This window comes from Actinocorallia sp. A-T 12471, assembly GCF_033875155.1.
GTDB lineage: Bacteria > Actinomycetota > Actinomycetes > Streptosporangiales > Streptosporangiaceae > Actinocorallia.
In genome coordinates this window covers 337,139-449,213 of the sequence record NZ_JAWZTE010000006.1, presented here as the reverse complement: position 1 = coordinate 449,213, position 112,075 = coordinate 337,139, and the positions used below count along the sequence as shown (strand labels likewise).

At 70.6% G+C, this 112,075-nt stretch carries 107 protein-coding genes, 6 tRNA genes, 1 pseudogene and 1 riboswitch (2 of these 115 cut by a window edge); of the genes and pseudogenes, 61 read left to right on the top strand and 53 right to left on the bottom strand.

Translation table 11 applies throughout. The features are described from left to right. The 9 genes from dnaN to R9X44_RS20175 all read left to right on the top strand — a co-directional run. A protein-coding gene (gene dnaN, locus R9X44_RS20215; RefSeq protein WP_319815761.1) for a DNA polymerase III subunit beta crosses the window boundary here: on the top strand, positions 1-889 show its 3' portion. It extends 242 nt beyond the left edge of the window; the window shows 889 of its 1,131 coding nt (coding positions 243-1,131); the start codon falls outside the window, past its left edge; the stop codon is at positions 887-889. 1,764 nt (positions 890-2,653) lie between these two features. Beyond that, positions 2,654-3,529, top strand: coding sequence for a phosphogluconate dehydrogenase (NAD(+)-dependent, decarboxylating) (gene gnd, locus R9X44_RS20210; RefSeq protein ID WP_319815760.1), 876 nt, complete (start codon positions 2,654-2,656; stop codon positions 3,527-3,529). 49 nt (positions 3,530-3,578) lie between these two features. Beyond that, the gene (gene recF, locus R9X44_RS20205) at positions 3,579-4,709 is read left to right on the top strand and encodes a DNA replication/repair protein RecF (RefSeq protein ID WP_319815759.1); all 1,131 of its coding nucleotides are present in this window, start codon (positions 3,579-3,581) and stop codon (positions 4,707-4,709) included. Continuing rightward, positions 4,699-5,220, top strand: coding sequence for a DUF721 domain-containing protein (locus R9X44_RS20200; RefSeq protein WP_319815758.1), 522 nt, complete (start codon positions 4,699-4,701; stop codon positions 5,218-5,220). The genes recF and R9X44_RS20200 overlap by 11 nt, the downstream gene beginning before the upstream one ends. Before the next feature lie 330 nt (positions 5,221-5,550). Then, the gene (gene gyrB / locus R9X44_RS20195) at positions 5,551-7,494 is read left to right on the top strand and encodes a DNA topoisomerase (ATP-hydrolyzing) subunit B (protein WP_319815757.1); all 1,944 of its coding nucleotides are present in this window, start codon (positions 5,551-5,553) and stop codon (positions 7,492-7,494) included. A gap of 117 nt (positions 7,495-7,611) precedes the next feature. Further along, positions 7,612-10,074 carry a DNA gyrase subunit A gene (gene gyrA, locus R9X44_RS20190; RefSeq protein ID WP_413774965.1) on the top strand — a complete coding sequence of 821 codons (2,463 nt, stop codon included), beginning with the start codon at positions 7,612-7,614 and terminating at the stop codon, positions 10,072-10,074. Continuing rightward, positions 10,071-10,919, top strand: a complete 849-nt coding sequence (locus R9X44_RS20185) for a DUF3566 domain-containing protein (protein WP_319815755.1) — start codon at positions 10,071-10,073, stop codon at positions 10,917-10,919. The genes gyrA and R9X44_RS20185 overlap by 4 nt, the downstream gene beginning before the upstream one ends. A 79-nt stretch (positions 10,920-10,998) precedes the next feature. Beyond that, positions 10,999-11,072: transfer RNA gene (locus R9X44_RS20180), tRNA-Ile, on the top strand. 126 nt (positions 11,073-11,198) lie between these two features. Continuing rightward, positions 11,199-11,981: a hypothetical protein gene (locus R9X44_RS20175; protein ID WP_319815754.1), complete on the top strand. Its 783-nt coding sequence runs from the start codon at positions 11,199-11,201 to the stop codon at positions 11,979-11,981. 4 nt (positions 11,982-11,985) lie between these two features. On the opposite strand, the gene R9X44_RS20170 is transcribed toward R9X44_RS20175, so the two are convergent. Beyond that, positions 11,986-13,125: an alanine racemase gene (locus R9X44_RS20170; RefSeq protein WP_319815753.1), complete on the bottom strand. Its 1,140-nt coding sequence runs from the start codon at positions 13,123-13,125 to the stop codon at positions 11,986-11,988. A gap of 698 nt (positions 13,126-13,823) precedes the next feature. Between R9X44_RS20170 and R9X44_RS20165 the strand changes: the two genes are divergently transcribed. The 9 genes from R9X44_RS20165 (at position 13,824) to R9X44_RS20125 (ending at position 21,624) form a co-directional block, all read left to right on the top strand. Next, the gene (locus R9X44_RS20165) at positions 13,824-14,516 is read left to right on the top strand and encodes a Crp/Fnr family transcriptional regulator (protein ID WP_319815752.1); all 693 of its coding nucleotides are present in this window, start codon (positions 13,824-13,826) and stop codon (positions 14,514-14,516) included. Positions 14,517-14,595: 79 nt separating this feature from the next. Continuing rightward, positions 14,596-15,063 (top strand): hypothetical protein, encoded by a 468-nt coding sequence (locus tag R9X44_RS20160; protein WP_319815751.1) that lies wholly within the window; start codon positions 14,596-14,598, stop codon positions 15,061-15,063. A 36-nt stretch (positions 15,064-15,099) separates the two neighbouring features. Continuing rightward, positions 15,100-15,732 carry a TetR/AcrR family transcriptional regulator gene (locus R9X44_RS20155; RefSeq protein ID WP_319815750.1) on the top strand — a complete coding sequence of 211 codons (633 nt, stop codon included), beginning with the start codon at positions 15,100-15,102 and terminating at the stop codon, positions 15,730-15,732. Between the two features lie 151 nt (positions 15,733-15,883). Next, on the top strand, positions 15,884-16,000 hold the full coding sequence (locus tag R9X44_RS20150) for a DLW-39 family protein (protein WP_211360161.1): 117 nt from the start codon (positions 15,884-15,886) through the stop codon (positions 15,998-16,000). Positions 16,001-16,090: 90 nt separating this feature from the next. Beyond that, positions 16,091-16,163 (top strand) — tRNA-Ala (locus tag R9X44_RS20145). Positions 16,164-16,342: 179 nt separating this feature from the next. Then, positions 16,343-16,870, top strand: a complete 528-nt coding sequence (locus tag R9X44_RS20140) for a DUF4352 domain-containing protein (RefSeq protein WP_319815749.1) — start codon at positions 16,343-16,345, stop codon at positions 16,868-16,870. 182 nt (positions 16,871-17,052) lie between these two features. Continuing rightward, on the top strand, positions 17,053-18,780 hold the full coding sequence (locus tag R9X44_RS20135) for a choice-of-anchor M domain-containing protein (protein ID WP_319815748.1): 1,728 nt from the start codon (positions 17,053-17,055) through the stop codon (positions 18,778-18,780). A gap of 297 nt (positions 18,781-19,077) precedes the next feature. Continuing rightward, on the top strand, positions 19,078-20,661 hold the full coding sequence (locus tag R9X44_RS20130; RefSeq protein ID WP_319815747.1) for a DEAD/DEAH box helicase: 1,584 nt from the start codon (positions 19,078-19,080) through the stop codon (positions 20,659-20,661). Between the two features lie 162 nt (positions 20,662-20,823). Then, positions 20,824-21,624: a polysaccharide deacetylase family protein gene (locus tag R9X44_RS20125; RefSeq protein ID WP_319815746.1), complete on the top strand. Its 801-nt coding sequence runs from the start codon at positions 20,824-20,826 to the stop codon at positions 21,622-21,624. Positions 21,625-21,752: 128 nt separating this feature from the next. On the opposite strand, the gene R9X44_RS20120 is transcribed toward R9X44_RS20125, so the two are convergent. Together R9X44_RS20120 and R9X44_RS20115 are read right to left on the bottom strand one after the other, a co-directional pair. Further along, entirely contained in the window at positions 21,753-22,484 is a 732-nt protein-coding gene (locus tag R9X44_RS20120; RefSeq protein WP_319815745.1) for an acyltransferase, read from the bottom strand. Positions 22,485-22,571: 87 nt separating this feature from the next. Then, positions 22,572-23,141, bottom strand: coding sequence for a hypothetical protein (locus R9X44_RS20115; RefSeq protein ID WP_319815744.1), 570 nt, complete (start codon positions 23,139-23,141; stop codon positions 22,572-22,574). 169 nt (positions 23,142-23,310) lie between these two features. Between R9X44_RS20115 and R9X44_RS20110 the strand changes: the two genes are divergently transcribed. Both R9X44_RS20110 and R9X44_RS20105 read left to right on the top strand, forming a co-directional pair. After that, the gene (locus R9X44_RS20110; RefSeq protein WP_319815743.1) at positions 23,311-23,838 is read left to right on the top strand and encodes a peptidylprolyl isomerase; all 528 of its coding nucleotides are present in this window, start codon (positions 23,311-23,313) and stop codon (positions 23,836-23,838) included. A gap of 14 nt (positions 23,839-23,852) precedes the next feature. Further along, positions 23,853-24,701 carry a rhomboid family intramembrane serine protease gene (locus R9X44_RS20105; RefSeq protein WP_319815742.1) on the top strand — a complete coding sequence of 283 codons (849 nt, stop codon included), beginning with the start codon at positions 23,853-23,855 and terminating at the stop codon, positions 24,699-24,701. 126 nt (positions 24,702-24,827) lie between these two features. On the opposite strand, the gene R9X44_RS20100 is transcribed toward R9X44_RS20105, so the two are convergent. Continuing rightward, positions 24,828-25,085, bottom strand: a complete 258-nt coding sequence (locus R9X44_RS20100) for a cell division protein CrgA (RefSeq protein WP_319815741.1) — start codon at positions 25,083-25,085, stop codon at positions 24,828-24,830. 168 nt (positions 25,086-25,253) lie between these two features. Here R9X44_RS20100 and R9X44_RS20095 point away from each other — a divergent pair, with 168 nt between their 5' ends. Genes R9X44_RS20095 through R9X44_RS20085 form a run of 3 tightly spaced genes read left to right on the top strand, consistent with a single transcriptional unit; the run spans position 25,254 to position 26,697 of the window. After that, complete coding sequence (locus R9X44_RS20095) at positions 25,254-25,895, top strand: class E sortase (protein WP_319815740.1); 642 nt, start codon at positions 25,254-25,256, stop codon at positions 25,893-25,895. Positions 25,896-25,919: 24 nt separating this feature from the next. Next, positions 25,920-26,090 (top strand): hypothetical protein, encoded by a 171-nt coding sequence (locus tag R9X44_RS20090; protein ID WP_319815739.1) that lies wholly within the window; start codon positions 25,920-25,922, stop codon positions 26,088-26,090. Then, positions 26,080-26,697, top strand: coding sequence for an aminodeoxychorismate/anthranilate synthase component II (locus R9X44_RS20085; protein WP_319815738.1), 618 nt, complete (start codon positions 26,080-26,082; stop codon positions 26,695-26,697). The genes R9X44_RS20090 and R9X44_RS20085 overlap by 11 nt, the downstream gene beginning before the upstream one ends. A 156-nt stretch (positions 26,698-26,853) precedes the next feature. Here R9X44_RS20085 and pknB read toward each other — a convergent pair whose 3' ends face one another. From pknB to R9X44_RS20055, 6 genes are all read right to left on the bottom strand, one after another. After that, positions 26,854-28,785 (bottom strand): Stk1 family PASTA domain-containing Ser/Thr kinase, encoded by a 1,932-nt coding sequence (pknB, locus tag R9X44_RS20080; protein WP_319815737.1) that lies wholly within the window; start codon positions 28,783-28,785, stop codon positions 26,854-26,856. Between the two features lie 188 nt (positions 28,786-28,973). Then, complete coding sequence (locus R9X44_RS20075) at positions 28,974-30,488, bottom strand: penicillin-binding transpeptidase domain-containing protein (protein ID WP_319815736.1); 1,515 nt, start codon at positions 30,486-30,488, stop codon at positions 28,974-28,976. Then, entirely contained in the window at positions 30,485-32,026 is a 1,542-nt protein-coding gene (locus R9X44_RS20070; protein WP_319815735.1) for an FtsW/RodA/SpoVE family cell cycle protein, read from the bottom strand. Before R9X44_RS20070 ends, R9X44_RS20075 begins: the two co-directional genes overlap by 4 nt. Before the next feature lie 31 nt (positions 32,027-32,057). Beyond that, a complete protein-coding gene (locus R9X44_RS20065; protein WP_319815734.1) occupies positions 32,058-33,704 on the bottom strand; it encodes a Stp1/IreP family PP2C-type Ser/Thr phosphatase in 1,647 nt (548 codons plus the stop codon). Further along, the gene (locus R9X44_RS20060) at positions 33,701-34,279 is read right to left on the bottom strand and encodes an FHA domain-containing protein (RefSeq protein WP_319815733.1); all 579 of its coding nucleotides are present in this window, start codon (positions 34,277-34,279) and stop codon (positions 33,701-33,703) included. The genes R9X44_RS20065 and R9X44_RS20060 overlap by 4 nt, the downstream gene beginning before the upstream one ends. Positions 34,280-34,288: 9 nt before the next feature. Further along, complete coding sequence (locus R9X44_RS20055) at positions 34,289-35,026, bottom strand: DUF3662 and FHA domain-containing protein (protein ID WP_319815732.1); 738 nt, start codon at positions 35,024-35,026, stop codon at positions 34,289-34,291. A gap of 129 nt (positions 35,027-35,155) precedes the next feature. Here R9X44_RS20055 and R9X44_RS20050 point away from each other — a divergent pair. After that, positions 35,156-35,238 (top strand) — tRNA-Leu (locus R9X44_RS20050). Between the two features lie 271 nt (positions 35,239-35,509). Next, complete coding sequence (locus tag R9X44_RS20045) at positions 35,510-36,046, top strand: MarR family transcriptional regulator (RefSeq protein ID WP_319815731.1); 537 nt, start codon at positions 35,510-35,512, stop codon at positions 36,044-36,046. A gap of 56 nt (positions 36,047-36,102) precedes the next feature. On the opposite strand, the gene R9X44_RS20040 is transcribed toward R9X44_RS20045, so the two are convergent. Beyond that, entirely contained in the window at positions 36,103-36,939 is an 837-nt protein-coding gene (locus R9X44_RS20040) for an SGNH/GDSL hydrolase family protein (RefSeq protein WP_319815730.1), read from the bottom strand. A gap of 292 nt (positions 36,940-37,231) precedes the next feature. Between R9X44_RS20040 and R9X44_RS20035 the strand changes: the two genes are divergently transcribed. Continuing rightward, positions 37,232-38,113 (top strand): Fpg/Nei family DNA glycosylase, encoded by an 882-nt coding sequence (locus R9X44_RS20035; RefSeq protein WP_319815729.1) that lies wholly within the window; start codon positions 37,232-37,234, stop codon positions 38,111-38,113. A 19-nt stretch (positions 38,114-38,132) separates the two neighbouring features. Here the strand turns inward: R9X44_RS20035 and R9X44_RS20030 are convergent, their stop codons facing one another. Next, positions 38,133-38,591 carry an SSI family serine proteinase inhibitor gene (locus R9X44_RS20030; protein WP_319815728.1) on the bottom strand — a complete coding sequence of 153 codons (459 nt, stop codon included), beginning with the start codon at positions 38,589-38,591 and terminating at the stop codon, positions 38,133-38,135. A 47-nt stretch (positions 38,592-38,638) separates the two neighbouring features. Between R9X44_RS20030 and R9X44_RS20025 the strand changes: the two genes are divergently transcribed. The 4 genes from R9X44_RS20025 to R9X44_RS20010 all read left to right on the top strand — a co-directional run bounded on the left by R9X44_RS20025 (position 38,639) and on the right by R9X44_RS20010 (position 43,611). Further along, positions 38,639-38,977, top strand: a complete 339-nt coding sequence (locus tag R9X44_RS20025; RefSeq protein WP_319815786.1) for a rhodanese-like domain-containing protein — start codon at positions 38,639-38,641, stop codon at positions 38,975-38,977. Between the two features lie 538 nt (positions 38,978-39,515). Beyond that, a riboswitch (TPP riboswitch) is annotated at positions 39,516-39,630 on the top strand. Continuing rightward, on the top strand, positions 39,626-41,053 hold the full coding sequence (locus R9X44_RS20020) for a purine-cytosine permease family protein (protein ID WP_319815727.1): 1,428 nt from the start codon (positions 39,626-39,628) through the stop codon (positions 41,051-41,053). Its footprint overlaps the riboswitch before it by 5 nt. A gap of 43 nt (positions 41,054-41,096) precedes the next feature. Next, a complete protein-coding gene (locus R9X44_RS20015; protein WP_319815785.1) occupies positions 41,097-42,983 on the top strand; it encodes a PAS domain S-box protein in 1,887 nt (628 codons plus the stop codon). A gap of 166 nt (positions 42,984-43,149) precedes the next feature. Then, complete coding sequence (locus tag R9X44_RS20010; RefSeq protein ID WP_319815726.1) at positions 43,150-43,611, top strand: ATP-binding protein; 462 nt, start codon at positions 43,150-43,152, stop codon at positions 43,609-43,611. A 497-nt stretch (positions 43,612-44,108) separates the two neighbouring features. Here the strand turns inward: R9X44_RS20010 and R9X44_RS20005 are convergent, their stop codons facing one another. Then, complete coding sequence (locus R9X44_RS20005) at positions 44,109-44,474, bottom strand: hypothetical protein (protein ID WP_319815725.1); 366 nt, start codon at positions 44,472-44,474, stop codon at positions 44,109-44,111. Between the two features lie 164 nt (positions 44,475-44,638). Between R9X44_RS20005 and R9X44_RS20000 the strand changes: the two genes are divergently transcribed. From R9X44_RS20000 to R9X44_RS19990, 3 genes are read left to right on the top strand one after another with little or no spacing between them, the layout of a single operon-like run. Further along, positions 44,639-44,977, top strand: a complete 339-nt coding sequence (locus R9X44_RS20000; protein WP_123669586.1) for an STAS domain-containing protein — start codon at positions 44,639-44,641, stop codon at positions 44,975-44,977. 53 nt (positions 44,978-45,030) lie between these two features. Then, positions 45,031-45,774: a glycosyltransferase family 2 protein gene (locus R9X44_RS19995; RefSeq protein WP_319815724.1), complete on the top strand. Its 744-nt coding sequence runs from the start codon at positions 45,031-45,033 to the stop codon at positions 45,772-45,774. Between the two features lie 29 nt (positions 45,775-45,803). After that, positions 45,804-47,312, top strand: a complete 1,509-nt coding sequence (locus R9X44_RS19990; protein ID WP_319815723.1) for a hypothetical protein — start codon at positions 45,804-45,806, stop codon at positions 47,310-47,312. Here the strand turns inward: R9X44_RS19990 and R9X44_RS19985 are convergent. Continuing rightward, positions 47,197-49,371, bottom strand: coding sequence for a hypothetical protein (locus R9X44_RS19985; protein ID WP_319815722.1), 2,175 nt, complete (start codon positions 49,369-49,371; stop codon positions 47,197-47,199). The two genes, R9X44_RS19990 and R9X44_RS19985, sit on opposite strands and share 116 nt — an antisense overlap. Before the next feature lie 72 nt (positions 49,372-49,443). On the opposite strand from R9X44_RS19985, the gene R9X44_RS19980 reads away from it, so the two are divergent. From R9X44_RS19980 to serS, 7 genes are all read left to right on the top strand, one after another. Continuing rightward, positions 49,444-50,724 (top strand): glycosyltransferase 87 family protein, encoded by a 1,281-nt coding sequence (locus R9X44_RS19980; protein ID WP_319815721.1) that lies wholly within the window; start codon positions 49,444-49,446, stop codon positions 50,722-50,724. Continuing rightward, entirely contained in the window at positions 50,724-51,164 is a 441-nt protein-coding gene (locus R9X44_RS19975; RefSeq protein ID WP_319815784.1) for a DUF4446 family protein, read from the top strand. The genes R9X44_RS19980 and R9X44_RS19975 overlap by 1 nt, the downstream gene beginning before the upstream one ends. Positions 51,165-51,214: 50 nt before the next feature. After that, the gene (gene pheA, locus R9X44_RS19970) at positions 51,215-52,135 is read left to right on the top strand and encodes a prephenate dehydratase (protein ID WP_319815720.1); all 921 of its coding nucleotides are present in this window, start codon (positions 51,215-51,217) and stop codon (positions 52,133-52,135) included. After that, a complete protein-coding gene (locus R9X44_RS19965; RefSeq protein ID WP_319815719.1) occupies positions 52,132-52,635 on the top strand; it encodes an N-acetyltransferase in 504 nt (167 codons plus the stop codon). The genes pheA and R9X44_RS19965 overlap by 4 nt, the downstream gene beginning before the upstream one ends. Before the next feature lie 26 nt (positions 52,636-52,661). Continuing rightward, the gene (locus tag R9X44_RS19960; RefSeq protein WP_319815718.1) at positions 52,662-53,426 is read left to right on the top strand and encodes an enoyl-CoA hydratase/isomerase family protein; all 765 of its coding nucleotides are present in this window, start codon (positions 52,662-52,664) and stop codon (positions 53,424-53,426) included. Positions 53,427-53,577: 151 nt separating this feature from the next. Then, on the top strand, positions 53,578-54,561 hold the full coding sequence (locus R9X44_RS19955; RefSeq protein WP_319815717.1) for a hypothetical protein: 984 nt from the start codon (positions 53,578-53,580) through the stop codon (positions 54,559-54,561). Between the two features lie 95 nt (positions 54,562-54,656). Then, on the top strand, positions 54,657-55,916 hold the full coding sequence (gene serS / locus R9X44_RS19950; RefSeq protein WP_319815716.1) for a serine--tRNA ligase: 1,260 nt from the start codon (positions 54,657-54,659) through the stop codon (positions 55,914-55,916). Between the two features lie 43 nt (positions 55,917-55,959). Here the strand turns inward: serS and R9X44_RS19945 are convergent, their stop codons facing one another. Genes R9X44_RS19945 through R9X44_RS19935 form a run of 3 tightly spaced genes read right to left on the bottom strand, consistent with a single transcriptional unit; the run spans position 55,960 to position 58,308 of the window. Further along, on the bottom strand, positions 55,960-56,760 hold the full coding sequence (locus tag R9X44_RS19945; RefSeq protein WP_319815715.1) for a Cof-type HAD-IIB family hydrolase: 801 nt from the start codon (positions 56,758-56,760) through the stop codon (positions 55,960-55,962). A gap of 49 nt (positions 56,761-56,809) precedes the next feature. Further along, a complete protein-coding gene (locus R9X44_RS19940; protein ID WP_319815714.1) occupies positions 56,810-57,346 on the bottom strand; it encodes a bacterial proteasome activator family protein in 537 nt (178 codons plus the stop codon). Further along, positions 57,343-58,308, bottom strand: coding sequence for an NAD(P)H-quinone oxidoreductase (locus R9X44_RS19935; RefSeq protein WP_319815713.1), 966 nt, complete (start codon positions 58,306-58,308; stop codon positions 57,343-57,345). The genes R9X44_RS19940 and R9X44_RS19935 overlap by 4 nt, the downstream gene beginning before the upstream one ends. Before the next feature lie 75 nt (positions 58,309-58,383). On the opposite strand from R9X44_RS19935, the gene R9X44_RS19930 reads away from it, so the two are divergent. Both R9X44_RS19930 and R9X44_RS19925 read left to right on the top strand, forming a co-directional pair. Continuing rightward, a tRNA-Ser gene (locus R9X44_RS19930) sits at positions 58,384-58,473 on the top strand. Between the two features lie 121 nt (positions 58,474-58,594). Further along, entirely contained in the window at positions 58,595-58,849 is a 255-nt protein-coding gene (locus R9X44_RS19925; protein ID WP_319815712.1) for a DUF397 domain-containing protein, read from the top strand. A 50-nt stretch (positions 58,850-58,899) separates the two neighbouring features. Here R9X44_RS19925 and R9X44_RS19920 read toward each other — a convergent pair whose 3' ends face one another. The 4 genes from R9X44_RS19920 to R9X44_RS19905 form a co-directional block, all read right to left on the bottom strand. Further along, positions 58,900-59,079, bottom strand: coding sequence for a hypothetical protein (locus R9X44_RS19920; RefSeq protein ID WP_319815711.1), 180 nt, complete (start codon positions 59,077-59,079; stop codon positions 58,900-58,902). Positions 59,080-59,160: 81 nt separating this feature from the next. Next, positions 59,161-59,718 carry a Clp protease N-terminal domain-containing protein gene (locus tag R9X44_RS19915; protein ID WP_319815710.1) on the bottom strand — a complete coding sequence of 186 codons (558 nt, stop codon included), beginning with the start codon at positions 59,716-59,718 and terminating at the stop codon, positions 59,161-59,163. 1 nt (position 59,719) lies between these two features. Next, positions 59,720-59,959, bottom strand: a complete 240-nt coding sequence (locus R9X44_RS19910; RefSeq protein ID WP_319815709.1) for a helix-turn-helix domain-containing protein — start codon at positions 59,957-59,959, stop codon at positions 59,720-59,722. A 282-nt stretch (positions 59,960-60,241) separates the two neighbouring features. Then, positions 60,242-60,805 carry a M15 family metallopeptidase gene (locus tag R9X44_RS19905; protein ID WP_319815708.1) on the bottom strand — a complete coding sequence of 188 codons (564 nt, stop codon included), beginning with the start codon at positions 60,803-60,805 and terminating at the stop codon, positions 60,242-60,244. 178 nt (positions 60,806-60,983) lie between these two features. Here R9X44_RS19905 and R9X44_RS19900 point away from each other — a divergent pair, with 178 nt between their 5' ends. After that, positions 60,984-61,379, top strand: a complete 396-nt coding sequence (locus R9X44_RS19900; protein ID WP_319815707.1) for a hypothetical protein — start codon at positions 60,984-60,986, stop codon at positions 61,377-61,379. Positions 61,380-61,382: 3 nt separating this feature from the next. Here R9X44_RS19900 and R9X44_RS19895 read toward each other — a convergent pair whose 3' ends face one another. After that, positions 61,383-61,847, bottom strand: coding sequence for a MarR family winged helix-turn-helix transcriptional regulator (locus R9X44_RS19895; RefSeq protein WP_319815706.1), 465 nt, complete (start codon positions 61,845-61,847; stop codon positions 61,383-61,385). Positions 61,848-62,135: 288 nt separating this feature from the next. Between R9X44_RS19895 and R9X44_RS19890 the strand changes: the two genes are divergently transcribed. Then, positions 62,136-63,398, top strand: a complete 1,263-nt coding sequence (locus tag R9X44_RS19890) for an ATP-binding protein (protein WP_319815705.1) — start codon at positions 62,136-62,138, stop codon at positions 63,396-63,398. Between the two features lie 130 nt (positions 63,399-63,528). Here R9X44_RS19890 and R9X44_RS19885 read toward each other — a convergent pair whose 3' ends face one another. Both R9X44_RS19885 and R9X44_RS19880 read right to left on the bottom strand, forming a co-directional pair. Continuing rightward, on the bottom strand, positions 63,529-64,260 hold the full coding sequence (locus tag R9X44_RS19885; RefSeq protein ID WP_319815704.1) for a MauE/DoxX family redox-associated membrane protein: 732 nt from the start codon (positions 64,258-64,260) through the stop codon (positions 63,529-63,531). 1 nt (position 64,261) lies between these two features. Continuing rightward, a complete protein-coding gene (locus R9X44_RS19880) occupies positions 64,262-65,206 on the bottom strand; it encodes a hypothetical protein (RefSeq protein ID WP_319815703.1) in 945 nt (314 codons plus the stop codon). Positions 65,207-65,683: 477 nt separating this feature from the next. Here R9X44_RS19880 and R9X44_RS19875 point away from each other — a divergent pair, with 477 nt between their 5' ends. The 3 genes from R9X44_RS19875 to R9X44_RS19865 all read left to right on the top strand — a co-directional run bounded on the left by R9X44_RS19875 (position 65,684) and on the right by R9X44_RS19865 (position 67,991). Beyond that, positions 65,684-66,067 carry a hypothetical protein gene (locus tag R9X44_RS19875; RefSeq protein ID WP_319815702.1) on the top strand — a complete coding sequence of 128 codons (384 nt, stop codon included), beginning with the start codon at positions 65,684-65,686 and terminating at the stop codon, positions 66,065-66,067. Between the two features lie 56 nt (positions 66,068-66,123). Beyond that, positions 66,124-66,212 (top strand) — tRNA-Ser (locus tag R9X44_RS19870). 843 nt (positions 66,213-67,055) lie between these two features. Further along, the gene (locus R9X44_RS19865) at positions 67,056-67,991 is read left to right on the top strand and encodes a L,D-transpeptidase (protein WP_319815701.1); all 936 of its coding nucleotides are present in this window, start codon (positions 67,056-67,058) and stop codon (positions 67,989-67,991) included. Between the two features lie 4 nt (positions 67,992-67,995). Here R9X44_RS19865 and R9X44_RS19860 read toward each other — a convergent pair whose 3' ends face one another. The 3 genes from R9X44_RS19860 to R9X44_RS19850 form a co-directional block, all read right to left on the bottom strand. Continuing rightward, entirely contained in the window at positions 67,996-69,204 is a 1,209-nt protein-coding gene (locus R9X44_RS19860) for an MFS transporter (protein WP_319815700.1), read from the bottom strand. Positions 69,205-69,394: 190 nt separating this feature from the next. After that, a complete protein-coding gene (locus R9X44_RS19855; RefSeq protein ID WP_413774959.1) occupies positions 69,395-71,527 on the bottom strand; it encodes a hypothetical protein in 2,133 nt (710 codons plus the stop codon). A 42-nt stretch (positions 71,528-71,569) separates the two neighbouring features. Beyond that, complete coding sequence (locus R9X44_RS19850) at positions 71,570-71,746, bottom strand: hypothetical protein (protein ID WP_319815698.1); 177 nt, start codon at positions 71,744-71,746, stop codon at positions 71,570-71,572. 203 nt (positions 71,747-71,949) lie between these two features. Between R9X44_RS19850 and fxsT the strand changes: the two genes are divergently transcribed. Beyond that, positions 71,950-74,484 carry an FxSxx-COOH system tetratricopeptide repeat protein gene (gene fxsT / locus R9X44_RS19845; protein ID WP_319815697.1) on the top strand — a complete coding sequence of 845 codons (2,535 nt, stop codon included), beginning with the start codon at positions 71,950-71,952 and terminating at the stop codon, positions 74,482-74,484. Between the two features lie 334 nt (positions 74,485-74,818). Here the strand turns inward: fxsT and R9X44_RS19840 are convergent, their stop codons facing one another. The 4 genes from R9X44_RS19840 to R9X44_RS19825 form a co-directional block, all read right to left on the bottom strand. Next, positions 74,819-76,117: an aKG-HExxH-type peptide beta-hydroxylase gene (locus R9X44_RS19840; protein ID WP_319815696.1), complete on the bottom strand. Its 1,299-nt coding sequence runs from the start codon at positions 76,115-76,117 to the stop codon at positions 74,819-74,821. Then, complete coding sequence (locus R9X44_RS19835) at positions 76,114-77,322, bottom strand: FxsB family cyclophane-forming radical SAM/SPASM peptide maturase (RefSeq protein WP_319815695.1); 1,209 nt, start codon at positions 77,320-77,322, stop codon at positions 76,114-76,116. Before R9X44_RS19835 ends, R9X44_RS19840 begins: the two co-directional genes overlap by 4 nt. An 82-nt stretch (positions 77,323-77,404) precedes the next feature. Continuing rightward, complete coding sequence (locus R9X44_RS19830; protein ID WP_319815694.1) at positions 77,405-77,953, bottom strand: GNAT family protein; 549 nt, start codon at positions 77,951-77,953, stop codon at positions 77,405-77,407. Between the two features lie 70 nt (positions 77,954-78,023). Next, positions 78,024-78,887 (bottom strand): DUF72 domain-containing protein, encoded by an 864-nt coding sequence (locus tag R9X44_RS19825; RefSeq protein ID WP_319815693.1) that lies wholly within the window; start codon positions 78,885-78,887, stop codon positions 78,024-78,026. Positions 78,888-79,025: 138 nt separating this feature from the next. On the opposite strand from R9X44_RS19825, the gene R9X44_RS19820 reads away from it, so the two are divergent. After that, positions 79,026-79,403 (top strand): STAS domain-containing protein, encoded by a 378-nt coding sequence (locus R9X44_RS19820; RefSeq protein ID WP_319815692.1) that lies wholly within the window; start codon positions 79,026-79,028, stop codon positions 79,401-79,403. Positions 79,404-79,460: 57 nt separating this feature from the next. Here the strand turns inward: R9X44_RS19820 and pruA are convergent, their stop codons facing one another. Further along, on the bottom strand, positions 79,461-81,086 hold the full coding sequence (pruA, locus tag R9X44_RS19815) for an L-glutamate gamma-semialdehyde dehydrogenase (RefSeq protein WP_319815691.1): 1,626 nt from the start codon (positions 81,084-81,086) through the stop codon (positions 79,461-79,463). Between the two features lie 192 nt (positions 81,087-81,278). On the opposite strand from pruA, the gene R9X44_RS19810 reads away from it, so the two are divergent. After that, complete coding sequence (locus R9X44_RS19810) at positions 81,279-81,857, top strand: RBBP9/YdeN family alpha/beta hydrolase (protein ID WP_319815690.1); 579 nt, start codon at positions 81,279-81,281, stop codon at positions 81,855-81,857. Here the strand turns inward: R9X44_RS19810 and R9X44_RS19805 are convergent. Together R9X44_RS19805 and purD are read right to left on the bottom strand one after the other, a co-directional pair. Continuing rightward, positions 81,847-82,323 (bottom strand): DoxX family protein, encoded by a 477-nt coding sequence (locus R9X44_RS19805; RefSeq protein ID WP_319815689.1) that lies wholly within the window; start codon positions 82,321-82,323, stop codon positions 81,847-81,849. The genes R9X44_RS19810 and R9X44_RS19805 overlap by 11 nt on opposite strands. Before the next feature lie 80 nt (positions 82,324-82,403). Then, positions 82,404-83,651: a phosphoribosylamine--glycine ligase gene (gene purD, locus R9X44_RS19800; RefSeq protein ID WP_319815688.1), complete on the bottom strand. Its 1,248-nt coding sequence runs from the start codon at positions 83,649-83,651 to the stop codon at positions 82,404-82,406. Between the two features lie 316 nt (positions 83,652-83,967). Between purD and R9X44_RS19795 the strand changes: the two genes are divergently transcribed. From R9X44_RS19795 to R9X44_RS19780, 4 genes are read left to right on the top strand one after another with little or no spacing between them, the layout of a single operon-like run. Continuing rightward, complete coding sequence (locus R9X44_RS19795) at positions 83,968-85,074, top strand: magnesium and cobalt transport protein CorA (RefSeq protein WP_319815687.1); 1,107 nt, start codon at positions 83,968-83,970, stop codon at positions 85,072-85,074. Between the two features lie 13 nt (positions 85,075-85,087). Then, complete coding sequence (locus tag R9X44_RS19790) at positions 85,088-85,873, top strand: MOSC domain-containing protein (protein WP_319815686.1); 786 nt, start codon at positions 85,088-85,090, stop codon at positions 85,871-85,873. Next, positions 85,870-86,724 (top strand): phosphoribosylaminoimidazolesuccinocarboxamide synthase, encoded by an 855-nt coding sequence (locus R9X44_RS19785; protein ID WP_319815685.1) that lies wholly within the window; start codon positions 85,870-85,872, stop codon positions 86,722-86,724. Before R9X44_RS19790 ends, R9X44_RS19785 begins: the two co-directional genes overlap by 4 nt. A gap of 29 nt (positions 86,725-86,753) precedes the next feature. Next, a complete protein-coding gene (locus R9X44_RS19780; protein WP_319815684.1) occupies positions 86,754-87,455 on the top strand; it encodes an NUDIX hydrolase in 702 nt (233 codons plus the stop codon). Here R9X44_RS19780 and R9X44_RS19775 read toward each other — a convergent pair. Genes R9X44_RS19775 through R9X44_RS19765 form a run of 3 tightly spaced genes read right to left on the bottom strand, consistent with a single transcriptional unit; the run spans position 87,429 to position 88,840 of the window. Then, the gene (locus tag R9X44_RS19775; RefSeq protein ID WP_319815683.1) at positions 87,429-87,620 is read right to left on the bottom strand and encodes a DUF397 domain-containing protein; all 192 of its coding nucleotides are present in this window, start codon (positions 87,618-87,620) and stop codon (positions 87,429-87,431) included. The two genes, R9X44_RS19780 and R9X44_RS19775, sit on opposite strands and share 27 nt — an antisense overlap. Positions 87,621-87,656: 36 nt before the next feature. Continuing rightward, the gene (locus R9X44_RS19770) at positions 87,657-87,845 is read right to left on the bottom strand and encodes a DUF397 domain-containing protein (protein ID WP_319815682.1); all 189 of its coding nucleotides are present in this window, start codon (positions 87,843-87,845) and stop codon (positions 87,657-87,659) included. After that, the gene (locus R9X44_RS19765; RefSeq protein WP_319815681.1) at positions 87,842-88,840 is read right to left on the bottom strand and encodes a helix-turn-helix transcriptional regulator; all 999 of its coding nucleotides are present in this window, start codon (positions 88,838-88,840) and stop codon (positions 87,842-87,844) included. Before R9X44_RS19765 ends, R9X44_RS19770 begins: the two co-directional genes overlap by 4 nt. Before the next feature lie 213 nt (positions 88,841-89,053). Here R9X44_RS19765 and R9X44_RS19760 point away from each other — a divergent pair, with 213 nt between their 5' ends. Then, a complete protein-coding gene (locus tag R9X44_RS19760; protein ID WP_319815680.1) occupies positions 89,054-89,272 on the top strand; it encodes a hypothetical protein in 219 nt (72 codons plus the stop codon). A 1,069-nt stretch (positions 89,273-90,341) separates the two neighbouring features. On the opposite strand, the gene R9X44_RS19755 is transcribed toward R9X44_RS19760, so the two are convergent. Continuing rightward, positions 90,342-91,136: a hypothetical protein gene (locus tag R9X44_RS19755; protein WP_319815679.1), complete on the bottom strand. Its 795-nt coding sequence runs from the start codon at positions 91,134-91,136 to the stop codon at positions 90,342-90,344. Between the two features lie 107 nt (positions 91,137-91,243). Between R9X44_RS19755 and hisC the strand changes: the two genes are divergently transcribed. After that, positions 91,244-92,314, top strand: coding sequence for a histidinol-phosphate transaminase (hisC, locus tag R9X44_RS19750; protein ID WP_319815678.1), 1,071 nt, complete (start codon positions 91,244-91,246; stop codon positions 92,312-92,314). 7 nt (positions 92,315-92,321) lie between these two features. Here hisC and R9X44_RS19745 read toward each other — a convergent pair whose 3' ends face one another. From R9X44_RS19745 to R9X44_RS19725, 5 genes are all read right to left on the bottom strand, one after another. After that, positions 92,322-93,023, bottom strand: a complete 702-nt coding sequence (locus tag R9X44_RS19745) for a hypothetical protein (RefSeq protein ID WP_319815677.1) — start codon at positions 93,021-93,023, stop codon at positions 92,322-92,324. Then, the gene (locus R9X44_RS19740; protein ID WP_319815676.1) at positions 93,023-94,876 is read right to left on the bottom strand and encodes a serine/threonine-protein kinase; all 1,854 of its coding nucleotides are present in this window, start codon (positions 94,874-94,876) and stop codon (positions 93,023-93,025) included. The genes R9X44_RS19745 and R9X44_RS19740 overlap by 1 nt, the downstream gene beginning before the upstream one ends. An 83-nt stretch (positions 94,877-94,959) precedes the next feature. Then, positions 94,960-96,300, bottom strand: coding sequence for a transcriptional regulator (locus R9X44_RS19735; protein ID WP_319815675.1), 1,341 nt, complete (start codon positions 96,298-96,300; stop codon positions 94,960-94,962). Between the two features lie 342 nt (positions 96,301-96,642). Next, a complete protein-coding gene (murA, locus tag R9X44_RS19730) occupies positions 96,643-97,911 on the bottom strand; it encodes a UDP-N-acetylglucosamine 1-carboxyvinyltransferase (protein WP_319815674.1) in 1,269 nt (422 codons plus the stop codon). A 146-nt stretch (positions 97,912-98,057) separates the two neighbouring features. Continuing rightward, positions 98,058-98,768, bottom strand: coding sequence for a hypothetical protein (locus tag R9X44_RS19725; protein WP_319815673.1), 711 nt, complete (start codon positions 98,766-98,768; stop codon positions 98,058-98,060). A gap of 167 nt (positions 98,769-98,935) precedes the next feature. On the opposite strand from R9X44_RS19725, the gene R9X44_RS19720 reads away from it, so the two are divergent. Beyond that, entirely contained in the window at positions 98,936-99,439 is a 504-nt protein-coding gene (locus tag R9X44_RS19720; RefSeq protein WP_319815672.1) for a hypothetical protein, read from the top strand. On the opposite strand, the gene R9X44_RS19715 is transcribed toward R9X44_RS19720, so the two are convergent. Continuing rightward, positions 99,436-100,098, bottom strand: a complete 663-nt coding sequence (locus tag R9X44_RS19715; protein WP_319815671.1) for a lysophospholipid acyltransferase family protein — start codon at positions 100,096-100,098, stop codon at positions 99,436-99,438. The genes R9X44_RS19720 and R9X44_RS19715 overlap by 4 nt on opposite strands. A 275-nt stretch (positions 100,099-100,373) precedes the next feature. Between R9X44_RS19715 and R9X44_RS19710 the strand changes: the two genes are divergently transcribed. Continuing rightward, positions 100,374-102,062 (top strand): CocE/NonD family hydrolase, encoded by a 1,689-nt coding sequence (locus R9X44_RS19710; protein WP_319815670.1) that lies wholly within the window; start codon positions 100,374-100,376, stop codon positions 102,060-102,062. A gap of 103 nt (positions 102,063-102,165) precedes the next feature. Then, the gene (locus R9X44_RS19705) at positions 102,166-102,537 is read left to right on the top strand and encodes a phage holin family protein (RefSeq protein ID WP_319815669.1); all 372 of its coding nucleotides are present in this window, start codon (positions 102,166-102,168) and stop codon (positions 102,535-102,537) included. Between the two features lie 88 nt (positions 102,538-102,625). Here R9X44_RS19705 and R9X44_RS19700 read toward each other — a convergent pair whose 3' ends face one another. Together R9X44_RS19700 and R9X44_RS19695 are read right to left on the bottom strand one after the other, a co-directional pair. Beyond that, positions 102,626-103,591 (bottom strand): hypothetical protein, encoded by a 966-nt coding sequence (locus R9X44_RS19700; protein WP_319815668.1) that lies wholly within the window; start codon positions 103,589-103,591, stop codon positions 102,626-102,628. Positions 103,592-103,688: 97 nt separating this feature from the next. Next, on the bottom strand, positions 103,689-104,444 hold the full coding sequence (locus R9X44_RS19695) for a MerR family transcriptional regulator (protein ID WP_319815667.1): 756 nt from the start codon (positions 104,442-104,444) through the stop codon (positions 103,689-103,691). A 122-nt stretch (positions 104,445-104,566) separates the two neighbouring features. Here R9X44_RS19695 and R9X44_RS19690 point away from each other — a divergent pair, with 122 nt between their 5' ends. Beyond that, positions 104,567-105,583: an adenylate/guanylate cyclase domain-containing protein gene (locus R9X44_RS19690; protein WP_319815666.1), complete on the top strand. Its 1,017-nt coding sequence runs from the start codon at positions 104,567-104,569 to the stop codon at positions 105,581-105,583. On the opposite strand, the gene R9X44_RS19685 is transcribed toward R9X44_RS19690, so the two are convergent. Both R9X44_RS19685 and R9X44_RS35785 read right to left on the bottom strand, forming a co-directional pair. Beyond that, positions 105,547-106,449, bottom strand: a complete 903-nt coding sequence (locus tag R9X44_RS19685) for a hypothetical protein (RefSeq protein WP_319815665.1) — start codon at positions 106,447-106,449, stop codon at positions 105,547-105,549. The two genes, R9X44_RS19690 and R9X44_RS19685, sit on opposite strands and share 37 nt — an antisense overlap. Before the next feature lie 615 nt (positions 106,450-107,064). Beyond that, a pseudogene (locus R9X44_RS35785) lies at positions 107,065-107,319 on the bottom strand (RNA polymerase sigma factor); the annotation flags it as partial. A 166-nt stretch (positions 107,320-107,485) separates the two neighbouring features. On the opposite strand from R9X44_RS35785, the gene R9X44_RS19680 reads away from it, so the two are divergent. Next, positions 107,486-107,558, top strand: a tRNA-Arg gene (locus R9X44_RS19680). 158 nt (positions 107,559-107,716) lie between these two features. Here R9X44_RS19680 and R9X44_RS19675 read toward each other — a convergent pair. The 5 genes from R9X44_RS19675 to R9X44_RS19655 form a co-directional block, all read right to left on the bottom strand. Further along, entirely contained in the window at positions 107,717-108,940 is a 1,224-nt protein-coding gene (locus R9X44_RS19675; protein ID WP_319815664.1) for an ABC transporter permease, read from the bottom strand. A gap of 32 nt (positions 108,941-108,972) precedes the next feature. Then, entirely contained in the window at positions 108,973-109,662 is a 690-nt protein-coding gene (locus tag R9X44_RS19670) for an ABC transporter ATP-binding protein (RefSeq protein WP_319815663.1), read from the bottom strand. Continuing rightward, positions 109,659-110,834 (bottom strand): efflux RND transporter periplasmic adaptor subunit, encoded by a 1,176-nt coding sequence (locus R9X44_RS19665; protein ID WP_319815662.1) that lies wholly within the window; start codon positions 110,832-110,834, stop codon positions 109,659-109,661. Before R9X44_RS19665 ends, R9X44_RS19670 begins: the two co-directional genes overlap by 4 nt. Before the next feature lie 72 nt (positions 110,835-110,906). Continuing rightward, on the bottom strand, positions 110,907-111,473 hold the full coding sequence (locus tag R9X44_RS19660; protein WP_319815661.1) for a hypothetical protein: 567 nt from the start codon (positions 111,471-111,473) through the stop codon (positions 110,907-110,909). Positions 111,474-111,768: 295 nt separating this feature from the next. Then, positions 111,769-112,075 carry the end of a BTAD domain-containing putative transcriptional regulator gene (locus R9X44_RS19655; RefSeq protein WP_319815660.1) on the bottom strand. It continues 2,942 nt past the right edge of the window, so 307 of the gene's 3,249 nt are visible here — the last part of the coding sequence; its start codon lies beyond the right edge, outside the window; it ends in the stop codon at positions 111,769-111,771.

Below are 112,075 nucleotides of genomic sequence, written 5' to 3'. Positions count from 1 at the left end.
CCCTCCCCACCCTGTGGACGTCACCACCGACGGGGCGAAGGTCATGCTCCAGTGCGGGTCGGCGAAGTTCACACTGCAGACGATGCCTGTGGAGGACTACCCGTCGCTGCCGCAGCTCCCGCCGGTCGCGGGCGTGGTCGGCAGCGACGAGTTCGCCGCGGCCGTCGCCCAGGTCGCGATCGCCGCGGGCCGGGACGACACGATCCCGATGCTCACCGGCGTCCGGGTCGAGATCGAGGGCGACACCGTCACGCTGGCGTCCACCGACCGGTACCGGCTCGCGGTACGGGAGTTCAAGTGGACCCCCGACACCCCGGACAGGGCCGGCGTCGCGCTGATCCCGGCGAAGACCCTCGCCGACACCGCCAAGTCGCTGACCTCGGGCGCCGAGGTGAAGATCTCGCTCGGCGGCGGGGCCGACGGCCAGGGCGAGGGCATGATCGGCTTCGAGGGCGGCGGCCGCAAGACGACGTCGCGCCTGCTCGACGGCGACTTCGTGAAGTACCGCTCGCTCTTCCCCGCCGAATACGCCGGGTATGCGGAGGTTCAGACGTCCCAGTTCGTCGACGCGCTCAAGCGGGTGTCGCTGGTCGCCGAGCGGAACACCCCTGTGCGGCTCCAGTTCAGCCAGGGGGAGGTCGTGCTCGAGGCCGGGACCGGGGACGAGGCCCAGGCAGTCGAGGCCCTTGAGGCGACGCTGGAGGGCGAGGACATCAACATCGCCTTCAACCACCAGTACGTCCTCGACGGGCTCTCCCACATCGGCTCCGACACCGCGCGGCTGTCGTTCACCACGCCCACCAAGCCCGCCGTCCTCACGGGCAAGCCCGTCGACGACGGAACCCCGACCTATCGCTACTTGATCATGCCCGTGAGGCTCTCCGGCTGACCCTGTGGATAACTCCGGTTGTCCACAGCCCCCGCCGATCTGTGGATAACTATGTGTAGAAGTCGACTGCACAACCAGTCGTCTCGCCAGTTGGACCCACATTTGGACACCCTGTGGACAACACCCGGCCGACCACACCCCCCGCCTTGAACTTCCCTCGCAGTCCCTTCGGGACTGCGAGGGAAGAAACGCCCTTCCGGGCCCCAAAGGACAAACACCCCCTCCCCGCCGTGCCGCGCGGGAGGAATAGCCCTTCCGGGCCTTAACAGACAGGCAGCCCGCCTCCACCGGGCCGCGCGGGAGGAGTCGCCCTTCCGGGCCTTAACAGACAGGCAGCCCGCCTCCACCGGGCCGCGCGGGAGGAGTCGCCCTTCCGGGCCTTAACGGACAGGCAGCCTGTCCCCACCGGGCCGTGCGGGAGGAACGGCCCTAACCCGACCGGGACGTGCGGGAGCGAACAGCTCCTCCAGGACGTGCCTTGGGGATGTGTGGGGACGGCGAAGCCCGTACGCCTTTTCACAGGGGAGGGCGCGTCGTGCGGCGGAGTCGGGGCGTCGTTGACCCGGGGCAGTACGGCGTCGGCCTATCCACAGCCCTTGGGAAAACCTCTGGAGCCCTTGGGAAAACCTCCGGGGCAAACTGAGGCCGCCTACCCCGCCGGGGCAGGTCTCCGAGGCCCCCGGTTCTTCAGGAGGCCCGTCACGTGGTCGGCGTGCTGAGTCCCTCGCAGTCCCTTCGGGACTGCGAGGGAAGCAAGAGGCCCGGCCGTCGCACGACCGGGTTCTTGGGAATCGGGGTGGCCTGCCGTATGGGGTTTGGGAAGCCTTGGCCCGGGTGACCAGAGGCCGGGGAGCCTCGGCGGCTTGCTGTGGGGGTGGGAGAGGGCGCAGCCCCTGGCGACGGGGTTTCAGGGATCGTGACGGCCGGAACGGGCCGGGTTTCGGGGGCCGCGCCGCCCGGCGCTACCCCCGACGCGTTGGGGGTAGCGCAGCGCTGCCCTGCGCGCCCCGAACGGCCCGGGGGCTGGGGGGAGCGCCGCCATGCGTGGTCACACCGCACTCGGGCTTTCAGGGAATGCCGCTAGGCGCGGCCCGAACAAGCCGGGGGTTGAGGGAGCGCCGCTAGGCGCGGGTGCGGCGCGCTCGGGGGGTTGAGGGAGCGCCGTCGGGCGTGGGCGCGGTCCGGTCGGGGGTTGAGGGAGCGCCGTCGGGCGCGGGGTGGCGCGGTCGGGGGTTGAGGGAGTGCCGTTAGGCGCGGGCGCGGCCCGGTCGGGGGGCGAACGGAGTGCCGTTAGGCGCGGGGGTGGCGCGGTCGGGGGGTGAGCGGTCGGGGGGTGAACGGAGCGCCGCTAGGCGCGGGTGCAGCGCGCTTGGGGTTGAAGGGAGCGCCGCTAGGCGCGGGGGCGGCGCGGTCGGGGGTTTGAGGGAGTGCCGCTAGGCACGGGGCGGCGCGTGATCGGGCGCCCTGGGCTGCCCCGGAGGCCCCCAGGGCCGGAGGGGCAGCCCAGGTTTGCGAAGCGCCCGATCACAGCCTGCCCGTAGGCCCCCCCGGGCCGGAGGGCGGGCCAGCAAACACAGCCCCCCAGGGCCGGAGGGGCAGCCCAGGATCGCGAAGCGCCCGATCACCAGCCCGCCCGTAGGCCCCCAGGGCCGGAGGGAGGGCAGATAAACGGGGTAGGACTAGCCTTGGGGGGGTTTCCCGCGTGGGTTCCCATAAGGGTGGGACGGTCCTCGGGGTGGAGGGCCCTTTCCTGTGAGGAGTGGCATGGAACTCGGACTCGTCGGGCTGGGCAAGATGGGCGGGAACATGGCCGAGCGGTTGCGGCGCGGCGGCCATACGGTCGTCGGGTATGACCGCGATCCGGCGCTCGGTGACGTGGGGTCGCTCGCGGAGCTGGTGGAGCGGCTGCCCGCACCGCGGGTGGTGTGGGTGATGGTGCCGGCGGGGTCGCCGACGCAGGCGACGATCGAGGAGCTGGCGGAGCTGCTGTCCCCCGGTGACCTCGTGGTCGACGGCGGCAACTCGCACTATGTGGACGACCAGCGGCACGCGGCCGAGTTGAAGGCCAAGGGCATCGGGTTCGTCGACTGCGGCGTGTCCGGCGGCGTGTGGGGCCTGGAGAACGGTTACGCGCTCATGGTCGGCGGTGACGCTGACGACGTCGCCAAGGCGCAGCCGGTGTTCGACACGTTGAAGCCGGAGGGCGAGTTCGGCTTCGTGCACAGCGGCGAGGTCGGCGCGGGCCACTTCGTGAAGATGGTCCACAACGGCATCGAGTACGGCATGATGCAGTCCTTCGCCGAGGGCTATGAGCTGATCAAGGCGTCGGGGATCGTGACGGACGTCCCCGCGACGTTCAAGAGCTGGCAGGAGGGCACGGTCATCCGGTCGTGGCTGCTCGACCTGCTGAACCGGGCGCTGGCCGAGGACCCCGAGCTCAAGGACATCCGCGGTTACGCGGCCGACAGCGGCGAGGGCCGTTGGACGATCCAGGCCGCGGTCGACCACGCGGTTCCGCTGCCCGCGATCACCGCGTCCCTGTACGCGCGCTTCGCGTCCCGGCAGGACGACTCCCCCGCCATGAAGGTCGTGGCGGCGTTGCGCAACCAGTTCGGCGGGCACGCGGTGGTGAAGGAGTAGTCCTCGGGAAGCCCGGGCGCGTTCGGGGGGCGGCCGTACACTCATGGGTGTGCACGTCGCCCATCTGACCCTCGCGGACTTCAGGTCCTATGCCGTCGCAGAGGTACCTCTCGACGCGGGCGTCAGCGCGTTCGTCGGCCCGAACGGGCAGGGCAAGACCAATCTCGTGGAGGCGATCGGTTACGTCGCCTCGCACGGCAGCCACCGGGTGGCGACTGACGCGCCGCTGGTCCGCCAGGGCGCGCCGCGCGCGATCATCAGGGCGAAGGTGCACCGCGACGTCCGCGAGGCGCTGATCGAGCTGGAGATCAATCCCGGCCGGGCGAACCGGGCGCGGCTGAACCGCGCGCCGGTCCCCAGGCCGCGCGAGATCCTGGGGATGCTGCGCACCGTCCTGTTCGCGCCGGAGGACCTCGCCCTGGTGAAGGGCGATCCCGGCGAGCGCAGGCGTTTCCTCGACGAGCTCCTCACCGCCCGCGCCCCGCGGTTCGCAGGGGTGCGGGCGGATTACGACCGCGTGCTGAAGCAGCGCAACGCCCTGTTGAAGAGCGCGGCGCAGCAGCGCAGGGGCCTGACGCCGGAGCTGGCGGCGACCCTCGACGTGTGGGACACCCATCTCGCCCAGGTCGGCGCGGAACTCCTGGCGGCGAGGCTCGATCTGGTCGCCGCCTTGTCCCCTCTTGTGGAGAAGGCGTACGCGGAACTCGCTCCGGGCGCGGGGGCGGGCCTGGAGTACCGCTTCTCCAAGGGCGACGGCCCCGGCGAGTTTTCCACAGGCCGTGGAGAACTCGTCTCCTATCTGTTGGAGGGCCTCGCCGAGGCGCGCCGCCAGGAGCTGGCGCGCGGCACCACGGTCGTCGGCCCGCACCGCGACGAACTCCTGTTGAAACTCGGCGACTTCCCGGCGCGCGGTTACGCCAGCCACGGCGAGTCATGGTCGTTCGCGCTCGCCCTGCGCCTCGCGGCTTACGAGCTGCTGCGCGCCGACGGCGACGACCCCGTCCTCATCCTCGACGACGTCTTCGCCGAGCTCGACTCAGGACGCCGTCGCCGTCTCGCCGAGATGGTCGCGCCCGCCGAGCAGGTGCTGATCACCGCGGCAGTCCCCGAGGACGTCCCCGTCGAGCTGACGGGCGCCGTCTACTCCGTCGCGTCCGGGGAGGTGGACCGTGTCCGATGACGGGCGGGCCGCGGACAGGCCCAAGGCTGAGGACAGGCCCAACACAGAGGACAAGCCCAAGACCGGGATCGAGCTGGCCCGCGAGGCCCTGGCCCAGGCGCGCGCCGACGCGGCCAAACGCCAGTCGGTCCCCGGCCAGCGCCGCCGCAAGCGCGGCCGCGACGCCCCGCGCGACCCGACGCGCGGCGGCGGCCCGCAGCTGTTCGGCGCGGGGATCAAGAAGCTGCTGTCGGAGCGCGGCTGGGACGAGCGCGCCGCCGTCGGCAGGGTCTTCGGGAACTGGCCCGCCGTCGTGGGCCCCGAACTCGCCGAGCACACCCGTCCCGGCGCGTTCGCCGACGGCGAGCTGACCGTCGAGTGCGACTCCCCGGCGTGGGCGCAGCAGGTGCGGCTGCTCGCCGGGCAGCTTGTGCGGCGGCTGAACGAGGAACTGGGCGACAACACAGTGCGGCGGGTCAAGGTCATGGGACCGCAGGCGCAGCGCCGTCCCGGGCAATGGCGTGTCCGATAAGTACACCGAATAAGTACGCCGAAATCCCCTGTCCGATAAGTCCGCTGGACGTGCACGGCGCGTTTGTCAAGCGCCTCGTACGCGCCAGTACGGCCCGGGTCGCGTAGGGGGATGTCAGTTCCGGCCCGTTCGGCCGCCAGGCGCGACCTCAGCGACCGTCAGCGCCACTTTTGTCAGCCTGACCCTGTAGACTGACCGCGGGTTCAGGACACTGCACCGTGAGCATGGCGCTCCGTATCGGACATGACGGCGGCGCCATCTGTGATTCATCCAAACCGCGTGTTACGGGGCATGCGCAAGCGGTGGGTGTCCCCGGCAGGAGGCTTCCCTTTGTCGTACGACGCTAGTTCCATCACGGTCCTCGAAGGTCTGGAAGCGGTACGCAAGAGGCCCGGCATGTACATCGGGTCCACCGGTGAGCGAGGACTTCACCATCTCGTCTACGAGATCGTGGACAACGCAGTGGACGAGGCGCTCGCCGGGTTCAACGACACCATCGTGGTGACGCTGCGGCGCGACGGAGGCGTGAGCGTCCTCGACCGGGGCCGCGGCATCCCCGTCGGACTGCACCCGGTGGAGCAGGTGCCGGCGGTCCAGCTCGTCCTCACCACGCTGCACGCGGGAGGCAAGTTCGACAGCCAGTCCTATGCGGTCTCCGGCGGTCTGCACGGCGTCGGCGCGGCCGTCGTCAACGCGCTGTCCACCCGGCTCGAGGTCGACGTCCAGCGCGAGGGCTTCCACTGGCGCCAGCAGTATGAGGTCGGCGCGCCGCTGGCCCCGTTGAGCAAGGACGAGGAGACCGAGGAGACGGGCACGACCGTCACCTTCTGGGCCGACCCGTCGATCTTCGAGTCGACCGAGTACAGCTTCGAGACCCTGAGCCGCCGCTTCCAGGAGATGGCGTTCCTCAACAAGGGCCTGTCGATCACGCTGATCGACGAGCGCGAGGGCCACGAGACCGACGAGGGCGAGCCCTTCAGCGTCACGTACCACTACGAGGGCGGCATCTCCGACTTCGTCCGGCACATCAACGCCAAGAAGGACGCGGTCCACAACACGATCATCGACTTCGAGGCCGAGGGCGACGGGATCGCCGTCGAGATCGCGATGCAGTGGAACGGCTCCTACACCGAGTCGATCTACAGCTTCGCCAACACGATCAACACGGCCGAGGGCGGCACCCACGAGGAGGGCTTCCGGGCCGCGCTGACGAGCATCGTCAACCGTTACGCGCGCGACCAGAAGCTGCTCAAGGAGAAGGACGACAACCTCACCGGCGAGGACGTCCGCGAGGGCCTGACCTCGATCATCTCGATCAAGCTGTCGGACCCGCAGTTCGAGGGCCAGACCAAGACCAAGCTCGGCAACACCGAGGCCAAGTCGTTCGTGCAGAAGACCTGCAACGACCACCTCAAGGACTGGTTCGAGGCGAACCCCGGCGAGGCCAAGGAGATCGTCAACAAGGCGACCCAGGCCGCCCGCGCGCGCGTCGCCGCCCGGCAGGCGCGCGACCTCACCCGGCGCAAGAGCCTGCTGGAGACCACCTCCCTGCCGGGCAAGCTGAGCGACTGCCAGTCCGCCGACCCGGCCGAGTCCGAGATCTACATCGTGGAGGGCGACTCCGCCGGCGGCTCGGCCAAGGGCGGCCGCGACCCGCGCTTCCAGGCGATCCTCCCGATCCGCGGCAAGATCCTGAACGTGGAGAAGGCGCGGATCGACAAGGTCCTGAAGAACGCCGAGGTCCAGGCGATGATCACCGCGCTCGGCGCGGGCATCCACGACGAGTTCGACATCACCAAGCTCCGTTATCACAAGATCATCCTGATGGCCGACGCCGACGTCGACGGCCAGCACATCCGGACCCTGCTGCTCACGCTGCTGTTCCGCTTCATGAAGCCGCTGGTCGAGGCGGGCCACGTCTACCTCGCGCAGCCGCCCCTGTACAAGATCAAGTGGAACAGGACGGGCTCGGAGTACGACTACGTCTACTCCGACCGGGAGCGCGACCAGGTCATCGAGCGCGGCATCGCGGCGGGCCGCCGCGACCCGCGCAGCCAGGACGGCGTCCAGCGGTTCAAGGGCCTCGGCGAGATGAACGCCGACGAGCTGTGGTCCACCACGATGGACCCGGCCCGGCGCGTCCTGCTCCAGATCACCCTCGACGACGCGGCCCAGGCCGACGACCTGTTCTCCGTCCTCATGGGCGAGGACGTCGAGGCGCGCAGGTCGTTCATCCAGCGGAACGCCAAGGATGTCCGCTTCCTGGACATCTAGTCCGGCAGGTCCCCAGACACGTTTCCTTACTTCACGACGCAGCAGAAGAGGTTCGCAGTGACCGAGGTGACCAGCGAGGGCCACGACCGGGTCGAACCGGTCGACATCCAGGACGAGATGGCCAAGAGCTATCTCGACTACGCGATGTCGGTCATCGTGGGCCGGGCCCTGCCCGACGTGCGCGACGGACTGAAGCCGGTGCACCGGCGCGTCCTGTACGCGATGTACGACGGCGGGTACCGTCCCGACCGGGGGTACTTCAAGTGCGCCCGCGTCGTCGGCGACGTCATGGGCTCCTACCACCCGCACGGCGACGCCTCCATCTACGACGCGCTCGTCCGCCTCGCCCAGCCGTGGTCGATGCGGTACCCGATGGTCGACGGCCAGGGCAACTTCGGCTCCCCCGGCAACGACCCGGCCGCGGCGATGCGGTACACCGAGTGCCGGATGGCGCCGCTGGCGATGGAGCTGCTGCGCGACATCGAGAAGGAGACCGTCGACTTCTCGCCGAACTACGACGGCAAGCAGATGGAACCGGACGTCATGCCGGCGCGGTTCCCGAACCTGCTCGTCAACGGGTCGGCGGGCATCGCCGTCGGCATGGCGACCAACATCCCTCCGCACAACCTGCGTGAGGTGTCCGAGGGCGTCAAGTGGTACCTGGAGAACTTCGGCTCGTCCGACGAGGAGCTGCTCGACGCGCTGATCGAGCGGATCAAGGGCCCTGACTTCCCGACCGGCGCGCTGATCGTCGGCCGCCGCGGCATCGAGGACGCCTACCGCACCGGGCGCGGCTCGATCACGATGCGGGCCGAGGTCGAGGTCGAGGAGATCCAGGGCCGTACCTGCCTCGTCGTCACCTCGCTCCCCTACCAGGTGAACCCCGACAACCTCGCGCTGAAGATCGCCGAGCTGGTCCGCGAGGGCAAGCTGACCGGGATCGCCGACGTCAAGGACGAGACCTCGGGCCGCACCGGCCAGCGCCTGGTGATCGTGCTGAAGCGCGACGCCGTCGCCAAGGTCGTCCTCAACAACCTGTACAAGCACACGCAGCTCCAGGAGACCTTCGGCGCGAACATGCTCGCGCTGGTCGACGGGGTGCCGCGCACGCTGCGGCTCGACCAGTTCGTCCGCTCGTGGGTGACCCACCAGGTCGAGGTCATCGTCCGGCGGACCCGGTTCCTGCTGCGCAAGGCCGAGGAGCGCGCGCACATCCTGCGCGGCCTGCTCAAGGCGCTCGACCGGATCGACGAGGTCATCGCGCTCATCCGGGCGTCGGCGTCGGCGTCGGACGCCGAGCAGGGCCTGATGGCGCTGCTGGAGATCGACCAGATCCAGGCCCGCGCGATCCTCGACATGCAGCTGCGCAAGCTCGCCGCCCTCGAGCGCCAGGCGATCCTCGACGAGTACGAGTCGCTGATGGCCGAGATCTCCGACTACAACGACATCCTCGCCTCGCCCGAGCGGCAGCGCTCGATCGTCGCCGAGGAGCTCGCGGCGATCGTGGAGAAGTTCGGCGACGAGCGCAGGACCGCGATCATCCCGTTCGACGGCGACGTGTCCATCGAGGACCTCATCGCCGAAGAGGACGTCGTCGTCACGATCACCAGGGCCGGGTACGCCAAGCGGACCCGCACCGACCAGTACCGGGCGCAGCGGCGCGGCGGCAAGGGCGTGCGCGGGGCCCAGCTGAAGCAGGACGACATCGTCGAGCACTTCTTCGTGACGTCCACGCACAACTGGATTCTGTTCTTCACCAACAAGGGCCGGGTCTACCGGGCGAAGGCGTACGAGCTTCCCGATTCCGGGCGTGACGCGCGCGGCCAGCACGTCGCGAACCTGCTGGCGTTCCAGCCGGACGAGTCCATCGCCCAGGTGATGGACCTGCGCGACTACGAGGTCGCCCCGTACCTGGTGATCGCCACCAAGGGCGGCATGGTCAAGAAGACGACGCTGTCGGCCTACGACTCGCCGCGCGCGGCGGGGCTGATCGCGATCGACCTCAAGGACGACGACGAGGTCATCGCCGCGCGCCTCGCCTTCCCCGAGGACGACCTGCTCATGGTGTCCACCGCGGCCCAGTCGATCCGCTTCAAGGCCGACGACGACCAGTTGCGGCCGATGGGCCGCGACACCCGGGGCGTCATCGGGATGCGGTTCGAGGAGGGCGCGGAGGTGCTCGACCTCCACGTCATCCGGGAGGGCGGCGACGAGGAGGTCCTCATCGCCACCGAGGGCGGCTACGCCAAGCGGACCCCCGCCGAGCAGTACCCCGTCCAGGGTCGCGGAGGCAAGGGTGTGCTGACCGCTAAGATCGTGCAAACTCGCGGCCGCCTGGTCGGAGCCCTTATGGTCCGACCGGAAGATGAGGTATTTGCTATGACCTCCAGCGGTGGTGTGATCCGCACCAGCGCAGGGGAGATCAAGCAGTCCGGCCGTCAGACGATGGGCGTCCGGCTCGTCAACCTCGCGGAGGGCGACGTCGTGGTCGCCATCGCGAGGAACGTAGAGTCGATCGTAGAGTCGATCGAGGACTCCGCGGACGCCGAGCCGGGGGACGAGGGAAATGAGAGCTCGTGAGCACGACCTCTAAGAACGAGAACAGGGCAGGCGGCCCGCCCGAGGGCGGCGCTGCCGGGGGCTCTGTGAGCGACGAGGCGGCGGCCGCGAAGGCGGACCCGGGTAAGGCCGAGACGAACGTGGACGTGACGAGGGACGGCAAGGGCGGCCCGGACATCCCTGTGGCGTCGTCCGACGGCCCGCTCGCGGCCGCCGCGCCGGTGGGGGCCGCGGACTCGTCCTCGGTGAACGAGACTGTCGTCGACCCGCCGTGGGCGACGGCGGCCGAGCCGAACACGTCGGTCTTCGCCGACCGGGCGGGGGCCCCGGCGTTCGGGCCCGCCCCGGCGCAGCCCGCGGCCGCGCAGCCGGGACCGACGCCGAACGCGGTTCCGGCGGGTCAGCCGCCGACCGACCGGCCCGTGGCGTCGGCCGCGGCGGCGCTCAGCGCGAAGCTGAAGGCCGCGGCGGGCTCCGGCGGCGGCGCGGACGGCAAGAACCCGCGCCGGGCCCACCTGCAGATCTCGCGGTTCGAGCCGTGGTCGGTGATGAAGTTCAGCTTCATCATGTCGCTTGTCTGCTTCGTCGTGCTCTTCGTCGCGGTGACCGTCCTGTACATGATCCTTGCGGGGCTCGGCGTCTTCGACTCCATCACCGAGGCGATCAACGAGACGACCCGCAGCCCGGGTGGCGGCACCGACGCCGGAAGCTGGTTCTCGGCGGGCCGCATCCTCGGCTACACCGCGCTGATCGGCGCGCTGAACGTGCTGCTCATCACCGCCCTGGCGACGGTCGGGTCGGTCATCTACAACCTCGCCTCGGACTTCGTCGGCGGCGTCGAGGTCACCCTCAAGGAGGCCGAGTAACCCAGTTCGCGTTGCCCGCCACGATGGGGTAATCTCACTTCTCGTCGCCGAGGGGAAAAACCCCTCAAGGCAACGCCCCGGGCGTATAGCTCAGTCGGTTAGAGCGCATCCCTGATAAGGATGAGGCCCCAGGTTCAAGTCCTGGTACGCCCACCGGAATCCCACAAAGCCGTTTCCCACTCGGGAAACGGCTTTCGTGTTTTGTCCGGCGGACTTCCCGGGCGGGCAGGGACGGCGGTCACCTGCCGCAGGGACGCGCGGTGCCGCAGCGTTACCGGTATGGAGATCGGATTCGACGAGCTTTACGAGGCGTGCGCGGCGGTCGTCAGCGGGGACCACGCGCAGGCACGGCACGACCTGGCGCGGCTGCTTCCCGAGACCGTCGCGCGCGGGCCGCGGTGGATGGAAGGGCTGGTGCGGGCGCTGCTCGCCGACACCGCGGGACGGGCGGGCGACCTCGCCGAGGGCATGGAGCACTTCAGGGCGGCCGTCGCGGTCGGGTGGAACGACTGCGTCGCGGCGGTCCGTGAACCCGGCCTGGCGGCGCTGACGGCCGCGCACGGCTACCGGGACGTCTACCGGAGGATCGCGGTCTCCCCCGCCGACCTCGAGGAGCTGCGCTGGATCCACGCTGAGCGGGCGTGCGTCGACCACGACACCATGCTGATGATCGGCGAGAACGCCGGCCGCAAGGACAGCTCGGCCACCGAGGTCCCGCAGTGCGCACTGCCGACCCGGACCCCGGACGGGCTCGGGGTGCCCGCCGCGCGCGCGATGCTCCGCACGACCCAGCGCACGCAGCTCGCCTCGGTGCTCACCTCGGACACGATGCGGCGCTCCCACGTCACCTCGATGTCGATCATCGCCAACATGGGCTCGTCCCCGTTCGGCGGGTCGGGGTTCGGGTCGGGCTTCGGCCTCTCCCCCGCCATGGAGGCGGCCTCGTCGCAGGCGCTGGCGAACTCGCGGGCGGCGACGCGGCGCGAGGCGGTGTGGGCGCGGGCTTTCTGTCCGACGATCGGGCTGTCGAACTCCGCTGTCCCGGCCCCCGAGAGGCCGTGAACGCTCAGAGGTAGTGGAAGGTGGGGGCGGGGTGCATCAGGAAGCCGTGGTGGGAGATGTTCCAGGCGTAGGCCCCGGCCATGGCGAAGACGACGCGGTCGCCCACGTGGAGACGCTCCAGGGGGATGTCGCGGGCGAGGACGTCCTTGGGGGTGCACAGCTGGCCGACAAGGGTGACGGGCCTGTCGTGGACGTAAGGGGCGTGCGGCGTACGGGGGCCGGGGAGGGCACGGAAGGGGTGGTCGTGGTTCTTGGTGGCGGGGGTGCGGAGGTGATGGGTGCCGCCGCGTAGGACGGCGTAGGCGGCGTCGTGGGCGGTCTTGATGTCCAGGACGTCGGTGACGTACCAGCCGTGGTAGACCGTGACGGCGCGGCCAGGCTCGATGCGGAGGGTCTCGTCCGGTCGGGCCAGGGAAGACAACGCCTTGCCATAGGCGGGCCAGTCGAAGCGGTCCTCGGGGGCCGCGTAGTCGACGGCCATGCCGCCGCCCAGGTTGATCTCGGGGCGGGCGACGCCCGCTTGGGCGAGCCAGGGGCGGGCCCAGGCGAGGACCTCGCGGTGCTGGGCGATGAGCGCGGGCACGTCGAGGCCCGAGGCGAGGTGGGCGTGGACGCCGCACAGGCGCAGGCGCGGCGCGGCGGCGAGGATCGGGAGGCATTCGCCGATGAGCGCGGGGTCCATGCCGAACGGGCCGGTCATCGCCAGCGCGGCCCCGGCCCGCTCCCCCGCGAGGTTGACCCTGACGAGCACGTCGAGGTCGCGGTCTTCGGCCTCGGCCGCGTCGGCGAGCCTGCGCAGCTCGTACGGGCTCTCCACGTGGACGCGCTCGACGCCGAGCCGCGCGGCGAGCCGGAGCTCGTGGTCGGTCTTGCCGGGCCCGCCGAACGCGACGCGCGCGTGCGGGAGGACCCGTCGGACGTGTGCGAGTTCGCCCCCGCTCGCCACCTCGATCCCCGCGACATGCCTCCCGACCGCCCGCAGGACTGGTGCGTCGGCGTTCGCCTTGGCCGCGTAGAAGACCTCGGGGCCTCCCGCGAGCGCCGTGACGATCCCGCGCACATGTTCTTCGAGCCCGGAGACGTCGTACACGTACGCGGGCAGCGCCGCCCGGTCGAGACCCGTCGCGAAACCGTCGACGTCCACCGCTGCCCGCCTCCCTGCCGCCGTCCGTTCCCTCCCGATCATCCCGCTTCGCTCCGCCGTCCGCGCCCAGGACGTCATTTCCGGACGCCCCCGTGCGGGCCGGCGGGGGCTTTTGCTCCCGGCACGCCCCCACCGACCCTGCCCCCGTTGGACGCGGCCCCCTGCCGCCTCCGACACCGGTAGATAATGCGCGGACCGCCACAAGAGAACTCCCTCAAACTGGGGAATCCACATGATCACGTGGCGTCGAGGCAGCCCAGCTCCAGGGCCTGATCTCATGCACCCGGTGCCATTAGCGGCGGCGCGCTTGATTTGTCGGGAAGATGTGCGGACAAATCAGGTTTATACCTTTCGAATCGCGGGGCTGAATGTGGTGAATCATGACACGATGGGCACGGCTCGAAGGCTGAGCCGAACAACAGAAGATCGTTTCAGGGGCCTTTCCCGGCCCGGGACGGCGCATGGGCAGCGCCGCCGGGACGGGACCGGATTTGACGCGGGGCTGTGGGCGGCCCCGGCGCGTCGGACCGGAAGGACCACCACGACCCTGAGGAGACCATGACCCGGACACACCGGGCGCACGCGTCGACCGCCGGGGGCCGAGACCGGATCGGCACCCCGCGCACCGGACCGCGCGCCACCCCCTCCCCGCCGAACGCACAGGCCGAAGCGCCGCCCGCACCGGAAGGGCGCAGCTGATGGCCGAACGCTCAGGCCCGTGGCCGAAGCGAAGTCTCATAGGAACGCTCACCGAACAGGAGCGAGAAGAACTCCTGAAACTCGGCACGAAGGTCGAGTTCCCGCACAAGGCCGCCCTCGTGCGTCAAGGAGACCCCGACAACGGCGCGCTGTACATCCTCCTTGACGGCTACACCAAGGTCACCGTGGACACCGCGGACGGCAACCAGACTGTCCTGGCGATCCGCTCGCGCGGCGACCTCGTCGGGGAGTTCGCGCTCCTCGACGGCGGCCCGCGCACCGCGACGGTCACCGCGATCAACACGGTCGTGGCGATCCGGATAGGCAGGAGCGCGGTCAACGCGTACCTCGCCGACCACCCCGACGCGCACGCCAAGGTCACCGCGAGCCTGCTCGCCAAGATGCGCACCTCGACCGAGCGGCGGGTCGAGGCAAGGGCGTGGGGCGCGCGGGAACGGATCGCGCGGCTGCTGTGCGAACTCGTCGAGCAGTACGGGGAGCCCGGTGACGACGGCGTCGTCATCGCCCTGCCGCTCAGCCAGTTCGAGCTCGGCGGCCTCGCCGGCGCGGGCGAGGCGACCACCGAACGCGTCCTCAACGAGTTCCGGCACGCCGGGATGATCAGGACGAGCTGGCGCAGGATCACCGTGCTCGACGCGGCGAAACTGCGCGGCCTGTGGCGCGGGTACTGAGGCGCGGGTACTGAGGCGCGCGCCGCGAAAACCCTGCAACGAGGGAGTCTCCCCCGCCGGTCGGCGCGACGATCGCCCCATGAGCCGACCGGTGGGCGGGATAAGACGTGTGACGTTGGCGCTGGGGGCGGACGCGCCGGTGTGCGGGCTGCTCGGCCTGCCGCCCTTCGACCGCGCCCTGTGGAACGACGCGGAACCCGGCCTGCGCGTCGGCGTCCTCCCGCCCGGCGTCGACGAGCCCGACCTGGTGTGCGGGCTTGTCCAGACCGTCAGGGAGGCGCTGCGGGACGGCGGCGGGCCGCTCGTGCTGGCCCTGCATGAGGGCCTCGCGGCGCTGGAGGACGGGCAGTTCCGCGGGCCCGCCCTGCGGACCGTCAGGGACCTCGCCCAAGCGCGCTTCGACAGTCCGTGCTCGGTGCTGATCTCCGAGCGGCTCTTCGAGGACCTGAGCGCGCTTGAGCGGCCTCCCCTGCCCGTCGAGTGGTTCCGTCCGGTGGCGGTCGGCGGGGTCGCCGCGCTGCGCGCGCACCCGCTCGACTGGCCCTGACCGCGCCGCGACGGGCCCGCGACCTAGGGTGGGGCCGTGCGACGTGAACCCGGGCTGCGCGAACGCAAGAAGCGGGAGACCCGCCAGCTGATCTCCGACATCGCCACCGGCCTGTTCCTGGAACGCGGCTTCGACGAGGTGACCGTCGTGGAGGTCGCGGCGGCGGCCAACGTGTCGGCGAAGACCGTCTTCAACTACTTCCCGCGCAAGGAGGACCTCTTCCTCGACCGTTTCCCCGGGCTGCTCGACCGGGTGGCGAGGTGCGTGCGGGAGCGGGGCGAGGGCGTCACGCCGCTGGGGGCGCTGCGGGCGGAGTACCTGCGGATGCTCGCGGAGAAGGAACCCCTTTCCGGGTACGGGGACGCGCGGCTGCTGGAGTTCCGCGAGGTGATCCGGAACTCCCCCGCGTTGCAGGGCCGGGTCCGTGAGGTCGTCCAGGAGCTCGAAGACCTTCTCGCGGTGCTCTTCGCCGAGGCTTATGGCGAGGAACCCGGCGATCCTGACGTGCGGATGGCCGCGGTGACGACGGCGGGCGTGCTGCGGACCGTCAACGGGGCGGGGGCGCGGATGATCCAAGCGGGGGAGTCCGGCGACGCCCTGACCGGCCACCTCACGGAACTCTCCGAACGCATGTTCGACAGGCTCGAGCGGGCGCTGGAAGCCCGTTGACGCGTTCGGGATCGGCGGAATGCCCGCAGGAGAAGGGATCTGTGTCCTGTCGAGAAGGTGACCGCTGGGGTGACCAAAGACAGGTTCGGTAGTGTACGAGGCGTTGCTAGGTTTGAGATCTGCCCACTGTCGATGATGAAGGGGTCCTGCCATGAAGAAGCTCCTCGTGCTCGCCGTCCTCGCGCTCGGCGGCTTCGCCGTCTGGAAGCGCCTCCAGCAGGACCGCGCCGAGCTCGACCTCTGGACCGAGGCGACCTCGGCCGAGTAGCGGCGAACGGGGCTCCGGCGCCGCGCCACCCGCGGCGCCGCCGCCCCATTTCCCACCGCACCCCCGCGCCCGGTACGCTTACCTGGCCACGGGGCCGTAGCTCAATTGGTAGAGCACTTGCCTTGCATGCAAGAGGTCTGGGGTTCGATTCCCCACGGCTCCACAACGCGGCGCCCCGCTCGTCCTCGGACGGGCGGGGCGCTTTTTTGTGGGTGGGGGTTTGCGTTAGGGAATGGTGGTGGTAACCGGGGGGTTGCTGGGCGGGAACTGTTTGGTTGCGGGGTCGGGGCGGGAGGGGGGCGGGGCGTTGTAATTGCGGGGGCAACGGGGCGAGGGGGAGACGTGGGGATTTGGCGTGGGCTCATGGTCAGGGGGGTCGCGGGGGTCGTCGTCGTGGCGGCGGTCGGGTGCGCGCCCGAGGGCGACGGGCTCGGCGGGGGGTGGGATCTGCGCGGGGGGACCAGGGAGAAGCCGCTCGAGGACGGCGGACTGCGCGAGAAGGTGCGCGACGGCGACGTGGTGTTCCGGGTGACCGGCGTCAAGAAGGGGCCGGGCCGGATCGGGGTGAAGGACGCCGAAGGGCGGTTCGTGTTCGTGCACGTCACCGTGCGCAATGAAGGCGACGATCCGGTGTTCTTCGCGGGCGCGGAACAGAAACTCATCGTCGACGGAAAGGCGCACACCGCCGACGCCGAGGCGACCGCGCGGCTCGGCGACAAGGCGCGCAGCCTTCTCACCGAAATAGCGCCGGGCGGGCGGCTCAAAGGAATCGTCGTGTTCGACATTCCGAAGAAGGCGCGGCTCAGCGGGATCGAACTGCACGCGTCGGCGGTATCACGCGGTGTCCTCGTCCCGCTCGACGCGGGGTGAGCGGCGTTTCCGTCTCATAACAAAACCGGTGTGTTCCCCGGCGCGCCGTATGTTTCGGCCGTCTCGACTGGAAGAGTTGCGGCTGGTCGTATAGGCGGATTTCTTCTGACGTGACGCCGAACCTCCCTAGGGTGGAGGCCCGGTAGGCGGAGCAGTCGGAGACAACGGTCGCGGGGGTCGATGTGCGCAGGGTCCTGGGGGTACTCGGCGGAGCCCTTCTCCTCACCGCGTCCACGTCCGCCTGGCCCGCGCAGGCCGCGCCGCCCGCGCCCGTCGCGCCGACGCCGGTCACCGCCGGGCACGTCGACGTGCTCGCGCCGAAGCTCGCCGACGGCGAGCTCGAGGTCGCGACCGTCGTCGCGGGCGGCGCGCAGGGCCCGACCGGCGACATCGACGTGCTGCTCCCCGACGAGAGCAAGTTCGACGTGATGGACCAGAAGGAAGGCGAGGCGCTGCCCTCGCGCGTCTGGTTCACCGCGACCGACCCCTTCAAGAAGCCGGACAAACCGGCCGTCGGCGCGGGGCCGACCCTCGGCGTCTCGCTCGAGGGGCTGAACGACCCGGGTATCCAGGGCGACGTCACCGTCGAGCTCACCGACTACAACCCGCCCAAGGCCGAGGCGATCTTCGAACTCCTTACGGAGACGCCGGAGGACGCCCTCACGACCGACCGCGTCATGTCGTCGGCTCCCGGCACCCGTACGGCGGCGCTCAAGCCGGGCGAGCACAAGGACTACGTCTGGGCGTTCAGCGACCCGGGCCGCTACCGCCTCGTCTTCACCGTCAGCGCGACGACCGCGACGGGCGCGGTGAAGTCGGTCCCCGTCACCCAGACGATCTACGTCGGCACCACCACGCCGATCACGATGACCGCGACGCCGACGACCACCACGGTCACCGCCGAGGCGGGCGCGACCGCCGGGCAGACGACGCTCACCGCGACGGTCGTCCCCGACGGCTTCAAGGGAAGCCCCCGCGGCGTCGTGGAGTTCCGCGACGGCGTCGACGCGCTCGGCACCGAGCCCGTCCCCGTCGTCGGCGGGGTCGCCAAGGCCGACTTCCCCCTGCCGGACGGGAAGCACGAGCTCACCGCGGTCTTCTATCCGAAGTACGTCAACGACTACGCCGAGTCGGCCGAGTCCGCCCCCGTCGTCTACACGGTCGGCACGGACCCGGACCCCGACCCGACGGGTTCGCCCACCCCGACCCCGTCGCAGACCCCCTCGGACGACCCCGACCCGGACGACTCCGACTGCACGATCATCACCGACGGCGACATCGACTACGCCGCGCGCCTCGACGGCGCCAAGGCCAAGGCCGCCCTCCGCGACGGATCGACCTGGTTCGATCCGGGCGAGGCCGTCGTCAGGGTCCCGGACGCGGCGAAGGTCGCGCTCCCCGCGGGCCAGGACTTCCTCGGCGCGGCCGGCACCGAGGTCTGGACGCTCCCCCAGGCCGCCCAGGCGGGCATCCCGTCCGTCGGGTGGTACGCCGAGGGCACCTCGGCAACCTGGAAGCTCACCAAGGCCGAGGGGCCCGGCAAGGCCGTCATGTTCGAGATCGGCGCGGACGGCGTCCCCAAGGTGGTCTTCGCCGGGGCCGGCGACTCGCGCGAGCTGACGTCCGGCGAGCACGGGCACGCCTCGTGGGGCTTCACCGCCCCGGGCGTCTACGAGCTGTCGTTCACGCACACGACCCCGTCGCACGGGTCGGCCGACGGGGTCCTCGCGTTCGCCGTCGGCGCGTACGACGCCGACGACCTCCCGGCGTGTGCGAACGCGTCGGGCGGCGGCGGAAACCTCGCCGACACGGGCGCTCCCGTCCTCCTCTACGGAAGCATTGGTGTGATCTTGGTCACTGCCGGTGCGGTGCTGCTCACGGGGGTCAACCGCCGGTTCGGGCTGCTTTGACGGCAAACGCGAGAACCCGTCCCGGCGGGGTACTTCGGGGGTAGCGCCGTCCGGTCCGACGGGCGGGGCGGGTATGCTGGGCTGTCGCCAAGGAAAACACGGGCAATAAGGGCCCGACGTTCCCTGGCGTTAGACCGCAACCATGTCGGCGCGCCGTTGCCTCGGCCGCCGGGCTCGTCCTTGCAGCGACCCTCTTGTCGACCCGTACCGTGCTCGCGCCGCGAGCGGTGGTGCCGAGGGCCTCCCGAGACGTGCCCCCCTCTCGGAAGGCTGTACGTGTCAGACGTCTCCGCTGCTGTGTCCAACGCTGCCCCGGATGAGGAGAACCTCCCCTCGTTCGCCGAGCTTGGCCTGCCCGAAGCGCTCGTCGAGTCCCTGGCTCGCGGGGGCATCACCCACCCGTTCCCGATCCAGGCGGCGTCCATCCCGGACGCCCTCGCCGGGCGGGACATCCTCGGCCGGGGCAAGACCGGCTCCGGCAAGACCCTCGGCTTCGGCCTGCCGCTCCTGACGCTGCTCGCGCACCGCCAGGCCCGTCCCAAGAAGCCCCTCGGCCTGATCCTCGTGCCGACCCGCGAGCTGGCCCAGCAGGTCCAGACGAACATCGAGCCGCTCGGCCGCGCCGTCGGCCTGCGGATGAAGACCGTCATCGGCCAGACCTCGATGCCGCGCCAGATCGACGCCCTGCGCAGGGGCGTGGAGATCCTGGTGGCGACCCCGGGCCGCCTCAAGGACCTGATGCGGCAGGGCGCGTGCGACCTGTCCGACGTGCAGATCGCCGTCCTCGACGAGGCCGACCACATGGCCGACATGGGCTTCCTGCCCGACGTCACCGACATCCTCGACCAGGTCCGTCCCGGAGGGCAGCGCATGCTGTTCTCCGCGACGCTGGACCGCGAGGTCGACGTCCTGGTCAACAAGTACCTGAACAACCCCGTCACCCACGCGCTCAGCGAGATCGACGACCCGGTCGACACGATGGAGCACCACCTGATCCTCGTGCCGCCGAAGGAGAAGAACACGATCACGGCCGAGATCGCCAACCGCGAGGGCCGGACGATCATCTTCGCCCGCACCAAGCACGGCGTCGACCGGATCGCCAAGCAGCTCGCGGCCGTCGGCGTCCGGGCCGCCGGCCTGCACGGCGGAAAGTCGCAGAACCTGCGCACCCGCACCCTCGCGGAGTTCCGTGAGGGCAGGATCAGCGTGCTGGTCGCCACCGACGTCGCCGCGCGCGGCATCCACGTCGACGACGTCAGCCTCGTCCTGCACGTCGACCCGCCGGCCGACCACAAGGACTACATGCACCGCGCCGGCCGTACCGCCCGGGCGGGGGAGAAGGGCACCGTCGTCACGATGGTGCTGTCCCACCAGGTGCGCGCGACGACGTCGATGATGCGCCGCGCGGGCATCAACGCCGAGCGGCTCAAGGTCACCTCGATGGACCCGTCGCTGGTGAAGCTGACCGGCGCGCGCGAGCCGTCGGGCGAGCCGATCGCCGAGCCGATCATCCCTGAGCAGGAGAAGCGCCCGGCGCGCCGTCAGGGCGGCGGCTACGGCGGCCGGCCGCGGCGTGGCGGCGGTCCGCGCCGTTTCCGTGACGGCGAGGGCGGCGGCTCCGGCCAGGGCGGACCGCGCAGGGACGACGGGCAGCGCCCGTTCGAGCAGCGCGGCGAGCGCAGGAGCTACGGCGACCGCGACGCCGGCGGCAACGCCGGGTCGGGTTCGGCCTACCGTGGCGGCGGCACCGGCACCGGCGGCGGCGAGCGTCCGTTCCGTGAGCGCGGCCAGGGCGAGGGCGGCTACCGGGGCGACAGGCCCCACCGCACCGGCAGCCGGCACAGCGGCGGCGGGCGTCCCCGACGGGCCACCAACGCCTGACATCCGCACGACATGACGTCATAAGGCCGGAATTCCTTTGGGGGAATTCCGGCCTTATGACATGGTTTTTCCGGTACATGGCCTCAGCGGGTCCCGGGGTCCTAGACTCCAAGGGTCCAACAGCGGGGTTCATAGCGGGCCACGGAGCCGTCCGGGGGATCAGTGCGTCTTGGCGAGAAGCCGGGTACCGTCGTCGGACTGGCGGCGGCCGCCCTGCTGTTCGTCGGCGGGTCGGTGCCCGGCTCGGTTTCCGGGTCCAGTACGGGCACCAGGACCGTCCCGCCGCCCACGGCCGCGCCGACCCCCACGCCGACGCCGAGCGCCCCTCCGCTCAAGGACTTCCAGCGGCCGGTCACCGACTGCGCCAAGCACAAGTGCGTCGCGCTCACCTTCGACGACGGCCCCGGCGACCACACCGCGCGGCTGCTCGACATGCTCGCCGCCGCCGACGCCAAGGTGACCTTCTTCGTCGTCGGCGAACAGGCGGTCCACTACCCCGACCTCATCCTGCGCGAGGTCGAGGAGGGCCACGAGGTCGGCAACCACACCTGGCACCACACCCAGCTCGACAGGTCGTCGATCGCGCGCATCCACAAGGAGATCGACGGGACGTCCAAGGCGATCGAGCGCATCCTCGGCTTCAAGCCGACCCTCATGCGCCCGCCCTACGGCGCGACCGACGCCCGCGTCGCCAAGATCGCCAAATCCCGCGGCCTGGCCGAGATCATCTGGAGCGTCGACACCGACGACTGGCGCGACCGCAACTCCTCGATAGTCGCCCGCCGCGCCATCCGCGGCCTCCGCCCCGGCGCCATCATCCTCCTCCACGACATCCACCCCACCACCGTCGACGCCGTCCCCGCCATCCTCAAAGCCGCCAAGAAAAGGGGCCTGACCCTCGCCACCGTCACCGACCTCCTGGGCGGCAACCCCAAACCCGGCAAAAAATACATGGGCGAGTAGACCCGGAGGCGTCGCCCATGTCGTGGTCGGCCCCGACGGCTTCCTAGTCGGCCACCGCCGGACGTGACCGCACTGCCCGCGTACCGGGTGGGTGGGCCGTATCGGTGGCTTAGGGGGGACTTGGTGGGTTAGGTGGGGTTGTTGCGCATGCGGTCTTGGAGTTCCTGCATGCCTTCCATGCTCAGTGCGAGCAAGGCGAGCTCTTCGGCGGTGGGGACGGGGCGTTCCTTCATGGGAGGGACCCAGCCCTCGGTGGGGTCGTAGTGGCGAAGGATCTTGGCGGGGACGCCGCCGATGACGCAGTTGTCGGGGAATTCGCCGCGGACTACGGCGCCGCCCGCGACGGCTACGTTTTTGCCTAGTTTGGTGCCCGGGAGGATGATGGCCTGGGTGCCCAGCCAGCAGCCGTCGCCGATGACTACGGGGGCGTTCTCGGGCCATTGGCGGCCGATGGGGGCGTCGAGTTCGGCGTAGGTGTGGTTCTGGTCGGTGATGTAGACGTAGGGGCCGGTGAAGACGTCGTCGCCGATGTCGATGGACTGGTGGCCGACGATGTGGCTGCCGCGGCCGATGGAGCAGCTCGCGCCGATCTTGACGATGACGTCGGGGCCGAGGTCGAGGTCGGGGACGAAGCCCGCGGAGATGGACACGTGGGTGCCGATGAGGGTGTGGGCGCCGATGGAGATCCACGGATCGCCGAAGATCGCGCCCTGGGGGAAGGCGATGCAGACGCCTTCGCCGAGGTGGTGGAACCGCTTGCCGCCGGGGGTGGCGGGCGTGATCTCGCCGAGTCGGCGGACTGCCGCGTACGCGCGGTGCACGGCTCGCGCGGCGAGCTTGCGAACCCCATCCTTCAACATGGGGCAAAGGTACCGGTTACCGGCAAAGCGGCTACCCGCCGGTAGGGCGGGTAGCCGGAAACCTCAGGTCAGCCGTGCCCGGTGGATCTAGTCGTGGCCGATGCCGCGGCTGTGTCCGGTGCCGCCGCCGCGTCCGACGCCGCCGCCGTAGGAGGAAGAGGAGCTGCTGTAGCCCGTCGCCGGCTGGTAGGTGCCGGAGGAGGAGGCGTGCTCCTCGGTGTACTGCCGCTCGCTGATGCCGATCTCCGGCTCCAGCAGGTCGGCCAGCCGGTTGCGCCGCCGCGCGGCGACCATGCCCGCGGCCGCGCAGCCCAGCGCGGCGAGCGCCGCGCCGCCCGCGAGCATCGACCAGCCGCGCCGCCGCCGCGGCGGCTTCACCCAGCTCGCCGTGCCGTGCAGCATCGAGCTGATGCGGGGCGCGATCTCGGAGTCGAAGAAGTCGGCGGAGCGGTCGATCTGCGGGGCGGTCCAGCCGCGGGTGGCGATCATCCGGTCGGCGGCGTAGCGCCGGGTGTTCCCGTACATCGGCGACATCCAGCCCGCCGCGTGGGTCGCGCCGGTACGCGCATGGGACATGGCAGACGTGCCGTAGTCCATGATCCGCTGAGACCGGCCGACCTCCTTGGGAATCCTGCGAACTGACAGACGAATGGACACGCTTCCTCCCCCGATGACGGAACTCCTGAAAGCCTGCATTCCCCGCCCCTCGGACATCACACCTGGTGATGTGCCGGGTGCGGTGAGCTTCCGGCCCGGGTCGTCCACGGGGACGGGAGCGTGGCAGGATGACCGAGAGAGGCAAGAAGACCACTACGGAGGACCCCAAATGGCGGAGACGCTCGCCACGTTCAGCACAAGCAAGGGCAAGATCGTCATCCGGCTCTTCCCGGAGCTCGCGCCGAAGACCGTCGCCAACTTCGTGGAGCTGGCCGAGGGCACGCGCGAGTGGAAGCACCCGCAGACCGGTGTGGTGTCCAAGACCCCGCTTTACGACGGCACGGTCTTCCACCGGGTCATCGACAAGTTCATGATCCAGGGCGGCGACCCGCTCGGCCAGGGCGTCGGCGGCCCCGGCTACAAGTTCGACGACGAGATCCACGCGCAGAACAAGTTCGACCGCCCCTACCTGCTGGCCATGGCCAACGCGGGCATCCAGGGCGGCAGGGGCACCAACGGCTCGCAGTTCTTCATCACGACGGTGCCGACCCCGTGGCTGAACAACGGCCACACCCTGTTCGGCGAGGTCGTCGAGGGCACCGACGTCGTCGACGCGATCGGCAGCTCCCCGACGGCCCCCGGGGACCGTCCGCTTGAGCCGATCGTGCTCGAGTCGGTGACGATCGAGCGCCGCTAGCCGTTGTCCTTGACGTGACAGAGCAACCTCCCGCTCCCGAACCCGTCGAGCCGCCCCAGTGCTACCGGCACCCTGGCCGGGAGACCTATGTCCGCTGCACCAGGTGCGAGCGGCCGATCTGCCCCGACTGCATGGTGACGGCGTCGGTCGGCTTCCAGTGCCCGGAATGCGTGCGCGAGGGCAACCGGACGGTGCGCCAGGCGACCGGCAGGTTCGGCGGCCAGGTCGCGACGCGTCCGACGCTCACCTACGCGCTGATCGCGGTCAACGTCGTGGTGTTCCTGCTGGAGTACGGGCTGGCGGGCGGTGACAGGTTCAAGGCCGAGTACGGCCTGTGGCCGCCGGGCGTCGCGCTGTACGACCAGTACTACCGGCTCGTCACGTCGGCGTTCCTGCACTACGGCCTGCCGCACCTCGTGCTGAACATGTGGGCGCTGTGGGCGGTCGGCCAGCCGCTTGAGCTGTGGCTCGGCAGGCTGCGTTTCGCGGCCCTGTACGGGCTGAGCGCGCTTGGCGGTTCGGTGCTCGTCTACTGGGCGTCGCCGCTCGGCTCGCTCACCGCCGGCGCGTCCGGCGCGATCTTCGGCCTGTTCGGCGCGATCCTCGTGCTGTCGCGCAGGCTGAACATGGACATCAGGCCGATCGCCCTGGTGATCATCGTGAACCTGGTGTTCACGTTCATGCCGGGCTTCAACATCAGCTGGCAGGGCCACGTCGGCGGGCTCATCACCGGTGCGATCGTCGCCGCGGTGTACGTCTACGCGCCGCGCGCTAAGCAGGCGGTCGTGCAGGCCGTCTTCTCGGTGGTGCTGCTCGCGGTGTTCGTCGCGCTGGTCTACGCCCGCACGGCCTACCTGATCTGACGGGCTCCGCCGCGCCCGCGCGCGGCACTTGTGCACAGGCCGAACACACCCCTGTGGATAACCTGAAGTTATCCACAGGGGTGTGGAAAAACTCGTGGATTAGGCTCCGCGAAAACCGGGTAGGGATCAGCGCCACTTCGTCGACAGCACCACGCCGACGATGATCAGCGCGAAGCCGATCCCCAGGTTCCAGTTCCCGAGGTCGCTGATCAGGGGCACGTTCGAGCCTGTGCTCGCCGCCACGTAGTACGTGGAGATCCAGCCCAGGCCGATCAGCCACACCGCCAGCATGACGGGCACCAGCCAGCGGGGCGAGACGGCGGCCTTCTCAGCCCGCACCGGCGGGGTGTAGACGGCCTTCTTACGGGTCTTGGACTTGGCCACGGTTTCTCCTATTGCGGTGCGCGGTCGCGCGCCCGCGCAGAAATCCAGTCTCAGGAAGTCTAGTCGCCGACCGGCCGTGCCCACAGCGTCCTGGATGCCCATGGTGTCGGTATATGTACTACTTCACCGTGAACCCGGCCCCCATCGACGCGCTGATAGGTTGACGCCATGATCCGCGGTTTCATCAGGGGTCTCGGGGAGCTGTTCCTGACCTTCGGGGTCGCGGTCGTCCTGTTCGCCGCCTACACGCTGTGGGGCACCGGCCAGTACACCGAGAACGCCCAGGCCGACCTCGGCGAGAAACTCGACCGTGAGTGGGCCAGGCCGGAGAAGGTCACCACCGAGAAGGTGAAGCTCGGCGACGGCGTCGCGCTCATCCGCATCCCGAAGTTCGGGAAGAAACACCGGTTCGTGGTGGTCGAGGGCGTCGGCGTGGGCGACCTGCGCAAGGGTCCCGGGCACTACCCGGACACCGCGATGCCCGGCGAACTCGGCAACTTCGTCGTCTCCGGGCACCGCACGACGTACTCGGCCCCCTTCAACCGGGTCGGCGAGCTGCGCGCGGGCGACAAGATCCTGATCGACACCCGTGACATGCAGTACGTGTACAAGGTGACCGGTCTCAAGGTGGTGCGGCCGAACCAGGTCGAGGTGACCGAACCCGTCCCGTTCCACCCGGGCAGAAAGCCCAAAGAGCGCCTTATTACCCTTACCACGTGCCATCCGAAGTACTCTGCGGCACAGCGGCTCATCGTGTTCGGTGAGCTTGCCGAGCAGACGCCTCGGGTGACCGGACATACCGCCACCTGAGCAGATGAAAAGGGAGACCGCCCGATGTACCTGTGGATCTGGCGCCACCTGCCCGTACGGCACCCCGCCGCCAAGGCCGGGCTCTCGCTCCTGCTCGTCCTGCTCGCCGTGGCGGCCCTGTGGTACTGGGTCTTCCCGTGGCTCCAGCCGATGCTGAACCACCAGATCGACAACGGCACGATCAATGAGGGCTGACGCGCCCCGCGTCCTCGTCGTCGACAACCGCGACAGCTTCGTCTACAACATCGTCCAGGCGCTGCGCGCGCTCGGCGCGCAGTGCGATGTGCGCGAACGCGGCGACACCACCCGCGCCGACGCCGAGGCCGCCGACGGCGTCCTCATCAGCCCGGGCCCCGGCCATCCGAAGGACACCGGGATCTGCCTCGACCTCCTGCGCGACGCCGAGCACACCGGCAGGCCGGTCCTCGGCGTCTGCCTCGGCATGCAGGCGCTCGCGCACGCCTACGGCGCGTCCGTCGGGCACGCCCCGGCCGTCGTGCACGGTTACACCAGCGAGATCCATCACGCCGGCGACGGCGTCTTCGCCGGGCTGCCCTCGCCGTTCAAGGCGACCCGCTACCACTCCCTGGCCGTTGACCCCGCGACGGTCCCCGACGTCCTGGAGATCACCGCGCGCACGTCCGACGGCGTCGTCATGGGCCTGCGCCACCGGACGTCGCCCGTGGAGGGCGTCCAGTTCCACCCCGAGTCGATCCTCAGCGAACACGGCGAGGAGATGCTGACGACCTGGCTCAGCCGCCTCGGAAGAAGATTTCTTCCACCGGATACCAAAAAGCTGTAACGCCGGGCCTCCCGACGACGAATCACCGTATGAGGGCTTCCGCCATCGCCCCCGAGTGGCGGAAGCCCCCTTTTCTTTTCCCGGGCCGCATCGGCCCGCACAGACGACGGAAGCCCCGGACCCAAAGGTCCGGGGCTTCCTTGTGTCCGTCAGCCGTTACGGCTCACGCGAGCGCTGGCCGCCCTGGCCGTCGTCGCCGGGCTGGCCGTCGTCACCCGGCACGGTCGGGTCGGTCGGCTGCTCGGGTTCGGTCGGCGGCGGCTGCTGGATGTCCTGCGCCACGTAGACGGTGATCAGCTGGTCCTTCTTGACCTGCGTGCCCTGGTCGGGGCTGATCCGGAAGACCCTGCCCGGCTCGACGTCGCCCTCGGGTGCGGCGGTGACGAAGCGGATCTTCGTCAGCCCGGCACGCTCGAGCTCCGCCTGCGCCTCCTGCTGGGTCATCCCGAAGACGTCGGGCAGCGTGATCAGTTCCTCGGCCTTGGCGACGGTGATCGTGACCGAGGAGCCCGCGTCGACCTTCTGGCCTCCCTGCGGGTTGGTCTTGGTCACGATTCCCGGCTCGGCCGCCGAGGTGACCTCAGTGCGGACCTTCACGTTGAGCCCCAGTTCCTGGAGCTTGTTCGTGACGTCGGTCTGGGACTGGCCCACAAGGCCCGTCGGGATCGTCACCTTGCCCTTGCCGGAGGAGACGAAGACCGTGACGTCCGAGCCCTTGTCCACCTCCGAGCCCGCCTCGGGGTCGGTGCGGATGACGTTGCCCGCGTCGATGTCGCTGCTCGACTCGCGCTCGACCGACACGTTGAGGCCGAGGCCCTCCAGCTTGGCGACGGCGTCGGCCTCCGCCATGTTCACCACGTTGCCGATCTTGACCGTCGCCGGGGCGTCGTCGTCACCGCCGCCGCTGGTCAGCCAGGCCACGAGCCCGGCGAGCAGGCCGAAGACGACGACGCCGACCAGCACGTAAAGCGCGAGGTTCTGCGCCTTCTTGCCGGGCTGCTCGTCCTCGTCGGTACGGTCCGGGCGGCCGCCCGGACCACCCGGGCCCTGCGGACGGTTGCTGTACTGGGTGTCGTCGTAGCGGACCGGCGGAAGGTCGTTGTACCCCTGGCCCGCGTACGTCGCCGGGCCCACGGGCGGCTGCACCCGGGTCTGCCCGCCGGGGGCCGCGCCCATCACCTGGGTGCCGGCCATCGGCGGCACGACCATGGTCGAGGTCGACTGCGACGCCACCTGCACGCCCTGCATCGCGCGCTGGATGTCCGCGCGGAACTCCGACGCGCTCTGGTAGCGGTGCGCGGGGTCCTTGGTCATCGCCTTCAGCACGATCCGGTCGGCCCACTGCGGGATCTCCGGGTCGATCTGCGACGGCGGGATCGGCTCCTCGCGCACGTGCTGGTAGGCGATCGCGACGGGGGAGTCGCCCTGGAAGGGCGGCCTGCTGGTCAGCAGTTCGTACAGGACGCAGCCCGTGGAGTACAGGTCGCTGCGCGCGTCGACGCGCTCGCCGCGGGCCTGCTCGGGCGACAGGTACTGGGCCGTGCCGATCACCTGGGCGGTCGCGGTCATCGTGGCGGCCGAATCCGACATCGCGCGGGCGATGCCGAAGTCCATCACCTTGACCTCGTGCGACCTGGTCAGCATGACGTTCGCCGGCTTGATGTCGCGGTGGATGATGCCACCGCGGTGCGAGTAGTCGAGCGCGCGCAGGATGCCGTCGACGATCTCCAGCGCCCGCTCGGGCCGCAGCCGCCGCTCCCCGCCGCCCTCGGGACGGATCAGCTCGCGCAGCGTGTGGCCCTCGACGAACTCCATCACGATGTACGGGATCGGCTGGCCGTTGAAGTCGTCCTCGCCGGTGTCGTACACCGCGATGATCGACGGGTGGTTCAGCGACGCCGCCGACTGCGCCTCACGCCGGAACCTCGCCTGGAACGTGGCGTCCCTTGCCAGGTCGGTGCGCAGCGTCTTGATCGCCACGGTCCGGTCGAGGCGAAGGTCACGGGCACGGAACACCTCGGCCATGCCGCCGCGCCCGATGACCCCACCGAGCTCGTAACGGCCACCGAGCAGCCGAGGCTGTGTCATGTCTTCCAGTTCCTTCGATCCGAGTCAAACCTTGTTACCCGAACCTAGCGCCCGAGGGGTAGTGCTCTCGGGATTAGGTTCGGCGAGGGAAGAAGGTGTGGTAATCGTTACCGTGGCCCCGAGCTTGTGGCCTGGGGCGCTACGGCCGATGACCATCGTGCGGTCCCGTCGTTGCGATGTGATGGGACTCACTCCTTCCCCAGCGCGTCGATGATGTCCGCGGCGATCGGTCCCGAGGTGCTCGCGCCGAACAGGCTCGTGCTGCCCTCCACGAAAACGGCGAAACCGTACTTCGGCTTGTCCATCGGGGCGAACCCGACGAACCACGCGCCGCCTCGGGTGGCGGTCAACTCCGTCGTACCCGTCTTGCCCGCGATGTTGCGCCCCTGGAGGTTCTTCGCGGTTCCGGTGGAGACGACCTCGCGCATCATGTCCTGGAGCTGGCTCGCGACGTCGGAGCTGAGCGGCTTGGCGAACACGTCCTGGTCGGCCTTGTGGATGGTGCCGGTCTCCTTGGGCTTGCCGTCGTCGCCCTCGACGCGTCCGACGGCCTTCTCCACGAGATACGGCTTCATCATCTCGCCGCCGTTGGCGATCGAGGCGGCGACCATGGCCATCTGGAGCGTCGTCGTCTTGGTCTCGCCCTGGCCGAAGGAGCCGCGCAGGATCTCGTCGCGGTGGCTCGCGTCGTGCGGGTAGACCGAGGCGGGGGCGTTGAGGTCCTGCTCGATCGGGATCTTCTTGTAGAAGCCGAACTTCTCCGACTGGGCGCGGACGCCCTCGTTGCCGAGGATCGAGTCGTCGATGCCGAGCAGGGCGTACGTGGTGTTGCAGGACTGGGCGAACGTGCCGATCAGCGGCGAGCCGTTCGGGACGCCGCAGATGTTGTCGTTGTGGCTGTTGCCGATCTGGCCGCCGCCGGTCGGCACGTTGACGGGCGCGGGCACGATGCTGTCCTTGGAGTTGCCGTCCTTGGACATGAACGCCGCCGCGACGACGGTCTTGAACGACGATCCGGGCGGGAACAGCTCGCTGTACGCCTTGTCGACCATCGGCTGGCCCTTGGCGTCCTTCAGCTCGTCGAGCTTCTTCTGGTCGTCGCCGGGGTTCTTGATGTCGGCGACGGACGTCGGGTTGAACGCCGGGTAGCTCGCGGCGACCTTGATCGCGCCGGTCTCGGCGTCGATGACCACGGCCGCGGCGCGCAGCGGGCTCTGCGCCGACAGCGCCTGGTACGCCTTGACCTGGGCCTTGGAGTCGATCGTCGTGTACAGGTTGCCGCCGAGCGGCTTCTCGCCGGTGAGCAGCCTGACCCACGAGTCGGTCGTCTGCCGGGGGTCGGTGCCGTCGAGCAGGGAGTTGAACGCCAGCTCGAGCCCGGCCTTCTGCATGGTCCCGGCGTAGAAGCCCGTGACGGGCAGGAACGCCTCGCCGTTCTTCAGGTAGCGGCGCTGGTACTTGGTCTTGGAGTTGCCGGGGCTGAGCGCGTCGGACCAGGCCATCTTGACGCCGTCGGCGGAGATGATGTCGCCGCGCGCCCGCAGCGACACGCCCTGGAGCGGCCGGTTGTTCAGCGCGTGGACGCGCAGGTCGTCGGCCTGTCCCGCCTGGATCCAGTTGACGTGCACGGCGAGCACGCCGATCAGCGCGAGCCCGACAAGACCGACCCGCTTCAGCTCCTTGTTCATGTTGCTCGAGCTCATTCTTGGGCCCCCCTCAGGTTGACGACCTGCGTCATTCCCTCGTCCTGGATGGCGACAGGGGCCGGTTTGCGCGCCTCATGGCTGAGCCGCAGCAGAATCGCGATGAGGATCCAGTTGGCCAGCAGCGACGACCCGCCCTGGGTGAGGAACGGCGTCGTCAGACCGGTGAACGGGATGAGCTTGGTGACGCCGCCGCAGATGGCGAAGACCTGGAGCGCGAAGACGAACGAGACGCCGCCCGCGAACAGCTTGGAGAACTCGTCCTTGGTGGCGATGGCGATCTTGAACCCGCGCTCGACCAGCAGGACGTAGACGAGCAGGATGGCCATGACGCCGGTGAGGCCGAGTTCCTCGCCGAAGGACGTGAAGATCTCGTCGCTGAAGGCGAGGTCGTTGAGGTAGGGCTGGCCCTGGCCGAGGCCGGTGCCGATGACGCCGCCCTGGCCGAGCGCGAACAGGCCCTTCATGAGCTGCTCGCTGTTGGAGAACTTGCCTCCGTCGGCGATGCACTTGTCGTAGCCCTCGGGGTCGTTCACCCTGTTGAAGATCTCGCCGCCCATCGAGCAGCCGTTCCCGAAGAACGGCTCGGGGTTCAGCCAGATCTCCACGCGCTGGTTGATGTGCTCCATCGGGCCGCCGATGGTGCTGGCGGTCAGGTAGAGCAGCAGCGCGCCACCCATGAACATGCCAAGGCCGATGACGACCCACGACACCTTGCCGGTGGCGATGTAGACCATCGAGACGAACAGGCCGAAGAACAGCAGCGCGGTGCCGAAGTCGTTCTCCACGGCCATGACCATCAGCGCGATGACCCAGAACGCCAGGATCGGCATGAGGTCGCGCGGGCGCGGCAGCTCGAGCGGGCCGATCTTGCGGCTCACCAGCGAGAGCGCCGCCCGTTTTTTCACCAGATATGCGGCGAAGAAGGCGATGAACGCGAACTTACAGAACTCCGACGGCTGCACCGAGAACGAGCCGATCGTGATCCAGATCTTCGAGCCGTTGATGCCGGGGAAGAAGATCGGCGCGATCAGCAGGACGAGCCCGACGAGCCCGAGGCTGTAGTGGTAGCGCTGAAGCGCCTTGATCTCCTTCAGCACGATCAGCGCGGTGATGAACAGCGCGATCGACAGGACCGTCCACAGCAGCTGGCCGAAGACGTTCGCGCCCGCGCCGAACGGGGTGTACTTCGCGCCCGGGTTCGCCGCCTCGAACCGCGCCTTGTCCTCGTCGAACGTGGCGATCGTGGTCTGGTCGATCCGGTAGATCATCGCAAGGCCGAGGCCGTTGAGCAGCATGGCCAGCGGCAGCAGCACCGGGTCGGCGTACGGCGTGAACCGCCGCACGACGAAGAACGCGACGCCCGACAGCGCGGTGATCGCCAGGCCGTAGCCGAACATGCCCGTCGGCAGGCTGCCGTCGCGGGCGAGGCCCACCTGGGCGAAGGCCGACACCGCGACGATGATCGCGAAGATGAGCAGCCCGAGGGATGCCCCGAGACGGGTGCGTCCCGCCGTCGGAGTAGCTGCCTCGCTCATGAACTGTGGAGTCCCTTCCTCGCCGGCCGGGTCATCGGGGGCACGAACCCGTCCCCGCGCGTTCCTGGCACTTGCCCGCCTGCGCGTCGAGTTCGGTGAGCTTGGCGACCGCCTCTTCGAGCGTCGGGAAGCGCACCTCCTGGACGCCGGCGACGTCGTCCTTGTTCAGGAACTTGATCTCCGGAGCGGGGAGCTCGCCGCCGGACGCCGGGTCCTTGGTGACCGGCTTGGGGGTGCAGTCGGCCTGGTCCCTGCCCTGGACGACGCCGAGGAACTGGTTGGCCTGGTCGGGCGCGATGGCGAACTGGCAGACCTGCTCGCGCAGCTTCTCGATCTTCTTGCGGATCGCGGCGGGGGAGTCGGCGGTGATGCCCTTGGCACGGACGTCGCCCTGCGCGGAGTTGGTGAGGTCGGCCATCTCCAGCTTCGGGTCCGGCTGGACGCCCGCGGCGGCCTTGGTGGACAGGTCGAAGCCGAGGACCTTGTCGTTGCTGCCCTCGTAGACCACCACCGCGCCGCCCTCGGCGCGCAGGTAGTAGCCGCTGTTCAGGGCCTTGTAGCCGAAGAACGCCGCGCCGATGACCAGCAGGCCCGCAACCCCCGCCGCGCCGAGCAGCAGGGTCGCCTTGCGGCCCCTGCGCGCCTTGCCGCGCGGCGCGCCGCCGGCCGGGGGGGCCGCGAGCGGGGCGGCCTGCGGGGGCGGGCCAGGCGGCGGGCCGCCGTGCTGGTAGGGCGGAGGGGCCGCGGCGGGCGCGGGCGACGGCGGCGGGGCGTACTCGCCGCCGTTCATCATCAGCGCGGGCTGCGGCAGCGTGTCGCGAAGGTCGGCGGCGCGCTGCGCGGGCGTGTCGGCGGGCCGCTGCCGGTTCTGCTCCTCCTGCGCGGCCTCCTGCGCCTTGTTGGCGGCGGCGCCGACGAGCAGGGGACGGTCCGGCGTCGGGCCCGCGTCGAGGTCGACCACGTCGGCCATCACACAGGTGATGTTGTCCGGGCCGCCGCCTCTGTTGGCGAGGTCGATCAGCTGGCGGATCGCGCCGTCCGGGGTGTCCTGGCCGGTGAGCACCTGGTGGATGGTGTCGGCCGACACCACGCCGGACAGGCCGTCGGAGCACAGCAGGTAGCGGTCGCCCAGCTGCGCCTCGCGCAGCGACAGATCGGGCTCGACCTCGTTGCGGCCGTCAAGCGCGCGCAGGAGCAGGGAGCGCTGCGGGTGGGTGGCTGCCTCGTCGAGGCTGATCCTGCCCTCGTCCACGAGGGACTGGACGAGCGTGTGGTCGTGCGTGATCTGGAACAGCTCGCCGTTGCGCAACAGGTAGGCCCGCGAGTCCCCGATGTGCGCGAGCGCGACCTGCTGGCCGGACCAGAGCATCGCCGTCAGCGTGGTGCCCATGCCCTGGAGCGACGGATCGCTCTCGACCATCTTGTGCAGCCTGTCGTTGGCCGCCCTGACGGCGTGCTCAAGCGCGCTGAGGAGCTGTTCGGTGGGGATGTCGGCGTCCAGCTTGCGCAGGGTGTCGATCGCCGTGGCGCTGGCGATCTCCCCGCCGACGTGGCCGCCCATCCCGTCGGCGACCGCGAGCAGCCTGGCCCCGGCGTAGCCCGAGTCCTCGTTGCCCTCGCGGAGCATGCCGACGTCGGAGCGCGCGGCGTAGCGGATGCCGATACGTGGAGTGTTCATTTGCGCAACTCGATTACGGTCTTGCCGATACGCACCGGGACGCCGACAGGGAGTTGGACGGGCCTGGTCACCTTGGACCGGCCGAGGTAGGTGCCGTTCGTCGAGTTGAGGTCCTCAAGGACGAAGTCGGCGCCCTGGGAGTAGATGCGGGCGTGCCGGCTCGAGGCGTAGTCGTCGGAGACCACGAGCGTGGAGTCGGGCGCCCTGCCGATGGTGACGGTGCCCGACGCCGCGAGGTCGATCGTGGTGCCGGTGAGCGGACCGTCGGTGACCACCAGGACCGCGTGGCCCTGCCCCTGCCCCTGTGCCTGTGCCTGCTGCGGCGGCCCCTGCTGTGGCGCGGGGGGCTGTGCCGGCTGACGGGCAGGGGCCTGCTGCGGCGGGGAGGTCTGACGCTGCTGCCTCGCGCGCTCCTGCGCGGTCTGGCGAGCCGGTCTCGGGGGGCGGTTCGCGGCCCTTTCTGCGGCCTTGGAACCGAACAGGTCGGCTCGGATCACACCCACCGCGGCGATGACGAACAGCCACAGCACCGCGAGGAAAGCGATCTTGATGAGCGTCAGGGTGATCGGGGTCATCGAGGGGTGCTACTCCCGGTCGCGGCGGAACACGAGGTTGGTCCGGCCGATCGTGATCCGGGTGCCGTCGACGAGTGAGACCCGACGTATCGGCTGACCGTTCACGAAACTGCCGTTGGTAGACCCTAGATCCACGAGCACGATTTCGGGACCTTCTACGCGGATCTCGGCGTGATGCCGGGACACGCCCGGGTCGACCAGGCGCAGATCGCAGTCGGTCCCGCGGCCCAGGAGGGTCACCGGGGTGCTGATGTCATAGGACTGGCGCGCGCCGTCGCCGGTGGTCACGTCGAGACGGGGCCGTCCGGGGAAGGCGCCGCCATGGCGCGGATGGTCGGTGTGGGAGTGCCGGATCTCGTTGTTCTCGATCGTCGATCCGCGCACCACGCCTGAGCGGATGCGGAACATCCCGGTGCCGAGGTCGCCGGCCGGCTCGAAGCGGACCCGCACGGGGCCCACGAAAGAGAAGCCCTGTTCCTTGGCGTACTCCCTGGCCAGGTTGGCAAGCTCCTGGCTGAGGCTGTCGGCATAGACCTCCAGCCGCTGCCCGTCGGGGTGTGAGATCTCCACGACGAAGTCGTTGGGCACCAGGGTCCGACCCTGGGCCACGATCGCCGCGCGCTCGTCCATCTCCCGCTGAACCGCGCTGGCCACCTCGACCGGCTGAAGCTCCGCCTTGAACGCCCGCGCGAAGGCACCCTCGACCATGCCCTCAAGTCGACGTTCGAAGCGCTGTAGGACGCCCACCGGGCACCTCCTCTCCCTGCTCGTCAGACGATCGTATCCGTGGAGTGGTTCGCGGCCCGCCGTCGTTAACAAACCACCCTTTGCGTCGTGCTAATCTTTTCAAGCGCCGCCGAAAGCGGCCAGTCGCAAGGGCGAGTGGCGGAACGGCAGACGCGCACGGTTCAGGTCCGTGTGCCCGAAAGGGTGTGAGGGTTCAAATCCCTCCTCGCCCACCCTGTTCAGGGGTCCTCTGTGAACCAGGGGGCCCCTGATGCCTTTGAGGTTCATCGCTCTTCCCGATCTTCTTGTCTGCCGGTCCGTGTCTGGCGGTCCGTGTCGGCCGTCGTCCATCATCGCGTGTTTCGGCGGGTCGTGCACGCGGGACGTCAACAGGCCGTGGAAAACAGTTGAACGTTGATCTTTTTAATGTTCATATGGTTATCCACCGGTGGCCTGTGCGTTGTCAACTATTTCAACGTTGAGACAGTGCGGTACGTTCGTCCCGTGGAGGACGCCTCGCACGGCGGCGCGGATGACGCCGTCGACCTGATGATCGCCCAGTGGCGCGTCGCGCGCCCCGACCTCGACCCGTGGCCGCACGGGATCGTCGGCAGGGTGCACCGGCTGAACCGGATCGTCGAGCGCGAGATGGGCAGGTACTACGCGGAGTACGGCCTCGACGGGCCCGAGTTCGACGTGCTCGCCGCGCTGCGCGCCGCAGGCCGCGAAGGCTCTCTGACCGCCGGTGAGCTGCTGCGCGCCTCGACCGTCACCTCCGGCGCGGTCACCAACCGGATCGACAAGCTCGAGCGCAAGGGCCTTGTGGAGCGCGCCCCCGACCCCGTGGACCGCAGGTCCGTGGTCGTCTCGCTCACCGGCCCCGGCCGCGCGCTTGTGGACGACATGCTCGAGGGCTACTTCGAGGCCGAGCGCCGCGTCATCGCCGCGCTCCCCGACCCCGACGGCTTCGCCCGCTCCCTGCGCACGCTCCTGATCTCCCTGGGCGACGCGGCTCCCCCGGGCCCGCCCGGCGGCCTGTGACGGCCCCCGGACGGCCCTGTGGACGGCCTGTGGACGGCCTGTGGACAACGCGCGCGTCACGGGATCGTCGCGGCGAAGGTCCTGGCGATCTGGCGGTACCCCTCGGTGTTGGGGTGGATGTCCTTGCGGGCGCACATGTGCGTCCACAGGCAGATCCGTCCGACGTTCAGGGGCAGCCTGCCGTACCCGTCGACCGTGGTCTTCGTCTTGAAGTCGCCCGACGCGTAGGCGCGCTCGACGTCGGCGACCCGGTACCCGGCCAGCAGGTAGAGGGTGGAGGCGAAGCCGTTGACGCCGCGCACGAGCGGCACGGACAGCTGGGCGACGGCCTGCCCGGACCCGCCGCCGAGCCAGGACGCGAGGACGGGGTTGTAGTACGTCATGCCCGTGTAGCTCACCCCTGCGCCGCCCGCCTTGCGCAGCTCGGTGATGATCGTCCACAGGTTCGCCGAGAGCGCCTTGATGTTGGCGTTCAGGCACTTGACGTCGAGTGATCCCGCGCGCAGGCACTGGTTGACGTCGTTGCCGCCGATGTCGAGAGTGAGGTAGCGGACCTGGCCGGGGTGTGCGGCGAGGAAGGCGACGGCGGCCTTGAGCTGGCTGCCTTCGGGGTAGGCGCACTTGCCGCCCTTGAGCATCGACGCGCTCGTCTCGCCCCGGCAGCCGAGCTTCACCAGCTCGAGGCCGGGGGTCCGCTCGGCGAGGAGGGGCAGGAGCTGGTCGGGGTAGCCGGTGTCGGTGTCGCCTTGTCCTGGCTGGTAGCCGGTGGCGAGGGAGTCGCCGAGGGAGAGGTAGTAAAGGGGCGTGGGGGCTGCTGTTGCGGGTGTGCCCAGGCCGCCGGTAAGGAGCGCGAACGCGCACAGGAGGACGGCGGACAGACGCCGGGAGAGCATCGCGATGCCTCTGGCCTTCTCCCCCGAGTTTTCAGTTTTGCGGGGCAGTATCGACGCCTTCGCCGGGTCCGCGCCACCGGTCCGCGCAACTCGGTGCAGCACGGTTCAGTCACAGGGTTATCCACACCCCCTGTGGATATCCCTCTCGCTCCCTGCTGGGTGTTTTGTCAGGTGCTGTGTGCTTTCCGCCACTTTGGTGGCGGGGAATCCGCAGCGCCCCGAAGTTATCCACAGGGGTTGTCCACAGGTATCCACAGGGTTGGGGACGGCTGTGGAGGAACATACTGAGGACATGCCCGAGCTGCCCGAAGTGGAGTCACTCGCCGCGTTCCTGCGCGAGCACGCCGTCGGCAAGGCCGTCGCCCGGGTTGACGTCGCCGCCGTCTCGGCGCTCAAGACCTATGATCCCCCGGTCACCGCGCTCGCCGACCTGACGCTCACCGGCGTGGCGCGGCACGGCAAGTTCCTCGACCTCGAGTTCCTTGAGCCCGGCGAGGGCGGCGGGCTGCACCTCGTCGTCCACCTCGCGCGGGCGGGCTGGCTGCGCTGGCGCGACGAGCTGCCGACCACGCTGCCGCGCCGCAGCCCGAAGAACCCGATCGCGCTGCGGCTGCGGCTGAACGACGGCTCGGGCTTCGATCTCACCGAGGCCGGGACGAAGAAGGGCCTCGCGGCCTACGTGGTGCGCGACCCGTCAGATGTCCCGCACGTCGCGGATCTGGGGATAGACCCGCTTTCCGAGGAGTTCACGCCGGAAGCCCTGTATGCGCTCACCAAGGACTCGAGGACGCGGATCAAGGGCCTGCTGCGCGACCAGAAGATCATCGCGGGCATCGGCAACGCCTACTCCGACGAGGTCCTGCACGCCGCCAAGATGTCCCCGTACAAGATCGCCTCGACCCTCACCGAGGAGGAGGCCGGGCAGCTGCACGCCGTCATCGTCGGCACGCTCAGGGACGCGGTGGAGCGGTCGCGGGGGCTCGCGGCGGGGGATTTGAAGTCGGAGAAGAAGACCGGCCTGCGGGTGCACGGCAAGGCGGGCCAGCCGTGTCCGGTCTGCGGGGACACCATCCGCGAGGTCTCCTTCGCGGACTCGGCGTTCCAGTACTGCCCCACCTGTCAGACGGGCGGCAAACCACTCGCGGATCGCCGTTTGTCCCGTCTGCTCAGGTAGATGGGGGTCTTAGGGGGTCTTAGCGGACCTTGGGCAGCTCGCCGAACAGCTCGGACACCACTCCCCAGCGGTCGATCTCGCAGCCGTCCTTGCGCGAGTAGGACGCGTCGACGGCCTTGCCCTTGAACGTGCCGGTCACGGTGCCCTGCTCGGGACCGCCGTACACGTCGGTACAGACGGCGTCGGCGGGCTTGGGCGCGAACGCCTTCTCGCCGGCGGCGTCGAGCTGCGCGCACGCCTTGGCCGCGGCCGGGTGGGTGCCGCCCGCCGGGTCACAGGTGAGCGTCCAGGACTCCTCCTTGGCGCTCGGGGACTTCTTGAGCGTGATCGTGAGCTGGGTGCTCGCGGGGCCGGCCGCGTTGGGGGACGCGGTGTCCTGCTCGTCGGCGGACTTGCCGCCGCAGGCCGTGGCGGCGGCCACCACGGCGGCGGTGAGCAGGAGCAGCTTCGCGGCGATCTTGGGCGATGAGGTCCTCATGCGCGATTCGACGTGGGGGTCCCATCCACGGTTCCATGGGTTCCGTGATGAATTTCGGCGGAAGCATTCCGAGCGTCGGAGCGACCCAGATCCCCGACGGCGCATACCTCCTCGACGTCCGTGAGCAGGACGAATGGGACGCCGGGCACGCGCCGGAGGCCGTCCACATCCCCATGAGCGCCCTGAACGAGCGGGCGGCCGAGATCCCCCAGGACCGCGACATCTACGTCGTATGCCGCGTAGGCGGCCGCTCCGCCCAGGTCACCGTGGCCCTCAACAACGCAGGCTGGACCGCCCTCAACGTAGACGGCGGCATGCTCGCCTGGGCCAGCGCCAACCTCCCCATCGAGTCCACCACCACCCAAGCCGACCCGTACATCGCCTAACCCCTTTACCCGCAGTCCCTTCGGGACTGCGGGGGGGGGGGCTGCCGCGCGCGGGCCGTGCCCGCACCTCACGGTCTCGTAGGGACTGCGGGCGGGCTGGGCTCGCGCCCTCACGGTCTTGTAGGGACTGCGAGCGGGTCGTGCCCGCACCCCCCGCCACGCGGGCTGGGTCCGCGCCCCCGCAAGGCTTGCGGGGGCGACGCGCTTGAATCCTCGCGCGGGCTGGGCCCGCACACCTGAGGTCCCGTAAGGAACTGCGGGAACGGCGCGCATGACCCGTCACGCGGGGCTACGCCCGCCGCATGGGCTAGGTGCGCGGTTCCGTAGGGACTGCGGGCGCGTCGCCCGCCCGGCACGTGGGCTGGGTCTGCGCCCCCGTGGGGTTTGCGGGCGCGACGTGCTTGGCTCGCCGGGTGGGCTGGGCCTGCTCTTACCCGCAGTCCCGTAGGGACTGCGGGTGGGGGTTGGGGGGGTGTGGCTGGATTGTTACCCCGGGGCTGGGTGATCTTTGGGGGGTCGGGTACGATTCGCGCCGAATCGAAACCACCGCGGGAGCTCGGGAGAAGGCCGGGCTGAGAGGGTGACCCATCTGTCGCCGACCGCATGAACCTGTCCGGGTAATGCCGGCGTAGGGAGAGTGCTCCTCGCATGTCTTCAAGCACGCTTGAAAACTCGGCGCACGATGACGAGTCCGCGCGCGGGCCTGTCAAGGCTTCGCCGGCGGAAGCGCCGCTGACCCTCGACGAGCCGGCCCCCAGGGTGCTGTCGTTCTGGGATCAGAGTGCGTTCTGGGCGAACCTCGGGGTCAGCCTGTTCGCGTTCTCCGGGGCCTACACGGTTCTCGCGCCGACCGTCGACGGGGTGCCGCAGCTGTCGATCGCCGCGGGCATCACCGCGATGATCATCGGAACGCTCGTCGGCGGGCTCATGCTCGGGCTCGCCGCCGTGCCGGGGGCCCGTACGGGGCGGCCGGCGATGGTGATCCTGCGCGGGCTGTTCGGGGCGAAGCTGTCGTACGCGCCGACGGTGCTCAACATCGCCCAGCTCATCGGCTGGGGGACGTTCGAGCTGATCGTCATCGCGGACGCCGCCTATGAGCTGTTCGGCGGGGGACCCCGCTGGACCTACGTGCTTTTCGCAGGGGTGCTCACCACGGTCCTGACGATCTGGCCGCTCGGCTCGGTGCGGCTGCTGCGCCGCGTCGTCACGATCGCCGTGGGAATCGCGCTCATCTGGTTCTACATCCAGTTCTTCAGGGTCGGCCTGCCGGACCTGACCGACAATCCGGGCCCGTCCGGAAGCGCGCCGTTCGGCGCGGACTGGAGCCTGTTCTGGCTCGCGATGGACGCGGCCCTCGCCGTCTCCATCTCGTGGGTGCCGCTCGCGGCCGACTACACCCGCCACTCCCGTAGCGAGCGGGCGGCTTTCGGCGCGGCGAGCGGCGCGTACGCGTTGACGCAGATCATCGCGTACATCCTCGGTCTCTTCGCGCTCGTCCTGGCCGGTCAAGGCGGCGGCGTCTACGGGCCGTTCCTCACGGTGACGGCCGGAGCCGTCTTCTTCTTCGTCTTCGTCCTGCGTGAGGCCGACCAGTCGTTCGCGAACGTCTACTCGACCGCGCTCTCGATCCAGAACCTTGTCCCCCGCGTGGACCGCCGGGTCTTGAGCATCGGCCTCGGCGCGCTCATCACCGTGCTCGCGCTTGTGCTGAACATGGGCGACTACTACGGCTTCCTCGCCCTGATCGGCTCGGTCTTCGTGCCGCTGCTCGGCGTCCTGGCCGCCGACTTCTTCCTCGGCCGTGGCCGCGGCGGGTGGAACACCGCGCCCGACGCGCCCTCGCGCTGGTCGATGGTGGTCGCCTGGTTCGGCGGGTTCGTCGTCTACCAGCTGATCAACCCCGGGCAGCTCGGCGTGTGGGCCGACTTCTGGACCGGCGTCCAGGACCTGATCGGTCTCACCGTCCAGCCGTGGATGAGCGCGTCGTTCCTGTCGTTCCTCGTGGCGGGCGCGCTCGCGCTCGTCATCGGACGGGTCGCCGGAAACCGGACGTCCGGTATACGGGAATCCGTCTGACGGGAGCTCCGCCCGCCGTCGCGATGGGACGATGGCGGGCGTGATGCTCCCAGACGAGGAACGGAACGCGCGCGCGGTGCTGGCGAGCGCCGCCGATCCGATCGTGGCGGTGGACGAGGCCGGGCGGGTCACACTCTGGAACCCGGCGGCCGAGCGGCTGTTCGGCTGGTCCGCCGAGGAGATCGCCGGACGTGTCCCGCCGATCGTCCCCGACGAGCTGACCGCCGAACACCACGCGGTCCTCGAGCGGGTCCGCTCGGTGGGGTCGCACGTGTCGATCGGGACGCGGCGGCGTACCCGCGCGCGTGACCTGATCGACGTACGCATCGACACAAGCGCGCTACGCGACGCCGAAGGCGGGCTCACCGGGTGGGTGTCGGTCTTCCACCCGGTGGCCGAGCCGGAGACCCGTGCCGTCGCGGAGAAGGCGCGGCTCGTCCGTCGGCTGAATGACATTCTCGCCGACCTCAACGCGGCGCTCGACCTCGATCTCGTCCTCGACCGGATCACCGCGGCGCTGGTCGAGCTGACCGGCGCGGACGCCGCCGCGTTCGTCAGGATCGAGGGGAGCAGGCTGCGGCTGGTGACCGCTCGCGGCCTGCCGGACGAGATGCTCGGCACGGCCGTCGACCTCGAACCGAGCCTGGTGACCGAGCTGCTCGACTCCGGCCGTGACGTGATGCTCGCGTCGGGGCAGCGGGTCACCGACCTGATCTGGCAGCGCCTGCCCGACCTGCACACCGTCGCGCTCGGCATGGCGCACCTCGCCAACCGGCCTTACGGCGCTTTGTACGCGCTGTTCGCCGGGCGCACGACCGGCCACACCGAACTCGAACTCCTCGAACTGCTGGCCGGGCACGCGGGCGTCGCCGTCGGCAACGCGGTCGCCTACCAGGAGGTCGTCCGCCAGCGCGCGCACGAGCGGGCCGTCATCGACGCCTCCGCCGACGGGATCGCCGTGCTCGACACCCAGGGCCTGGTCTGCCAGTGGAACCCGGCGGCCACCCGCATCACAGGCCGGGACGCCATCAGCGCGCTGGGCTCCGGCCTTCCTTTCCCCTTCTCCCCCGGCGAGACCGTCACCCATCTGCTGCCGAACGGCACATGGATCGACGTGCTCGCCGCGCGGATCGAGGAGACCGGCGAGATCGTCGTGGACTTCCGCGACGTGACCGCCGCCAAGGAGCTCGAGGAGTCAAAAGACCTCTTCCTCGCCACGACCGGGCACGAGCTGCGCACCCCGATCACCGTTGTGCAGGGCTTCGCCGAGACGCTGGTGACCCGCTGGGACGAGCTGCCCGACGCCGAGCGGCGCAAGGCCGTCGGGCTGATCGCCGACCGGGGGAGGGCGATGGGCAAGCTCGTCGAACAGCTGCTGCTCGGCTCGCGCGCGGGCTCGGCGCGGCCCCCGGTGACGCCCGCGCCGTTCGACCTCGGCGGGCTGCTGCACCGGGTCGTGCCCGCGTTCCGCACGCTCTCGCAGGAGCACAGGCTCGAGTGCGACGTGCCCGACGGCCTGCCGACCGCGTATGGCGACATGATGGCGACCGACATCATCGTCGGGCAGCTCGTGGAGAACGCCTACAAGTACTCCCCGGAAGGCGGGCTGATCGAGGTCGCGGCGGGCGTCGCCGGGGGCTGTCTCGTTGTGACGATCGATGACGAAGGAGTCGGGATCGCGCCGGGCGACCACGAGCGGATCTTCGAGCGGTTCGTGCAGGGCGAGGCGGGGGACCGGCGGCGGTTCGGGGGCGTCGGGCTCGGGCTGTACATCGCGCGCAGGCTGGCCACGGCCCAGGGCGGCGACGTCACGGCGCACTCGCGGCCGGGAAGGGGGACCCGGATGCGGCTGACGGTTCCGATGGCTGAGACAGTGGACCCCGACCTGCGGGAAACGTTCGCGGATGTGACGGACGAAACGTCCGTGTGACGAATAACCGGGCGTGCTGTGGAAAAGTCTCCTGGTGATCGGCCGTGACTTACAGGTCGGTCACTCGTTGGACCGGGAAACCACTGTTTCGTCCTGGTTTCTTGCCAGGTCATACGGGGCATTTCGGTCGGTACAGATGGTCAAGCGGATGGAGGTGGTCCCGACGATGAGCATCGTCCACCTGCCCCATTCAGCCGCCGGGGTCTCGGCGGTGCGGCGGAGACTCGGCCGGGAACTCCTCGCATGGGGCGTCTCCGACGAAGTGGCCGACGACGCCGCGGTGATCGTGAGCGAGCTGCTCAGCAACGCACTCCGCCACGCGCGGCCCCTGCCCGGCCCCGAACCCCAGATCAAGGTCGCCTGGGCCCGCATCGGCGACCTCGTCGAACTCTCCGTCTCCGACGGCGGCGCCATCACCGAACCCCGCAAGGGACAACCCGCCCTGTCCTCACTCGGCGGCAGAGGACTCGGCATAGTCGAAACCCTCTCCCAAGCCTGGGGCGTCCGCCGCGACGACCACGGCAGCACAGTCTGGGCCCACCTGCACGCCCCCTCGATCTACCCGGCGATGAACGGCACGGGAACACTCATCAAAGAAACCACCACCCCCGTGCAAAACCTCAGCTAAGGCAACGCTAAGGTCCTGCCCAAGCTCGGGTTGCTGCCGTGCCCCCGTCGCGCAGCACCCCGAGCGTCCAGCGTTGAATTGCCTTTCGCGTCCGGCCGCTCGCCTGGGGGCTCGCGACCGGACGCGAAAGGCGGGGTTCGGGCGCTTCGCGATCTTGGGCTGCCCCTCCGGCCCTGGGGGGCCTCCGGGGCAGCCCAAGGCGCCCTCACAACCCCCGGTTGGTTGCGGTTGAACCCTGCTTGGTTGCGGTTAAGGCGCGCTTGGTCGGACCTAAGGCGTGCGTGGTTGTGCTTGAAGCTTGCTCGGTGCGGTTGAGGCGCGCTTGGTTGGCGTTAAGGCGCGCTTGGTCGGACTTAAGGCGTGCCTGGTCGGGCTTGAGGCGTGCCTGGTTGCGGTTGATGTGCGTGGGTGCCCTGGGCGCGCTTGGGTGTGGTTGGTGTGCGTGGGGTGCCTTGGGCGCGTCTGGGTGCGGTTGAAGCCCTGGGGGTTGGGGTGGGTTAGGGGTCGAGGGTGTGGGCTACGGCGCGGAAGGTGGGGCAGGGCCAGCGGGTCATGCAGGCTCGGCAGCGGCGGAGGGGGTTGTCGGGGTCGCTGGACAGGCCGCCGGACGGCTTCGGGTGGTGGAGGTCGAGGATCTGGAGGGCGGCGTTGGCCAGGAGGGTCACCTCCTCGCGGGCCTCGGCGAGGAAGACAAGGTCCTCGCGGGTCAGGCGGGCGCGGACGGGGACTTCGCCTTCGCGGTTGACCAGGCGCAGCAGGTAGGCGACCGGGACCCGCCAGGACGTCGACTTCTCGGCCCGGGAACGCATCGCCTCAAGGCGGTCGCGTATCCGGGAGCGTTGCCGGTCGGGCTGCTTCCTCACCGGTCCAGCTTCCCAAAACCGGGGGTCTCGCGCGTCCCGATCGTGCAGATCGAACCTGGTGTTACCGCAGGTAGACCGGATCATCACCAATCGGCTGGGCGAATCACTCGGACTTGGCGAAGACTGTCTGGCTACCTGGCGCGCGGGCCGATAGTGTGCCCGTCATGGAGCTTCAGGTCTCGACTGCATCTCAGGCAGGTCACGCCGTCGTCTCAGCCGTCGGTGAGCTGGACCTGTACACCGCGCCCAGGTTGCAGCAGGCGCTCGCCGCCCTGCTCGGCGAACAGGAACTCGACAGGGTCGTCGTCGACCTGTCCGGGGTCGAGTTCTGCGACTCGACCGGAATGAACGTCCTGCTCTCGGGGATGAAGCGGGTCCGCGAACGCGGAGGGGTCTTCGAACTCGCCGCGCCGCGCCCCGCCGTCCAGCGCATCCTCCAGGTCACCGGCCTGGACACCGTGTTCACCGTGCACGACGCGGTTCCGGCGCTCGACGCCACCTGACGGGCCGCGCGGCGCACGGCGGGCAGGCCCGCGACGCCACTACGATCGCAGGCATGTCCGACGAAACGCCGGCCGGCACCGCGGTGATCATCCCGGCCATGAACGAGGCGGAGCGCATCGGCGCGACCGTCCGGGCCGCCCGCGACCTCCCCGGCGTGGACCTCGTCCTCGTCGTGGACGACGGGTCGTCCGACGCCACCTCGATCATCGCCGCCGAGGCGGGCGCCGACGTCGTCCGGCACGCGCGCAACCGCGGCAAGGCCGCCGCGATGGAGACGGGCGCGGAGTCGGTGCGGCTGCTCGACACCCGCGACGGCGTCAGGCCGCGCCACCTGCTCTTCCTGGACGCCGACCTCGCCGACACCGCACGGGAGGCGGCCCCGCTGATCACGCCGGTCGCGGCGGGCGAGGCCGACATGACGATCGCGGTGTTCTCCTCGACGGTCAAGCTGGGCGGGCACGGCATCGTCGTCAGGCTGTCGCGCGACGGCATCCGCCGCGCCACCGGCTTCGCCGCGACCCAGCCGCTGAACGGCCAGCGCTGCCTGACCAGGGCGGCGTTCGAGGCGGCGCGCCCGCTCGCGCACGGCTTCGGGGTGGAGACCGCGCTCACGATCGACCTGCTGAACCGGGGGTTCCGGATCAAGGAGGTCGAGGTCCCGCTGGCGCACCGGGCCACCGGCACCGACCTGCGCGCCCAGCTGCACCGGGCGCGTCAGTTCCGTGACGTCGCGCGCGCGCTGGCGACCCGCGACCCGGTGGTGCGCGACCGGGTCGCCCGGCTGCGCCCCCGCTGACCGGCCTCCCCGCCGCCCCCCGCGCGCCCATGGACGCCGTCCTTCCCGCCTCCCCCGGCCGGGTCCCCGCCCGTCTCGGCTTCGCGCTGCTCGCGCTGTCGGCCGGGGGCTTCCTCGCGCTGTCGATCCTCGGTCCCTCGGCCGTTCAGCCCGCCTTGGGCGCGGGCGGCGGGCCGCCCTGGGCGTTTGACGCGGGGCTCGGGCCGCGCGCGGCCGTCTCGCTGCTGGCCGCGGCGATCCTGCTCGGCGGCGCGGGCCTCGGCTGCTGCCTCTACGCGGTCGGCAAGGGCGCGCGGCCGCGCGGCGGGCCCCTCGTCGTCGCGGGCGCGCTCGTGGCGCTGGCGTTCGCGCTGACGCCGCCCGTCGGCTCTACCGACCACCTCAACTACGCCGCCTACGGCCACATGGCCGTCCTCGGCCTCGACCCGTACTCCACGACCGCCGCCGACCTCGGCGCCGACGCGTTCGGCATGGCCGTCCAGGAATGGCGGACGACCCCGTCGGTATACGGGCCGTTCGTCACCTGGACGCAGGAGTTCGCCGCCTGGGCGGGCGGCGACTCGGTGCGCGGCACGGTCTTCGCGCTCTCGCTGATCAACGCGCTGGTGTTCGTCGGGGTCGGCCTCGTGCTGCGCAAGATCGCGCGCGACGACGCGGGGCGGCTGCGCGCCGCGCTGCTCTGGTCGGCCAACCCGCTGCTGCTCTACCAGCTCGTCGCGGGGGCGCACAACGACGTCCTCGGCATCGCCGCCGCGGTCCTCGCCCTCGCGATCTTCACCGGGGCGCTGGGCCGGGCGGCGAAGGCGGGGGAGGTGTGGCGGGCGTTCGGCGCGGGCGCGTTGACCGGGGCCGCCGTCGCGATGAAGTTCCCGGCAGGGTTCGTCGGCGGGGGACCCGCCCTGACGCTGCTGCGCGGCCGCCGCTGGGCCGGGCTGGCCGCGCTCGGGGGCGGGGCGCTGCTGGTCGCGGGCGGGGCCTACGCGGTCGTGGGGCTGCGCGCCTTCGACCAGGTCAGGACGGCCTCGCAGTTCGTCTCCCTGGCCAACCCCTGGCACCTGGTCGCCGGGCGCGGCGGCGGCGTCCTGGGCGTCGGCCTGGCCAAGGACCTCGTGCCGCTGCTGTCGCTGTGCCTGCTGGTGGTGCTGCTGTGGCTGCTCGGCCGCGCCCTGCCCGACGCCGACGCCTCAGTCCGCACCGCCGCCGCGCTCGTGCTGGCCTGGCTGTTCGCCGCGTCCTACGCGCTGCCCTGGTACGACGGGCTCGGCTGGGCCGTCCTCGTGCTGCTTCCGTGGTCGCGGTTCGACTGGATCATGCTGGCCAGGACCGTCGCGCTGAGCCTCGCCTACCTGCCCGCGCGCGATCCGCGGCTCGCCGGGCTGCCGGAGAGCCTGCACTGGCTCGTGACGGGCCTGCGCGCCACCGTCATGCCTTTTGTGCTGGCCGGGGTTCTCGCGGCCCTGGTGGGGGCGTGTCTCGCTCGGCGTCGAGTTCCAGCGCTCGCACACACGCCGCAAGCACCAGCGGGACGGCGAGCGTGAACACCAGCGCGGGGATCACCACGCCCGAGTCGTTCATGAGCATCCCGACGAGCGTGACGGTGAGGACGGCGACGAGCGAGGGCGCGAACGTCGGGCTGTAGTCGTAGGCGCGGACCAGGGCCGACGCCCGCCACGCCGACGGCCTGGCCAGCACAAGGAACAGGAACAGAAGCGCGCTGATCGCCATCAACGTGAACGGTAGATATCCCCCGAAACTGCGCAGCATCGCCCCTGTCTTGCGGGTGACGACGCCCCACGCCTCGCCCGCCGCCAGCTGCTCCCAGAACTTGCCGAGATGGGTGGGTTCGGCCCGCAGCGAGTCGAGGAACGCCATGCCGAGGACGACTGCCGCGCCCGCCGCGCCCGCGAGCGCGATCCGCGCCGCCGACACCCGCTGCCCGCCGAGCTGGAGCGCGAGGACCGCGGTGCCCAGCAGGATCGCCACGACGCCGCCGAAGTCGCTGCCCCAGCCGGGCATCCCGTCGATGACCATCGCGCAGAGCCCGATGACCACCGCGAGGGCCGCCGCCGCGCGCCGTCTGCCCGCGCGGACCAGGGGTTCGGCGAGCCAGGCGGCGGTGAGGATCGCGGCGGTCGCGAACAGCGCGAACGCCATGTTCCCGAAGCCGTAGAAGCGGCCCGCCACAAGGGCGGTGTAGCCCATGAACGCGTTGAGCTGGAGGTGCGAGCCGGTCATAACGTCGACGCCGAGGACCGCGACGGTGATCATCGCGATGACCAGGCCGGAGCCCGTCAGGGTGCGCCGCCAGGGCCCCGCGACGGAGACCGCGGTGACCAGGGCGATCGCCGCCGCGAGGCACAGGCACAGCGCGACGACCGGGTGATCGGACCGCCACCACGGGACGAGGTTCGCCAGGTACGTCGCGACCGGGGTCGCCGCGCCGCCGAGAGCGACGATCCTGGTCAGCCCGAGGATGCGGCGGCGGTCGAACGCGCGACGGCGCAGGGACAGCGCGGCGAACCCATAGAGCAGGAGCTGTGCGGCGAGCAGAACGACGAAGAAGGCCCCGGAAAGGCTCCGGATCGCTTGTGCTGCCACATCTTCGTCGTGCAGGACGTCGGCCTTCTGCGCGGCCGTGTCCGGCGACGGGTCCGACCGCCAGGCCGCCCCGACCATCCCCGACGGCTGGGACAGCCCCAGCGTCGCCAGGACCGTCGAGGTGAGGTCGGTCAGGGTGACGAGCCCGCGCCGCCGCGTCGAGGAGCTGGTGAGGTAGCCGGCGGCGAAGTCGGGCCCCTGGGCGAGCGCGACGTGCAGGTGCGGGTCGCCCGTGGCGTCGGCGAGCCCGGCCAGCAGGACTGTCGCGTTCTCCGGCAGCCTGCCGAGCAGCGCCGAGATCCTGGTGTCCGCCGACGCCGCGGCCTCGGCCCGATCGGCGGCGGGAAGCTCGACCTGCTCGCCGTCCTCGTCCACGCCGGCCTCGACGTGGGCGCGGTAGATGTCGTCTATCTCCACGACGGACAGCGCGCAGCGGGCCCAGTCCTCGACGTCCTCGGGGAACGCGAAGTAGTCGTCGATGCGGCCCGAGACGTCGGCCGCGCCGAGCGCCGCGCCGGGCCCGACCGCGCGGGTGCAGCCGCCGGACTCCTGGACGCGCGAGCCGAGCGCGCCGATCTTGGCCTGGTAGGAGGTTGTCTCGTTGTCCGCGGCGATCTCGGCCCAGCCGGGGACCTCGGCGCCGCCGCCGGGGAGCGCGCGCGGCGCGGGCGGCAGGGCGCACGCGCCGTGCTCGAGCCGCGCGCGCTGGCCCGCCGAGAGCGTCAGCCAGCCGTCGATCGGGCAGGTGCGGGTCGTCGTCGTCCTGATCGACAGGGACGCCGCCGCGTTCGCGCCGGTCTTCTCCCAGAGGGTCGGGGTGTCGCCGGGCGACAGATCCGACCATTCGAGCCCGGGGACGCCGACGACGACCACCGGCCCCTGCGCGGCCGCCGCCGAAGACGGCAGCACGATCACCGGGATCAACGCCGCGACCAGCGCGAGGAGGATGATCCGTCCCGCTGTGGCGGCGTCCCGGCACTTCACCCGCCAGCGGGTCACGGCACCTCCCCAAGGGGCCCTTTGTCGACGCTCGTCCCCAGGTTAGTGGTCGCCTTGCGTCAGGATGGACCCATGGCCGGACCCTGGAGACGCCCCCTGGCCGCCGTCGGCGGCCTTCTCGTGGCCTGCGCCGCGCTCGTCCCGGTCGCCGCGCGCTGGCTCACCAACCCCGAGGACCAGCGCCTCGTCGACCTCGACGTCTACCGGACGGCCGGACAGGCGGTCCTGGACGGCACGCCCGTCTACGACTTCGTGACGCAGGCCCCCCAACTGCTCCCGTTCACCTATCCGCCCTTCTCGGCGATCCTCGCGGTGCCGATGGCGTGGCTGCCGTGGCCCGCCGCCCAGGGCGTCATGGTGGGGTTGATCCTTGCGGCGCTCGCTTTGTCGGCGTACTGGGCGTTCCGTCCGCTGCTCGCCCGCGTGGGCGATTTCGGGCCGCTGCTGTTCGGCGTGCTCGTCGCCGCGCTCGTCCAACCGCTGCCGGTCTACGACCAGGTGCGGTTCGGGCAGGTCGGGCTGTTCATCCTCGCGCTGTGCCTGATCGACTGCCTCGCGCCGCGTACGTACTGGCCGCGCGGGATGCTCGTCGGGCTGGCGACCGCCGTCAAGCTCGTGCCGGGCGTCTTCCTGATCTACTTCCTCGTCACCCGGCGGCGTGAGGCGGCCGGGAACGCCGTGCTCACGGCCGGTGCGGCGACCGTCGCGACGTTCGCGGTGCTGCCGCGCGACTCGGTGGACTTCTGGTTCGGCGCGCTGCTGGCCAGCGATAGGGTCGGCTCGAACCTCGGCACCTCCAACCAGTCGCTGCGCGGCTTCCTGCTGCGCATGTACTGGCCGGACATGGTCACCTCGCTGGTCTGGGCGGCCGCCGTCGCGCTTGTGGCGTTCGTCGGGTTCCACTACGCGCGGCGGCTCTCGCTGCTCGGCGCGTCGGGGGCGCTGTCCCCGGCCAACGCGTGGTCCGCCGAGACGGCCGGGGTCGCGGTCGCGGGGCTGCTCGCGGTGCTGCTGTCGCCGGTGGCCTGGATCCACCACCTTGTGTGGATCATCCCGGTCGTGGGCGCTCTGGCGGGAGACGGGCGCAACCTCCGGCGTTGTCTTGCCGCAGCCGGTGTGTGGCTGTTCTACGTGCTTCAGACGCCCTGGTGGGGAACATCCCACATCCAAGGCCGGCTCCCGGTCTGGGAACAGGCACTCGGACGGCTCATGCAGAGCTCCTACGGGCTCGGCGCGATCGCCCTGCTGTTCGTCCTCGGTGTCTGGCTGGTGCACGAAATGTGGCGGGAAACACCCAAGCCGACCGGGGAAGAAGGCCCGGACCGCGCGGTCATGGGTACGCTCACCCCGTGATGCTTATCACCGTCGCCGTTGTGGGCGCTCTCAGCGGATTGGCCGGCCTGTCCATGGCGCTCGTCGCGCGCAGCCGCGTCAGCAGGGTCGTCGAGGAGTGCGCCGACGTCCTGCGCAGGCAGATGCAGGTGGCCACAGGGGTGGACAAGAAGGCGCTGCGCGATCTGGCGATCGTGCGGTACGACGCGCTCGCCGAGATGTCCGGCGAGCTGTCGTTCTCGCTCGCCGTGCTCGACGCCGCGGGCGACGGCGTCGTGATCAGCTCGATCAACGGCCGCAGCGAGACCCGCACCTACGCCAAGGTCGTCCAGGGCGGCCGCAGCCCCCAGATGCTCTCCCCCGAGGAGGAGCACGCCCTACGCGCCGCCCGCCTCGGCCGAGGCCCGGTCGTAGAGATGGACGACCCTCTGGCGGACTTCGGAGCCCCCGTAGGGGGCTAAGAGCCCCTGAGCAGCTCAGAACACGGGTCCTTCCATTACCCTTTCGTTTCATGCCTGACCGTTACGCCTACCTGGGGCCCGAAGGAACGTTCACCGAGGCCGCGCTGTTGACGCTTCCCGGTGCCGCGCAGGCCGAGCGTGTGCCGTTCTCGACGGTGCCCGCCGCGCTCGACGCGGTGCGCAGCGGGTTCGCCGAGCGTGCGGTCGTGGCCCTGGAGAACTCGGTCGAGGGGTCGGTCCCCACCACCCTTGACGAGCTGGCCACGGGCGAGCAGCTCCAGATCGTGTCGGAGATCCACCTTCCCGTGGAGTTCGCCCTTCTTGTCCGTCCGGGCACGGCGCTCGCGGACATCAAGACAGTCGCGTCGCACCCGCACGCGCAGCCGCAGTGCCGCCGCTGGCTCGCCGCGCACGTCCCGGACGCCGAGTGGCGGGCCGCGACGTCGAACGCGGAGGCCGCCCAGCACGTCGCGGACGGCCTGTACGACGCGGCGCTCGCCGGGTCCTTCGCGGGCGCGCGGTACGGGCTGACGGCGCTCGCGTCGAAGATCCACGATGTCGACGGGGCCGTCACCAGGTTCGTGGAGCTCGGCCTCCCGTGCCCGCCGCCGGCGCGCACCGGCCGCGACCGCACCACCGTCGTCGCCTACATCCGCGACGACCACGCGGGCGCGCTGCTGCAGATCCTCCAGGAGTTCTTCGTCCGGGGCATCAACCTGACGCTGATCCAGTCGCGGCCCACCGGGGCCGGGCTCGGCTCGTACCTGTTCTGGATCGACTTCGAGGGCCACGTCGAGGACGCGCGCGTCGGCGAGGCGCTGATGGGCCTGCGCCGGGTCTGCGCCGAGGTCAGGTTCGTCGGCAGCTACCCGGCCGCTGACGGGGTGCGCCCGGTCGCCAGGCGCGGCACCGCCGACGAGGACTTCGCGGCCGCCTCCGACTGGCTGGCGGGTATCCGGGGCAAGTCTTGATCATCCGCCGGGAGCGTCCGGGGGACGCGGCCGCCGTCCGCGAGATCGTCGCCGCCGCGTTCGGCGGGCCGCACGCGGCCGAGGCCCCGCTGGTCGACGCGCTGCGCGCCGATCCCGCCTGGATTCCTGAGCTGTCCCTCGTGGCGGAGCTCGGCGGCGACGTCGTCGGGCACGTCCTGGCGACGCGGGGAAGGGCGGGGGACACGCCCGCGCTCGGCCTCGCGCCGCTGTCGGTGCGGCCCGACGTGCAGCGCTCGGGCGTGGGCAAGGCGCTGATGCACGCGGTCCTCGGCGCGGCCGACGCGCTCGACGAGCCGTTCGTCGCGCTGCTCGGCGACCCCGACTACTACGGCAGGTTCGGCTTCGTGCCCGCCTCCGACCTCGGCGTCCACGCGCCTGACCCGGCGTGGGGCGTGCACTTCCAAGCGCGCGCGCTGACGACTTACCGCCCTGAGGGCCTCGGCGAGTTCGCTTACGCTCCGCCCATCATGGGTCTGTGAAGTTACCCACAGGTACGATCTCGGTCATGAGCCTGGAAACCGGCGTCAAGGGCGGCGTCGCCACCGTGACGATCTCCCACCCCGCCAAACGCAACGCGATGACCGCCGCCATGTGGCGTGAGCTGCCCGACCTCCTCCACGGGCTCGCCAAGGACCCCGGCGTACGCGCGCTCGTACTGACCGGGGAAGGCGACCACTTCTGCGCGGGCGCGGACATCACCGAGCTCGCCTCGATCAACGCGGCGGGCGACGCGAACCTCTCGTCCCGCGCGGAGGCCGCGCTCGCGGACTTCCCGAAGCCGACGATCGCGGCGATCCGCGGCTTCTGCGTCGGCGGCGGCTGGCAGCTCGCGGGCGCGTGCGACGTGCGCTTCGCCGACCCGGGCGCGCGCTTCGCGATCACCCCCGCCAAGATCGGCATCGTCTACCCGCCGACCGCGATCCGCCGCCTCGTCGCGCTGGTCGGGCCCGCCGCGGCCAAGTACCTGCTGTACTCGGCCGATCTGATCGACGCGGCGCACGCGCTGCGCCTCGGGTTCGTCCAGGAGATCGCCGACGACCTCGACGGACGCGTCGCGGAGTACGTCGACGTCGTCCTGTCGCGCTCGCAGTTCAGCCACGAGGCCGCCAAGGAGATCATCGACGGGTTCGTCGCGGGGACCATGACGGACGCGCGGCTCGAGGAGTGGCAGGCGGCGTCGATCTCGGGGCCGGACGCGGCCGAGGGCGTCGCGGCGTTCAAGGAGCGTCGCGCGCCGCACTTCACCTGGACGCGCCCGCAGTCCGGCTGACCCCCGACGCCGAATCCCCGACACACGAGTGCGTCAGGAGGTTGCTTCGGGTCCCTGATTTTTCTGAGATTCCTGATATAACGGGTTCCAGTCAAAGATCACGACTGTTCCGGAGATCTCCGGAATCCCTCCCGTCCCCCTCGGAGGACCCGTGCGCATCATCGCCGTACCCACCGGCCTGGCGCTCCTCGCAGGCGGCATCGTGTTCGCCGCGCCCGCCCACGCCGCGGTCCGCACCACGCTCACCATCAAGGTCGCCGCCGCCCCCGCCTACATCGGCGACGAGGTCACCGTCACCGGCAAGCTGACCGGCACCGGCGGCAAGGCGCTCGGCCGCCGCGACATCCTCGTGAACGTCGCGGGCAAGCGCCAGATAGTCGAGACCAACGGTCAGGGCCTGTACATCGCAGAACTCCGGGTGCCGCAGAGCGGCGTCTTCACCGCCGACTTCTTCGGCGACTCCTCCTACGACGAGTCCACCGCGACGTCGCCGTACTACAGCGTCCGCTACCGCACCGGCATCGACGGCTTCACCGCCAAGCCGAGGCCCGTCGCACAGAACAAGCCCATCAACATCTCAGGCCGCGTCTACCGGGTCGGCCTCGCCGGACGCGTCGCGCTGGCCGGGGCGTCGCTCGACCTGCTGTTCTCCCCCGACGGCCAGAACTGGAGCCACGTGGCGTCCGGCGCGGCCGACGGCAAGGGCAAGTTCCGCTTCGCGCCGACCGTCGCCCAGGACGGCACCTGGCTCGTCGTCGCCGCGGGCAACCCGGCCGCCGACGGCTGGGCGCAGACCGAGCGCAAGATCTGGGTCGACTCGCGTTACCCGACCCGTCTGTCGGCGTCGGCCACGCCCAAGAAGGTCCGCTACAAGGGCAAGGTCCGCGTCCACGGCTCCCTCGGCCACAAGGTCGACGGCGTCTGGGCGGCGCTCGGCCGCGTCCACGTCGGCGTCTACTTCCGCGCCAAGGGCTCGAGCAAGTGGACCTTCAAGGCCAACGCGTGGGTCGGCGCGAACGGCAAGTACAGCAAGAAGTTCACCGCCCACCGCGACGGCTACTGGCGTGCCGTCTACAAGGGCACAGGCGCCGACTTCAAGGTCACCAGCGGCAAGACCTTCGTGGACGTGCGCTGACGCCCCCTTGAACCCGCGGGGTCGGGTCGGCGCGCGACCCGACCCTGTGGATAACCCGGAGCATGAGGGGTCGCAAGAGCGATAACCTCGGGTCTGTGATTGACCTGCGAGCCCTTCGTGACGACCCCGAACGCGTGCGCGTCTCCCAGCGTGCCCGAGGCGAGGACGAGGCAGTCGTCGACTCCCTGCTCGGCCTCGACGAGCGCCGCCGCGCCGCGCTGACCCGGTTCGAGCAGTTGCGCGCGGAGCAGAAGAGTTCCGGCAAGCTCGTCTCCCGGGCCCAGGGCGAGGAGAAGCAGGCCCTGCTGGCCAAGGCCAAGGAGCTGGCCCAGGGCGTCAAGGAGGCCGAGGCCGAGTCCGACGCGCTCGGCCAGGAGCTCAACGCGCTGCTCCGCTCGGTCCCGAACGTGATCGAGGACGCCCCCGCGGGCGGTGAGGACGATTACGTCGTCCTGGAGACGGTGGGGGAGATCCCGACCTTCGACTTCACCCCGCGCGACCACCTCGAGCTCGGCGAGCTGCTCGGCGCGATCGACATGGAACGCGGCGCGAAGGTCTCGGGATCGCGCTTCTACTTCCTCACCGGCGTCGGCATGCAGCTCCAGCTGGCGCTGCTGAACCTCGCGATGGAACAGGCGGTCGCCGCCGGATTCGTCCCGATGTACGTGCCGGTGCTGGTCAAGCCGGAGACCATGGAGGGCACCGGGTTCCTCGGCAACCACGCGCCCGAGGTCTACCACCTGCCCGCCGACGACCTCTACCTCGTCGGCACCGCCGAGGTGGGCCTCGCCGGGTACCACATGAACGAGATCCTGACGGACCTGCCCAAACGGTACGCCGGGTGGTCGAGCTGCTTCCGTCGCGAGGCCGGCTCCTACGGCAAGGACACCCGGGGCATCATCCGGGTCCACCAGTTCGACAAGGTCGAGATGTTCTCCTACGTCGACCCCGCCGACGCGCACGCCGAGCACCTGCGGCTGCTTGAGTGGGAGAAGGAGATGCTCGCCAAGGTCGAGCTGCCCTACCGGATCATCGACACCGCCGCCGGTGACCTCGGCGCGAGCGCCGCGCGCAAGTTCGACTGCGAGGCGTGGGTGCCGACCCAGCACACCTACCGCGAGCTGACCAGCACGTCGAACTGCACGACCTTCCAGTCGCGGCGGCTGTCGATCCGCTCGCGCGACGGCGAGGGCAAGCCGCAGCCCGTCGCGACGCTGAACGGCACCCTGGCGACCACCAGGTGGATCGTGGCGATCCTGGAGAACCACCAGCAGGCCGACGGGTCGGTCCGGGTGCCCGAGGCGCTCCGGAAGTTCCTCGGGGGCCGCGAGGTGCTCGAGCCGATCGGCCGCTGAGGCGGTCCGCCGCCCGCGTCCTCAGGGCGCGGGCGGAGACCCGTCAGGCGAAGGCGTCGAGGAGTTCCTCGAGGATCGCCGCGACGCCGTCGCCGTCGTTGTCGGCCGGGGTGCGGGCCGGGATCGCCGCGAGCACCGCCGGGTGCGCGTTGGCCATCGCGTACGGGCGGCCCGCCCAGGTGAGCATCGGCAGGTCGTTGGGCATGTCGCCGAACGCGACGACGTCGGCGGGGCCCACGCCGCGCGCGGCGCAGTACTCCTCGAGGGCGGTCGCCTTGGTGACGCCGTGCGCGCTGATCTCCAGCAGCGACCTGCTCGAGGCGCGGGTGATCGTCACGAGGTCGCCCACGGCCTTGACCGCGTGCGCCATGAGCGCGTCGGCGTCGGTGTCGGGGTGCAGGCCCAGCAGCTTGGTCGCCGGACGCGCGATGAGGCCCGCGTCATCGACGGCCTCGCCGCCCATCCGGCTCAGGTCCCACGAGCCGCGCCGGTAGCGCTCCTCGAACACGAACCCCTCGCCGTACTCCACGGCGAACCGCAACTCGGGCAACTCCGAGCGGAGCCGGGCGATCACCTCGCCGAGGACGGTTTCCGGAATCGTGCGGCGGCTGACGATCCGCTCGGTGACCAGGTCGTACACGACCGCGCCGTTGGCGCAGATGGCCTGGCCCCGGTTGCCGATCTCCTGGGCCACCGCCTTCATCCAGCGCGGCGGACGGCCGGTCACCATGAGCACGGCGAGGCCCGCCCGCTCTGCGCGGGCGAGCGCGGCCACGGTACGGGGGGAGACGGAACCGTCGGAACGGACGAGGGTGCCGTCGAGATCGGTGGCGATGAGCTTCATGGTGACGCCGCGGGGCCGACGGCGTCGTCGGCCCCTACGGCTCGACTCCTTACAGGTAGGGCCCGTTGGTCATGCCGCCGCCGCGGGGCTGCTCCTCCTCGCGGCCGCCGGGCGGGACCATGCCCGCCGGAAGCGCCCTGCGCATCTGCTCGAGCTGCGCGCGGGCGGCCATCTGCTGGGCGAACAGCGTGGTCTGGATGCCGTGGAACAGCCCCTCGAGCCAGCCGACGAGCTGGGCCTGGGCGATCCGCAGCTCGGCCTCGCTCGGCACCTCCGAGGCGAACGGCAGCGACAGCCGTTCCAGCTCCTCGACGAGTTCGGGGGCGAGGCCGTCTTCCAGCTCCTTGATCGAGGAGGTGTGGATCTCCCTGAGGCGGACGCGGCTGGCCTCGTCAAGCGGGGCGGCCTTCACCTCCTCGAGCAGCTGCCTGATCATGCCGCCGATGCGCATGACCTTGGCGGGCTGCTCGACCATCTCGGTCAGCGGACGCTGGTCCTCGTCGCCGCCGACCTCGTCGCCGTGCGCGTCACCGATCTTGCCCGGTCCGACGATCAGCACCTGCGGCTCCTGCTCCTGTTCGCTCATGACTCCCCAGTCTCCAACAAGATCTTCCCGAAGTGGCCGCTGTTCTCCATCAGCCGATGCGCCTGCGCGGCCTCCGGCATCGGCACGACCCTGTCGATCACCGGCCGGACCGCGCCGGCGGAGATCAGCGGCCATGCCCGCTCGCGCACCGAGGCGACGATGCGCGCCTTGTCGTCCAACGAGCGGGCGCGCAGTGAGGTTGCGTGGACCGAGGCGCGCTTGGTGAGCAGCTTGCCGAGATCGAGTTCGCCCTTCCCGCCGCCCTGGAGCCCGATGACCATCAGGCGGCCGCCGGCGGCCAGGGCGGTGACGTTGCGGTCGAGGTACTTCGCGCCCATGTTGTCGAGGATCACGTCGTACTTCCCGGACTCCACGAAGTCCTCGGTCCGATAGTTGATCGTGAGGTCCGCGCCCAGCTCACGGCAGCGTTCGGCCTTCTCGGGGGTGCCGACCGTGCAGGCGACGTACGCGCCGGCCGCCTTGGCGAGCTGGATCGCCATCGTGCCGATCCCGCTGCCGCCCCCGTGTACGAGGAACCTGTCGCCCTTGGTGAGCCCGGCGTCGAGGAAGACGTTCGACCAGACCGTGCAGACGACCTCGGGCAGCGCCGCTGCGTCGACCAGGGACACCCCCTCGGGAACCGGTAGCAACTGGCCCTGCGGAACTGCCACCTTCTGGGCATACCCCCCACCGGCCAGGAGCGCGCAGACCTCGTCGCCGACCTTCCAGCCCTCGACCCCGGGCCCCAGCGCGCTGATCCGCCCGGACACCTCAAGCCCCGGATACGGCGAGCTTCCGGGCGGCGGGTCGTAGAACCCCATCCGCTGCAGGACATCGGCCCGGTTCACGGCGCTGGCGACGACGTCGACCAGCACCTCCCCCGCGCCCACCTCGGGATCGGGCACCTCACCCCACACCAGGGCCTCAGGCCCGCCCGGCGCGTCAACGGAGATCGCATACATGCCCCTCACGCTACCCATCCGCCCGCTTCGCGGAGCACGCAAGCCCCCCGGCCCGCTATCGTGGTGTCCGCCACTGGAGGGTTCGCATAGTGGACGAGTGCAGGCGCCTTGAAAGCGCCCGGGCCTTCACGGGTCCCATGGGTTCGAATCCCATACCCTCCGCCACACCCCCCTTCCCCGCCCCGCGTTCCCACGCGGGCCGCACCTTTCCGCCACCCCCGCCCGATTCCCATGGCGAGCAGTCGGGCGGTGACCGGTCGTGGTCAGTAGGGTGCGGTTGTATTAGGTGTTCGATCAGCGTTCGATAGGGAGAGCACTCGACGCTGGAGGAGGGCTGGTGGACTGGCGTAAGAGCAGTTACAGCATGGACATCAAGGCGGACTGTGTGGAAGTCGCCGTGGGGAGCGGGGGAGTTCGGGTGCGGGACTCCAAGCACCCGGGTGCCGGGGCGCTTGCGTTCCGGTCTCCCGGATGGTCGGCGTTCATCAGCGGACTTAAGGGGAGCCAGGGGAGGGCTGCTGCGGGGCGTCGTCTGGGTTGAGTTAGAGGGGGCCCGCAGCCCCCGGGTTTTGGGTGGGTGGGGGCTGCGGGTCAGGACATGACGAAGATCAGGGCGATGACGGCTATGGCTACGAGGGCGGCCACGGCGGCTATGGCGGCGATGATGCTGAGAGGGGGGCCGGAGGGGGCGGGGGGCTCGGGGCGGTTCTCTTCGGTGAACGCGCGGAACTGCTGGGTGCTGCGGGCGGGGTCCAGTTCGTTCTCAGCCATGCGCGGGAGGATAACCAACGCGTGTGACGGGCGGGATTCTCATCGCTCACCGGGGGCTTGACAGGGCGGCCGCGCGGCTGGCTAGGCGGCTATCGCGGCGATCTCCCTTTCGGCGGCCTCCTTCAGCGCGTCCAGGTCGGTCTGGGCGGCGCGCAGGGCGCGGGTGGCGGTCGAGTCGGGGAGCATCAGGAGGGCGAGCAGGATGTGGCCGTCGCAGATGAAGCGCTGCTTGTTCTTGATCGCGACGCGCAGCGAGAGTTCGAGGGTCTTCTTGGCCTCGGACGTGAACTTCAGGTGGCCGCTCTTGACGGGTCCGGTCCTGCCCTCGAGCGCGCCCGGGCCGAAGCTGGCTTCGGTGGCCTGCCTGACGGCGTCGAGGTCGATGCCGATCGCGGCGAGGGCGTCGGGGTCGAGGCCGTCGATCTCGCGGCCGACGAGGGGGCGCAGGACCTCGGAGGTCAGGCCCAGGGAGCGCAGGGCCCGCGCGCCGGGGCCGCCCGCGACGGGTCCGTCGGGGCCCGAGGTCAGCAGCCCGAGCATCAGGTGCCCGGTGTCCACCTCCCCGTGACGCAGCATCCGCGCCTCCTCCTGCGCCATCGTGACGGCCGTCCTGGAATCGCCGGTGAACCTTTCGAACATCTCATCCCCTTTCGCGCCGCGCGAAGGCCGCGTCGCTGTTCCGGTGCTTCTTGTGGACCGCCTGACGGCTGACGCCGAGCGCCTCGGCGATGTCCTGCCAGGACCAGCCGAGGGCGCGCGCGTTGCCGACCTGGAGGGTTTCCAGCCTTTCGGCGAGTTCCCTCAGCGCGCGTACCGCGCGCAGCCCTACGGCCGGGTCGCGGCTGCCCGCCTCACGGGCGAGCTGTACTCCATCGCTCATGACGTCAACCTAGGTTGACACAGCCCCCGTTGTCAACCTCGGTTGACACGTACGGGTGGGAAACGCGACCGAGTTGGGACGAGTTCTGGCGATTTGCCCACATGAGGGGGCACAAAAAGGTAATTGTTCAGTACATGGTCACGCGGTCATGATGCCGCCGGCCATGCGAACCCCGTACGGCCGCGGTGGTGTCCGCGCCCCCGCCGCGGCCGTACGGAACCAGGCTCCCTCTGACGGTCCTGGACGGGCTTGGACGGGCTCACCCTCGAGCCCGTCCCAACCTCAGCGCTTGTCGAAGTGCTGGTAGTCCTTCGTCCCCGACCAGTAGCCGCCCCACTGCCAGCCGATCTTCTCGAACGCCCGCACGACCTTGTCCCCCGAGGTGATGACGCCCGGGGCAGGGCTGCGGTCCGTGTAGAACTTCTTGCAGCGCGGGTGAGAGATCGTCCCCGACGTCGAGACGTACGGGTTCTCGCAAGGGTTGATGTCCACGGCCATCCCGTACGCGTGCCGGGACCAGTTCGACGAACCCGTCGCGGGACGGCAGTTGAAAGCCGACGTGTTGTCCGCCTCGATCGAATCGAAGTCGTCGCCCTTGTAGACGTCCACCGGGACCATCTTGCGGATCGGGAACTTGTTCTTGTAGAGCGTCTCGAACGTCTTGGCGACGTCCTCGGCCACTGTGGCGTTGACCACCAGTTTTCCGCCCTCGTGGGGCTTTCCGTCGAACCCCCAGTAGGGCATCGTGATCATTCGGAGCCCCGACACCGGAACCGGGCACCCCTTGCGCCACGAGTGCTCGAGGTCGGCCGCCGTCACCTTCGAGATCTGCGCCTCGAAGGGCACGTCGGTCGCCGTGGGCGTCGGCTCCGCCGTCTCGGAAGGAGTGGCGAAGCCCGATGGCGAAGCTGCGCGGTCCGGTACCTCCTCGGTTTGGCCACATGCGGCCGACCCGACGAGGAAGACGGCTGTCAGGGCAAGTATCGGAACTGTCCGTACAACGTCCATCACCTCAGGATCTCCCATGACCGAGAAGGATGAACGCCCGACCCTCTCGGACGAGCTCTTCGGCGCTGAGGACGGGCCCGTCAAGCCCCCGCCCGACCTGCCGCCCGAACCCGTGCTCCCCGCCTGGCCCGCGTTCCTCGGGGCAAAACCGGCCCCGCGCGAATGGGTGCTCGGCGGGATCGGCGCGCTGCTGTTCGCCCTTGTCGACCTGATCGTCATGTGGGCGCCCCTGCGCGACCGCGACGTCGCCAGCACCGCCCAGGCCGTCGTGCTGATCGTCGTCGCGTTCGGCGTCGGGACCGTGCTGGTGAAGCTCGTAGGCAAGTCCTTCAGACCGATCGGCTTCGGGATGATGATCGCCTGGGTCGCGCTGACGCTGTTCTCGCTCGGCTTCGCGACCGGGCTGAACTAGGCGTCAGCCGACGGCGCGGCGGGCCCGTTCGGCGACCCGGGCGAAGACGCGGCCGACGACCTCGAACTCCTCGGGCGTCAGCAGGTCGACAAGGTACTCCCGGACGGTCGCGACGTGGTCGTGCGCCGCCTCGGCAAGCACCTCGAAGCCCTTGTCGGTGAGGACGGCGTTCACGCCGCGTTTGTCGTCGTCGCAGGGAACCCGCACAACAAGGCCCTTGGCTTCCATCCGCGCACACGTGTGCGACAGCCTGCTGCGCGAGTGGTAGGCCAGCTGGGCGAGCTCGGCCATCCGCATTGTCCGGTTCGGGGCCTCTGAGAGGCGGACAAGGATCTCGTATTCGGACATCGACAGCCCGTGCGAGGCTTTCAGATCGCGGTCCAGCAGCTCCACGAGGAGCGAGCTCCCGTCGAGGTAGGACCGCCACTGGCCCTGCTGGGCGGCATCAAGCCAGCGCGTATCACCCATGTCCGGGAGCCTACCTCGCGGGTTTTCCGGCAGGTCGGGGCGAGGCAAAGCCGGGTGACCCGGGTTTTCCCCAGGGTCGGTGGCGGGTCGAACATCTGTGCGGTACGGTTGCCGCACGATCGAACGAATCTTCGACTGTGGTCGGTGGGTCGAAGTGTGCTCGAAGTGTGGCAGGTAGGCGCGGATCTTGGTGGATTGGGGGGAATCATGGCGGTAGTTGCGACACGCCGTAGATGTTCATACGGAAATCTACGGCCACAGCTATATGGGCTCATAGAGTCCGAGAGCGTGGATCCCGTACGCAATCCCTACGCGCCGGGCGCGGGCCAGCGCCCACCCGAGCTCGCGGGACGCGATCGAGAGCTGCGGCAGTTCGAGGTCGTGCTGGAACGTGTCGCGCGCGGGCGGCCCGAACGCAGCATGGTCGTCACCGGGCTGCGCGGCGTCGGCAAAACCGTCCTGCTCAACACGTTCCGGTCGATGGCGATCCAGCGGCTGTGGGGCACCGGCAAGATCGAGGCGCGGCCCGAGCAGTCGATCCGGCGGCCCGTCGCCGCCGCGCTGCACACCGCCGTGCGCGAGCTCGCGCCACGCCACCGCGCGCCCGACCGCATCGAGGAGTTCCTCGGCGTGCTCAAGGCGTTCGCGCAGGCCGGGCCGCAGCCGACCACCCGGTCCAAGGCCCCGGCGCACCGCTGGCAGCCCGGCATCGACGTCCCCGCCGTGCGCGGCCGCGCCGATTCCGGCGACCTGGAGATCGACCTCACCGAGCTGTTCGTGGACGCCGCGTCCGTCGCCATCGATCTCGGCGTCGGGATCGGGCTGTTCGTGGACGAGATGCAGGACATCCCGGCCGAGGACGTCTCGGCGCTGTGCGCGGCGTGCCACGAGCTGTCGCAGACGGGCGGGCCGCTGATCGTCGTCGGGGCGGGGCTGCCGCATCTGCCGGCGGTGCTCAGCGCGAGCAAGTCCTACTCGGAACGGCTCTTCCGTTACGCGAGGATCGATCGGCTCGACCGTGATTCGGCCGATCTGGCGCTGCTCGCGCCCGCCGAGCGTGAGGACGTCACCTTCACGCCGGACGCCCTCGACGCGCTGTACGACGCCGCGGACGGCTACCCGTACTTCGTGCAGGCGTACGCGAAGGTCGTCTGGGACCTCGCACCCACCTCGCCGATCACCGCGCACGACATAGCGGTCGCCGCGCCTGAGGCGGAGAGCGAACTCGCCGTGGGGTTCTTCGGCAGCCGGTATGAGCGGGCCACGCCTGCCGAGCGCGACTACATGCGGGCGATGGCGGTGCTCGGCGACGAACCCGTCACCACGGCGTCGGTGGCCGATGAGCTCGGGCGCAAGCCCTCAAGCCTGTCCCCGGCGAGGGACGGGCTGATCAAGAAGGGGCTCATCTACAGCGCGGAACGCGGGCTTGTGGCCTTCACTGTGCCGCACTTCGGGAAGTTCCTGCGGGAGCAGCCGGCCTTATCCGGGGGAGCGTCCGGGGGCCGTCCGGGGGTTGTGGTCGGCCGGGTTGGGCTTTCTACGGCTGTCTAGCCTTTTCGCTAGACAGTGGTAGAGATCTGTGACGAGTGGTTTCTACGGGTCTCTAGCTTCAGTGCTAGAGACGTGTATTGGAGGATGCGATGAGGGCCTGAAGGGGTTCGGGGGCTTGGCGGCGGGGGCGTCAGACGGGGACGGGGGCCGACAGAAGGTCGGAGTCGTCGCGCTCGCTCGGCGCGGGCACATGTGCGACCCGCACCTCGCCGTCGGCCAGCGACACCGCGAACACAAGGTCGCCGCCCGGGGCTGGGTACACGACGAAGCGCCAGCACAGCTCGCGCCAGACCTCCGAGGGCGCGCCGAGGCCGGTGCCGTGGGCGCGCCACGCGGAGCTGGCGTGCAGCACGCGCATCGTGTCGGCGAGCGGCACCCTGCGGCGGTCGCACGGCACGGCCGCGCGGCGCAGCAGCGCCGTCGACTCCGGCGAGACCGCGGCGATCACGGCGAGTTCGAGCAGGAAGACCGCCTCGGCGAGGCCGGGACCGTCGGCGAGTACCGCGAGGCCCGAGGTCGGGGCCCAGCACGCGCCGAACGCGACGAGGGCGAGCAGCGCGGTCCGCGCGACGGTGCGCCAGCCGATCCTGATCCGGCTGAGCCTGCCGAAGCAGCCGCACCCGTCGTCGGGGCGTGACGTGCGCAGCTCGCCGACCACCCAGGTCGCGGCGGCGAGCATCGACACCGTGACCAGGCGCGGCGCGAGCGCGGCGGTCGTGAGCAGCAGCAGCGCGAGCACGCCCTCGGCCCCCGCGTACACCAGGGCCATCCGGTTCTTCGGCGTGTGCAGCTTGCCCCAGGAGGCCAGCGCGAACACCACGATGATCACGAGGAGCTGCGCCCCGAGGAGATCGTCCGACATCTCACCCCACCACCAGGGTCACGTTGAAACAGCCGACGGCGAGGTCGCCGCCGAGGTCGACAAAACTCGCCCGGGTGAGCTCCACGACACGTCCGCGCGGCGAGGTCCCGCACTCCACGCAGCGGTCGCAGAACCGGGCCGCGGTGCAGCCGCACTCCGTCACCTGGATCTCGGTGCTGCGCTTGCCGCAGTCGTTGCGCACGTGCAGCGACGAGCCCAGCGACAGCAGCGGCATCGGCGCGCACGGCACGGGCGCCTCCGGGCAGCCGCCCGCGTCGCCGTAGGAGTCGAGCGCGGGGTAGGCCGCGCCCCGGCCCCCGGCGGAGTACCAGGTCGCGGTCCCCCGCAGCAGCGCGCCCGAGCCGCCCGTCGGCACCTCGGCGAGCGGGCCCGCCTGCGCGGTTCCCGGCCGGACGGCCACCGGGCCGCGTTCCGAGCGCGACGCGATCACGTCGAACAACTGGCCCGGCTCCAACCGAGGATGCCGCACGAGGATGTGCCCGAAGTTCTCCGGCGGGATCACCACATGCGCGCGCGGCCGGTGCGGCCCCTGGTCGACCTCGACGTTGTGCACGGCTCCGTGCGCGCCGCGTTCGCGCGCGACGGAGACGATGACGCCGTTGACGCGCAGGATGTCCACCCAGATCCGGTCGGCGGCGAGCCCGTCGCCCGTCGGACGCACCACTGCCTCACGACCAGGGACGAGCGCCGACAAATCCGCCTTTCCGCCATGCCAGACGACCGTCGATTCCGACATCGCCATACGAAAGTCATAGAAGACGGGTTCATCGCCACGGGTGCGTCCCGGCGCACGCAACACGAGCAGATGCGGACTCGCGTCGACGATCCGCCCCTCCACCGCCCGCACGGGCGGCTCGGCCGGGGTCAGGAGGCGTCGCGGCGCCGCTCCCAGCACCGCCGCCCGCAGCTCGCGCCGACGTCCCATGCCCCTCCTCATCTGTCTCCCTGCTCCACACTTACTAGGTATCAACCATGAGTCGACCATTTTGTCCACAAGTCCCTGTCACGAAGGAAGAGAAATCCTCTACTCGGTAGAGATTCCTCTCCCCCGGACGTCCCGAATTGGAGGATTCTTCTACCCCCACCCCTCTTTCACGCCCAAAGTCCCACTCGTCACAATCCGCCCGTCCCCCGGCCCCGGCCCCGGCGCACGGCGGCGAGCGCATGCGGCTCGACGGAGATCCGGCCTGGCCCGGGGGTGCCGCGTCTCGTCGGTGGATCGGGGCCCGGGACGGGGAGCGAGAGCCGGGGAAGGTCGGTGGATCGGGGGTCCGGGACGGGGAGTGAGACCCGGGGAGGGTGGGTGGGGTGGGCGTCGGTACGGTGAAGGGACCCGGCCGGTGTGCGCGGGCGCGCTAGTGTCGGCACTCCCCCGAGCCCCGCCCTCCCCCTGGAGACCACGATGCGCTTGCGCTCGGTCCTCGTGGCCGCCGTCCTGCTTCCGCTCGCCGCGTGCGGCGGCGGCGACACCGACCACGCCACGGCCTGCGACGGCTACAAGACGGCGATCAACACGCTCGGCACCACCCAGGTCGGCGTCGACTTCTCCGACCCGTCGACCCTCACCGGCCCCTACGGCGAGGCCGCCGAGGAGATCCGCGCGATCGCCGACGACGCCGCCGACGAGCCCGTCGAGAAGGTCGGCAACCAGATCGCCGACGCGCTCGACCAGGTCGTCAAGGCGACCTCGGAAGGCTCGAGCGCCGACCGCCCCGCCCTCACCGCCAGCGGCCGCCTCGCCGACGCCGTCTCCGCCATGGAACGCGAATGCGGCCCGATCTCCTAACCCGCTTTGCCGACCCCCTCCTTCCCCGGTACCCTGTCACCTGGCCCCAAGGCCACGGAGGTGTCGCCTAGTACGGTCTATGGCGCCGCACTGCTAATGCGGTTTGGGTTCACGCCCATCGCGAGTTCAAATCTCGCCACCTCCGCCCACTGAGCAGCGCCTTTGTTGAAGTTGAGAACTTCGGCAGGGGCGCTGTTCGCGTTTTGTGAGGGCGCCGCGTCGGGGCTGATGCTGATCAGCGCCTTGGTCGCCGTCTCGACGGGATCGGGGTACGCCGTTGTAGGGGTGTTGGCGGTGAACTCGTGCCTGGAGTGGCCAAGGGGGTCGTGGTTTTGGTTCAAGGGGGTGGCGCGGCTTGGCGCGCTGTTCTTGTGGAGGGGTTCGGAGTGGCTGATTAGGGGCCGTGGAGATGAAGGGGGTGTTGGATGGGGTGGTTGCGGAGGGGAGGGGTGTCCGCGAGCTGCTGGTTGGGTGGGGTCTTCTGTGGGGTTAGGTGATTTTGAAGGTCTTTGAGGTGGTGGGGGTGCCGGGCCAGGTTATGCGGAGGGAGCCGGGGGTTTGGGGGTGAGAGTGAAGGTGTGGTGGGGGCGGGGATTTCGTCGGCGGACTCGTCGCCGAGGGCCTCGGTGGTGATCGACCACTTGGCGGGGACGGCGAAGAGGGCGGTGGACTGGACCTTGCTGGTGGGACGCCGTCGCCGTCGGGGTCGGTGAGGTCGAGGTGCTCGTAGCCGTCGCGGTGACGGATGTGCAGACGAGGACGGCTAGTGATCTGGGGGGCATTGACCTTCTCCTGGGGAATTGGGGGTTCTGCTGGAGAAGGCTAGGTCCAGGTGATCAGGGTGTTTTGCGTCGTATGGCGCTTTCGGGGGGTGTTGATGATCGCGTTCATCAAACCGTCATGCGGGGTCGGTGGGACTTGGGTGAGGGGGGAGGGGGTGGGGCGCTAGGCTGCCAAGATCCCTCGAAACCCTCCCATGGAGTTGGATATGCGACGAATCGCCATGGTCGGCGTCGGGAGCGTCGTGCTCGCGGCCTCCTCGGTTTTCGGGGTGGGGGCGGTGCAGGCGGCCCCTGAACCCGAGCGGGCGCCGACGCGCAAGCTGTTCATCAATGACGTGACCCCCAGGAAGGGGGAGAAGGTCGGCACGGGGATGCCGATCATGCTGCGGTTCTCCGAGAAGATCAGGAACCGCAAGAAGGTCGAGCGGGCGTTGAAGGTGACGTCCGAGAAGTCGACGGTGGGCGCGTGGTTCTGGACGAAGAGCGCGGCGGGCCTCCCGCTGGCGATCTTCCGGCCGAAGACCGCGTGGAAGCCGAACCAGAAGGTGACGGTCACCGCGAAGCTCAAGGGGCTCAAGGGCGCGGGTCCCGGGCTGGTCGGCAGCAAGAACCTGAAGCACACGTTCCGGATCGGCGACGACCACGTCGTGAAGATCGTCGCCAAGACGTACCGGGCGAAGGCTTACCGGAACGGCAAACTCGTGCGTTCCTGGCCGATCAGCATGGGTTCCGGCGGCGAGGTCGTCAATGGCGTCGACGTGCTGATCACCACGAGCGGCACCCACCTGGTGATGGCGCACAGCAAGCTCGAGCGCATGATCTCCCCCGGCAAGGACCCGGACGACCCCGGCTACTACGACGAGATGATCCCGTGGGCGACCCGGATCAGCGGCTCGGGCGAGTACATCCACCAGAACATGAACGACCCGTCCTGTCTCGGCAAGCGCAACTGCTCGCACGGTTGTGTGCGCTCGCCCGCCAAGGACGCCAAGTGGTTCATGAACTGGTCGTACCGGGGCGACCGGGTCATCATCACCGGAACCAAGCGGAAGCTGGCGTGGAACAACGGCTGGGGCTTCCACCAGATGCCGTGGAAGAAGTGGGTGGCGGGCGGCGCGCTCGGCACGCCGGTCACCACCTGAGCCGTCAGATCCGTGCGGGCGCGGGCGCGGCGGCGCGGAGCCGTCGCGCCGCCGGGCCCCAGGGCGTCACCGCGAGCGCGAGAAACCCGAGCACGACGGTGACGCCCACGGCGACGGTCCGCGTCCCATATGCCGATATGGCATAACCGCAGGCCAACGCGCCCAGCGGGGCTGTAACGCCGGTCGCTAGCGCGCTTACGCCGGTGATCCTCCCGAGCAGGCTCGGCGGGGCGGTACGGCACCGGTGGGCGGACACCGCGACGTTCATCAGCGACCCGAGCAGCCCGATCCCCGCCCACGCGACCATGCCCGCCTCGGGCCGGTGCACGACCGCGACGAGCAGGACGAGCCCGGCCCAGCCCCAGCCGCACACGGTCGGCACGGCGGTGCCGAGCCGGTCGGCCCAGCGCGGCGCGAACACCGCGCCGACCGCGCCGCCGACGCCGGAGGCGGCGACGAGGATCCCGATCTGCAGCGGCGGCGTCCCCTGCCGTTCGGCGAGGACGACGAGCATCAGCAGGACGCCCTGGAACAGCGCGTTCGTCGCCGCGCACAACCCCACCGACCGGCGTTGGTAGACGTCACTCCACACGTGTTCTACTGCCGCGCGCAGTGTCCCCGTACGCCCAGCCGTAGGACGGGTTCGCCGGAACGGCCCAAGGAGCAGGATCGTGACGATCGAGACGGCGCTCGCCAAGGCGTCGGCGACGTAAGGGACCGTCCGGCCCGTCCCGTAGAGAAGTCCGCCAAGGGGACGTCCCAGCAGCAGCGACAGGTGTTGGCGTAGTTCGTTGCGGGAGACCGCCGCGTTGAGGTTCCGCGTAGGGACGACCCGGGGAAGGGCTGTCTGTTCCGCGATCGTGTAGAACGCGGCGGCTGTGCCGTCGAAGGCCGCGAGGAGGAGCAGCCCCCACAAGGGCGGGTGCTCCAGGGCGACGAGTACCGCCGCGCCCAGGAGGGTGCCGCCGAGTCGCAGTGACTGGCTCCACAGCATGACGTGCCGTTGGTCGCAGCGGTCGGCGACGCGTCCGGCGGGCACCTGGGCGAGCAGGTGGGGCAGGGCGGCGCAGGCGGCGGCCCAGCCGGCGGCCGAGGGCGAGCCGGTGAGGGCGAGCGCGAGGAGCGGCAGCGCGGTGGCGGAGCTGGTGCGGCCGAGCTGGGAGGCGGCCGATCCGGCCCACAGCAGTGCGAAGTCACGGCGCCATGCGCTCACCCCGGTGGTGCCTTCCTGGTTCTGTGCGGGGGCATGCGCCGCCGCGCGCGACGGCGCGGGCGCCAGGCCCGTCGGACGGCCTCGCGGGCCGGCTCCGGATGCCGAGCAGCCTACTGGAACGCCGTGTGATGGTCCGGTGACCGAGGATGTTCACCCGAGTCATGGCCTGGTGCGGGCCGGATCGGCACGCTCAGGCGCCGGGTCGGGCCAGGTCGCGGGCGGTGGGGTGCAGGTGGGCGGGCAGGGGCGGCGCGGTGGCCTGGGCGGCGCGTGCGGCGAGCCTGGCGGCGGCGACGGGATCGCCGGTGAGGGCCGCGACGCGCGCCGCGCGCAACAGCACGAGCGCGCTCTCGGCCTCCTCGGCGGCCGCGTCCTCCAGCGCGGCCCGCGCCTCCTTCGGACGGTCCAAGACGGCGAGGGCAAGCGCGCGCGCTGAGCCGGTGGAGGCGGGCGGGCAGGCGAGCCTGTCGAGGTCGCGCAGCGCGGACGCCGCCGAGACGGGGTCGCCGAGGTCGGCGAGGATCTCCGCGCGGGTTCCGAGCGCTTCGGCGGCGGCACCGTCGAGGGCGAGGACCCCGCTGAGGACGGCGAGGGCGGGCACCGGCCTTCCGGCGAACCAGAGGGCGCGGCCCAAGCCCGTCTGTATCGCGGGATCGTGCGGGACGCGTCCTACGGCGGCGTGGAGGTCGGCTACTGCGCGCTCCGGCGTGTCGTCGTAGCCGAGTCGGAGTCTTCCGATCGCCGCGAGGAGGCGTCCTACGGCCGTCGTGTCCTGCATCGCCTCGCAGGTGACGGCGGCGGCCCGGTAGTGCTCGGCCGCGACCTCGGGTAGGCCGCGCTCGTAAGCGATGTTGCCCAGGGTGGTCTCGGCCGCCGCGTGGACGCGCAGGGACCCGTGTCCGAGCGCGGCTTCGGCGTTGGCCCGCGCGAGGTCGTACTCGCCCCGATGCAGCGCCTTGTCCGCCGCGCACAGGCGGTCCTCGGGGGAGGGCCGGTAGGCCGACGCCGGCCGCACCGCCTGTACGGGCCGCACAAGACGGGGATGCGTAAGGCGATAGAACAACTGCCCGTCTCTATGTCTGTGCACGCGCAGAAGGTGTCCGTCCACAAGGTCGCGGAGGACGGAGACCGGCATTCCCGCGGTTCTCGGCTCCTCCTCGTAGACGACGCGCGCGCCCCCGGACTTCGGCGCGAACACGTCGCGGAACCAGCCGGTCAGCTGGTCGGGCGTCATCCGGTGCAGCGCGGCGACCCGCGCGAGCACCGCCGCCGCGAAGTCGGCGAGCGCCTGGTCGACGTCAGGGCCCGGGTCCGCGCCGGAGCCGTACTCGACCGGGCCCGGGAGCGCCTGGGGCCACGCCGACTTCGTCGGGAATGCTCCGGGGCCGTGCTCGACCTGGCCTGGGCGCGTTTCGGGTGTCCCCGGCTTCGTCGGGAAAGTTCCTCTGCGGTGCTCGACCGGGCCTTGGAGCGTTTCAGGCGTTCCCGGCTTCGTTGGGGGAGTTCCGCTGCGGTGCTCGACCGGGGCTGGGAGGGCTTCGGGTGGTTTTGGGGGGAAGAGGCGGGTGCAGACGGCCTGGAGGAGGGCGGGGTCGACGGAGTCGGGTTCGCCGCGGCGGCCGCCGGAGAGGTCGGCGGCGAGGAGGTCCGGGAGGTGGGCGGGGTGGCCGGGGCCCAGGGGTGCGCGGATCGCGGTGGCGGCGGACGCGCGGTCGAGGGGGCCGAGCGGGACGCGGCCGGGGTCGGCCACCCGTTCGGCGAAGGCGAGCGCCTCGGTGAGCCGTTCCTCGCGGACGCTGAGCAGCAGCCGGAAGTCGGCGCGGCCGGTCAGGGCCTCGGCGAGGTCGTCGAGGAACGCCATCCGCGCCTCGTCGGCGGACGACGGCGCGAACAGCTCCTCGGCCGCGTCGATGACGAGGTGCGGGATGCGGCCGGGGTCGGACTTGCCCAGCGCGCGCAGGAACGCCGTGACGGACAGTCCCGCGAGCCGCGTCGGCGCGGTCTCTGGCAGCCATGAGGCGAGCACGGCGAACACAAAGGGGTTCTGCCGTGGAATCGCCGCGAGTGGCAGTGCGGGACCGCCGCACGGCGTCGCCACGGGCAGCACCCGCCGCGCCCCGTCGCGCAGAGCGGGAATGCCTCCGGCCCGCAGCAGTGAGCTCTTTCCGACGCCCGACGCACCGTGCAGAATCGTGATCCGACGACTCCGCCAAATGTCGGCGAGTTCGCGGATTTCGGTGTCGCGGCCGTGGAAGTGCGGTCGGTCTCGGTCGGTGAATTGACGATTTCCGGGGAAGGGCGCCGGCGGTGAGGGAAGCGTCATTGGCCTCATCCGGCCAGGCACGCGCGGTGCCTGCGCCGCGGTTCAGCGGACGGGCGGAAGGCTCGCGTTGAAGGCGGCGACGGCGTCGTGTGCCTCGGACTCGGCGGGGCCGAGTATCTCCGTGAGCACGTGCCACAAGGTAGAACGGTCGAGGATGTCGAGATCCGGCAGGGACAGTCCGGAAACGTCCACGAGATCACCGCGGGCGTGATCGTCCATGAGTCCTCCCGGTCGGCGGTCACAGGTCGCGTCAATCTTCGCACGCGGTCCAACGGCTTTCCAGAGCGCGTCAGAAAAGATCAGTGACATCCCTGTGTCGTATGGCGCGTTCGGAAAAAGCGCCCCTGCGGCCATTACCGAACACCGGGTTAGCATGACGCGGGACATCTGACGCGAGAATGGACGACGAAGCTGAGGTTTCGATGACGAAATCCCGTTCCGCCGGTGTCCCGGGCAGGCCGCTCGGGCGTGTCCCGGACGTCTGGGGGAAGGTGCCGCCGCGCAACAAGAACTTCACCGGCAGGGAGGACCTGCTGGCGCGGCTGCGCGGACGCGTCACGGGGCAGGTCACGGCGGTCGTGCCGCACGCGCTGCACGGGCTCGGCGGCGTGGGCAAGACGCAGATGGCCGTCGAGTACGCCTACCGGTTCCGCCAGGAATACGATCTTGTGTGGTGGGTTCCGGCCGACCAGCCGGCGCTGGTCAGGTCGAGCCTCGCCGCGCTCGCCCCGCATCTCGGCCTGCCCCCGGCGACCGCGACGGGCATTGAGGACGCCGCCAACGCGGTCCTCGACGCGCTGCGCAGGGGCGAGCCGTACACGCGGTGGCTTCTGGTGTTCGACAACGCCGACCAGCCCGAGGACATCCAGGACGTCCTGCCGCAGGGTCCGGGCCATGTGCTGATCACGTCGCGGAACCACAGGTGGGACGGGGTCGTGGACACCGTCCCGGTCGATGTGTTCACCCGCGCCGAGAGCGTCCAGTTCCTGGCGAAAAGGGTGCCGAGGTCGGTGCGCGACGCCGACGCCGACAGGCTCGCGCACGAGCTCGGCGACCTCCCCCTCGCGCTGGAACAGGCCGGGGCGTTGCAGGCGGAAACCGGCATGCCGGTCGCGCAGTACCTTGAGCTGCTGACCGAGCGGACCGCGCAGCTGCTGTCGGAGGGCAAGCCGTCGGAGTACCCGGTGTCGATGACGGCGGCGTGGGGCCTGTCGGTGACGTCGCTGAGCGGCACGATGCCCGAGGCGATCGACCTGCTGCGGTGCTGCGCGTTCTTCGGCCCCGAGCCGATCCCCCGCGACGTGTTCAGCCAGCCGTCCGGGCAGCTCGGCCCGAAGCTGGCGGCGCTGCTGCGCGACCCGATCCGGCTGAGCAGGGCCGTCGGCGAGCTCGGCAGGTACGCGCTGGCGAAGATCGACCCGTCGGCCCGCACGATCCAGGTGCACCGGCTGATCCAGGCGCTGGTCCGCGAGGAGCTCGACGAGGACGAGCAGCGCAGGATCAGGCACGAGGTGCACCTCCTGCTCGCGATGGCGGCCCCCGACTCGCCTGACGACAGGACCGCATGGCCCGGCTTCTACGAGTTGCTAGGCCACATCCAGCCGTCCGGGGTGGCCGAGAGCAGGGAGCCCGACGTACGGCGGCTCGCCTTGGACGTCGTCAGGTACCTGTATGCGTCGGGCGGTTACGCCTCGGCAAGGCTGTTCGCGCAGCGGTTCATCGACAGGTGGACGCAGGACGGCTCCGCCGACGACCTCGACGTGCTGAAGGCGCGCAGGCAGCTCGGGAACGTGCTCAGGGAACTCGGTCTCTACCAGGCCGCGTACGACCTCAACCGGGAGACGCTGACGCTGCACGAAGGACGGGTCCACGCCGACGAGAAGGAGGTGCTCCGCCTCGTCAACACGATAGGCGCCGACCTGAGGGCGCGCGGCGACTTCCCGGCCGCGCGCAAGCACGACCTTGAGTCGCGGGAGAGGCATGAGGCCGTCGTCGGTGAGAACGAGCCGCACACCCTGCGCGTCATCAACAGCCTGGCGTTGGACTACGGGCTGATCAGCGACTACCAGCAGTCCAAGCGCCTGCACGAGGAGGGGTACCTGAGGATGCGCGCGCTGGGCCGCAGGGCCGGCGCGGTCGACGTGCTCGCCCCGTGGAGCGGGCTCGCCCGCGCGGTCCGGTTGTGCGGGGATTACGCGGAGGCGTGCGACGTCGGGGAGGAGGCGTACCACTACGGCGTCGGGGAACTCGGCGCGGACCACCCGTGGACGCTGCGCACAGGCAAGGACCTGTCTATCGCGTGGCGTCGGCTCGGCGAGCTCGACCGCGCGCTTGAGCTGGCGTTGGAGACGCACGCGAGGTATGTGCGGCTGTACGGGCTGAGCCATCCGGACACGCTCGCCTCGGCGATGTGCCTCGCGAACGTCCAGCGCGCGCTGGGCGACCTCGATTCGGCGGTCGAGCTCGCGGCCGACACCGTCAACCGGTATCCGAACGTGTACGGGCCCGAGCATCCGTACAACCACGGGTGCGCGGGCAACCTCGCCATCTTGCGGCGCGTTACGGGCGAGCCGCACGCCGCGCGCAAGCTGAACGAGTCCGCGCGCGCGGGCCTCGAGGCCAAGCTGGGACGCGACCACCACTATCCGCTGACCGTCGCGGCCAACCTCGCGAGCGATCTGGCCGACCTCGGCCTGCTCGAGGAGGCGGCGGAGCTTGAGGCCGACACCCATGAGCGGCTGGAGCGGGTCCTCGGCCCGCGCCACCCGATGACGCTGTCGTGCGCCGCGAACCTGTCGGCCGACCTCGCGCTCCTCGACCGCAAGGATGAGTCAGAACCCCTGCACGCCCGCACTCTCGAGGCATACTCCGCGACGCTCGGCATGGCGCACCCCGACGCGCAGGTCGCCCGCTCCCGCCGCCACCTCGACTCCGACTTCGACCCCCCGCCCATCTAACGCCCCCATGCCGCCCGGCCCGCCGACGCGTGGGCCGGGCTCGCGCCGGGTGTGCGTGCGACACCCCCATGCCGCCCAACCCGCCGCCGCGCGGGCCGGGCTCGCGCCGGGCGTGCGTGTGACGCCGCCACGCCGCCCAGCTTGCCTACGCGCGGGCTGGGCTCGCGCCAGGCGTGCGTGTGACGCCCCCATGCCGCCCGGCCCGCCGACGCGCGGGCCCGGCTCACGCCGGGTGTGCGTGTGACGCCCCATCACCGCCCAGTCCGCCGACGCGCGGGCCCGGCTCGCGCCGGGGGTGCGTTGATGTCGGTGGCTGTTGGTGCGGGCGGGGGCTTTAGGGCGTCCAGGAGGCCAGGGTGGTTGTCGTGCCTTTGAGGAGGAGGCGGCCTTCGGGGGTCAGGGACGGGCTCTCGGCGAGCTCCAGGGCGGCGCTGTGGGCCGCGGCGCGCCACCTGGTGTAGGCGGCCTCGGCGCGGGGTCCCGAGCGCCGCTCGCGCCGCCAGAAGCCCGCGACGCCGAGGTGCGCGTAGACGCCGTGCAGCGCCGGGAGCAGCGGACGCGGGTCGGGCCGCCACGGGACGCGGTAGCGCGCGCCGTCGTCCGGCCCGGTGAGCGCGTGGTGGTCGAGGACGGCGTTGAGCTTGGTGTGCTGGATCTCGTGTGCGATCGTCTCGGCGAGGCCGGGCGCGTCGACGGGCGGGGAGAGCCCGACCATGCCTGACGCGTGCCTCGGCGTGCCGCTGGTCGACCGCCCGTGCGGCGCGTCGAGCACGGTGAACGCGCGCAGCAGCACGCGCGCCTCGGCGGCGACGGTCCAGTGCCGCCGCAGCAGCAGCGCCCACGCGTCCTCGAGCAGCGCCCCGAACCTGGCGGCCTCGGCGGCCGTCATCCGCGCCGCACGCAACGCGCCCCCCGGCATCCGATCGGGATCGGTCTCGTCGAGCACGACGGTGATCCCCTCCCCGCCCTCCCCCGCGCTGAGCGCGCGCACGGGCGCCCACCCGAACGCCCAGGTCCCGCCGACCTCGGACGCCCAGGTCCCGCCCACCCCGGGTGCTGCGGGACCGGGTGTGCTGGTTTCGGGTGTGGTGGGTGTGGGCGTGGGTGGTGTGGTGTTCGGGCGGGTGGGGGAGAGGCGGATCTCGGCGCCGTTGCCGGTGTGGGCCTCCAGGAGTGTGCCGGGGGGCATAGGGGGGAGGGTGAGGGTTCCGGCGGAGGGGAGGGTGAGGTGTGGCGAGGTGAGTGGGATTGTCAGGGTTGTGCGTAGGTTCGCCCGTAGGGCGGCTGTTGTGGCGAGGGCGCAGAGGAGGGACGGGGCCTCGCTCGGGTCGCCTTGCATGGCCTGTCTGAGGGCTCGGCGGGCGGCGGGGCCCACTGACGGGTATCCGACGACGGCCGCGAAGACCGTGGGGGCACGTCGCCGTACGTCGGTCAGGACGCGCCAGGCCGTCAGGGCCGCCGGGCCGTGCGGGCCGGGCTCGGCGGCGTCGAGGAGGCCGCGCAGCAGGAGCAGCCGGCGCGCGTCCTGGCCAGCGCGCAGCACCCGCGCGGCGTCCTCGCCGCCCCCGCCCGCCGCCAGCGCGCGCAGGGTCTCTTCGGGGAGCCCCCGGGCCGGGGCGAGCGCGCCGGTCATCGGCGGGTGTTCCGCAGTGCCGCGACGTCGGTGCTGAGGGTGCCGCGGACGTGCGTGATGAGCCGGTACAGGTCGCGGCAGTAGACCGACGGGTTGCGGAACCCCGTACCCGCCCGGTGCCTGTGCGGGTAGAAGCCGGCCCCGCAGGCCCGGACAAGGTCGCACGCGCGGCACTCCTCGGAAAGCGCGCGTATCCCGATCTGCCGTGCGGCGATCCCGGGCACGAGGAGTGCGTCGTCGAAGGAGTCGCGCGCTATGTGCAGGGGCGTACTGCTCGCCCCGTCGAACGCCGCCTTGAGGCTGTCTATCTGCTCCATCCGCCCGTTCGTCTCCACCACGACTATCGCGACGGGGGACAGCCCGATCGTCTCGCTGCGGGACGGCCTGCCGAGCAGCAGGTGCAGGATCTCGCCGAACATCCGCACCCTTGTCTCCCGGACGGGCGCGCCGTACCAGCGGTCGAACGCCTTGACGAGCCAGTCCCCGTAGGGCGTCGACCCGTCAGGCGGACGCCCCGGCGGCGGCAGGTCCCAGGTCCCGTGCGGGAGGAGGAAGTCGATCTCGGGCGGGTCGTACGCGAGCAGCGCCTCATACGTGACGACGGGGTCGTTGGCGAGGTCGACGGCGGCGAGGAGCCCCCCGAACAGATGCCTGTGGCGCGGCGCGGTGAGCTGTTCCAGGCCCTGCCTGACCGCCTCGTGGCTGCCGCCGCCGTCGTGCCGTACGCGGTGCCTGTCGTGCGCGGCGGCGTCCCCGTCGAGGCTGACGCCGACGCGCACGTCGAGCTCGTCGAAGAGCGCGAGGAAGACCGGGTCGAGGAGCGTCCCGTTGGTCTGCACCTGGAAGCCGACCTCGACCTCCGGCATCGCGGCGCGCGCGGCGGTCACCGCGTAACGCAGGTGGTCGACCCCGGCGAGCAGGGGTTCGCCGCCGTGCAGGACGACGGTGACGCCGGGCAGCCGGTGCGTCCTGGCGTGTTCGGCGATCCGCGCTATCGCCTGGTCGAGGGTGTTGCGCGCCATCCGCCGGGGTTGGGTGCGCCAGCCCTGGTCGGGCGATTCGTACATGTAGCAGTAGTCGCAGGCGAGGTTGCAGCGACTGTGGATCTTGAGCACGAACTCGCGGAACGGCGTCGGCCGCCATCCGCCTTCGAGCAGCCCCTGGACGTCGAGGAGCGAGGGCCATTCGGCTCCGTCGACGGCCACACTGATCAACTCCTGGGCCTCTATCCGGTTTTGTCCGGTTATGGTTCACCGGGTATGTGGGCAGGGGCCCGTGTGTTGAAACTCAGGTGTCCGGCAGTTGCCACGGCTCGCACGGCGCGAGCGCGTCGGCGGTGTCGACGGTGATGGCCCATCGCTCGTGGTCCCGCCACTCCCCGTCGATCCTGATGAAACCGGGAGACATCCCCTCGCGCCGGAACCCGACCCGCTCGGCGAGCCGCAGCGACGCGGTGTTGTCGGGCTGGATGTCGGCTTCGAGCCGGTGCAGCCCGAGCGACTTGAACCCGTAGTGGACGGCCAGTGCCAGCCCCTCGGTCAGGTATCCCAGCCCGACCGTCGGGGCGAACCCGGCATACCCGACGATCGCCCGCTCGTAGACCCCCCGGGTGATCCCGCTGACGGTGATCAGCCCGACGATCGCGTCGTCGTCGGCCCGTCGGACGGTGAGCGCGATCGACCCCTCGTCCGCGAGCCGCAGCAGGTAGTCGAGGCATTCTGCGGTCGTGCGCGGCATGTAGACCCAGCGCGCGTGCAGCCGCAGGCTGAGCCGGGCGAGCCTGGCGACCTCCTCGGCGTCGCCAGGTCCCAACCGTCTGAGAACGACCCGGTACATATCCGGCATTCGACCAACACCCGGCACTGCTGTAAACCCGAAGGGCGGCAAGTCCGGGTAATTCACCCCGTCAAAAAAGGGTGAGATCGTCCTCTTCCGACGTGACCGGCAGCGGTTCCGGCAGTGGTGCGAGGGCAGGGAGCAGTTCCCGCACCTCGTCGTGGAAGCGCCGCGCGAGCGCGGGGGCCTCGTCGTTGCCCGGCGTGTGCAGGAAGAACGTCGGCGAACGCCCCTCGCGCAGCCATTCGGCGACCTTCGCCACCCAAGGGGCCCAGCCCTTGACGGTCTCCTCGGACGAGTCGCGCCCGAGGTACCTGACGATCGGGGCCGCGGTGAGCGCGCGGTCGCGTCGCGGCATGCGCGGCTTCCTGGTCCACGCCTCGCGCTCGGCGTCCGTCGTCGGCGGCGAGGAGAACAGCACTGTGGTGTCGAACGGCACCCACTCCGCGCCGACGCCGTCGAGCACGCGTTCCAGCCGCCGCACCGCGCGCTCGTCCTCGAAGAACGCCCGATGACGAACCTCAACGGCATATCTGTACGAACGCGGCAAAGCGCGCAGGAACCCCGCGAGCCCGTCGACGTCCGAGGGCCCGAACGCCCCCGGCAACTGGACCCACAGCGTCCCCGCCCGCGTCCCGAGCGGTTCGATCGCGTCGTAGAACGCCGCGAGATCCGCCGATCCCGCCACAAGTCGCCCCTCGTGTGTGACGGTTCGCGGCAGTTTCAGCGGAAACCTGAAGTCCGGCGGGGTCTGCGCCGCCCACGAGGCGGCCGTCTCCCGCGTAGGAGTCGCGTAGAAAGTCGTGTTCCCCTCGACCGCGTTGCACCACGACGCGTACGCGCGCAACCGCTGGTCGGCGGGCAGCGGATGCGCGACATACCGCCCACGCCAGGGCGCGAGTGTCCACATCGCGCATCCCACATGAAGCCGCATGGCCCGAAGCTACCGAACCTTCCGCACGTTCCGCCCGGTTCCGATGCCGGATTACGGGATAAGTCCTCACGCAACGGGGTCGGCCGATTACCCTCTCGCCCGAGGACCGTAATCCCGGAACCCCCAGGAGGGTGAAGCGTGTCAGAGCAGCTGAGAGAAGAGTCGGCCTTCCGCGCGACGACGTACCGCTATGACAGCCATCGCCTTCTGCTGCTCAAGGGCCCGCTCGACGAAAGGGCCATAGCCGCCCTCGAAGGCGCGCTGCTCCCGCTCCTTCAGGAGGAGCCGAGAACCCCGCTCGTGGTGGACATGGCCGAGGTCCCGCACGTCGCCGAGGCCGCCTACCCGACCCTGTTCGAGGCGTCCCGGCTCGCCGCCGACCGCGACGTCGTCGTGACGTTCGGCTGCCCGCCGGAGGCCGTCATGTTCGAACTGCGCGCGATGGGCGCGCTGCGCTTCATGGCCCTGTTCGAATCCCTGCCGGACGCCGTCGAGGCCGCCCTCACGCAGCGGTGAGGACGGCCTCGCGGTGACCCCGTGTGCCGGGCGTCGCCCCGCCCGGCGCGCGCGGCGTCAGCCCATGTGCGGGTAGCCGTGCGACGTCGGCGGCACGAACGTCTCCTTGATCGTCCGGGTCGACGTCCAGCGCAGCAGGTTCTGCAGCGAGCCCGCCTTGTCGTTGGTGCCCGACGCCCGGCCGCCGCCGAACGGCTGCTGCCCGACGACCGCGCCGGTCGGCTTGTCGTTGATGTAGAAGTTCCCGGCCGCGAACCGCAGCGCCTCGGTGGCGTGCGCGACCGCGGCGCGGTCGCGGGCGATGATCGAGCCGGTGAGGCCGTAGGCGCTGGCCGACTCCATCTGAGCGAGCATCGCGTCGTAAGAAGCGTCCTCGTACACGTGTACGGCGAGGACGGGCCCGAAGTACTCGTCGCGGAAGATCTCGTGGGAGGGGTCCTCGCTCAGCAGGACCGTCGGACGCACGAAGTAGCCCTCGGAGTCGTCGTACGTGCCGCCGACGAACACGTCGACCTTCGGGTCGGCGGCCGCGCGGTCGAGCACGCCCTTGAGCTTGGCGAAGGACCGCGCGTCGATGACCGCGCCCATGAAGTTGCGCAGGTCCCGCACGTCGCCCATGGTCAGGCCCTCGACGGTGGCGGCGAACTCGTCGCGGATGACGTTCCAGACCGAGCGCGGCACGTAGGCGCGCGAGGCGGCCGAGCACTTCTGGCCCTGGTACTCGAACGCGCCGCGGACCATCGCCGTCAGCAGCACCGCGGGGTCGGCCGACGGATGCGCGACGATGAAGTCCTTGCCGCCGGTCTCGCCGACGAGCCGGGGATAGGTCGCGTAGGAGTCGAGGTTGTCCCCGACGGTCCGCCACAGCCGCCGGAACGTCGCGGTGGACCCGGTGAAGTGGATTCCGGCGAGGTCGGGCGCGGTGAGCGCGACGTCGGAGACGGCGATCCCGTCGCCGGTCACCATGTTGATGACGCCCGGGGGAAGGCCCGCCTCCTCGAGTAGCCGCATCGTGTGGTGCGCGGCGAACTGCTGGGTGGGCGACGGCTTCCAGATGACCGTGTTGCCCATCAGCGCGGGCGCGGTCGGCAGGTTCGCGGCGATCGCGGTGAAGTTGAACGGGGTGATCGCGTAGACGAAGCCCTCAAGCGGCCGGTGGTCGGCCCGGTTCCACACGCCGGGCGACGAGACGGGCTGCTCGGCGAGGATCTGCCGGGCGAAGTGGACATTGAACCGCCAGAAGTCGGCGAGCTCGCAGGGCGCGTCGATCTCGGCCTGCTGCGCGGTCTTGGACTGGCCGAGCATGGTCGCCGCGGCGATCGTCTCGCGCCACGGGCCGCTGAGGAGGTCGGCGGCGCGCAGGAGGATCGCGGCGCGGTCGTCGAAGCTGAGCGCGCGCCAGCCCGGCGCGGCGGCGCGGGCGGCCTCGACGGCGTCGCGGGCGTCGGCGTGGTCGGCGTTCGCGGTCGTGCCGAGGACCTCGCGGTGCGCGTGCGGCTGGACGACGTCGATCCGCGCGCCCTTGGCCATGCGGTGCCGTCCGCCGATGACGGACGGCAGCTCGACGCCGCCGTCGGACAGTTCGGTGAGCTTCGCCGCAAGCCTGGCGCGCTCGGGGCTGCCGGGCGCGTAGGCGTGGACCGGCTCGTTGACCGGCGCGGGCACGGTGGTTCGGGAGTCCATGGGCTTTCCGCCTCCGGGTGGTCGTGGGCTGTCGCGTCCTTCCCCCGACGCTAAAAGCCGTCCCGCGCGCTTGCCATCGACAGGTGTCACGACCTGTCGGCGCGATCTTCAGACACTTGTCTGAGGTGGCGTTCCGGGCGTCCGTTGGGGGAGAATTCCGGCAGTCCCGATCTTCCGGAAGGAGTCCGCGCGATGGGCGTTCTCGTGCTGCACGGCTGGCAGAACCACCGCCCCGAGGGGCACTGGGAGAGGCTGCTCGCCGAGGAGCTGGCCGGGCGCGGCGTCGCCGTCTCTTATCCGCAGTTGCCGGACCCGGACGATCCCGATCTTGAGGTCTGGCTGGGGGAGCTCGTCCGGCATCTGGATGAACTGCCCGGGCCGGAGAAGGTCGTGGTCTGTCACAGCCTCGCGTGCACGCTGTGGCTGCACGCGGCCGCGCGCGGGCTCGTCAGGGCCGACAGGGTGCTGCTGGTCGCGCCGCCGTCGCCGGAGTTCTGTGCGGGGGAGCCGGAGATCGCGGATTTTGTTCCGCCGCGGCTCAGTGCGGAGCGGGTCGCGGAGACGGGGGCTGTGCGGCTCGCCGCGTCAGAGAACGACCCGTACTGCGCGGGAGGGGCGCTCGCGGTGTACGGGCGTCCGTTGGGGTTGGACGGCGACCTGCTGCCCGGCGCCGGACACGTTGATCTCGGCGCCGGGTACGGGCGGTGGCCGTCGGTCCTCGCGTGGTGCCTCGACCCCGGGGTCAGGCTCGTGCCGAGGGTCAGTTCTTGAGCAGGTAGAGGATCAGGGCCGCGACGACGCCGACGACGATCGCGCCGAGGCCGAGCATGTTGCCCTGGCTTCCGGTGCGGTGCCAGGGGCGTCCCTCGTCGAGGCTGTAGCGGCCGGGGCCGGTCAGCGCGAGGCCCGCGCCCGCCGCGGCGATGAGCAGCGGGGTCTCGGTGCCGCCGAAGAACCCCTGCTTCCAGGTGCTGAAGGCCGCGGTCAGCATCACGCCGATGACCATGGCAGGGCCCAGCGGCCACAGCAGGCCGAGGGCGAGCAGCAGTCCGCCGACGACCTCGGTGAGGCCGGCGACGACCGCGTAGAACTGGCCGGGTTCGAACCCGAGCGACCGGAAGAACATCCCGGTGCCCTTGATCCCTCCGCCGCCGAACCACCCGAAAAGCTTCTGTGCGCCGTGTGAGGCGAGGACCAGCCCGAAGACCAGCCGCAGAAACAACAATCCCGCGTCCATACCGCCCCAAGGTAACGGAGCGTGATCTCTACGCCACGTATCCGACGCCCTCGGTGCGGCGCGCCCCCCTCACCTGCGGGTCAGGGGGTCGCGGCCTTGAGGGCGATGTCAGCGCGGTGGTGGGAGCCGCGCAGGGTGAGGTGCGAGACCGCCTCGTAAGCCGAGGAGCGGGCTTCGGCGAGGTCCGCGCCGGTGCCCACGACCGAGAGGACGCGGCCGCCGTTGCTGTAGAGGACGCCTTCCTCGTTGAGCGCGGTGCCCGCGTGCAGGACATACGCGCCCTCGACGGCGTTCGCCTCGGCGAGCCCCTCGATCGCGTCGCCCTTGACGGGGTTCGCCGGGTAGTTCTCCGCCGCGACCACGACGGTCACCGCCGCGCCTGGACGCCACTCAAGGCGCGTGTCCGGCGTGAGATTGCCCACCGCGCACGTCTGGAGGAGGCGGCCGAGCGGCGTCGCGAGCCTGTCGAGGACGACCTGGGTCTCCGGGTCGCCGAAGCGCGCGTTGAACTCGATGACCCGCACGCCCTTGGACGTCAGCGCGAGGCCCGCGTACAGGACGCCGACGTACGGGCTGTTGCGGCGGCGCAGTTCGTCGACGGTCGGCTGGACCACGGTGCGCATGACCTCGTCGACGAGCCCCTCGGGGACCCACGGCAGCGGCGTGTACGCGCCCATGCCCCCGGTGTTGGGGCCCTCGTCGCCGTCGTAAGCGCGCTTGAAGTCCTGTGCCGGCAGCAGCGGGATGGCGTGTTCGCCGTCGCTGAGCGCGAACAGGGAGACCTCGGGGCCGTCGAGGTACTCCTCGATGACGACGCGCTCGCAGCCCTGCGCGTGCGCCTCGGCCTCGGCCCTGTCGGACGTGACGACGACGCCCTTACCTGCGGCGAGGCCGTCGTCCTTCACGACGTAGGGCGCGCCGAACGCGTCGAGCGCGTGGGCGACCTGGTCGGAGTCGTCGCAGACGTACGCGCGGGCCGTCGGGACGCCCGCGGCCTCCATGATCTCCTTGGCGAAAGCCTTGGAGCCTTCGATGCGGGCGGGCCCGGCGTCGGGGCCGAAGCACGGGATGCCCTCGCGTCGGACGGCGTCGCCGACGCCCGCGACAAGCGGGGCCTCGGGGCCGATGACGACGAGGTTCACCCGCAGCCGGACGGCGAGCTCGGTGACCGCGATGGGGTCGGTGGGGTCGAGGTGGTGGTTCTCGGCGACTTCCCCGATGCCGGGGTTGCCTGGCGCGCAGTAGAGCGCGGTCACGGAGGGGTCTTGGGCGAGGGAACGGACCAGGGCGTGCTCACGGCCGCCCGATCCCAGAACAAGGACGCGCACGTTACGCGACCCTATCGGCAACGGCGTGTGAACCTGGACGATGCCCCCGGCGTCTGATGTGTCGGGTGCTAATCTGCCAGAGGCCGGCCTTCCCGCCTGTGCGGTAGCCGCCCGGGTCCTGTCCCCGAAGCGAAGGGAGGTGGACGGCGATGGTCACCGGAGATCCCTGTAGTACCGGCGAAATGCCTCATCATCCACATTTCACTTCTTGTCGGGGTCCCGTCTCGTTCGTGTGCTCCCTCGGCTGACGCCTGCTTCATGACGGCGTGGCGCGAGGTCGCAGCGCCGTTCCGCCTCCGGGTCCTCGCGTTGTCGCGTGAAGGAGATTCCGGCCATGGCCATGACCAAGGTGCGTCCCGGGCTTTCGCTGTTCAACCGCGGTGCCAAGCCGCTTCCGCTCGACCCGGTGTGCCGCGACAGCGCGGTCATCGACTGGGCCGTGTACATCGACGGCCAGCGCGTGGTGACCGACAGCGTCGCCGACGCCGTCAGGCTCGTGCGGGACGGTGAGCTGTTCGTCCCGACGGACACCGAGTCGCCCGGGTTCGTCTGGGTGGGTCTGCACAATCCCGACTCCGCCGAGCTGGAGAGCCTCGCCGCGCTGTTCGGCCTGCCCGCCCTGGCCGTCGAGGACGCCATCAAGGCGCACCAGCGGCCCAAGCTCGAACGCTATGACGACCTGCAGTTCTTCGTGTTGAAGACCGTCGGCTACGTGGCGCAGGACGACGGCGTCGACGCGGTCGAGACCGGCGAGATCATGATCTTCTGCGGGCCCGACTTCGTGGTGACCGTCCGGCACGGCGCGCACGGCGAGCTCGGCTCCGTCCGGCGCAGGCTGGAGGCCGACCCGCAGCGCCTGGCGCTCGGGCCCGCGAGCGTGCTGCACGCGGTCGCCGACCGGGTCGTGGACGAGTACCTCCAGGTCGCCGAGGGCATCCAGCAGGACGTCGACGAGGTCGAGGAGTCGGTCTTCTCGCCCGAGCGGACGAACGACACGAACCGGATCTACCACCTCAAGCGCGAGACGATCCAGCTCAAGCGCGCGGTGGGGCCGTTGGCCGGGCCGCTGCGGACCTTGTGCACCCGTCGGATGGTCCCGCACGAGATCCGCGAGTACCTGCGCGACGTCGAGGACCACCTCGCCCGGGTGCGCGAGCAGGTCGACGCCTGCGACGAGCTGCTGAACCCGATCCTGCAGGCGCACATGACGCAGGTGACGGTCGGCGACAACCAGGACATGCGCAAGATCTCCGCGTGGGGCGCGATCCTGATGCTGCCGACCGCGATCGCCGGGATATACGGGATGAACTTCCCGCACATGCCGGAACTACGCTGGGCGTACTCTTACCCGACAGTTATTACCGTCATCGCCGTCGGCTGTCTTCTGCTCTACCGGGGGTTCCGCCGCAACGGCTGGTTGTGATCCGGGGGAGCAGTTGATCACCGTCGCGGGGCTCAACGTCCATCCGCTCAAGAGCGGCTCTGGCACGCCCGTCCGTGAGGCGGAGCTGACCGAGACCGGCCTGCGGCACGACCGCGAGTTCATGCTCGTGGACGCCGAGGGCAGGTTCCTGTCGCAGCGCAAGCACCCGCGGATGGCGTTGCTGCGCACGTCCTACGACGGGGTCGCCCTCGACGTCAACGGGTTCCACCACAAGGCGCTCGGGCCCGGGGACGCGCCCGTCGTGGACGTCACCGTGCACGGGCGGTCCTGTCAGGGCGTCGACCAGGGGGCGGAGGCGGCGGGGTACTTCTCGGACTTCCTCGGCACGCCCGTCCGGCTCGTCAGGTTCACCGGGGTGCGGCAGACGAGCCGGGGGGACGGCCGGGTCGCGTACGGGGACGCGTATCCGCTGCTTGTTATTTCTGAGGAGTCCCTCGCCGATCTGAACGCGCGGCTCGCCGAGCCGCTCCCGATGAACCGGTTCCGGCCGAACATCGTGCTGTCCGGGCTTGGCGCGTACGGGGAGGACTCTGTCCGGCGGATCGCGATCGGTGACGTGGAGATCGAGTTCGTCAAGCCGTGCGGGCGGTGCGTGATCACCACGGTCGACCAGGAGACCGGCGTGAAGGGCCGCGAGCCGCTGGCGACGCTCGCGCGGTACCGGACCGTCACGTTCGACGGCGAGCGGCTGATCGTGTTCGGGCAGAACGCGGTGCCGCGCACGACCGGTAGCCTTCACGTCGGCCAGTCGGTGGAAGTCTTGGAGTTCGCAGCGTGAAGCACGTGCACAGCGGCAAGGTGAGGGATCTTTACGAGCTGCCGGACGGTGATCTCGTCATCGTCGCGCGCGACACGATCTCGGCGTACGACTACGTGCTCGACACCCCGATTCCAGACAAGGGCGCGATCCTCACCCAGCTTTCGCTGTGGTGGTTCGACCGGCTCGCCGATGTTGTGCCGAACCATGTGGTTTCCACCGAACTGCCCGAGGGTGCGCCCGTCGAGTGGGCGGGGCGGGCCGTCGTGGTGCGGAAGCTGGAGATGGTCCCGGTCGAGTGCGTCGCGCGCGGGTACCTGACGGGCGGCGGGCTGAAGGACTACCGGGCGACCGGCGAGGTGTGCGGGATCGCGCTGCCCGCCGGGCTCGAGGACGGGTCGCGGCTGCCCGAGCCGATCTTCACCCCGACGACCAAGGCCGACGTGGGGGGCCACGACCTGCCGATGACGTACGCGGAGGTCGAGGGGAAGGTCGGCGGTGCGCTTGCGGGACGGCTGCGTGAGATCACCCTTGAGGTCTACCGGCGCGGCGCGGAGCTCGGGCTCGAGCGCGGCGTGATCGTCGCGGACACCAAGATCGAACTCGGGCTGCGGGACGGGGAGCTCGTGCTCGGCGACGAGGTCCTGACGCCGGACTCGTCACGGTTCTGGCCCGCCGACCGGTGGGCGCCGGGGCGTTCGCAGCCGTCGTTCGACAAGCAGTACGTCCGCGACTGGCTCACCTCGCCCGCGTCCGGCTGGGACCAGGCGTCGGGTGAGGCCCCTCCCCCGCTGCCCCCCGAGGTGGTCGAGCAGACCAGGGCGAAGTACATCGAAGCGTATGAAAGGCTCACCGGTCGTCAGTGGGGCTAGCGCCGGAGATTGCCGATAGGTTCTGGGGCATGTCGGTGCCCAGGGTCGCGCTCACGGTCGACCTCGTCGTGCTCACCGTGCGCGCGCAGCGCCTGTGCGCGCTGACCTGGCTGCGCGACCACGAGCCCTACCGGGGCCGCTGGTGCCTGCCCGGCGGCTTCATCCAACTTGACGAGGACCTCCCGGTCGCCGCGGCCCGCCTCATGGACGAAAAGGCGGGCCTCGCGGACACCGCGATCCACCTCGAACAGCTCGCGACCTTCGGCTACCCCGACCGCGACCCCCGCCAGCGCGTCGTCAGCGTGACGTACCTGGGCCTCGCCCCCGACCTGCCCGCCTCCTCGCGGGCGCAGGTCACCTGGAAGGCCGTGGACATCCTCCTCGAAGTGGAGGAGAACGCCTTCGACCACCGCAGAATCCTCCGCGAGGGCGTGGAGCGGGCGAGATCCAAACTCGAGTACACCTCCCTCGCCGCGGCCTTCTGCCCGCCGGAGTTCACCGTCGCCGAACTCCGCCGCGTCTACGAGATCGTCTGGGGCACCCCCCTCGACCCCCGTAACTTCCACCGCAAGGTCACCGGCGCCGACGGCTTCCTCGTCCCGACCGGCACCACGACGACCCGCGACGGCGGCCGCCCCGCCCAGCTCTTCCGCCGAGGCCGCGCCGAACAACTCCACCCCCCCATGCTCCGCCCTCCACAGCCCCTAACGCGAGCGGAGCCCTCGCACTAGGCGGGTGAAGGCGGGGCGGGTGAGGGTGATGGGGTCGGCGTCCGGGTTCTTGGAGTCGCGAACGCCGACCAGCGGACCGGTACCCGCCAGCTCGACACAGGCGTCGCCGTCGGTGCTGCGGCTGCTCTTACGCCAGCCCGAGACGGAACTCTTCTTACTCTTCACATGCTCTCCGTGAACTTCTGGATCATGTTCTTGGACTCACGAGCGGAGCCCTCGCACTAGGCGGGTGAAGGCGGGGCGGGTGAGAGTGATGGGGTCGGCCTCCGGGTTCTTGGAGTCGCGAACGCCGACGGCGTGGGTGGTGCCCGCCAGCTCGACGCAGGCGTCGGCCTTGCCGCTGTAGGTGCTCTTGCGCCAGCGGGCGGTGGTGTCTCTTGTGTCATTCATGTGCTCTCCACGTATTTCTGGATCACGCGCCGTGACTCGCGGACAGACAGAGCCGAGCTTCGGAGCCGATTGAAGATTTCGGTGAGTCGCGTGATTATTTCGGGATCTTCGGTTGTTCGGCTAGTGCGACCTGAGGACTCGATGTAGGCCATGTCCGGCTCCTTGGGAAAGGAAAGGACCGCGAAGCCCGACGGGTCCCCCGCCAGTTCCTCGGGAGGCACGATCTGAATCGAGATCCTCCTGGAGAGTTCGAGTAGCTGCAAGAGCTTCTGGGCTTGTCCCGCTCGAAGGTCTCGGGGCATGTCGCGAAGGGCCGCTTCTCGCATGACCAGGAAGAGCCAGGGCGCATCCGGTCTGTCGAAGATCTTCTTCTGACGTTCCATGCGCATGGAGACGTAGTCCTCGGCCTCCTGGGGGTGTACGCCGCCGCCCAGGTGCATTCTCCGGACGACTTCTTCGGTCTGCACCAGGCCGGAAATGATCAAGGGTTCATAGGCGATCATGTGCGTCGCCTTCGGTTCGACGTCAAAGAGCCGTCTTGCGCCGTTGGCGACCAGGCCGCGCTTGCGGTCGTCGTCGAACTCGTCCCAGAGGCGGCGGAAGGTGCCTCGGGTGTTGTGGAAGCGGTCAAGACCTGTGGCCAGGGCTTCCGAGGGGGGCTTCTCGAAGCTCTCGACCTTGGCGAGCCACTGGGGGGTGCAGTCGAGGGACTGGGCGATCTTGTTCCGGGAGGCGCCCGAGGCTTCACGGAGCGCTCGCATTTCGGCCACGAACATGCGTTGCGGAGAGGAGATCTCAAGAATTTTTTCGACCGTAACCGGAGTCTCGCGGGGGTCACGGGTCGGCCGGCGGGGGCCGTCCGGGTGCTGCTCGGGTGTCACGCGGGTGTCGCCGGGTGTCGCGTGGGTGTCATCGGGTGTCGGCTGGGTGTCGTCGGAAAGGTGCGGAGGTTCCTGGTTTATCCCATTCACAAATTCGGGCGTACTCGGAAACACCGGACTCCTTTCGCCGTAGTGCCTCTTGCCTGCGGGAACGGGGGGTCTCGCGGGGTGCGTCGTCGCCGGGGTGCTTTGATCGGGCGGGGTTTCGGCGCGGGTGTCATCAGGGTGTCGGGCGCGGAAAACGGGTGGTTCGCGGTTCGTAGCCGACGGTAACCCCGTTGTGCCAATGTCGTCATCCGAAAACGCCGACAAACCCAAGGACCAGGCATGACGACCGACATCACGGATCTGCGGAGGCTCCACCCCGGGTGGTTGATCCGTCCCGCGTCCGCCGACACGCTGCTCATGGCGACGCGCCTCGACCGGCGGCACCTGAGCGCCGACGAGCTCGGCCGCGGGCTCGCCATGACGCTCATCGAGGAAACCCCCGAGGCCCTGGCCGACGCGCTCGACGCCCAGTCGAAGATCGAGCCGCCGACGTGCTGAACTCCTACGCCGGGATCTCCGCCGCGGCCGCAGGGACCGTCCTCCTGGCCGCCACGGCGGGCGTCTTCCTCGCCCCCTACCTCCGGGCCTTCCACGCATCCCTGAAACCCCGAGGCCGCCACCACAAAGGCCACCCCGCCCACCCGATCCCCCACACCCACCCGGGCACCCGCCCGCCCCGTCCCGCCCCGGCCGGTCCCGTCCCAGCGTCCCACCCGGGCACCCGCCCGCCCCGTCCGGTCCCGCCCGCCCACCCGGGCATCCGCGCGGCCCGCCCCGCCCAGCCCGCTCACGCGGCCCCGCCCCTCGCGACCGCAAAACCCGCGACCCGCCCCGCACCCACGCCCGCGTCCCGGCCGGTCGCACCCGCGCCCGCACCCGCACTCCGGCCGGTCGCGCCCGCGCCCGCACCTCGACCCGCCGCACCCGCACCCGCACCCCGGCCGGTCGCACCCGCGCCCGCACCTCGACCCGCCGCACCCGCGCCCGCCTTCCGGCCCGCCGCGCAGGGCCCGGCCCGTCCACTGCCGCTCGCCACGCCGCCGGCCGCGCCCGTCCCCGCCGTGCCTCCGTCCGCGCGCCCGCCCCGTCCCGTCCCGCCCGTGCAGGGGGATGGGCGGTGGGTGCGGAGTGCTCCGCCCGCGCATCCGCTGCTGCGGCGGGTGCCGCCGAGGGCGGGGCAGGCTCGGGCGGGGCAGTCTGGCGGCCTTTTCGGAGCACGGCCGCGACGGGGCAAGGGTGCGAGTCCGGTGGTTCCCCTGTACCCGCCGCATGTCGCACGTTCGGTGCGTGCCGGGCAAGCCGCTTATGCCGCGAAGTGCGGGTATCCGGCGCAAGCCGCACATCCCGGGCTCACCGCGCAGCGCGCGCCCATGCGGTCCGCGCAGCCCGCGGTCCCCGGGGCCTCTCCTGCGGGCGCGGCTCGGGCGGCGGGCCCTGGGCGGCCCGCTCAGGCCCCGCCCGGGCGTGCGGCGCGCGGTGCGCTCGGGACGCAGGTCTGGCCGATCCCCGGGCAGCCCGGCTGAGGACCGGGACCGGCGCGTTTCGTCAGGGCGACGGCGGTGCCGGGTCAGCAGCCGGTGGTGGTGATGGAGTGCGGGCCGGGTGAGAGGCCGGCGGCGTCCCCGCCGCTGCCGACGGTGAAGGTGAGGTCGGTGAGTTCGAAGGTGTAGGCGCCGTGGCCCTGGCACTTGAAGGTGAACACGTCGCTGAGGAAGAGCGTGCCGGCGTCGCTCGGCACGTTCGCACTGCCGGTGAAGTCGCCGGACGCTACCTTCTCTCCGTCCTTGCGCACCGTGAAACGGCCGTGGGCGGCGCACTCGCGGGCCGTCCACAGGAGTGCGCCGCCCCGGCACGTGGCCCTGACGGAACCATGGGAATGACGTGCGGTCTTCACGCAGATCGACCACACCGCGCTCGGGACGTCTCGCAGGAAACCCTTCCCGCCCCGGGTGTCGGTGTCCGCGCTGCACGTTCCGTCCTCGCCGCCCGTGGACGCCGCCGGGAGCGCCTTCACCTGCACGGGTTTCCCCTTCCCCTTGCCTTTCTCCTTCTCTTTCTCCTCGGCGAGATGCTGGGCGACCTGCGCGTCGTGCTCCTTTGCCCATTTCGCCGCGTCCTTCGCGTAGGCCAGGCACTTGGGCAGGTGCTTCTTCTTGGACTTGGTCTTCAGCTTCTGCTTGCAGTCCTGCACGGTCATGATCCTGCCCTCCTGCATCAGGAGTTCGTAGACCAGGTTCTGCACCAGCGGGCTGTACTTCGCGGGGTCGGGAGCTTCGGGGGCGGGGGCGGCGTTCGCCGGGCTCAGGCAGGCCGAGCCGAGCAGGGCGGCGCCGAGCACTGATCGCAGAATGAGGCATCGCATGCACGCATAGTAATGATCTTGTCTTGGGGCGGCTTGGTTCCCGTGACCCGGGGCGAGCCGGGTGAGGAATAAAGTGGGGGGATTCCGCAGCGTAGGAGGTTCTGGCGATGAGTCCGCGGTTCCGTTCTGTTCTTGACCGCTTTCAGGCGTATAAGCCGGGAAAGACTGCGGTGTCCGCTGACGGGCGTTCGTACAAGCTGTCCTCGAACGAGTCGCCCTATGGGCCGTTGCCTTCGGTGCTGACGGCGATCGCGGACGCGGCGGCGACCGTGAACCGGTACCCGGACAACTCGTGTGCGGCGCTCATCGCCGCGATCGCCGACCGCTACGGGGTGCCCGAGGACGACGTGGCGGTCGGGAACGGGTCGGTCGTCGTCGCGGCGCACCTGTTCGAGGCGGTCAGCGAGCCGGGGGCGGAGGTCGTCTACGCGTGGCGGTCGTTCGAGGCGTACCCGCTGCTCGCCGACCTCGCCGGGGCGACCTCGGTCCAGGTGCCGCTCAAGCCCGACGAGACCCACGACCTCGACGCGATGCTCGCCGCGATCACCCCGGCGACCCGCATGGTGATCGTGTGCAACCCGAACAACCCGACCGGCGAGGTCGTGCGGCGCGACGAGCTCGTCGCGTTCCTCGACCGGGTGCCCCAGGACGTCCTCGTCGTGCTCGACGAGGCATACGGGGAGTACCTGCGCGACGAGGACGTTCCGGACGGCGTCGACCTGTACCGCGACCGTCCGAACGTCGCCGTACTGCGCACCTTCTCCAAGGCGTACGGCCTCGCCGGCCTGCGCGTCGGGTTCATCATCGCGCACCCGGTGATCGCCGAGGCGGTCCGCAAGGTGTACCTGCCGTTCAGCGTCAGCTCGATCGCGCAGCGCGCGGCGATCGCCGCCCTGGGCGCGGAGGACGAGCTCCTCACGCGCGTCGAGGAGACCGTCAAGGAGCGTGAGCGGGTCACGCACGCGCTGCGCGACCAGGGCTGGACGGTGGTGCCCTCGCAGGGCAACTTCGTGTGGCTGCGCCTCGGCGAGCGGACTCTCGACTTCGCCGCGGCCTGCGAGCGGGCGGGCGTCAGCGTCCGGCCGTTCGCGGGCGAGGGCGCGCGGATCTCCATCGGTTCCGCCGAGGAGAACGACGCGCTGCTCGCCGCCGCGGAGGCGTACCCGTACCGCGCCTGAGACGGCGTCAGGGGCGGCAGACGTACTCGAACGTCGCCGACGCCTTCGTGCGGGTCGGCTGCTCGAGCTCGAACGTCGCGGTCAGCTCCTTGCTGCCCTCGCCGGACACGGTCCAGTGCAGGGGGGCTTCGAACGCGGTCTGCCCGGCGATGACCGTCGCCTTCTGGAACGCGCCGGGCGTGCCGTCGCTCTGCACCCAGCGGTACGACAGCACCCCGGCCGAGCCGTTCAGCTCGACCCGCGCGAACACGTCGACGGTCCTGGCGAGCTTGTCGGGGTCGCAGCGCTGCTGGCCGCCCTGGGTGCTGATCTGCACCCCGGACACCGCGAGCGGCGTGCTCTCCTTCTCGCCCCGGAACGCCAGCCACGCGAGCAGTCCGCCGATGACGGCCATCGACAGCGCGACGCTGAGGAACGGCATCACGCGCGGGTTCGAACGGCGGTGCCGCGCCGGAACCGAGTCGGGACTCCACATCGCGGGGATCGACGGGCCCGCGCCGAACCGCACACGTACCTCGTCGTCGGACGGCTTGGTCGACCCCGTCGCCGACGGACGCGTCCCGCCCGGCCCTGACTCGCGCCGCGTCACCGTCGGATCGGCCACCGGATCGACCACCGGGTCGACCGACGTGCGGGTCGGGTCGCCGACATCGAACCGCGTGACGTCGGCGGGACCGCCCGAGGGGTCGGGGGAGGTACCGCCGCCCATCAGGCGCAGCGTGCCTTGACGGGGGCGCTGGACACGGTGATGCCGTCGCCGCTCGCGGACGCGCTGCCCTGCCCGCACGCGCTCAGCGCGCGGGTGTACACGTAGGTGCTCGGCCCGGTGATCCCGCCGATCCTGATGATCTGCGGCGTGCCGTCGACCACGGTCCGCAGGTTCACCGCGGTGCTGCCCGACGCGCCCGACACGCCGGTGACGCCGACCGTGACCGTCATCGTGGTGCCGGTGACCCGCGCGGACACGCGCAGCCCGCTCACCTTGACGGGCACCGCCGTGACGTCCTCGGACTGGGTCGTGGGCGCGGGCGCCGTCGTGTCGCTCGGGGTCGGCGGCACCGGCGCGTCGGTCTCCTCCGGCGACGGGGTCGGGTCCGGGGCGTCGTCGTCGGGGTCGACGGGCTCGGTCGGGTCGTCGGTGGGGTCGTCCGGCGGGTCGGTGGGCTTGGGCGACTCCGTCGGGTCCGGGGACTCCGTGGGGTCGGTCGGCTCGGGCTCGGGCCCGTCGGTCTCGGTCGGCGTGGGCGTCGGGCCGGGCGACGTCGGGGTCGGGCTCGGCGACTGGGTCGGGTCCCACAGCGAGTCGGTGGTGATCACCACGACGGGGCCGCCCTCGCGTGAGCTCTCCGGCTTCGCCGACGTCTCCGGCGCGGGGCCGCCCCCGGCGTGCGCCCCGGGCGACTCGGCGTTCGCGGGCGCGGCCTGCGGGTGCAGCGGCGTGTCCTTGCCGGTGGCCTGCGCCAGCAGCATCGCGCTGGTGAGCAGCGCGACCGACGCGAGCGCGCCCGCGCCGACGGCGGCGAGACCGAGCCGCTTGCTCGGCCGGAACGGGGCGTCGGGCGCGGGGGCGTCGAGCATCGTCAGGGTCGCGGCGCGTGCGGGGCCCGACAGGTCGGCGCGGGTGATCCCGGCGAGCGCGGGGATCGGCACCGAGGGCACCGGCGTGGTGCGCGGCGCGAAGTCCGAGGGGCGGCTGATCGGGAACAGCAGGGCGAGGGCGAGTGCGCGTTCCTTCAGCTGGCCCTTGCCGCGTTCCTCCCAGCCGGGGCCGAGGACGGCCCCCGCCGTCATCTCGAGCTCAAGCAGGAACGCGAACGCGCTCTGCGGCCGCTCGCGCACGTCCTTGGCGAGGCCCGCCGCGACGAGTGCGCGCAGCCCCTCGGGGACGTCCTCGACCGGGACGGGCGCGTCGCGGTGCGCGGCCTCCATCGCCTCCAGGGAGGCGGCCTGGTAGGGGTGGCGGCCGGTGAGGCACTCGTAGGCGACGGCCGTGGCGGCGTAGACGTCGGCGGTGGGGCCGGGGGTCTGGTCCGTCCACTGCTCGGGCGGCATGTACGCGGGCGTGCCGGCGACCGCGCGGCCCCCGCCGACGGGCAGCGCGATCCCGAAGTCGGACAGGTACGTGTGGCCCTGGCCGTCCACGAGGACGTTGGCGGGCTTGCAGTCGCGGTGCACCACACCTGACGCGTGCGCGGCGGCGAGGCCGAGCAGCGTGCCCTTCAGCACCGCGAAGGCCGCCTCGGCGGGCATCGGGCCTGAGTCGGCGATGACGTGGGCGAGGCCGACGCCGTCGACCAGCTCCATCACCACCGCCGCGCTCGTGGAGGTCTCGACGTACTCGAAGAACTGGACGAGATGCGGATCCTCGAGCTCCGACAGCGCCTGCGCCTCGTCGCGGAACCGCAGCACAAAATCCGGGTCCATCGCCAACTCGGGCGCGAGGTACTTGATGGCGACCTCGATGGAGGTCTCCTCGTGCACGGCCATGACGACACGGCCGGTCACCCCGGCCCCGAGCTCACGGAGATGACGGTAACCCGGTACCGTCCAATGCCTTTGCACGCCAGTCCCTCCAGCCACACCTCAACACGTGCTGAGACGCGCGTAGTCGTTCACTGGTTTGCGGAAGTTTAGCTTTTCCATGGTCAGCTTCCGGTCTTCGCCGGTCCCAGCTTCTCAACGATGAGCCGGTACAGCTGACGGGGACGCCCCGGCTGCGGGGTGCGGTTGGGCGGGAGTGGCCAGGCCAGGCCCTCCTCGACCAGCGTGCGCAGCAGCCTGCGGGCAGTGCGCGAAGTCACACCGAGCATTTTCCCGGCGTTCTCCGCGTCGACGATGAGCGGGGCGCCTGCCTCGACCTGGTCGCCCAGCCGGTCGGCGAGGCGGGCGAGGATCTCCAGGCCCTTCGGCTTGACCGGCGGCGCGCCCCGCGACGGGATGCGCGGCGCGGGCACGAGCGCGCGGCCGTCACGGTCGAGCGCGAAGCCCTGGGAGCGCTGTGAGGTCTGCGAGCGGGCGAGCGCCGCGCGGGCGTGCGCCTCGGCCTCCTGCGCGGTGCGGCCCATCCCGATCCCGACCTCGACGGCCAGGCCGAGCTCCTCGCGGACCCGTTCGACGAACGGCGGCGTCCGGAAGCCCTCGGTGCCGGACGCGACCGAGCCGCGCGTGGCCGTCACCAGGTAGCTGTGGTCGTCGAGCGGCCAGACGGCGGCGTTCATCCGGTGCGCCTCCTGCAGCAGCACCCGGTGCAGCGCGAGCTTCAGCTCCTCACGCCAGTACCGCGGCGTGACGCGGCGCGGCGACTCGCGCAGCGTCGGCACGTCGACCAGCACCACGACGAGCTGGGACTCCTCAAGCCGGTGGTGCGCGCCGAGAAGGGCGGCCGTCTGTAGCGCGCTACGGATCGCCGCCCCCGTCGGACGGATGCGCAGCGTCGGCACCCCCGCGAGCTCCATCCGCTCAGCCGTCGCGTGCACACACGTCAGCGCGACGCTGGTCACGCCGCGCCGCCACAGCCGCTCATGGAACGCCGCGAGCGTGCCCGGGCCCGCGACCTCCTCGCGCAGGTGCACCTGGTCGACGGCGAGGCCGATCTCGCCGTACGCCTCCTCGACCTCGCCGCGCGCGAGCACGTCGATGCTCACCTTCGCCGGGTCGAACCGCTCATCCAGCGCGGCGCGCAACAGGGCCCCCTGGAGTGCCGCGCCGTTCAGCGGAACGTAGGTCGCGGGCATCGTGAGCACGCCCGCCTTGCGTGCGAAGTCATACGGGACGGGGCTCGCGAACAGGCACACGTCGACCCCCGAGCCGAGCCGCATCACCTTGTCGGCGGCCTCCTGCTCGTCCCGGTACGCCGCCGCGACAAGCCTGCTCGGCACCGGCGTCGGCCCGTGCCCCATCAGCATGACCCGTTCGACGAGGTCGTGCGGACCGACGACCCCGATCGTCAGGTCCGGGGTCACCGCCCCCGTCCGTGGTCCTGTCATGGCTTCCGCCCCTGCCTTTCGGCCGCCCACGTTGCCCGAATGTGTAAGCCCGCGGCGCGCCCGGCGCACCTCGGGATCGAACCATCCTCATCAGGCGGATCGCCCCTCCGCGTGAGGATGTGACTCTCTGACGCGAAACCGAATCAAGAGTGCGGCGAAAAAGTAACCTATAGACAGGGGCGGACAGAAAATCCTTACCGGGGGGTCAGGTTCCGGTCAGCACACCAGCCCATGACCACGCACCCTAAAGGTGCGGATCATGGGCTGGGAAGACCAGGTCTGGATTTGTGTCCCGCACGGTCGGTGTCCGAATCCGGCCGCGCGGAACCTATCTGTGTCGTATTACTCAGTTTCCCGAATGACGTCCGCGCCGAGCGCGTTGAGCCGTTCCGCGAAGTTCGAGTGACCGCGGTCGATGTAGTACGCCGAGCTGATCTCGGTCTCGCCCTCGGCGGCGAGTCCGGCCAGCACCAGGGCCGCGCCGGAGCGCAGGTCGTGCGCGACGGTCTTGGCCGCGCGCAGCGGGGTGCGGCCGTAGACCTTCGCCCGCTGGTTGCCGTCGACCTGGATCGACGCGCCCATCTTGACGAGCTCGTCGGCGAGCTGGAAACGGCTGTCGAAGATGCGCTCGTAGATGTAGGACTCGCCCTCGGCCTGGCTGGCCAGCGCCATGATCGGCGACTGGAGGTCGGTGGCGAAGCCGGGGTACTCGTCGGTGATGACGTTGATCGGCCGCAGCGGGCGCTCGCGGCGGACCTGGAGCACCGCGCCCTGCTGGCTGAACTCCACGCCCATCTGCTCGAGCTTGTCGACCGCGACGCCCAGGTGCTCGAGCTCCGCGCCGACGAGGCTGACCTCGCCGCCGGTGATCGCGCACGCCATCACCAGCACGCCCGCGTCGATCCTGTCCGGCATGACGGTGTGCTCGACGGCGGTCAGCTCGTCGACGCCGTGCACCCGGATGAAGCCGGTGCCGCCGCCCTCGATCTTCGCGCCCATCCGCTGGAGGAAGTCGACGTTGTCCAGCACCTCGGGCTCGAGCGCGCAGTTCTTGATGAGCGTCGTGCCGTTCGCCAGCGCGCCGGCCATCACGAGGTTCTCGGTGCCGGTGTGCGAGGGCGTGTCGCAGTAGAGCGTGCCGGCCTGCAGCTGGCCGACCTTCACGTGGATGTTCGTGTCGTGCTCGGTGACGGTCGCGCCCATGCGCTTGAAGCCGTTGTAGTGGAAGTCGAGATTGCGGCTTCCGAGGTTGCAGCCGCCGACGCCCTCGATCACGGCCTCGCCGAGGCGGTGCAGCAGCGCCGGGACGAACAGGAACGAGCCGCGGAAACGCGCGGCGATGTCGGCGGGGAGCACCGGGCTCGACAGCTCCGAGGCGTCGATCACCAGGGTCCGCTCGGCCTCGTGCAGCTCGGCCTTGGCCCCGACGGCCTCGGCGAGCTCCACCGCGCGCCGCACGTCCTCGATGATCGGGACGTTGCGCAGCACGGTCCTGCCCTTGGCGGCCATGAGCGCGGCGCCGATCATCGGGAGCGCGGAGTTCTTCGCGCCCTGGATGAAGACGGTGCCTTGCAGCCGCCGGCCCCCTCGTACACGGTAGGTAACGCTCATTACCGGGTGGTCCCCTTCCCCTAGACACGCGGCCCCAGTATCGCACCGGGCCCCGGATGCGCTGACCGATCCGTCCCTGGTCCCGCGCGCTCGTTCCGCTTTGGTGAGACTGCCGGGCGGCCGTCGAGGTTCGGATGGTTCGTCCGCTATCGCAGTACCCGCTCAGTCTGCGCGACCGCCTCACGGGCGAGACGTTCGGCCTCGCCCTTGGTGGCCTTGGGCCCGTAGACGGACACCGTCCCCAGGTAACCCGGCGACGTGAACACCACGAACCACATGTTCACCTTCACCTCACCGCTCATCGTCACCAGTCCGACGGTCCGCGAACCCTCCCCGATGAGATGCCTGTCGGGCGTCTGCTCGAGCACCTGGTGGGTGGACCAGTCGCCGCCGACCTTCGACTTGAACGTACGGCACAGCTTGGGGACCCGTCGCTCGATCTCGCGCTGCGCGGCCTCGGGGGAGACCGCGAGGAGCGTCTGGGTGATGGTCTCGCCGGTGGCCTTGGCGAAGGTGGCGAGCGCGGCGGGGGAGACGGCGAGGTCCCCCGCGGTCTCCAGCGCGCGGGCGGCGTCGGCGCACTCGGACTTGTCGAGCTTCACCTGGCCCTGGAGCTGGTTGAAGTTGCGGATCGCGCGGAGCATCCCGTAGGTGCCGGACTCGGGCTCACCTGCCCTGACGTAGCCGGGGATGTCGGGCAGGAGCGCCTGGCGGAGCTGGTCGGAGGTCAGGCCCGTCGTGCCCGCGGACGCCGTTCTGACGGGCGGGGGCGGGGCGTCGTCGTCCTTGCCGGAACAGCCGGAGGCGGCGGTGAGAAGTACCGCCATAACCGGAGGGATCAGACGCTTGAGGCGCATGGAAGCCGACGATACTGCGCGCCGACCCGGTGATCTTCACGCCACAACGGGGTAGGCCGAGATCCAAGTGGTGATCTCGGGGGGAAATCAACATGTTCCGGAAGTTGCTCGCGGCGTCCGCCTTGACCGTTTCTCTCACTGCCTGTGGGGGAGGTGGTCAGGAGGTCGTGGAAAGGACCACCGACACCGTCGCGACGGCCTCGGGGGCGGCGGCGTCACAGGTGCCGACGGTCACCGCGTCGCCCACCGGAGCCGCGGCCTGCCCCACGGCCGCCACCAAGAAGTTCGCCAAGACCCGCTTCGTCGCCGACGCCGGGCTCGCGTTCGGCGCGTTCAACCAGTGGATACTCAAGCCCTACAACGCGGGCGGGTTCAACGCCGACGCGCCCAAGCGCAAGCGGACCATCGCCAAGGCCGTCGCGGCGGGGGCGTTCTCCCTCAACCGGCTGAACGCGGCGCGCAAGATGATCAACGCGGACCCGACCCTGTGCAAGACGCTCAAGGCCCCGGTCGAGGCGCTGTGGGCGACGGCGTCGGCGGCGATCGAGAAGGTCAAGACGGGGGACACATCGGGGATCTCGGACGCGAGCTCGGCGCTGGAGAACATGCGCCAGCAGGCGAAGGACGACGGGATCAACATCAAGGACAGGCAGCCGCCGAACGGCTTCTAGACCTCGCCCTTGCTCTGGTGGTCGTTGTACTCCGGGACGTACTCCTGGCCCGTCAGCTTCTGGATCGCCTGGACGATCTCGTCGGTGATCGCGCGGCGGGCCCGTCCCTTGGGCATCGCGCCGTAACCGCCGAACGTCAGCGGCTCGCCGATCCTGACCGTCACGCGCCTGCCGATCTTGGGGAGGCGGCTGCCGTAGGGCTGGAGCTCGTCGGTGCCGATCAGGCCGACCGGCAGGACCGGGGCCCCGGTCGTCAGGGCGAGCCAGCCCGCGCCCGTGCGGCCCCGGTACAGCCTGCCGTCCATGGACCTGGTGCCCTCGGGGTAGAGCGCGAAGACGTCGCCGCCCTGGACGATCTCGGCGGCCTGCTCGAGCGAGCCCATCGCCGACGACCCGTCGCCGCGCGCCACCGGGACCATGCCCATGGAGGTGAAGAACCAGCGGCTGAGCCGGCCCTTGACGCCCTTGCCCTCGAAGTACTCCGCCTTCGCCAGGAAGACCGTCTTGAGCGGCAGCAGGGCGACGGGGATGACGTAGCTGTCGATGAAGGACTGGTGGTTGGCCGCCACGATCAGAGGGCCGGACGCCGGGATGTTCTCCCTGCCCTCCACCCTGAGGTGGAACAGCACGCGGAACGCGGGCGGCACGACCAGTCTCATGAAGCGATAGAGCAACAGGCTCTCCCAGGGCTCCCGATGACCGATTTTCGGTGGGGTCAGCCTAGCGGGGTTCCGTTACTCGGCGGTGACCGGGCTGCTACCAGCTGGTAATTCTTATCACTGGCGGCCGTGTCGCACCCCAGGTATTTGTCACGATTCCCCAAGGATTCCCTTGCCCGGGAACGCACCGGCCGAATCCGGTTCGGAAGGGTTAGTGTTACCGCGAGGTAACGCGTGGGTATCTATCCCAGACATCTCCGTACAGGGGAGGACCGATGGCAATCACCGACCGGTTGAGCGTCCCCGAGCGGCTGCGGCAGTTCCCGCAGCTACCGCAGCTTCCGCACATCCCCGGGCTCCCCGGCCTGCCCACGCTGCCGTCGGCCACCTACCGGGTGAGCCACATCAAGGACATTCCGGTCCCCATGCCCGACGGGACCATGTTGCTCGCCGACAGATATGTACCCCTCGGCGTGAAAAACCCACCAACGATTCTCGTGCGGACCCCGTATGGGCGTCGCGGCGTCACCGGGGCCATCAACGGGTACCCGTTCGCGTTCTTCGGCTACCAGATCGTGGTCCAGAGCGTCCGGGGGACCTTCGGGTCCGGCGGGAGCTTCGACCCGCTCAACGAGCAGATAGACGGGCTCGCCACCGTCGAGTGGTTGAAGCGGCAGCCTTGGTTCCACGGCACGTTCGCCACCTACGGGCCCAGCTACCTCGGGCACGCACAGTGGGCCATAGCGGGGAAGGCAGGGCCCGAGCACAAGGCGATGTCGCTCGCGGTCACCGCCTCGCAGTTCCGTGACGCGATCTACATCGGGGGGTCGTTCGCGCTGGAGTCGACGCTCGGATGGGTGTCGGTGACCTCGCGGATCGAGCACCCGCTCGACCTCTTCCGGATGCGGCGGCGCACCGCCAGGGCCGTCCGGGCGGGGCTGCCGCTCGAGGAGCTCGACGCGTACACGACCGGCGGGAGCGTCCCGTTCTTCCAGCAGCTCCTGACCGGGCACGGCGTGCCGGAGGACCCGTTCTGGGACGGCCGCGTGCACAGCGCCGCGTGCGACGGCGACCTGCCCGCCGCGTCGATGGTCGGCGGCTGGTACGACGTGTTCCTGCCGTGGATGCTCAAGGACTACATCGCGATGCGGTCCACCGGGCAGTCGCCGCAGCTGACCATCGGGCCGTGGTGGCACGCCGACCCCCGGCACGGGCTCGCCGCGCTGCGCGAGTCGCTCGCCTGGTTCCGCGCCCACCTCAAGGAGGACCCCTCGGCGCTGCGGGAGAACCCCGTACGTCTGTTCGTCACGGGGATCGGGGAGTGGCGCGAGTACGCCGACTGGCCCGTCCCGGGAGCGCGTACGCAGAGGTGGCATCTCCAGGCCGGTCACGGGCTCGCGAAGGCGGGGCCGCGTACGTCGAAGCCGGACAAGTACCGGTACGACCCGAACGACCCCACGCCCGCCTTCGGGGGGCCCACCCTCCTCGGGATAGGGCGGCCGGTCGACCAGCGGCCCGCCGAGCGGCGGCCGGACGTGCTCGTCTACACGTCGGCGGAGCTGGAGGACGACCTCGACGTCATCGGGCCGGTGGCCGCCGAGCTGTACGTGCGGTCGTCCCGGGCGCACACCGACTTCGTCGTCCGGCTGTGCGACGTCGCGCCGGACGGGTCGTCGAAGAACGTCTGCGAAGGGGGGCTCCGGCTCACCACGGAGAACTTCCCGCCCGACGGAGACGGCGTCCGCAAGGTCGACCTCGACATGTGGCCGATCGCGCACCGCTTCAAGAAGGGCCACCGGGTGCGCGTCCACGTCGCCAGCGGGGCCTACCCGAAGATCGCCAGCAACCCCGGCACCGGCGAGCCGATCGGCTCGGCCCGCACCGTCGTCGCCGCCGACCAGGAGGTCTTCCACGACCCCGACCGGCGCTCGGCACTCTTCCTGCCCGTCATGCCGGCGTCCTGAGGGCTGCTCTGTCCCGTCCCCTTCTTCGAGAGGAGAGGGGACGGCGTGAGGTTCATCGTCTGGAGTGACGACCCGGACGGGGTCCCCGTGCCACCATCAAACCGTGAAAATCCTGATCAATGCCGTCATCACGGCGCTCGCCCTCGCCGCCGCCACGTGGCTCCTCGACGGAATCGAGGTGGCCGGCTCCGACACCCAGGAACGCGCCCTCACCCTCGTCCTGGTCGCCCTCATCTTCGGCGTCGTCAACGCCGTCCTCAAGCCCATCATCAAGACGCTGGGCTGCGCCTTCTACGTCCTCACCCTCGGCCTCTTCGGCCTCGTGGTGAACGCCCTCCTCCTCCTGCTCACCTCCTACATCGCCACCGAACTCGACCTGGCCTTCCACGTCGACGGCTTCGTCACCGCGCTCCTCGGCGGCATCATCGTCGCCATCGTCTCCTGGGCCCTGTCCCTGGTCCTGGACAACGACTGACCCCCTTCGCGCCGCCCCCGCCCCCGGGCCACGCGCCCGGGGCCCGAGGGTCAGCGGGTCGGCGGGCGACTCGTCAGCGGGCGAACCGTCAGCGGGCGATCTGAAGGTGGGCCGAGGTGAGGGTGATCGACTCGGCCGTGTGGTTGATCAGGTCGGCGCGGTAGGCGTGGTCGGCGGCAAGCCAGACGAGCCCGGAGACCGTGTGCTCGACCTTCGTGCCGTGGCCGATCTTGTCCTCGCCGAAGTGGTCCTTGCGGCGGACGTTCCCGGTCCGCTCGTACTCCCCGATGACGAGCTTGAGCCGCCCGCCCTTCTCGTGACCGGTGACGACCGCGGAGAATGTCACGAGGTGCCAGTCGGGGGTCTTGGGGAGCCATGACGCCGACCCAGCGGCGTGCAGGCCCGAGGCGTCGGCGTGCTCGACCGTCCAGGGCACCGACAGACGCGCCCCTGGGGCCACGGTGACCGTCCCCGAGGTCCCAAGGTCCAGAACCAGCTTGAGGGGCTCAGCGGCGGGCTGAGGGGCGGGCGTGGGCGGCGTCGGCTTGGACTGCGGGCGAGGCGCCCCCGCCTTCACCCACTTGTAGAGCCGCTCGCCGGGGCACGACGTGCTGTACCCGTCGCGGTGGCCCTTGATCTCCTTGCCCGCGCCGCCCTTGGCCCTGACGTGCTCGATCGCGTCGCGGATGCCGTGCAGCATCGCGTCCGACGGCGTCACGAGGCCCTCGCTGCCGACCAGCCCGAGCACCGCGTAGTGCCCGGTGTTCAGGCCGGGCCCGTTCGCCGAGGGAAGCCGGTTGAGGCCGCGGCCCTCATAGACATATCCGTGCGGACACACGCAGAAGCTGTATCCGATGTCGTTCCAGCCGTTGCCGTCCATGTGGCCGTTCTGGATCTGGCGGACCAGGGCGGGGCAGCGGGTGTGGTCGGTGGCGGTGCGCGGGTCGACCCGGCTGCCGGTGTAGTGCACCTTCACGCCCTTGGTCGAGGCGAGGTAGGACGCCGTGGACCTGGGGCTGCGCGCGCCCCACTGCTTGCGGGTGACGAGCTTCACGGGCTGCTCCGGGGGGAGGGGGACGGCTCCGAGCAGACACTAATCCCCGCGAACCCGGCTCACCACGACGAACCCGAAATCGACCGCTGTTCCGGTCTTAGACGGCTGGGTCGTTGACGCGATCTGAGGCCGTCAGGAACTCCAGTTTGTCGCCGAGTTCCGCACGGACCCGCTGTTCCATCCCCCGCGCGACGAACGGATTGACCACCATCTGCACCAGCGGCCGCATCCGGCGGATCACCTCGGCGACCCGCGCCGCGTCCGCGCCGAGGAGGTCGGCGTCCTTGAGGACGTGCGTGTCCACGAGGTCCACGAACCTGTTCGCGATCACCTCGCAGTCGCGGCGGATCTCGTCGGCGATGTCGAGGACCGCCTCCAGGGGGACCCCTCCCGCGACGAGTTCCGCGCCGACGTGCAGCAGCCGCGGGCTCGGGACCCGGTACCTGTCGCCGTCCGGCTCCACGAGCCCCAGCTCGACGGCCCTGCGCAGCCGCTCTTCGATCTGGTCGGGGCCGGTGCCCGGTCCGAACGCCTCGATCAGCTCGTCGTAGGTGGCCCACCCGGGGATCTCGTCGGTCCACGGGTCCGTCAGCACCTGCTCGAGGCCGAGTACCGCGCCGACGTCACGGCCCGCCTCCCACGCGGCGACGAGGTCGCTGATGTTCGCGAGGGTGTAGCCGCGTTCCAGCATCTGCCCTATGAGGCGCAGACGGGCGAGGTGAGCATCGTCATAGAGTCCGACCCGGCCGCGCAGCCTGGGCGGGGGGAGAAGGCCGCGGTCCTGGTAGGAGCGGATGTTGCGGACCGTCGTCCCGGCGCTCTGCGCCAGTTCGTCTATCCGGTACTCGCCCATGGGCCCTCCTCCCGCTTGACCCCTCGGGGCCGGTCGTACGAATCTTACGCCTGACATCAATGAGACATTGTTCGATGTAACGGTCGTTCCGGTGTTCGGCGGAGAGGACGGAGGCGGCGGACATGACGGACGCGCGCGAGGTCGAAGAGCTCCTGCTGGGCGAACCCCTCGCCCACACGATGACCGACATGGAGGAACTGTCGGGACTTGACGCCGAAATCGGGCTCCGGCTGTGGTCCGCGCTCGGCTTCCCCACCCCCGCACCCGACGAGATCGCCTTCACCGAGGAAGACGTCATCGCCCTCGGCCAGATCCGCGCCCTCCTCGACCACCCCTACGTGGACGAGGAGATGGTCCTGCGCGTCGCCAGGGGCGTCGGACAGGCCATGAACCGGCTCGCCAGCCGGGTCGCCGAACTCTGGCTCGAAAGGCTCGCCGAACAGCTCGTCAAGCCCGGCGAGGCCGCCGACGAGGACGCCGTCGTCGCGGCCCTCACCGCGAGCGCGGAGCTCAGGCCCAAGTTCGAACGGCTCCTCCTGCGCGCTTGGCGGCGGCAGCTCTCGGCGGCCGGAGTACGCGCCTTCGGAGCGGCCGCCGACGCCACCGCCGACGCCGGGACCGGCACCGCCCAGGTGTCCGTCGGGTTCGCCGACATCGTGTCGTTCACCCGGCTGAGCAGGCGGCTTGGGCCGTCCGGGCTCGCCTCGCTCGTCGACAGGTTCGAGACCGGGACCGCGACGATCATCGCCGAGGAGGGCGGACGCGTCATCAAGACCCTCGGCGACGAGGTGCTCTTCACCGCGCCGACCGCCGAGGCCGCCGCCGAGATCGGGCTCCGGATCTCCGACTGGTCGGCCGCCGAGGACTTCCCCGACACCCGCGTCGGCCTGGCAAGCGGCGAGGTCATCCTCCGGCTCGGCGACGTGTTCGGCACGCCCGTCAACCTCGCCGCGCGGCTCACCAGCGCGGCGCGTCCCGGAACCGTCCTCGCCGCGCCGGACCTCGCGGCCGAACTCTCGGCCACCGGCAACTACGCGCTCCGCAAGCTCGGCTCCCGACCCCTCCAGGGCATCGGCAAGGTGCGGCCCTACCTTGTGCGACGTCACAGCAGCGACAGGCCCCAGCTCACCTCGACCTGATGCTCTGTGCCGTCGCTTCCGCTGACGATGGAGACCGTCGTACTTCCCGGCAGCCTTATCAGCGCGGCCGGGAGCTTCACCTCCAGGATGAACGGCTCGCCGGGGGTGACGACTCCGCTTTGCTGCGCGAGGACGACGTCGCCGTCAGCGGCCTGTGCGGTGAAGGGTACAGGGCCGTTCTCGGCCGCCAAAGGGATGCGCGAGGTACGGCCCAGACCTATCGCGACCTCGTCTGCGCCCACCGTCAGCCGTGCCACGGCGGGCGGGACGGCCGGGGGCTCGGGTGCCGCCACCGGCGGGGGCTGCTGCACGGGGGGCGGGTTCGAGGACGAGGGCGACGGTGACGGCGACAGCGTCGGGGAGCCGGGGGGGACGTCCTCGGGCTCCGGCGTCTGCGTGCCCGTCACCTGGGGGGACTCCGGGTCGTTGTCGTCGCTGGCGTGGCCGCTGTCGGGCGGCGTCGGCGTCGGGACCGCCGCCAGGTCCGGCACGTCGGCCTGGCCGCCCTGCATCGCCTGGCCGCGCACCTGCCCCGACGTCTCCTCCGGCGTCCGCACCGGATGCTCCATCGACGGCCACGCGAGCGGCGGCTGTCCCAGCTGCGGGCCGAGCACAAGGCTCGCCGCGATGGCCGACGCCAGCGTCACGGCCATCCCCGACCCCGCGATCACCCAGCGGCGGCCGAGCCCCGACGGGGTGTCGGGCTGCCGGGGGAACCCGTCGACCGTCAGATGGCCGCCCTTGGCGACGATGTCGGCCCGGTACCCGGCGAGCTCCGGATCCGTTCCCGTGTGCAGAATCCTGCGGCGCAACGCGTCCGACGGCGTCGCCGCCGCCGGAGCCGCCACCAGCGCGGGCAGGCCCACCTTCGCCCGCCGCTGACAGCGCGCACAGTTCCGCGCGTGATCCTGGTCGCGCGGCCGCCGATTGTCCGCCCTGACCACCACGGGCCCCCGACCCGAACACCTGCTCTCCTCGGCCCGCAGCTGCGCCGCCAAGGCCGCGTCCGCCCGCCGCCGCGCCCGTCCCGCCCGGGCCGCCGCCCGATGCGGCGCCTCCCCGAGCACCGCCCCGAGATCCGCCCCCACGACCCCGTGCCGCAACGTCAACAGCACAAGCTCCTGATCCCCGAACGAAATCCGATCCAACGCCCCCCGCACAATCCCCCGAACCTCATCGCCATCAATCCCACCGGGGTAAGGACTCCCGCCCTCGGGCACCCCACTCAAGGAAGAACTCGCGCCCCCGGACATCCCACTCAAGGAAGAGCTCCCGCCCCCGGACATCCCAGGGCTCCCGCCCCCCGGCCTCGCGTCAGGGCCCCCGCTCCCAGACATCCCGCCCAGCGCGTCAGGGCTCCCCCCGAGCATCCCACTCGCGTCAGGGCTCCGGCTCCCAGGCATCCCGCCCAACACGTCAGGGCTCCCGTCGCCCGGCGTCCACGCCAACTCACGCACCCGGGTCCGCAGCAGCGCCCGCCGCCTCACCCCCCCGTACAACCACGCCCGCAACCGCACCGGAGCCCGCATCCGAGGCGCCCTGCGCATCGCGTCGACGAACGTGTCATGCACGACGTCCTCAGCCGCCTTGGCATCCCCCGCCAACGCGTACGCATAGTCGTACAACCTCTCCCCATACACCGCGAAGGCCCCCTCCAACGCCCCCGCGTCCTCCTCATGAAACCGGCGAACCAGCTCCCGGTCCCCACCGGACCCGGACCCCGCCCATCTACCCATTGCGCGTCACCTCACCCGCCCACCTCCTGCATACACCCGCCCCCAACCCCCCCGCCCCCAGATCCCCCAAACCCCCCAAGATCCCTCCCACCCCCAAACCGATTCGCCCCCACCCCCCACCACCCTGTATGGTTATGACTCGTCGCCCCCCGGGGCACACACACCAGCACCCGTAGCTCAATGGATAGAGCATCTGACTACGGATCAGAAGGTTAGGGGTTCGAATCCCTTCGGGTGCGCAACACAAAGGCCAGGTCAGCGTTATGCGGACCTGGCCTTTCGCGTTTACCGGGCACGCATTTATGTCCGATTCGCGGACGTGGAATCCGGCCGTGATCGGCTCCCCGTTCCCACGTGATCAGCCCTGTTCGGACCGCTATCAGGCGGTGTGGGGGGTTTAGTTGGGGGTGGTTAGGGGTGGAGGGTTGTTGTTGGTTCTGTGTTGGGTGGCTCGGTGGGCGGGGTAGAGGCCGGCGAGTAGGCCGGTCAGGGCGCCGATGAGGGGGGCTGGGAGGACGGTGGTGGGGGCCAGGATGGGGGTCCATTGTTGGAGGAGGGCGGTGCCGATGACGGCGGAGACGCCAAGGGCGGCGCCGACCACGCCGCCGAGCAGGCCGAGGAAGGCGGATTCGGCGAGGAACTGGGCGGCGATGTGGCGGCCCCTGGCCCCGAGGGCGCGGCGGAGCCCGATCTCAGCGGTACGTTCCAGGACCGCGACGAGCGTCGTGTTGGCGATACCGACGGCGCCGATGAGAAGGCAGATTCCGGCCAGTGCGAGGAAAAGGGTGCTCAGGTCGCTGCTGACGGCGGTCTTCAGCTGCTCGGGGTCGGGCGGGGCCATCACTTTGAAACGTTCGGGCTGATCCGGGCGGAGCGCCAGGGCGGCTTGGTCTCCGACGAGCTGGGCCGCGCCCAACTCGGTGTCGATGAGGACTTTGGGGGACTCGCCGGCCTCCGGGTCGGGAAGTCCCCAGAGAGCAGCCGCGGTGCCGGAGGGGATGAGAACGGACAGCAGGGTTTCGGCCTGGCGGTCGATGTCTTCGATGATGCCGATGACGGTGAACGCGACGTCGCCGATGAAGATCGCGGGCTGATCCTCCACCCTCGTGACGCCGAGGCGGGCGGCGGCGGCCCGGCCCAGGACGGCGACGTGGGCGGCGTGCGTGTCATGCCAGGAATCGAAGGGGCGGCCGGCGCGGAAACCGGCGTGGACGGCGGCGAGGTAGCCGGGGGTCGCGGCCGTCACCGTCAAGGGCTCGCCGCGGTCGCCGAGGGAAGGCGGGCGCGGGTAGACGCGAGGCTCCGCGTCGCCCGTAGACGGCTTCCAGTACAGGCCAGCGTTGCGGACACCGTTCAACACCGTGAGACGCGTTTCGGTATCGGCCGGGTAGGCGTAGCCGGCCGTCGCGGGAGAATCCGGCGCGTCCTCGACGATCACCTCGGTGGCGGACAGGGCGGTGAACCGTGCCGAGATCTGGCCGGAGGCCGTCGCGGTGAGGCCGAGCACCGACACGAACGCCGCGACGCCCAGCAGGGTCCCCAGCACGGTCAGGAGGGCCCGGCCCGGACGGGCGAGCATCGAGGAAAGCGACTCGTCGAGCAGATCGCGCGGCCCGAACACGGTCGGCTCCACACCGCCGCGAGCCCGGCGCCTCACCGTGTCTCCCGCTCGCGCAGCAGCCCGTCACGGATGACGACCGAACGCTGACCGCGCGCCGCCACCTCACCGTCGTGCGTGACGACGACGAGTGTCATGCCGGCCGCGTGCAGCCCGCCGAGCAGGTCCAGGACCCTGTCCGCGTTGCCGGAGTCGAGGTTGCCCGTCGGCTCGTCGCACAGCAGCAGGCTCGGCCGGCCCACCAGTGCACGCGCTATGGCGACGCGCTGACGCTCCCCGCCTGACATCTGCGAAGCGGCGGCCTCCCTCCGGTGCCCCAGCCCCACCCGTTGCAGCGCGTCCACGGCAAGAGCACGCCTTTCTTTACGCGGAACTCCCGTGTACACCAGTGCCAGCATCACGTTTTCGACGGCGCTGCGATGCGGGAGCAGATGGAACGACTGGAACACGAACCCGATCCGGCGGCCGCGTAGCGCCGTCCGCTGGGCCTCGCCGAGGGTCGCGGTGTCGATGCCGTCGAGCCGGTAGACGCCCTCGGTGGGCCGGTCCAGCAGGCCGGTCACGTTGAGGAACGTGGACTTGCCCGAACCGGACGGGCCGACGACCGTGACGAACTCGCCGCGCCCGATCCGCAGATCGGCCGGGTGCAGGGCGGGGACGGGCGGTGGGCCGGGATGGGTGAGGCCGACCCCCGAGAACTCGATGACGGGAGGCGGTTCGCTCACGGGCCGGCCCCGTCCTCGGAGACGACGACCCGGTCCCCTTCCGCGAGCCCCTGTCCGGTGACCTCGACGAACCCGTCGGCCTGGGCGCCGGTCGTCACCTCGACGCGCGCACGGGTCCCGTCGGCGGACAACACCACGACACGGGTGGAACCGTCCGCCGTCGCGAAGATCGCCGAGAGGGGGACGGTCAGGACTTTCCCGTCGGTGGACGCCGACGCGATCGTCAACCGCACCTCCTGCCCGGACAGGGTGTCCGAGACGTTCCCCGTCGGCATGACGACCAGCGGATGCCCCTGCCCGTCGTCATTCGCGACATATGCCCCGATGGAGACGACCTTGCCGGGATACTCCTTGCCCGTCGTCTCGTCCAGGATCGACACTTTGTCGCCCTTATCGATGAGTTTGCGGTCGGTCTTCGTGAGCAGCCCGCGCACCCGGAGCCGCCCGGCCGCCAGGACGAGCACCGGCCCGTCGACGACCGCCCCGAGTTTCGCCTTCACCTTCGTCACGCGCGCCGGGAACGCAGGCACGAAGAGGATTTCGCCCGAAGGCAGGACCGTCGTCTTACGCGGCTTCTTCTGGGCCGGACCCGGCTCCGGCACCAACCTCTCCTGGACGGGATCGAAACCCCGGTCCTCATACAGCCGCTTCACCGCGGCCTGGGTCGACACCCCATAGACACCGGCCCGGTCGGAGATCCCATAGCCGATCGCCGACAGCGCGCGCTGAACCTGGAGGACGTCATCGCCCTTCATCCCCTCGCGCAGATCGCGATAAGTCGGCACCTTCCCCTGCAACGTGATGATCGGACGTCCCGAGACGACCGACACCACATCGCCCGCCCGGACCCGCGTCCCCACCTTCAGCGGCGGCTTCGACACCACGAGCTTGCCGGACGCGACCGGCACCACGTCGATCGACCGGGTCGGCGACACAGTCCCCCGCGACACCACCTTCTGGGTGAGCTGCCGCGACTCCACCGCCGCGGTGATCACCGACGCCGGCGGCGGTCCCGCGTCGGCGGCGGCCTGCTGCGGCGACTTCACCAGCGACGCGGCCCCCAGCCCCGCCACCGACACCAGCACCGCGGCGGCCACCCCGCCCAGCAGCCACCGCCGCCTCCGCACCGAAGCCGGCACCCGCGCCGGCCTGCCGCCGGAACCCTCATCCATCCTTGCCGCGTCTCTCATCACCGACGGCTCGGGGCCGTCTCGCTTCGACCGGATCACGGGAACCCGCGGCCCTTACGGCGCCGATCCCGTCTCGATGACGTCGGCCGCATTCCGAAGTCGCGTGTCCCAGACGTCCTGCACGAGCTTCAGCTGCTCGGAATTCTTTTCGATGATCTTCTTGTCGTTCTGCCGGAGCAGAGCGGTGTAGACGCCGAGATAATTCACCTTCTGCTGGCACCGGGAATCGGTGACCGCCACCCTCACCTCCTCCGCGCTCGGGGCGGCGCCGAGCTCGTCACCCCAGCGCGGATCTCCGACAGCGGCCTCCCGGCCCGGGTAGGAATAACCGGACTCCTTCATGCACACCGACCACCGCTGCTGCATGGCGACGAACTTCTGATCCTGAAGCGCGAGTTTCATCGACTCGCCCTTGGCATTCAGCACAATGTTGGTGAGTTGGTCCTCGGTGTTTCCGCCGCTGCCCGAGACCGGCATCTCCGCGCCCGCGGTGAGCTTCTCCATGGCTTCACCCATGCAGCATGCTCGCGGACACGAGGTCGACCGGGCCTCGTCCGCGCCGCCGCCGTCCGACGCCGAGCACGCCGCGAGCAGGAACAGCGCGGGGACGACCGCGAGCACCGGCAATCTCAATTTCGACTCCAGCCCTGCGTGTGCCCGGTCGACTTGAAGATCAAAAGCCGGTGCCAACCGTAGGCGGCTGGAAGTTTCACAGGCAAACAGACTTCGGGCGCACCGGTGCCCTTCCCCGGGCTCTCCCGTGATGTGCCATTCGCTGACCTGGAGATACGACCTCGGCGGCCCTGGGGTAACGAATCTATTACGGGTATCGATTCCGTCTGTTAATGCAAGGAAAGTGGCGCGCTAAGCGGCTTAGATTCTTTCGCTTTCGGCCATCGACACACATATTCTTCGGTCACCGGGCTGAAGGCGGGTGCGGATTATTGGACCGAGTAGTCGAAGGCCCTGGTCGGGGCGGGTGCGGTAAGGGCTTCGTGGGGTGGGGGGTGGGGGATTGGGCTTGGGTGTGGGCGGATTGGGATTTGGTGAGTTCTAGGTGGGCGTCGGTTTGGGTTAGGAGGTTGATGGATTCGGCTAGGAGGTCCAGGCGGCGGGGGAGGGGGTGGGTCAGGGCGGCGTGGCGGAGGGCTCGGCCGAGGGCGCGGGGGGTGGCCCAGGTTTCGGAGAGGGAGAGGAGGGAGTCGGCGGTTTCGCGGGCTTCT

Excerpts from the sequence above, each read along its gene's own strand:
- gnd (WP_319815760.1), top strand. The coding sequence starts at position 2,654 with ATGGAACTCGGACTCGTCGGGCTGGGCAAGATGGGCGGGAACATGGCC.
- gyrA (WP_413774965.1), top strand. The coding sequence starts at position 7,612 with ATGGCCAAGAGCTATCTCGACTACGCGATGTCGGTCATCGTGGGCCGG.
- R9X44_RS20175 (WP_319815754.1), top strand. The coding sequence starts at position 11,199 with ATGGAGATCGGATTCGACGAGCTTTACGAGGCGTGCGCGGCGGTCGTC.
- R9X44_RS20165 (WP_319815752.1), top strand. The coding sequence starts at position 13,824 with ATGGCCGAACGCTCAGGCCCGTGGCCGAAGCGAAGTCTCATAGGAACG.
- R9X44_RS20160 (WP_319815751.1), top strand. The coding sequence starts at position 14,596 with ATGAGCCGACCGGTGGGCGGGATAAGACGTGTGACGTTGGCGCTGGGG.
- R9X44_RS20150 (WP_211360161.1), top strand. The coding sequence starts at position 15,884 with ATGAAGAAGCTCCTCGTGCTCGCCGTCCTCGCGCTCGGCGGCTTCGCC.
- R9X44_RS20120 (WP_319815745.1), bottom strand. The coding sequence starts at position 22,484 with ATGTTGAAGGATGGGGTTCGCAAGCTCGCCGCGCGAGCCGTGCACCGC.
- R9X44_RS20110 (WP_319815743.1), top strand. The coding sequence starts at position 23,311 with ATGGCGGAGACGCTCGCCACGTTCAGCACAAGCAAGGGCAAGATCGTC.
- R9X44_RS20095 (WP_319815740.1), top strand. The coding sequence starts at position 25,254 with ATGATCCGCGGTTTCATCAGGGGTCTCGGGGAGCTGTTCCTGACCTTC.
- R9X44_RS20090 (WP_319815739.1), top strand. The coding sequence starts at position 25,920 with ATGTACCTGTGGATCTGGCGCCACCTGCCCGTACGGCACCCCGCCGCC.
- R9X44_RS20085 (WP_319815738.1), top strand. The coding sequence starts at position 26,080 with ATGAGGGCTGACGCGCCCCGCGTCCTCGTCGTCGACAACCGCGACAGC.
- pknB (WP_319815737.1), bottom strand. The coding sequence starts at position 28,785 with ATGACACAGCCTCGGCTGCTCGGTGGCCGTTACGAGCTCGGTGGGGTC.
- R9X44_RS20075 (WP_319815736.1), bottom strand. The coding sequence starts at position 30,488 with ATGAGCTCGAGCAACATGAACAAGGAGCTGAAGCGGGTCGGTCTTGTC.
- R9X44_RS20070 (WP_319815735.1), bottom strand. The coding sequence starts at position 32,026 with ATGAGCGAGGCAGCTACTCCGACGGCGGGACGCACCCGTCTCGGGGCA.
- R9X44_RS20065 (WP_319815734.1), bottom strand. The coding sequence starts at position 33,704 with ATGAACACTCCACGTATCGGCATCCGCTACGCCGCGCGCTCCGACGTC.
- R9X44_RS20060 (WP_319815733.1), bottom strand. The coding sequence starts at position 34,279 with ATGACCCCGATCACCCTGACGCTCATCAAGATCGCTTTCCTCGCGGTG.
- R9X44_RS20040 (WP_319815730.1), bottom strand. The coding sequence starts at position 36,939 with ATGCTCTCCCGGCGTCTGTCCGCCGTCCTCCTGTGCGCGTTCGCGCTC.
- R9X44_RS20035 (WP_319815729.1), top strand. The coding sequence starts at position 37,232 with ATGCCCGAGCTGCCCGAAGTGGAGTCACTCGCCGCGTTCCTGCGCGAG.
- R9X44_RS20030 (WP_319815728.1), bottom strand. The coding sequence starts at position 38,591 with ATGAGGACCTCATCGCCCAAGATCGCCGCGAAGCTGCTCCTGCTCACC.
- R9X44_RS20025 (WP_319815786.1), top strand. The coding sequence starts at position 38,639 with ATGAATTTCGGCGGAAGCATTCCGAGCGTCGGAGCGACCCAGATCCCC.
- R9X44_RS20020 (WP_319815727.1), top strand. The coding sequence starts at position 39,626 with ATGTCTTCAAGCACGCTTGAAAACTCGGCGCACGATGACGAGTCCGCG.
- R9X44_RS20015 (WP_319815785.1), top strand. The coding sequence starts at position 41,097 with ATGCTCCCAGACGAGGAACGGAACGCGCGCGCGGTGCTGGCGAGCGCC.
- R9X44_RS20010 (WP_319815726.1), top strand. The coding sequence starts at position 43,150 with ATGAGCATCGTCCACCTGCCCCATTCAGCCGCCGGGGTCTCGGCGGTG.
- R9X44_RS20000 (WP_123669586.1), top strand. The coding sequence starts at position 44,639 with ATGGAGCTTCAGGTCTCGACTGCATCTCAGGCAGGTCACGCCGTCGTC.
- R9X44_RS19995 (WP_319815724.1), top strand. The coding sequence starts at position 45,031 with ATGTCCGACGAAACGCCGGCCGGCACCGCGGTGATCATCCCGGCCATG.
- R9X44_RS19990 (WP_319815723.1), top strand. The coding sequence starts at position 45,804 with ATGGACGCCGTCCTTCCCGCCTCCCCCGGCCGGGTCCCCGCCCGTCTC.
- R9X44_RS19980 (WP_319815721.1), top strand. The coding sequence starts at position 49,444 with ATGGCCGGACCCTGGAGACGCCCCCTGGCCGCCGTCGGCGGCCTTCTC.
- R9X44_RS19975 (WP_319815784.1), top strand. The coding sequence starts at position 50,724 with ATGCTTATCACCGTCGCCGTTGTGGGCGCTCTCAGCGGATTGGCCGGC.
- pheA (WP_319815720.1), top strand. The coding sequence starts at position 51,215 with ATGCCTGACCGTTACGCCTACCTGGGGCCCGAAGGAACGTTCACCGAG.
- R9X44_RS19960 (WP_319815718.1), top strand. The coding sequence starts at position 52,662 with ATGAGCCTGGAAACCGGCGTCAAGGGCGGCGTCGCCACCGTGACGATC.
- R9X44_RS19945 (WP_319815715.1), bottom strand. The coding sequence starts at position 56,760 with ATGAAGCTCATCGCCACCGATCTCGACGGCACCCTCGTCCGTTCCGAC.
- R9X44_RS19940 (WP_319815714.1), bottom strand. The coding sequence starts at position 57,346 with ATGAGCGAACAGGAGCAGGAGCCGCAGGTGCTGATCGTCGGACCGGGC.
- R9X44_RS19935 (WP_319815713.1), bottom strand. The coding sequence starts at position 58,308 with ATGTATGCGATCTCCGTTGACGCGCCGGGCGGGCCTGAGGCCCTGGTG.
- R9X44_RS19920 (WP_319815711.1), bottom strand. The coding sequence starts at position 59,079 with ATGGCTGAGAACGAACTGGACCCCGCCCGCAGCACCCAGCAGTTCCGC.
- R9X44_RS19915 (WP_319815710.1), bottom strand. The coding sequence starts at position 59,718 with ATGTTCGAAAGGTTCACCGGCGATTCCAGGACGGCCGTCACGATGGCG.
- R9X44_RS19910 (WP_319815709.1), bottom strand. The coding sequence starts at position 59,959 with ATGAGCGATGGAGTACAGCTCGCCCGTGAGGCGGGCAGCCGCGACCCG.
- R9X44_RS19900 (WP_319815707.1), top strand. The coding sequence starts at position 60,984 with ATGACCGAGAAGGATGAACGCCCGACCCTCTCGGACGAGCTCTTCGGC.
- R9X44_RS19895 (WP_319815706.1), bottom strand. The coding sequence starts at position 61,847 with ATGGGTGATACGCGCTGGCTTGATGCCGCCCAGCAGGGCCAGTGGCGG.
- R9X44_RS19885 (WP_319815704.1), bottom strand. The coding sequence starts at position 64,260 with ATGTCGGACGATCTCCTCGGGGCGCAGCTCCTCGTGATCATCGTGGTG.
- R9X44_RS19880 (WP_319815703.1), bottom strand. The coding sequence starts at position 65,206 with ATGGGACGTCGGCGCGAGCTGCGGGCGGCGGTGCTGGGAGCGGCGCCG.
- R9X44_RS19875 (WP_319815702.1), top strand. The coding sequence starts at position 65,684 with ATGCGCTTGCGCTCGGTCCTCGTGGCCGCCGTCCTGCTTCCGCTCGCC.
- R9X44_RS19865 (WP_319815701.1), top strand. The coding sequence starts at position 67,056 with ATGCGACGAATCGCCATGGTCGGCGTCGGGAGCGTCGTGCTCGCGGCC.
- R9X44_RS19855 (WP_413774959.1), bottom strand. The coding sequence starts at position 71,527 with ATGACGCTTCCCTCACCGCCGGCGCCCTTCCCCGGAAATCGTCAATTC.
- R9X44_RS19850 (WP_319815698.1), bottom strand. The coding sequence starts at position 71,746 with ATGGACGATCACGCCCGCGGTGATCTCGTGGACGTTTCCGGACTGTCC.
- fxsT (WP_319815697.1), top strand. The coding sequence starts at position 71,950 with ATGACGAAATCCCGTTCCGCCGGTGTCCCGGGCAGGCCGCTCGGGCGT.
- R9X44_RS19840 (WP_319815696.1), bottom strand. The coding sequence starts at position 76,117 with ATGACCGGCGCGCTCGCCCCGGCCCGGGGGCTCCCCGAAGAGACCCTG.
- R9X44_RS19830 (WP_319815694.1), bottom strand. The coding sequence starts at position 77,953 with ATGTACCGGGTCGTTCTCAGACGGTTGGGACCTGGCGACGCCGAGGAG.
- R9X44_RS19825 (WP_319815693.1), bottom strand. The coding sequence starts at position 78,887 with ATGCGGCTTCATGTGGGATGCGCGATGTGGACACTCGCGCCCTGGCGT.
- pruA (WP_319815691.1), bottom strand. The coding sequence starts at position 81,086 with ATGGACTCCCGAACCACCGTGCCCGCGCCGGTCAACGAGCCGGTCCAC.
- R9X44_RS19810 (WP_319815690.1), top strand. The coding sequence starts at position 81,279 with ATGGGCGTTCTCGTGCTGCACGGCTGGCAGAACCACCGCCCCGAGGGG.
- R9X44_RS19805 (WP_319815689.1), bottom strand. The coding sequence starts at position 82,323 with ATGGACGCGGGATTGTTGTTTCTGCGGCTGGTCTTCGGGCTGGTCCTC.
- R9X44_RS19780 (WP_319815684.1), top strand. The coding sequence starts at position 86,754 with ATGTCGGTGCCCAGGGTCGCGCTCACGGTCGACCTCGTCGTGCTCACC.
- R9X44_RS19770 (WP_319815682.1), bottom strand. The coding sequence starts at position 87,845 with ATGAATGACACAAGAGACACCACCGCCCGCTGGCGCAAGAGCACCTAC.
- R9X44_RS19760 (WP_319815680.1), top strand. The coding sequence starts at position 89,054 with ATGACGACCGACATCACGGATCTGCGGAGGCTCCACCCCGGGTGGTTG.
- R9X44_RS19755 (WP_319815679.1), bottom strand. The coding sequence starts at position 91,136 with ATGCGATGCCTCATTCTGCGATCAGTGCTCGGCGCCGCCCTGCTCGGC.
- hisC (WP_319815678.1), top strand. The coding sequence starts at position 91,244 with ATGAGTCCGCGGTTCCGTTCTGTTCTTGACCGCTTTCAGGCGTATAAG.
- R9X44_RS19745 (WP_319815677.1), bottom strand. The coding sequence starts at position 93,023 with ATGGGCGGCGGTACCTCCCCCGACCCCTCGGGCGGTCCCGCCGACGTC.
- R9X44_RS19735 (WP_319815675.1), bottom strand. The coding sequence starts at position 96,300 with ATGACAGGACCACGGACGGGGGCGGTGACCCCGGACCTGACGATCGGG.
- murA (WP_319815674.1), bottom strand. The coding sequence starts at position 97,911 with ATGAGCGTTACCTACCGTGTACGAGGGGGCCGGCGGCTGCAAGGCACC.
- R9X44_RS19725 (WP_319815673.1), bottom strand. The coding sequence starts at position 98,768 with ATGCGCCTCAAGCGTCTGATCCCTCCGGTTATGGCGGTACTTCTCACC.
- R9X44_RS19715 (WP_319815671.1), bottom strand. The coding sequence starts at position 100,098 with ATGAGACTGGTCGTGCCGCCCGCGTTCCGCGTGCTGTTCCACCTCAGG.
- R9X44_RS19710 (WP_319815670.1), top strand. The coding sequence starts at position 100,374 with ATGGCAATCACCGACCGGTTGAGCGTCCCCGAGCGGCTGCGGCAGTTC.
- R9X44_RS19695 (WP_319815667.1), bottom strand. The coding sequence starts at position 104,444 with ATGGGCGAGTACCGGATAGACGAACTGGCGCAGAGCGCCGGGACGACG.
- R9X44_RS19690 (WP_319815666.1), top strand. The coding sequence starts at position 104,567 with ATGACGGACGCGCGCGAGGTCGAAGAGCTCCTGCTGGGCGAACCCCTC.
- R9X44_RS19665 (WP_319815662.1), bottom strand. The coding sequence starts at position 110,834 with ATGGATGAGGGTTCCGGCGGCAGGCCGGCGCGGGTGCCGGCTTCGGTG.